The sequence below is a fragment of the Vibrio sp. CB1-14 genome, assembly GCF_040412085.2.
GTDB classification, from domain to species: domain Bacteria; phylum Pseudomonadota; class Gammaproteobacteria; order Enterobacterales; family Vibrionaceae; genus Vibrio; species Vibrio chaetopteri.
Genome location: NZ_CP115921.1, coordinates 1,672,042 through 1,787,384, shown reverse-complemented (window position 1 = coordinate 1,787,384; position 115,343 = coordinate 1,672,042). Strand labels below are relative to the sequence as shown.

Sequence of the window (115,343 nt, the reverse complement as noted above, 5' to 3'; positions counted from 1 at the left end):
AAGCAAGAGCGTTTTGAGTTAAACGCCTTAGTTGAGCGCCTAAAACAACTCGACAGTAAGAAAGTCGAGCTACAACAGGCAAATCAAAACCTCAGTAGCATTAGTGCAACTCAAACCACACTTGCCGATCAAATCAAAGCGATGACGCAACAAGAAGAGTCGTTGCATGTAGCTGTCGTCGATGCTGAAAAACAGAAGTCACAGCTTAGCGAATTCACTTTGTCCTTGGATCTAGAGAACAAGAAGCAGCAGGCGCTGCAGGCAATCGCGCAGATAGATGCGCAGCTAGAGAGCAAACACAAACAGCGAACGGAGTTAACGGGTACCATTACCTCAAAAGAATCCGTTGTGAGCAAGGCTCGTCAAACGCGTACTGAAGCAGAAATAGCTTGGCACAGTGGGCAAGCGGCTTTGCTCGCTGCTTCCCTAGAGCAAGATGCACCATGTCCGGTATGCGGTAGTGTAGAGCATCCGAATGTTGCCACGTTCTCGGGTGAAGTGGTGACGCTTGAGCAGGTTAATCGGTTAAGAGAAATAGAAACCGCTGCGAAAGATGAACTCACTCGCCATCAACAGTTATTCGCTGAGTTGGACAGTCAAATCGCTACGCTAATCACACGCAAACAGGAGTGGATGGATTCCCTGGGTGTTGATCATCAGCAGAATCTTGGCCAGTTTGCTCAAGATGTGCAGCGGACGATTGCCGATTTATCTGCGCGCATTGCCACTTTGCAAGCACTGAACATCGAGTTATTGCAGACACAATATCAACAAGCAGTAGCGAAGCGTGTAGAGCTATCTCAACAGCTCGAACAAACGACGACTCTAGTCAATGAGGCTACTAACCAAATTCAGCAGTTGAGTGGTGTAGTTGGCGCTTTAGAGTCGAGCAATAATACTGGTTATGCGACCGCACAAGCGGTACTTGGCCGTCAGCAAGCTATTGAGACAGAGCTTTCTCAAAAAGCATCAGCGTTAGAGCAGGCGCAACAAGTATTGAAACAGGCAAGTGAAACGCTTGCTAAGTTTGAATCTCATCTCGACACGTTGCAAAAACAGTTCGAAGAGTTAGAGCTTGCTTGTGAGAGCGCTTCGGCAACGTGGAACGTGGCGCTTGATGGGAGTGTCTTTGAGTCAAAACAGGCGTTCTTAACTGCCAAACTCAGCTCAGAAAGTGCCGAGCAAATGGCAAAACAAATTGAGCACTATCAGCATGAAGGCATTCGACTATCAGAGCAACTGAATCTACTGACAGCGCAGCTCAGTGAACAGTCAATGCCAGCAATAGACCAAGTCACCGAGAATAAACAGCAAGCTGATGTGGTTTATCAAGCTGCGCTCAAGCAGTATCAAACCTGTCAGTCTCAGCAGAACAGTTTGGAGCAGGTGCGCAAACGAATCGAAACCCTGCGAGCGCAAAATGAAGAGCTCGACAAGCAGTACCAAGTGGTAGGCACCTTGAGTGACGTTGCCAATGGGCGCACTGGCAATAAAATCAGTCTTCACCGTTTTGTACTCGGTGTTTTACTCGATGATGTTCTGATCCAAGCGTCGCAACGACTAAGATTAATGAGCAAAGGGCGCTACGATTTGAAACGTAAAGAGTCGCGTACTAAGGGTAATGCGGGCTCTGGCCTTGACCTTATTGTTGAAGATGCCTATACCGGAAAATGGCGCGATGTCGCAACGCTTTCAGGAGGCGAGTCCTTCATGGCCGCACTATCACTGGCATTAGGCCTGTCTGACGTTGTGCAGTCGTACAGTGGTGGTATAAGGCTCGATACTCTGTTTATTGACGAAGGCTTCGGTAGCCTCGACCCCGAATCTCTTGATCTAGCGGTACAAACGCTGGTCGAGCTTCAACAATCAGGCCGTACGATTGGGATCATTTCCCACGTGTCTGAGCTTAAAGAACAAATGCCGCTCCGATTAGATGTGCATGCATCACGCGTCGGTAGTACGGTTAGTTTGGTCAACTAGGAGAAAAACATAATGCGCGACCAAATCACTTTTTTTGAACGCTTCGAAGCCGATATCATGGCGGGGAAAAAGACCATCACGATTCGCGATAAATCAGAGATTGATTTCGAACTTGGCCGTACCATTCCGGTCGCCACATTTGAAGATGGACGAGTATTCGGTAACTTGAATATTCGCTCCATTACACCAATTTCATTCGATGACATCAACGCAACACACGCTGAGCAGGAGAACATGACTATCCCACAGTTGCGGGAGGTGATTAGCGAGATTTATCCGGGTGAGAGTGAGTTGTATGTGATTGAGTTTGTGGTGGAATAGCGCCTCAAAGACAAACTCCCCGCTAGCGCGATGCTGCGGGGTGTTCGATATAGGTTTGATTCTTCCTACCTGACGCTCTATTTATTTTCCAAACAATAGTCGCTGACACGCCAACAGCGATTTAGGCAGTGATACCTTCAGTTCCCAAGCTCTTGGGATGTCTTGCTCAGTTCCTTGGTAACACGCTGCCAATACAGCACCGAGCAGTATCGCGCGGCCGCAGTTGTCTCCACCACACAGTATATTTTCGCGAATGCTGGCTTCGTAGCTAGTGGCATTCAGTAGCAAATGAACAGTCACTGGAAATGATGCTTCTAAACCGCAGTGCATGCCTAGCTCTGTAGCCACTTCACTAGAGGGTTTTAAAACTCGCTCTTCGGCGCGCTTAATCGCTTCGTCTGTTAGATCTGACAGGCCTTTAGCACTATGCACGCATTCTATTGGCGTTTTACCTGATAATGCAGCTTTCAAAATGGCCGCAGAGGCGAGGGCATAAGCGACTGCCGCGTCATTATTGTTGGTAACGCGCACTGCTGATTCAACAAGTTGGTTTAGGTTTTTATCCTCGTGATGAAGGGCTAGCAATGGTGGCAGCTTGGAAATCGCGGGGTTTTGTGTATCGTCTGCTCCCAGGTTCGACAATGGCTTATCTTCAGCTTCAAGTGCATGAGCGTTAAGCAGAGTGAGTTTGGTCGGCTTATCTATGTAACCACGCCATTTGCCTCCCATATCAAACCACTCTCGAAACGCTTGAATGTACTGCGCTTCGTCGTATTGCCCATGCTTTGCGATAGCATCTAGCATCGCTATCATTTGGACTCCATATTGTGAGTAGTCACCGGGCTTTTTACCTTCGTGGGCGTAATAGCCTTTATCTATGTAGTCTTTGGCATTTGGCGCGTGGAACTCTGGAGTGCCATTTGAGAGGGTTTTGATGGCGACTTGGTCATATAACCAATGAAAGCCCATAGACGCAGCATCGGCGACCAAGGCGCCAATCACGGAATTTAATGCTCGATTATTTTCACTATTCATCTCGTGTCCATACATCACAGAAGTAATCCTTGAGTCTGTTATTGTAGGCGCTTTGGGGTAGACTTTTTTTGGGCTAACGCAAATTTCTGCGCTACGGCCTTAGTGTTCGAATAAGGCTACGGGCCTCATGAGATTTATTCAGTACGGAACTTATGTGAAAGGAAGAGCGATGAAAGACGAGACTTTATCAATACATCACGGCTACGAAACGGATCCAACCACCAAATCGGTTGCAACACCTATTTATCAAACAGTGGCGTATGAGTTTGACAGTGCCCAACATGGTGCTGACCTCTTTAACCTCGAAGTTCCGGGAAATATCTACACTCGTATTATGAACCCGACTAACGACGTGCTTGAACAAAGAATGGCTGCGCTCGAAGGTGGTATTGCAGGGCTTGTCGTGAGCGCGGGTAGTGCGGCTATTAACTACGCTATTTTGACGCTGGCAGAGGCGGGAGACAATATTGTATCGACGCCACAGCTCTATGGCGGAACCTATACTCTGTTTGCACACATGCTGCCAAAGCAGGGGATTCAGGTGAAGTTTGCTAAAGATGATAGCCCTGAGTCGATTGCAGAGCTTATTGATGAGAATACCAAAGCCGTTTATTGCGAATCGATTGGTAACCCCGCGGGCAATATCGTTGATATCGAAGGTATCTCGACAGTCGCACATCAGGCGGGTGTGCCTGTTATCGTTGATAATACGGTTGCGACGCCAGTACTTTGTAAGCCGATTGAGTTTGGCGCAGATATCGTTGTCCACTCGTTAACTAAGTATGTTGGCGGCCATGGAACCTCCTTGGGAGGCATTATCATTGATTCCGGTAAATTCCCTTGGGATAAACATAAAGATCGCTTCCCAGTGTTCAATCAGCCTGAACCTTCGTATCACGGCGTTGTTTACACCGAAGCTTTTGGACCAGCGGCATTTATCGGCCGTGCTCGAACGGTGCCACTTCGCAACACTGGCTCTGCATTGTCACCGATGAATGCATTTATGCTACTTCAAGGTTTAGAGACGTTATCGCTGCGAATGGAGCGCCATACAGAAAATGCCATTAAGGTCGCTGAGTTTTTGCAAAATCATGAGAAGGTGAGCTGGGTATCTTATGCTGGCCTAGAAAGCTCACCACACTTTGAGTTAGCGGCAAAGTATATGAAGGGAAAACCTTCTGCAATTTTGTCATTCGGTCTGAAAGACGGTTATGAAGCGGGCGTTCGTTTCTATGATGCCTTGGCCATTTTCAAGCGTTTAGTCAATATTGGAGATGCTAAATCCCTTGCTTGTCACCCTGCATCCACTACGCATCGCCAAATGAGCGAAACTGAGCAGCGTGAAGCCGGAGTGCGGCCTGAGATGATTCGCTTGTCTGTGGGTATTGAACATATTGATGACATTCTTGCCGACCTTGAACAAGCTTTGAAAGCATAAGTTTGTTCAATAAAAATCGGGCCTTTAGTTTGGCCCGATTTTTAGTTAAGTCTTGCTATGACTTATTGTGTCTTTTCTACCATTTCTTCAACAGTGTACTCAAACTCTGGAACCGTGATTTCAACGCGGCGGTTTTGCGCACGGCCCTCTTTAGTAGAGTTGTCCGCAATTGGGTTCGCTTCACCCATACCGCTTACAGACATTCTCGAACGGTCGATACCCTGAGACTCTAGATAAGCTGCAATAGACTCTGCACGTTCTTCAGAAATGCGTTGGTTTACTTCTTCAGGACCTGAAGAATCGGTGTAACCGACAATGGTAACTGTCGCTTCTGGGTGCTCATTCATTAGCGCGATGAGAGGATCAAAGTCAGACTTCTTACTCTCTTCTAGCTCTGAGCTATTGAAGGCGAACGTTTCTTGACCTTGAACTTGCTCGAAGGTCTTGGTCAAAATGACCGCTTCAACAACAGGTGGTTGCTCTTCCACCGGAGCTTGTGTTGCCGCCGCTGCTGCCGCTGCTGCGGCCGCTGCATTGCCAAATGAGTAAGACACGCCTAGCCAGAAAGTATCGACATCTGTGTCAAACCAACCATCTTTGACACCATTGATTCGTTGATACTCAAGACGGCCAGACCATGCTGTAGCGAAGTCATACTCAACACCTACACCGCCCATAAGTGCAGTATTCGTGCGGTCCCCATAAGTTGTGTATGCACCACCAATCTTACCAAATACAGCCCAGTCATCGGTAAATGGATAAGAGAACTTAGGTGCTAAAGTGAATGCACTCATGTTTGCATCTTGGCGATAACCTGTAGACCCGTCGATGAACGACGTTTCGTAGCTACCTAGCCAGTCATAAGCAAACTCAAGTGCGATATAGTCATTCCAATCGTATCCGCCAAAGAAACCTGCACTAAAACCACTATCTGTACAAGGTGCTCCGGAGATGTTACAAGCGTCGGAGAGTTGCGAACCCCCTAAACGAGCGCCTATATATGTACCTTCGTCGGCGAAGACGGGTGCTGTTGCCGTCAGTGCGCCTAATATTGATGCTGCTACCACTGTTTTTCTCATAATGACGTCCTTTTAATCGTTAACGATGCGATTAGATACATCACCAGTAAAAATAGGTTAGCTTTTGTGTATTTTCAAAAATAAACAAATAAGTTTCATATTGTTGTAGGCTAAATCGCGTCTATAGACCGTTTTAGTATGCTATTTGACAGAAACCGCTGAAGTTTGAGAGTAAGAGAGGGGTTTGTATTGACGTAAGATGGGATCGATTATTGAGATTAGCCATTGTATCTTATGTTCATTCTTACGAGAGGCTTTGGTGAGTATTGCTAAGTCGAGCTGTACTGGCGCTTTTTCTGGTACTTCTGTGGTTTGGTAACGCACTGTGTAGCAGTCATCCAGAAGTTGTGTCATTAATGCGTGGTTATCGACGAAAATTGTCGCCTCAGCGTCACTTTTTAATAATTTGTAGAGATCGATATGCTCATTTAAATCGGCAATGAGGTATTTAACATACTCACCTTTCTTATTGCCAAACAACTCGCCTGTACCAGTGTGTATGTACTTTTGATAGATGGATTGTGGTTTGTCTGTCAACGCATGCACGGCAAGATCGACTTCTTCTGTGAGAAGTAGAGACTCAGAGATTTTGGTCCATTGTCTTATCTCAATGGGCGCTTCGGTCTGCTTTCGAATTGCCTGAATGATTTCCTTGCCACAGGAAATGAGGTACGGCTCTATGAGGTGAAGGGTGATCTTGTCTAGTGCCGAAGGTGAGAAGTGATCAGGGGCAAGTGCTTCGCTGATTTGGTTGAGCGCGTGTTTTATCTTGGGTTCTAAAGCAATCGCATAGCTAGTTGGAGTTAGACCTTGGGCATTGCGTATAAAAAGTGGATCATCGAGTTCATCTCTAAGTTGCGCCAGCACTTTAGACACATAGGATTGAGATCGACCTAACGCCAATCCAGCTTTAGAGGTCGAGCCGGCCTCCATGATCGCTAAGAAGACACGTAGGGCATTGAGATCGTTCATATCAGTTTACACCAGTGAGTTTTGAGCATAACTAAAACGTAAACGAAATAGACTGATTTCTCAATGCCTTGTATCTATAAAGGCGGTCTATTACTAATTAAGAACAACGTAACCACGGTTTGTCATACAGTTTTTAATAACGCTTTGCTGATCTTGCTTATACTGTTCGGCATTGTCTCGGTTCGCTCGACCTCGACCTAATACGCCTGCTGCAAGGCCTACCGCAGCGCCTTTTTTAGCCCCCTCAGTACCTGAACCGCCAGCTATCGCAACACCGGCAGAACCTAATGCTGCGCCTTTCGCTGCGCCGCTAACTGCACCGCCAGAGGCTTGTTGTTTTTGTACTTGTCCAGCCATTTCTTCACATTTATGCAAATCGTAGACGTAATCCTTTTCATCCACACCTTCCATATCGACAATGATGTTCGCGAAACTTGGCATTGATGCGAACAGAGTTAGCGCCAAGGTATAGACAGTTTTTTTCATAATCGTGCTCCAATTGGTTAGAGTACCATGGTAAACCATTGAAAAACTGAGTTTGGAATATCCTTTATTACCTCTGGAATTTTGCTGTTATGACGAAGGGAGATAGGCCATAAAGTGCCCGTTGTAGATAGTATTTACAGTGTGAATTTTCAAAATGAGTCACAAAATCAAACTGCATTTTTGCAGTTAGCGTTACGGGTGAAGAAACTTGATTTTAATCAACTAATTGCGTAAAGATTTTGTTTGTTAATTGTGATTTTAGAACTATCACTAATGCTGGGTGTTGTTGTAAATACGAGGCATATAACTGCATATGGGTTTTAACATTCCTTTTTTTCATCATCTCAATCGAGTTTTTGCATTATATAAAATGTAAGTTGTTAAATATTATTTCCGAGCCCAAGTAAGCGTTAAGCTAAATAATTATTAAAGGCTGGCGAGTTATTACAATTCGTTATGGTTACCGTATGCTTGCTAAATATTTATTGAATACATAAAAGGAAGTCGTATGAAGAAAATGTTGATCGTATCGCTGATTGCGGTAGCGTCATGCAGTAGTTATGCAGCGCGTCAAAGTAGTGAGCCAATTAAAGTGATTGAACCTATTGTGGGTCTTGATACAGCAAAGGTTGAGTTAGGAAAAACGCTTTGGTTCGAACCAAGGCTTTCAGCATCAAACACTATTTCTTGTAACTCTTGCCATAACGTTGCTACGGGTGGTGTTGATAATTTGCCAACTTCAATTGGTCACAAATGGGCAGTGGGTGGAATTAATTCACCAACCGTACTTAATTCAGATTTAAACTTCGTTCAATTTTGGAATGGTCGTGCTAAAGATCTTCAAGAACAAGCTGCTGGGCCAATTGAGAATCCGATTGAAATGGCATTTTCTCATGAGTTAGCGATTGGGACATTAAAGTCGATTCCACAGTATCGTGAGTGGTTTAAAGAAGCTTACGGTAAAGAAGAGTTCACGATTACTGAAGTGACGGATGCGATCGCGACGTTTGAGAAAACGCTTCGTACACCCAACTCAAAGTTTGATAAGTGGCTAAAAGGCGATGATTCAGCGTTAACCAAAGAGCAAGTGGAAGGCTACGCACTGTTTAAGCAAAAAGGTTGTACAGCCTGTCACAGTGGTCCATTAGCAGGTGGTCAAATGTATCAGAAAATGGGTTTAGTGAAGGCGTTTAAGACCGACAATCCAGATGTCGGTCGCAAAGCTGTGACCGGCAACGATTTTGATAAATACGTGTTTAAGGTTCCAACGCTTCGCAACGTTGAACTGACATACCCTTACTTCCATGACGGTTCAGAGTGGGATCTACAAAAAGCAGTTGAAATCATGGCTGACATTCAGCTAGGTCAAACGCTTACCCCACAGGAATCTAAGAAGATCACGGCATTCTTGACAACGTTAACAGGTGAGCAGCCTCAAGTGACATTACCACACTTGCCGCCATCAACTCATGGTACAGCGCGTCCTCAGATCTAATCTATTTAGATTTGTTTACTTATTGATAAGCCCCTAGCTGGGGCTTTATTGGTTCTAATTGATGCTTCTTTTTGTGACATAGGTATAATGCGCAGTTCAGCGTAATGACAACTAATATCAATAAGGAATTCAGTTTGAATTTATTCGTCAGAGACCTCACCGTTATCGACTCTTCTTACCTATGCGAACAGCGTGGTATGGTCGGAGAGAGTTGGATTGTGGATGTAGTTTTGTCCGGTGAACTCAATGAGATGAGCATGGTGCTCGACTTTGGCAAAGTAAAGAAACAGATTAAACACTTAATTGATGAGCATGTTGACCATCGCTTACTCGTTCCTATGAAAAGCGGCGCTGTACGCCACCAAGCTTCAAAACCAGGCTACGCCAAGTTAGATTTCCTAAGAGGCGAGCGAAGCATACATCTTCACAGCCCTGATCAAGCGTTTTGCTTGATTGATACTGACGAGATAACCATAAAGTCAGTCACGGACTATATTTATGAGATCTTAAAAGGCAACTTACCAGGCAATGTACAAGGGCTTGAGATTACACTGCGCCACGAGATGATTAATGGCGCGTTTTATCATTACACCCATGGCCTTAAAAAACACGATGGTAACTGTCAGCGTATTGCACATGGCCATCGCTCTCCGATCGAGCTTGTAGTTAACGGGCAGCGTGATGTGGAGCGTGAAGCCGCGTTTGCTGCGCGTTGGCAGGATATCTATCTTGGTTCATTAGAAGATAAAGTATATCTTGCTGAGCTTAGTTTAAGTGACAATGCCACCGATATTACCGACGATACACACTACGGCTTTCGCTATACAGCACCACAAGGTGAATTTGAGCTTGCTATTTCTAAGCTAGAGACGGAAATTCTTGATACCGATACAACCGTTGAGCTTCTAGCAAACTGTATTGCGGATGAGGTGAGCAAAACCTTGACTGACAATCAAACACTGCAGGTGATCGCTTACGAAGGGGTCGGCAAAGGTGCCATGGCATTTCGCACTTAAAGAGTGACTTTTTTTTTCTTAAAAAACGCCCTAAAATGGGCGTTTTTTTGTATTTTCAATCTAATCTTGATGTATCGTGCGTATAACGGAATTGAGTTTATCTGCGTTCGACATGGAGAGAAAAGTGTTCAGGAAATCAAGGCTATGGCTGGTGGGATTGCTGTTGGTAATCACCGGATGCACAACAAAATTTCTTTATAGTAACCTTGATTGGTTACTAGTTGAGTATATTGATGATTACGTCACGCTCAGTGACGGTCAGGAAGACATCCTAAGTGAGCGGATTTTGTTACTCGGCCAATGGCACAAAGAGAACGAGCTTCCTCAATACGTAAAACAACTGGAGGCGATTCGCGCGAAAGATCCCAAGCAGGTCGATAGCGCTTATGTGCTGCAACAAATGAATGATGTGAGGACACATACTAAGAGACTTGTCGAGCAGGTTACTCCAGAACTGTATGCGTTGACTCAGCAAATGAGCGATGAGCAAGTAAAGGAGCTTATCGAAAACTTTGAAGAGAAGAACCGTGAGTTCGTAAATAAATATCAAGATATGAATGACGATGATGTTCGAGAAATCTATCAAGAGCGTATTGAAGAGAACTTTGAACGCTGGTTCGGGACGGTCACGAATGAGCAAAAAGGTTTTGCTAGAGAATGGGCGTCTAATATGCAAGTGACGGTGTTCGACTGGCAGGAGCATCGCAGGCAGATGAATTATTATATGCGACAGCTTCTTAATCGGCGTAATGACCTCGCTTACTATCAGCCAGAGTTTCAACGCTTCCTCAATGACTCAGACAGCTATTACTCACCAGAGCTTCAAGCGAAAATCGATCACAATCAGCAGCTCGCCGGAAAATATATCGCTCTCGCGATCAACAGCATTAACGCCAAACAGCAGGCGCATTTGGCCTCTGAGATTGATGATTGGCGTGATATCGCAAAAGACTTAATGACCTCAATGACATTAGACCATAGTCCAAGAGAAATTCTTGCACTTACCGCATACACTAAACGGGTACTAATATAAAGGAGTGAGTATCCCTATGATGGAGTTAGGACTATTCTGGACGGAAAAAGCACTAATGGTAGTCGGTGCGTTGTTTATTTTGACTGGCATTGTGCAATACGGACGCCGCAGCCACGACTGGAAAGGTGTGGTGACCATGTTTTATAAACGTGTTCCAATGAGTGTCGCTGAATACAAGCGTTACAGGCTCGGAGTCGCGTTGATCATCTTTGCTATCGTCCTTCGTTTTGCTCTTCATATATTCTGGCCTCAGTATTAGCTAATTCTTACTATGAGATGTGTGCAGCGAGCGTTTCTAATTTCGCGTTCACTCACTCTAGTTCACAGTTACAGCGCGGACTCTCTGATACGCTTGTTGATGCAAGCACAGAAAAGGGACGCGCTATGATTTCAACACCCTCAAGTCATTCATCTCTCCCAGAGAACCTCTATACCTCCAATCAAGTTCGTGAAGGCGAAGTGCTTGCAGCGCGAGCATGTCATGTTGACATGTATTCCCTGATGCTGCGCGCAGGCCAAGCTGTTTTTGATGAGCTACTTCATCGATACCCAAACGTTAAACACATCCTGATTTGCTGTGGAAAGGGCAATAACGGCGGGGATGGTTATGTTGTCGGTAAGCTTGCTCTTGAGCGTGATCTTGCAGTGACTCTTTGGCAGGTAGGCTCTGAAAAGGAGTTGAAAGGGGATGCTGCTACTGCGCATGATGCGTTCGTTAAAGCGGGCGGGGTGATGAGCTCTGAGCAAAATACGGTTCCGAGTTCGGTGGATGTGATTGTTGATGGACTGCTAGGCACCGGGATTAAAGGCGAGGTCAGGCCTTATTTTGCTCACCTTATCGAACGCCTTAATCAAGCGAAAGTGCCAATAGTCGCGATAGACACACCAAGTGGGTTAAACACGGATACTGGCGCAGTGTCGGGTAGCGCGATTGTCGCTGACTACACGGTCACCTTTATTGGTGTGAAGCAAGGTTTAGTGACAGGGAGTGCAAGAGCTCACACTGGTGTGCTGAGCTTTGCAGGTCTAGGTGTCGATGAGGTATTTGCAAAGCAAAACACAGCAAACGCGTTACTAGCGCAATCGCCTTGGCTTGAGATATTGAAAGCAAAAGCGCGTGATACCCACAAGGGAAGACAAGGTAGTGTGCTTGTCGTTGGGGGAAACGATGGAATGAGCGGCGCAGCCTATCTTGCTTCTTGTGCGGCTTTAAAATCAGGAGCGGGCTTAGCAGCAACCTATGTGCATCCGGAGAGTTGTTTGGCTATTCGTGCTTTGCTTCCTGAGGCTATGGTTAGTGGCAGCGCGGCGGATTCTGTTTTGCTTGAGCAGCGATCGCATTGGGCGAGCGCGCTATGCATAGGTCCAGGCCTTGGACGGAATCATTGGGGAGAGAGTGTTTATAAATCCGCCATGCAACTTAGCACCAAGTTCAATAAGCCAATGGTTGTCGATGCCGATGGTCTTTATTGGTTAAGTGTTGCCCTAGAGCATATGGACAACCGAGTATTAACGCCCCACCCAGGTGAAGCCGCAAGACTATTAGGTATCACAAGCACCCAGATTGAACACGATCGTTTTTCTGCCGCGCGCCACTTGCAGCAAAAGTTTGGTGGCGTTGTTGTGCTCAAAGGTGCTGGAACCATTATTTGCGATGGCTCAACGACCGTTGTTTGCCATGCTGGGAATCCGGGAATGGCAACGGGAGGAATGGGAGATGTGCTTGCGGGTGTCATCGCTTCACTCTTGGCTCAGGGCTACCCTGTTTTTAAAGCTGCAGTTCTTGGAACACTCGTTCATAGCTGCGCGGCGGATAGAAATGCGCGGATGAAAGGAGAAGTTGGCATGTTGGCTTCTGATGTGCTGAATGATATTCGTTACGTTTGTAGTGCGAAAAAGTGGTGGGATTGAGAAATTCAGCAAGATTTTTTCAAAAAAACGATCTTTTTAAAGAGGCTTTGAGTGATTTTTGAGCGCTAAAATGACAGGTTTTTGCTTGGATTTGTGTTGAACGATGAGATTTTCATCAATAGATAAACGTTTGCTTTGGAAGTTTAGAGTGGGAATATGTAGGGTGGTTTTTCTTAACTGCCTGATTTATGGGAAAATTGATGGTTTATTTGAGAGGGCGGGAGATTTTGCTGCGGGCGAATTTGTAGCTTTTCGGAATAGTACCACAAAAAATTGTAATATCAGTCTTGCGAGAAAGTTTTCGCGACCTATAATGCTGAAAACCGGAGCGTCTGCCAACGCTCCGGTTTTTTTGTGTCCGAAGAAAGGTGAACCGTCTGCCAACGGAAAGCCAACGCATTATGTTTAGACATATGCCCACTGGAACATGTACTAATAAATCGAGGAATTTTTACAATGCGTATCGAACAAGAACTTAAGTTAGGCTTTAAAGATGTACTGTTTCGCCCTAAGCGTTCAACACTGAAAAGTCGTTCTCAAGTAAATTTAACGCGCGATTTTACATTCAAGCACAGTGGTCGTCAATGGTCTGGTACACCAGTTATCGCTGCAAATATGGATTCAGTGGGTAGTTTTGAAATGGCAACGGCTCTTGCGCAGCACGGCGTAATGACAGCTATGCACAAACACTACACTGTTGAGCAGTGGGCAGAGTTCGTTAAAGGCGCATCAAAAGAGACGCTAAACAAAGTATTCGTATCAACGGGTACGTCTGAGCGTGATTTCGAGAAAACTAAAGAAATCCTAGCGCTTAGCGAAGATCTAGAGTTTATCTGTATCGACATCGCGAACGGTTACTCAGAGCACCTTGTTGAGTACGTACAAAAAGTTCGTGCAGAGTTCCCAAACAAGACTATCTCTGCAGGTAACGTTGTCACTGGCGACATGTGTGAAGAGCTAATCCTAGCGGGTGCTGATATCGTTAAAGTTGGTATTGGCCCAGGCTCTGTATGTACTACACGTGTTAAAACTGGTGTTGGTTACCCTCAGCTTTCTGCAATCATTGAATGTGCAGACGCAGCACACGGCCTTGGCGGCATGATCATCGGTGACGGTGGCTGTGCATGTGCGGGTGACGTCGCTAAAGCATTTGGTGGCGGTGCAGATTTCGTCATGCTTGGCGGTATGCTAGCAGGCCACGAGCAATCTGGCGGCGAAGTGTTTGAAAAAGACGGCGAGAAATTCATGAAGTTCTACGGCATGTCTTCTCAATCAGCAATGGACAAGCACTCTGGCGGCGTTGCTCAGTACCGCGCGGCAGAAGGTAAAACTGTACTACTTCCATACCGTGGTGATGTAAACGACACCATCTCCGATATTCTTGGTGGTGTGCGCTCTACTTGTACTTACGTAGGTGCAGCTAAGCTTAAAGAGCTTACTAAGCGTACCACGTTCATCCGTGTACAAGAGCAAGAGAACAACGTATTTGGTAAAGAGTAAATAGCTATTGGCTAGCAACTACTCTTAGTTAGATATCTAAAAAGAGCCGCTGATTAGCGGCTCTTTTTTTTGCTTAAATTCTTGTTGAACAAACGCAATAGAACATCTTTAGAAATGCTTAATCAAACTAGGCGTCTTTGAACAAAACCACCGATTAAAGACCGATTTGTACTCCCAGCCAAGCGAAAGAAGCTTTTTAGCCAGGCATTGGTTTTCGATAATCTCTACTTCTACCCCTTGGTAGTGGTAGGGGTTATTTTTAATGTAGTGAATAAACTGCGTGAGCACACCTTGTCCTCTAGCTGAAGGGACAAAATTCACTGAAACAATACTAAAACGGTGACTTCCCGCTGGGCTTCTCACTAAGCAATGACCATATTCACTTTCAAATGTTTCGGCAAAAACCGGAAATGGTTCTGACTGATATTTTGTTGAAATTTGGTCGTATTGAGAACAAAGATGCTGTAGGAGTTGCTGAGCTTTATAGTTCATGGTTAGTTATAGGTCTTGTTAATGTTATGTTTTACGATTTGTCACATCATCATTGTAGGTATAAATGCGGTTCTTAATAAGGTTAATGTTGGTATGAAAAGTTGCCGTATTTAGCGGGCGAAAACTAACAGCCTCTTATGAACAGCTATCGTACGTTTTAGCTTTTTGCACTCTTTCATAAGGATTTGGTGAAGTTTGGTTGTGACTTCAACATTTTCATTTCAGATTTACTCTATTGTTTAATCAGGTGATGGAAGCGTAGGGGAAAACTATGAACACACAACGTCACGGAATTACGATTGGAATAGAGCGCATTGAAGGCGAATCACTGCTAATTCTCAAGGCAACAGGCAAGCTTACTCATGAAGACTACCAAGCGATAACGCCAGTACTTGAGTCGAGTTTGCAGGGGATATCTGCCAAGCACATGAAAATGCTGGTCGACATTACCGAGTTTTCTGGCTGGGAGTTAAGAGCCGCCTGGGATGATTTTCAGTTAGGGTTAAAACTAGGCTTCAACATAGAAAAGATCGCGATTTACGGTGACAAAAACTGGCAGGAACTCGCGAGTAAAATAGGTAGCTGGTTTATTGCTGGAGACATGGCATCTTTTGGCAACTACCAAGACGCCATTGAATGGTTAACGGATTGAGGTTTAGAAGCCGAATGAGCGGCATCGATTGCCGTTTGAAGGGTATTCTTGATTATCTTTGGGTGCATATATGGTCGACCGCGTGTTGAACAATAGTATGTGAGCTCAACATGGCGTTCTTCACTTGTATGATTTTATCTTCATTGCCAAACCTACAGTTGTTAAATAGTACATAGGCAAGGCCGATGTCTTTGAGGACGCTACGAAGTCTGGTCTCACTTTGCAGAACCAACTTTTTTGCTGGCAAGTTTGCCAGCAGCCCATTGGCTGCCTTTTTTGACGCCTACTCCGGTTCCACTAACACCTTGCTTGATTGCGTAGCCCGCCAAATGGTTACCAACGCCATTTGCGACGGGTTTGAGAGCCATGCTACCATATGACGTACCGACACCGACACCAAACCCTACAGCTTGTTTAGCGACTGCTTTTGCTTTTGCTTTGGCTGCGTTTTTGTTCACCATAGTGGCGTAATCGGTCAGCGATTTGACCGACCTTTCAGCAAGTTCAAGAGCCATACCCAGGTTTGCACATTCTGCAATGAGTTTGTTCTCACCCATGTCGTGTCGAAGTATGTCGAAGTTAGGTGATTGTGCGATGAGCTTATAAACAGCTTGAGCATGAGAGGGGAGGCTCTCCCAAGCATCGGGATCGAAGCCATCAGGCACTTTCGCTCGTTGCATCACGTTGGTTGTTGGAGTGTGTGGTTGGGAACTTTGTTTAGAATGGTGTTGGATGGGAGAGTTCGCAGCGTGGAGTAGACGATTATCTTGGAGGTTGGGTTGACGCTGAGCTACGTTGGGTTGTTCAGAATTGCTGCGCTGATCCGACAAAGCCTTCGTGGAAGCCGCACGTCGCTGGGTGATCGATGGTTGATGTTGTTTCTTTTTCTGCTGCGGCTGAGGTTCAAGCAAATCTGAATACATTGTATAACGTCTCCCTAACGACTTGTTATGAATTGATGTTGTTATCACGATATGCAACAACATCACTCAAAATAGGTTAGGAGAGATTTGCTCAGAATCTAGGTTTTACCGAACAGTTGATGTTTAGTTTTCAGTGTTGATCTCTGCGTAAGAGTGCAACAAGTCATTCAGTTCCTTTACCCAGCCTAGTACGTCTTTAGGTCGGTTATTCAGCAACACTTCGACGTGGTTACAGTGGGTCTGCAACGGGATCGCTTTTTCAAGGTTGAATGACACGGAGTAGAAGTGCCATAAGACGAGACGCGTCATACGCTCACTGTTCTGGATAGCATTGTCTGAATCGTCAAATGCTTGTTGAATCTCACACAGAGCAATCGCGGTCATTCTTAAAATGGCGTCAAGCTGGGTTGCTAGCATACGTTCTTCGTTATCCACTTCTTCTTGCTCGAAGGTGAACAGCTCGGTCATTACGTCCTCGGGTACCATGCGGCTTATCATACGCGCAGCAAATTCTTCAAGTTCTTGTCGTGGCATGGTGTTGAGGGTATCGAATGTGTAATCAGGAATCATGGTGAGTCATCTAGCTATGTATTTGATGGTGCATTGTAAGCTTTGTAACTCGATTTGCCATCCATTGTTCGTCTTTTAGTGTCGAAATTATCGAAGCAAGGTGCTTGATATGATCATCAAGCACCTTAGTGGCTGTGTTTAGTCTCTAGAGGTTGAGATGGCTAAAATAATACGGCCGCACCGAGGAAGATGTGAGTTGCGTTACCGCGAAAATCAGACGGAGCAGCACCTGATTGCCAATCTAGGGTTTGATTTAGCGTGACATCATCGTGGTAGGCTTCCATGTACAGCTCCCCCCAAGGCACCGGAGCCCAAGCTGCCCCGACGTTGATCATACTCACTTTAGTATTTGTGGTTTGCGTTAGGTTGTTCTTATCGAGTGCCCACTCATAGCTGCCGTAAACTCGCACGGCATCGGTGATAAACCAGTTGGCACCAACACCAATATTGTCGGTAGTACCATCGAAACTGGGTGCCGCAGTGCCATCTTGCGCGTTGAAGCGCTCATAGCGTCCGGATACAGAAAGCTGACCGTCAAAGAAGTGATGCTCTAACGCCAGAGCGTACTGTTGTACTTTGGCATCGCTCGCGACAAGGCTAAATGATGGATCAGGGATGCCCAGTAAGTCGATGAATTTACCATTAATATTATTTGCTTGGTTATAGGCAAGCGCCACATAGGTACCAAAATCGAATGTGTAGGTAGCGGCAACACCAAAGCCGTTGTCTATTGAGATATTTGGCGTGTCTTCAGTTGGTTGAAAAACGGAACCAAAATTGAGCCCGTTACCGAAAGAAATTTGTTCAACATTCCTACTCGCCTGGTATTGAAGCCCCAAATAAAAGCTATCGGTCTGTTTTGACCAAACCACGGTATTAGCAGTGCGACGACTGCCAAGTTCATCTGATTGCATCATGTTAAGTCCGCCAGCCCAATAAGCGTAATAGCCCTTATCGGTTTTCATGTAGGGACTCTCTTGTCTACCGATGGTCACTTGGCCGTAATCGTCATGCGCAAACCCAACGTAGGTTTGACGTTGTTGTAGTGCCTCGTCAGATGTATCGGACTGTGTACCGAAGTTCACATCCCACTCGAGTTTTACAAGTCCACGCATTGAACCCACTTGGTGAGAGAGGTCGATACCGACGTAAGAACCTGGATCCTCAATGTGAACAATATCGCTGTTGTAGTTATAACCTTCAGGACTTCCCATCGCAGAGGATTGGTCATAATCATATTGGCTCACTTGCGCGGCAATAGCGCCGTAAACGGAAAGCTCTGTACCTTCTTGGTTATACAGTTCGACAGCGGCAAGGGCGGGAAAACACGTCAATGTAAATGAAAACGTTAAAAGTCTAATGCAATGTCTGTTCATATGTATTCGTTCTAGTGGTAGTTGATTGGTTGGATTGCTTATGGGTAGTACGTAGTTAATGAATGAGGTCTATTAACAGTGTCTATTCTTGTTTTGTGCTGAATTGCTTCCTTTTCAGATTATTTTGATGTGGATTCTATGGATAAAATGGTGATGAATATCGGGTTGAAATCACAGTTTATATTTTTATTAATTTTTATTTGTTGGGGTTATACATGGTTTGTGGTCTGAACTATTGGATATTTGTATGATTGGTAATTGAGGGATAATGTGTGCTCATTTATTGAGCTGAAAGCTTCTTTGTTGATCGAGTCGCTGAGAGAAGTGATTAGGGGGATAAATAAAAGCCCTTTGCACAGAAATGTACAAAGGGCTTTAAAGGAAACTTACTAGTTAGTGTCTAACTCAAGATGGCATTAGAAGAATACTGCAGCACCTAGGAAGAAGTGAGTGCCTTTGGATTCAACGCCAACAGAAGTAAAGTCATTGAAGTTCAGACCATCGTTAAGTTTAAGATCGTCCGTATAGCTTTCTAGGTAAACTTCACCCCAAGGCACGGGAGCGTATGCCGCACCTAGGTTAAACGAAGTCATTTCAGTCTTAGTACGACCAAGTTTTTCGTCTTTCTCTTCGGCCATTTCGTAGCCACCGTAAATACGGACTGTTTCAGACACGTACATGTTTGCGCCAAGGCCAAATGTAGTCGTTTTTGAGTCAAATGAATTTAGGCCGTCTTTTGCTGTAAATTCTTCGTAACGCGCAGAAAGTGATAATGCGCCATCTAGCAAGTGTTGCTCAAGTGCTAGTGCGTACTGCTTAACTTCTGCGTCAGTAGCTGTAATTGCCGCTGCAGCATCAGGGATTCCAAGAAGGTCAATGAAAGAACCGTTGATATCGTTAGCTTGGTTGTAAGCTGCCGCTAAATATGTGCCAGTTTGCTCGATAGTATAGGCAACTGCTGCGCCATAACCGCCTTTGATTGTTACAGGATCACCATTAACTTCTAGCAATGAGCCAAAGTTCAGGCCGTTACCACCAAAGGTAATTAGGTCATCTACGCTGCGGCGAGCTTGATATTGTAGGCCTATATAAAGGTTATCAAAATCATTCTGCCAAACTACTGTGTTTTGAGAACGGCGACTACCAAGTTCGTCAGATTGCATCATGTTAAGACCACCAACCCAGTATGCGTAGTAGCCCTTGTCCGTTTTCATGTAGGGGCTCTCTTGGCGACCAATAGTAATTGAACCAAAATCATCGTGGCCGAAACCAGCAAATGTCTGACGTGCGGTTAGCGCGCGGCGACTATCAAGGTCTGTCGATGTTGAAAAGTCTACATCCCATTCAATTTTTGCAAGACCATACACTTTACCCATTTGGTGTTTGATATCAAAACCAAACCATGAGCCTGGATCTTCAATATGAGTTTGGTCTGAGTTATAAGCAAAGCCTGCGTCATTGCCGATAATCGTTGATTCGTCATAATCATATGCGCTGACTTGTGCTGCAATACCGCCGTACATGTTTGCGCTAGTACCTTCAGAATTATACAACTCAATTGCAGCAACTTGCGATGCTGCAAACACACTTACTGCCAAAGTAGAAAGCTTGAATAGACTTTTCATATGTATTCCTTTTTATATTTATTCCGTTTTTCGGATATAAGAACCCCCTTCAAAAATATTTCAATTTTCGAATACCACTATTGGGGGACATTATTGGAGAGTTGGTTATATTCGGTTTGTGGAATATTCCTTTGCTCTTAATAAATCTGTTTGTTGATATTAGTGTAAGGTATTTTATTCAAACATGCGTTTAATCTTGGTCACATTTATCAAAGGAGTGAATGTTGAACTATTTGTAATGCGAATACATGGGGCGGTATAATCTATGTGTCACAGATGGATGTTACGATTTTGTTGCGCGGGTTTGAGTTGGTGTAAATGCTCTGGGGTTTTTAGTGGGTAATTTATTAGTTAGTGATGCTAGCAAGCACCTTTTCATACCATGAGCATCTAAATGCCCATCACTTTTCTTAGTCGCACGTAAGTATTGATAAGCGATGATGAGTTTGCGATGAGTGAGGGTGTCACTTTCAGCGAGCTTATTACCTAGTACGGTTTCGTGAGCGAGTTGGTAGGCGGGCATATCAACCACTTCTGCTTGACGATATAAATAGCCGCAGCCAGTGGCTAGCCACTCAAGTGAGCAGTTGGCTTTCATCGCGATTTGATTAGCTTTTGCTAAGCTTGGTTCACTGCCTTTAAGATATTTGCGTATAAGTGCTTCAGAGAGTTCAACGCGGCGAGCGAAGCCACTGACGCTTTCTTGTCCAATCAATTCTTTAAGTCTTTCAGCAAAGCTCACAACTTCGTACTCCAGTTCGTTTTTTCGAATTTTACCCGTTGTGAGCCTTGGTAAACAAGCTTAGGATGTGGGCAGATTTAAATAAGGAGATAACCCATGGTTTCTAAAGTAACGATGGCGCCAAATGGGACGGAATTTTCCGAGCTGGTTCAGGGGTATTGGCGTTTGGCTGATTGGGGGATGACACCGCAAGAACGTTTGACCTTCCTTAAACAGCATATCGAACTGGGTGTGACGACCGTTGATCACGCCGATATTTATGGCAACTATGAGTGTGAGACACTATTTGGTGAAGCGCTGGCACTGGATCCATCAGTCCGTGAGGAAATCCAGATCGTTTCAAAGTGCGATATTAAGCTATGTAGTGACAAGTTCTCAGATCGCAAGATCAACCATTATGACACCAGTGCAAAGCACATTTATGAATCGGTAGATAACTCTCTACAGAGACTGGGTGTGAATGAGCTTGATGTTCTGCTGATTCACCGTCCAGACGTTTTAATGGATGCTGACGAAGTCGCCGATGCATTTAACGAGTTGTATAAAATCGGTAAAGTGAAACACTTTGGTGTATCTAACTTCACGCCGCGTCAGTATGAGTTACTGCAATCGCGCTTAAGCAAGTCTCTGGTCACTAACCAAGTTGAAATCAACCCAATTAACTTTGAAGTTGCTCACGATGGTACTTTAGATCAGCTACAGCAACTAAGAGTGAAGCCAATGGCTTGGTCTACTCTTGCTGGTGGTGAGATCTTTAATGGTCAATCTGAACAAGCCCAGCGTGTTCGCAGTGAACTTGAAGCGATTCGAGCAGAAGTCGGCGCGACAAGCATCGACCAAGTGATTTACGCTTGGGTGAAACGTCTGCCATCTAACCCGCTTCCTATCATTGGCTCTGGTAAGATTGAGCGTGTAAAAGCCGCTATTTCGGCGTTAGACATTGAGCTAACTCGTGAGCAGTGGTATCGAGTTTGGGTAGCATCTAAAGGTCATGGTGTGCCATAGACCGTCCTGATACTTTGAACCAAGAAACGCCATAAAATTGAAAGATTTTGTGGTGTTTTTCTTTTGTGATTAGGTTTTATAGTATGATGGCGTAGTTTTCTGCTCACCGTTTGATACAAAGTTGGGCAATAGTTATGTTTTCTTTACTTGATGGGAGATGTTATAATATAACAATTGTTTGTTTTTCGTATCACCATTATGAAGCTTCTTCGTCCTATCTTGATGACTACTGCTGTCATCGCTCTCTCTATTGCTTCTTTAATTAGCTTTCTGCCTGAACCGACACCAGAGTCTGTTGAAATAAAGGTGACTCCTTATCTAGGAGAGACAGTTTTGGATTCTTTTTCGAATCTAGACCAGCCAAAAGACCATTCAACTCGAGTTCACTACTTTGTCAAAGTAGGGGATACCTTAAGTTCCGTTTTCTCATCATGGAACCTTGGTTACTCAACTCTTCAGCATGTTCTAGAAGCTGACCTGAATGTATTAAAACTCGACACTATCAAACCAGGCGATCATCTCGAGCTTATTATCGACTCACAATCAAAACAGTTACAGTCGATGATCTTCCATCAGAGCTTGGTAGAACGCGCTATCTATAGTAAAGAATCAGATGGGTCGTTTGAGTATCGCTTTGAAGAGGAGCAGGGTGACTGGAAAGAAACCTTGTATTCCGGAGAGGTTCACGGCAGCTTTTCTACTTCTGCGCATCGAGCTGGTCTTTCGACAAGGCAGATTGCAAATATTACTCAAGTGTTGAGGGACAAAGTTAACTTCGCCAGAGAATTACGTGCGGGTGATCGTTTCGAGATTTTGGTTAATCACCAATACTTGGGTAATCACCCAACGGGTAACGCTGAAGTTCAAGGTATTTCCATTGCATTGGGTAATCGAGAGGTTGCAGCGTTCTTAGCTGATGACGGTCGCTTCTATGACCGTGATGGCAATAGCTTAGAACAAGCTTTTGACCGCTACCCTATAGGCAAGGCCTATCGCCGAGTAACCTCCCACTTTAACCCTAAGCGTAAGCATCCGGTAACAGGAAGAATATCTCCCCACAACGGCACCGACTTCGCGACACCTGTGGGTGCACCGGTCTATTCAACTGGTGATGGTAAGGTAATAGCTATCCGCAACCATCCTTACGCTGGCAAGTATGTGGTCATTGAACACAACAGTGTTTACACCACACGTTACTTACATTTGTCTAAATTTTTGGTGAGACAAGGACAACAAGTGAAACGCGGCCAGAAGATTGCGCTTGCGGGTGCAACAGGTCGATTGACAGGTCCACACCTCCATTTTGAAGTGCTGGTGCGAAATCGTGCCGTAAACCCACTTACGGCAGACCTTCCTTTGGCGACATCTATTTCAAAGGAGGAAAAGAGCCAGTTCTTAGCGCGTATTTCAGATTTTGATCGCCGAGTTGCCAATAAACGCATGGCAAACCAAGAGCAACCAATGAAAGACAGTGATGTTTAGTGTCTTGGACTTTTTTAATAGCGCTTGAAATAGTTTGATGTACTGGTGTTTGAAAATTAGCCAAAAACTGTTCTTGAATATGCTACCTGGTTAACATAGTTTGTGGTTTGCTTGAATTACAATCGACCCCAAATCAATGGTTTGATTATCAGGAGTGCCTTCATGCAAAGGATTGAAAACTGTGTATGCAGTGTTTGTTGCGCTGAAACGAAACACATTGTGGTACTGGTTGAAAAACCGGCTTTAGCGGAAGGTGAACATTCACAAGACAATAGTGCATTTTTGGCTAACCTATTAAAAGGCTGGGTGTTTGGCGGACTGATGACGTCCACCCACGCCTATTCCTGTCACCGCGTCTGCGAGGTATGCGGTACTAAGATCATCGAGGATTACGTGGAATAACTTGTTTTACTGGGTTGTTAATTGTCCAATTGATGGGCAAACGATCAGTGTTGTAGAGATTGTACGTGAAAATAGCGTGACATCGTCAGAGACTAGTTGAGCAGGTGGAATGTATTGACTACAATGAGCCACTTTTCACTAACTCATTCAGGTTATCACCATGAGCGACAACGCAAAGCCAGAATTACCAGATCATCTATCAGGCAACCCTCGTAGCCCACATCACGTGGCTGAGTGTTTTGAACACCAAATTGGCATTCGCCTAAACGGTAAAGAGCGCACAGACGTTGAAGAATACTGCATCAGCGAAGGATGGGTTAAAATCCCTTCTCCAAAAGCAAAAGACCGTTGGGGTCAACCTATGCTGATCAAACTTAAAGGTACAGTTGACGCGTTTTACGTTTAATTGACACCTAAGAGAAAAGGCCAGTCACTTTCGAAGTGGCTGGCCTTTTTTATAGCGCTTGTTTATAGCGCTTGGTTTAGCTTGCTTGTTCCAAACGAAGCGTTATTTCATTTGCTCAACTTGTTTCTGAAGTTGATCAAGCTGTTGCATTTTGCCTTTTAGGCCCAGTGACTGGTAATCAATTGCTGCTGGGTTCATCATCTGACCTTGCTGCATTGGGTAGTCTGGCAATGTTTTGAAGAAGTCACCTAGCACGTCTTGAATCGGTACGAATAGCCACATGTTGTCAGCCATCCAGCGAAGGTACATGCCCGACTCGTGTGGTGCTTTTTCAAATGGGTCTGCACGCAGGTGAATAATTTGTGGCCAGTTTGGCGAGAAACGGATAGCGTTCGAGATATCACCCTCAAGAACAGCAAAGTTTAGCTTCCAATCATTCCAACGAACAGCGTTAAGCTCACCATTTGCGGTGAAGTAAAGCAACGAATCACGTGGTGCCTCGTCCGTTTTACCTTCAAAGAATGGTTTAAAGTTGTAACCGTCGATGTGAACACGCCAGTCTTTGCCATTTGCTTTGTAGCCTTTGGCAAGTTGCTCTTTCACGTCAGGAACGCCTGCAGCATCAAGAAGTGTTGGTAGCCAGTCTTGATGAGCCATCATTTCGTTGATCTTCGTTCCAGGTTCAATGACCCCAGGCCAGCGAACAAGTTGAGGAACACGCATACCGCCTTCCCATGTTGTCCCTTTCTCACCGTGGAAAGGTGTTGCACCACCATCAGGCCATGTCACAGTTTCTGCACCATTGTCCGTCGAGTAGATAACAATGGTATTGTCAGCGATCTTTAACTCATCGAGTTTGTCTAGCAAGATACCAACATGGTCATCGTGCTCTAACATACCGTCAGCGTAGATAGATACTCCAGACTTACCTTGATATTTCTCTTGTAGGCGCGTCCAAACGTGCATACGTGTTGTGTTGTGCCAGATAAAGAAAGGTTTGTCGGCTTTTACTGCTTTTTCCATGAATGCCAACGATGTTTCTAGGAACTCCTCGTCCGCGTGCTCCATACGTTTACGAGTCATAGGTCCGGTATCTTCAATCTTGCCATCTGCGTATGACTTGATTACACCACGTGGACCGTAGTTCTTACGGAATTCTGGGTCTTTCGGGTAGTAGTAAGTCTCTGGCTCTTCTTCAGCGTTTAGGTGGTAAAGGTTACCAAAGAACTCGTCGAAACCGTGTTTTGTAGGTAGGTGTTGATCTTGGTCACCCAGGTGGTTTTTACCAAACTGAGCCGTCATGTAGCCTTGATCTTTCAACAAGTCTGCAATAGTAGGAGCCCAGTCTGGAATGCCGTGCGTCGAACCTGGCATACCGATGGTAAGAAGACCTGTACGGAAAGGCTCTTGACCCGTAATAAATGCTGCACGACCAGCAGTACATGATTGCTGACCATAGTGATCGGTAAACAAGGCACCTTCATTAGCAATACGGTCGATGTTTGGGGTTTCATAACCCATCATGCCCTGGTTGTAGGCACTAATGTTCCAGTAACCAACATCATCGCCAAAAATCGCTAGGATATTTGGTTGGTCTGCTGCGATAGCTGCGGAAGATGTAGCAACAAGGCCTACGCCCATTGCGATCTTACTTAAGTGGTTCGCCATTCTAGACTCCATCGTTTTTTAACTTATTGGATTTGAACGAGACACCCAAAGGTATCCGGATGTTTGGCACTTTAGGCGAGTCGCAGGCGGAAGTCGTCTTATAGAGACTATAAAGAAAAGTTATAACCATTCTTATCTAACTGATATCTAATAGCTTTAGCTATATATGGAAACAAAAAAGCTTACCGAATGGTATGTGATTAGTGTCGAATAATTCAGCTTTATAACCTGATGACATTTTCAAGAAAAACCGTTGTGTTAGTGGTAGTTATGCATGTTAGCGACTATATGTTAATGGGCGGGATGCAACCAACTAACGTAGAGGTTTACATGACAACGACAACAAGGTTTAAGCGGAGCTTAGCTGTATTGGCTACCGCGTTAATTGGTGTTTCAGCAAGTGCGTATGCCGAGGATAAACCCAATATCCTCGTAATCTGGGGCGATGACATTGGTCAATCCAACGTCAGTGCATACACATTTGGTTTAATGGGTTACAAGACGCCTAACATCGATTCCATTGCTAAAGGTGGAATGATGTTCACCGATTATTATGGCGAGCAGTCGTGTACGGCTGGGCGTTCGACATTTATAACAGGTCAAAGCGTACTTCGAACAGGCTTAAGCAAAGTGGGTCTTCCTGGTGCAGATTTAGGTTTGCAAGCGGAAGATGCCACGATTGCAGAGCTACTTAAGCCTCACGGTTATATGACCGGGCAGTTTGGTAAAAACCATTTGGGTGATAAAGATGAGTTTTTACCCACCGCCCATGGCTTTGATGAGTTCTTTGGTAACCTTTATCACTTGAACGCTGAAGAAGAGCCAGAAAACATCGATTATCCGAAAGATCCAGAATTTCGTAAACAGTTTGGTCCTCGCGGCGTCATCAAATCATTTGCTGACGGTAAAATTGAGGACACAGGACCTTTAACGCGTAAACGTATGGAAACGGTGGATGAAGAAACCTTGTCAGCTGCGCTCGATTTTATGGATCGTGCTGTCGCGGCGAAAAAACCGTTCTTTGTTTGGTGGAACGCGACGCGCATGCACTTCCGTACCCATGTTAAAGACGGCAACCTAGGCAAATCAGGTATCAGTTATTATGCAGATGGCATGATTGAACACGATAACCATGTTGGAGAGCTGCTTAAGAAAGTTGACGAGCTAGGTATTGAAGACAATACCATTGTGTTTTATTCCACAGATAATGGCCCTCACATGAACACCTGGCCAGATGCGGGTCTCACTCCTTTCCGTGGCGAGAAAAACACCAACTGGGAGGGTGCTTACCGAGTGCCTGCAATGGTTAAGTGGCCAGGCAAAATCGAAGCGGGTAGTGTGTCTAACAACATCATGCACCACATGGATTGGTTACCAACCTTCCTAGCAGCAGCGGGTGAGCCAGATGTAAAAGAGAAGCTACTTAAAGGGCACCAAGCCGGTAACAAGAGCTTCAAAGTTCACTTAGATGGTTATAACTTCTTACCGTATTTAACGGGGGAAACTGAAGAGTCTCCACGTGCGGAAATTTTCTACTTCTCTGATGATGGCGATCTCACCGCACTGCGTTATAACAATTGGAAAGTGGTGTTTATGGAGCAACGCGTAGAAGGAACACTGCGTATTTGGGCAGAACCGTTTGTTACGCTTCGTGTACCGAAAATCTTCAACCTGAGAATGGATCCTTATGAAGTCGCTGACGTGACGTCCAACACTTACTATGACTGGATGATCGATAGGGTTTATCTACTGGTACCGGCGCAAGTATATGTAGGTAAGTTCCTAGAGACCTTCAAAGAATTTCCGCCAAGGCAAAAAGCAGCGAGCTTTAACTTGGATGATGTGATGGAGAAGCTACAGACACCGACCAACAAGTAAATTGATGCTAAAAAGCGCTCCCAACGGCTGGGAGCGTTTTTATTTGGATTCTTTTTCACACTTATTACATAAACTTGGATGGATTTAGCGAGTTGATACAGTAGACTGACTACTATAACTCACAATGAATACCACGTTATCTCGATTTATCATGCTGCTAACCGCCACTCCGACCGCTGAAATCTTTACTCAACATGAGTTCCGAACCATTGAATTGCAACCGCACTGCTTAGTACTGCATTCTGTTCGAGCGGAGGTACGAATACCTTTCTGTGAATGGAGCGGCAAGCTTAGCGTTAAGCGGGGCTTAATTTGGTCTTCGATTACGGTTCATGCTCATGAGAGTGACGATAAGCAGGTATGCTGGGTCGTACAAGGTTTGCCATGGCAAGAAGTGCAACGATTTGCCAAGAATGCTGTATCGGTGTACCAAAACTGGCATCGAGAACAAAGTGCCATGCTTAAAACCTACTTGCCAAAGTGGGAGCAGGAGTTGACAAGACTGCGTACATTACCTCAGTTCCTGCCGCATTCATTGATGACAGGGTGGGTAGATGAGGTAAACAGTCAGTTTCTGGAGATGAACATGTCAATCTCCGAGGCAATGCGTACTATGCCGAATCGAATCCAAAAGTTGCTGCCATGGCTAGATGAGACTCAACACGCACTGGAAGAACGCAACACCAACTGGTTGGTTGATGAGCGCGAAAACTGGCAGGTGCTGTTTACGCAATCAGAATCGTCGCCAATGAACTATTCGCAGCAAATGGCCGTTTTGCATAACAATGATCAGAATTTGATTCTAGCTGGAGCAGGTTCAGGCAAAACCAGTGTGTTAATGGCAAGGGTTTCGTACTTGTTGCAAAGTCATTTAGCACATCCAGAGCAGATACTCCTTGTCGCTTTTGGTCGTGATGCCGCCAATGAAATGCGTGAGCGATTAGAGAGAAAGCTTGGTAAAACCGCTGATGACATTGCGGTACTGACTTTTCATCAGCTTGGCCTGCAAATCCTCAAAGAGACAGAAATTCAACCGCCGAAACTTACCCCGCTCGCCACAGAGTCAGCACAGAAAAATGGGTGGTGTATTGATTGGCTGAAAAAACACTGGATGACGCCCACCAACTTCAAGCGTTGGCAAAAGCACTTATCCAAATGGCCTATTGCTTACCTAAAAGGCGATGAAGAACTTGGCAGTCAGAGTGAAAACCCTAAGTTGATTGCTTGGCTTGAGCAGCAACTCGACCAGTTGATCGCAACAGGGCTGAGCAAAAAAGCGATTCAAGAACGGCTTATCGATGATGCCGAATACACACGTTTGAATAGTGAGCTAGCATTGTGCTGGCCTTGCTATCAAGCTTGGCAAAAGATGCTTAAAGACAATGACCAGATTGACTTTACCTCGATGATTACCAACGCAACTAAGCGAGTGAGTTCGAAGAAGTTTACTTCACCGTGGAAGTTCATCATGGTTGATGAGTATCAGGATATCTCACCCGATCGCCTAGCCTTAGTGCAGTCTTTATGTGAACAGCCTGACAATAAAGCGTCGCTGTTTGCTGTTGGGGATGATTGGCAGTCAATCTATCAGTTTACTGGCTCCGATGTAGATTTGACCACCGAGTTTAGCGACCGTTTCCCTCATTCATCGGTGCATTTACTGGATACCACTTATCGCTTCAGTGACAAACTCAGTGAAGTGGCGTCTGATTTTATTCAGGCCAACCCTGCGCAAATCAGTAAAGAGATAAAAAGCCACAAAGCTGTGAAGCAAAAAGCGGTTGTGATTGAACATGGTAATCGAGTAGAAAAAATTCTCGATGATATCAACAGCAAGGCAAAGAGTGCCAAATCGGTGCTACTGCTTGGCCGTAATCATTATCACAAACCAGAGCTGTTTCATGATTGGCAGAAGCTATTTACTAATCTGTCATTAGAGTTTATGACCTGTCACTCGAGTAAGGGTAAAGAGGCCGATTTTGTTATAATCGTCAATGCCGATGAAGGGCAGTTCCCGGCTAAGCGTAAGTTTATTCACTTAAGTGATGCACTAACGAAAGGCTCAGATGAATATCCTCATGCAGAAGAGCGACGCCTATTTTATGTGGCGATGACCCGTGCGAAAAGTCGAGTGTGGATTACTTATCAATCGTCACCGTCACCGTTTGTTAAAGAACTGATGGATCATGATTTGGTCATGGTGAAAAAATAACTTTGTGGATTATTGGCTATGAACATCGATTATCTACGTTTATTTATTCGTCTAGCAAGTACCCATAACATCAGCCAAGCAGGGCAAGAACTTGGCTTGTCGCCCGCCGTGGCGAGTGCTCATATCAATAAACTTGAGGAAAGTGTTGGCGCCCGTCTTGTCCATCGCACCACTCGAAAAGTATCTCTAACGCAGGAGGGGGAGGCGTTTTTGCCTCATGCAGAAAATGTGGTTGATAGTGTTGAACTCGCCAAAGCTTCTATTGGCGGGCAGGGCGCATTGGCTTCCGGCACGTTGCGAGTGACAGCGCCTTCGTCTTTTGGCCGTATGCATTTACTGCCAGCTATGAATGCATTTATGGAGCAAAATCCAGAGCTTTCAGTCGACCTGCGCTTTTCTGATTCGATTGTTGATTTAGTGGATGGCGGTTTTGATGTAGCCATTCGTAACGCTGAACTAAAAGACTCCAGTTTGATTGCCAAAAAATTAGCGCCAGATCATCGTATCATCTGTGCTTCACCCGATTATCTGGCTAAATATGGAACGCCCGATTCGCCACAGGCTTTAAAAGATCATCAGTGCATCAGAATTACCGGTATCGATCATTGGGATTTCAAAACTGCGAATGGTGATGTCAGCATTAAGATTGCGGGCAAAATTCGTTCAGATAATGGTGATGCGATACGTGAGCTTTGTATGGCAGGTCATGGAATTACGATGAGCAGTACATGGAGTGTGTATCAGCAAATAAAAAATGGGGAGCTGGTGGAAATTTTACAGCAAACCCCTTACCAATCGGATACCGCTATCTGGGTGTTGTACCCAAGTTCAAGGCTCGTTGCCCCGAAAGTCCGAGCTTTTATTGATTTCTTTAGCGACTATTTTGGTACGCCGCCATATTGGGATTTATGACACAGATCCTCTTTGAGCGAATGCTCATAGGTAATGATCAAGAGCAGAGATGACTGCTGCAACCTTTTCGGTGTTCTGCGCGTCGTTGTGCGGTTTCGCAAACTTGCCGATGTCGTTATCAAAATAAAGACCGCTGGCATTTTCAAACTGATCAGCCAAAGCGGCTCTGACGAGAATGTCTGCACCAATATTCAGATCGTTACCAGCTACGCCGTACGCCTCTTTAACCATTTTGCTGCCCAAGAAGGATGCCGGATTGACGGCAACAAACACAGGTCCGCTTGGATACTCAGCCGCCATGGCTTGTGTCCACATGGTGATAGCCAGTTTTGACTGCGCGTATGCGTCATTGTCAGAAAGTACCGGACGACCAACCATAGCTTGAACATCAACAGGTGCTTGTGCCGCTGATGATAAGTTCACTACGCGGCCATCACTATTTAATAGCGGTAATAACTGACGAGTCAGAATATATGGGGCGATGGTATTTACTGCAAAACGTACGTCTAGGCCGTCGTTTGTCAGAGTGTTTGGTGTGGCAAACACGCCTGCGTTGTTGATAATCACATCAAGTTTGCCATGCATCTCAGAGACTTGAGTGGCCAGCTGGCTGACTTCGCTCAGAACAGACAGATCGGCGACATAGCTTTCAATCTTGGCATTGCGATTTAACGCCGCTACTTCTTCTACTGCTGCTTTAAGTTTCGCTTCATTGCGCCCATGCATTAGGATGTGGTGACCCTGTAGAGCGAGTTTTTTTGCTGTCTCTAAGCCAATACCATCGGTCGCGCCAGTTAATAAAAGTGTTTTTTGCATGGGGGTCGTCTCCTGATGAATGAACAGCTATAGATTAGACAACGGAAGGCAACTCACCAAGAAGCTAGGCTAGTAAACAGTTTATAGTTTTTGTTGATAATAAAAAAAAGCCTTTGCGCAGGGCAAAGGCTGATTAGGTAAATCTGTGTTTGAGTCAGGACTAAATTTTATAGCCCGATACAACATCATCCATATGTTGAGTTTGCCCTGAAACCTTTTGAACCTCTTCAATACAAGCATTGGCATTGCTCATATTGTCAGTGGAGATCTCATTCAGTTCGGTAATCGACTCGCCAACTTGATTCATAACTATGCCTTGTTCTTCAATGGCGGCAGCGATTTGCTCTGAGTTTGCTTGGATCTCAGACATATCAGTAGAGATTTGTTGCAGTGCTGTATCTAACTTGGCTGAGGCGGATAGCGTTGCAGCGCCTTGTGTGTTGCACTGCTCAATATCATCAACGACCGTGGTCATCTGAGATTGAATAGCGGTCACCAAATTGGTGATTTCTTCTGTGGATTGGTGAGTTCGGCTTGCTAGCGCGCGAACTTCATCTGCAACTACGGCAAAACCTCGGCCTTGCTCACCCGCGCGCGCCGCTTCGATGGCTGCATTGAGCGCCAAGAGGTTGGTTTGCTCAGCAATATCTTGAATGATATGTACGGCACCTCCAATTTTGCCTACATGGTCACTCAATGAACGTATTTCATCATTACTTTCAGCTAGCACAGCAGACAAGGATTGAATATTACTTACGGTGTCATCAACAAAAGTACGGCTTTGCTGAGAATTGTCTGCTGCTTGGTTAACGACATCCGCAGCTTTGTGCGTCGTTTGAGAGATCTCATCGATAGTGGTCACCATTTGCTGAACGGAAGCCGCCATTGAATTGGTGTGATCGCTTTGGCTGTGGAACTGTTCTACCACAAGTTGCAGCTCGGAGCTCATGTTGCTGCTACTGTGTTTTAGCTGACTAGATTGCTGCTGTGTATCGGCGACCAGCGCTCTAAAGCTGTCGAGTAGGCTATTGACCGCGCGACCAATCGAAGCGATTTCGTTTTTACCTTCCGACGGCACATGCGTTGTAAGGTCGTTTGTGCGAGCAATAGTGGAAATATTGGTCTGCAACGTATCAACGTCACGGCTGATGGAGCGAAGGATAATGCCAATTAATGCGACGATCGCAAAGATAAGCCCACCAGAAATAACCCATTTGATTGTTGTTAGTGTGGCAATCGCTTGATCCAACGCGTTGTGAACGGTTTGATTAAAGGCTTTGAAATCTGATTCAATACTGTGAGAGCGGCTGCGGGTTTCACCTAGCAAGCCTTGGTCGTATTTAAAACCAATGATGGAGCGTTGTGTTAACGTCTCTTGGCCTAGTCGATCTAGCGGCGCGATGCCACTTTTGTTCAAAGAGAGAGTAGAACCTGTAAGCACGGCATTTTCTAGTTCGATAAGCGATAGAGTTAGATTATTACGCTGGTGTCTATCTAACTCTTGCTTGAACTGCCCCATAATGCCGTCATTAGGCGTCAAGCCTAATGTTTTATAGGCCGCGACCAAGTTAGTAAATGCACTACGATAATCAGCCAACTCTCGATCGAGTTGATTCGGTAGTGGAACATTGGATGCTTCGAGAGTTTGTTCTAACGCGCTTTTTTGCTCATTGAACAAACCAGCATTAGTGTTGAACTTATCTAAGTACTTTTCATCTTTACGGAGTAAGAAGTCTTTTTCATTACGGCGAAGGTTGAGAAGTGTGACTTCTAGTTGTCCAAGTTGCGTAACGGCATTGGAAAGGTTATCGGTAGTGCGGGCGAAGTAGGTACTGGTTCCGAGTACCGCAAGTATCGCCAACAGTGACAGCGATCCTAAGAGTAGAAGTTGATGCTTAATCTTCATAGTGAGCCTTAACTAATTATCTATCCGTATTGAAACGCCTTGACTGAAGTGGGATCAGTAGACGCAAAGTTTTGTTATTATTTGAACTTGGAACCGTTTCGGGTGCGCAATATAGCAAGTTATTGATTTTTAGTCTTCATTTGCAATAGCAAGAAAAAGAAATGGAATCGAGTGCATATAAATCGACCTGATGGAACTCTTTGTTGATATTTATATCGGTAATAGTATGCCGTTCTTTAGCGAACGGTGTAGGCTTTAGAGCACAAAAATGAACATAAGAGGTTAACGTCTTGTTACAGCTAGAAAAATACGATGCAATTATTTTTGATATGGATGGTACGCTTTTGGATACCATGCCGAACCACGTAAAAGCATGGGAGTTAACTGCGGAATACTTTGCGTTTCCATTTGATCGGACTTGGCTGCATTCACTTGGAGGCATGCCGAGCTATAAGATTGCAGGTGAGGTAAACCAGCGCTACGGCCTGAGTTTGGATCAGCAAACCGTGTCGGCTTTCAAAATGGAGATGTTTGCTACGTTGCCATTTCATGGTGCCCCAATTCCACATACTTATGAAGTATTCAAACAATACCGAGGTCAGAAGCCGATGGCGATTGGTACCGGCAGCCAGCGCGACTCTGCAATAAAGTTGCTCACGGAAGCAGGTGTGTTGGAGGCGTTTGACTGTGTCGTGTCTGCAACCGAGGTGAACAGCCATAAACCGAATCCAGATACTTTCTTAATGGCAGCGGAGAAAATGGGTAAGCAAGCTTCACGCTGTGTCGTTTTTGAAGACACGAAACTGGGACTGCAAGCTGCCCGCGCGGCAGGCATGGACTGCTATTTAGTGACTGAAACCAGCTTTGAATTCTATCCTGTGTAATGAAAAAACGCCCTATCAATGATGATAGGGCGTTTAATTAGGGTGTTTCTCAATCTTTCATTAGAGCGCGAGTTTATTGAATCTCGATTAACTCAACATCAAAAATCAATACTGCTGCAGGTGGAATTGGACCGCTACCGCCTTTTCCGTAACCTAGCGTGCTAGGAATGTACAGGCGGAATTTGTCGCCTTCTGACATGTATTGCAAGCCTTCTTGCCAGCCCTTGATCACTTGGTTAAGACCAAAGCTGATTGGTGTTCCACGATCAACGGAGCTATCAAAAACAGTGCCATCGATTAGCGTACCGTGATAGTGCACTTTTACTTTGCTCTTAGCCGTTGGCGTTTCAGTATTGTCGCCTTTATGAAGGATCTCATATTGAAGGCCACTTTCAGTGCTGATCACACCTTCTTTCTTGGCATTCTCTAGTAAAAATGCCTGACCTTGTTGGAAGTTCTCTTCACCTGCTTTGCTGTTGTTCCAAGTGCGATAAATCATGAAAGCTGCCAGCAGCAGAACGATAACAGGGATAAGAATTTTAGACACAATCTTTCCTTTTATTTTGTTTTTAGATAATTAATGGTTTCAGCGATTTCATCGATTCCCTGATGACCAGAGACCATGACTTCATACTTGCCGTTAACAATAAATGTCGGTACCGCATTAATTTGCGCTTCAACAGAGACTGACTCCGCGACTTCTAGATAACGAAATAGCTGCTCTTGTTGCGTTTTATCGAGTTCGTATGGGCTTACCATGTCGCGAGAGTGGAAAATACGATCAAGTTCCGCTTTTTTTGCTTCTCCATCAAGGTCGCGATCTTGAACCAAAGCAAAAAGGCTATCTTTCATATCAGCTGGCACTTTACCGTTTTCGGATTGCATTACCGCAGTGTAGAAAATCATTGCGGCAATTTTAGCACTGTCATTGAACATGACGTGCAGTTTGCCCAGTTTTTCACCTGTCTGTTCTTCTAGAGCGGGTAACATTGGTTCTAGGTTACGACAGTGGCCACAGCTTAAAGAAAAGATTTCAGTGACTTGTGGAAGACGATACGTCGCTAAATTGGTGTCGAGCGTGCGGTATTGTTTGCCTTCAACTGGAGTAGATGACTCGCTGCAAGCAGCAACAGCCACAACCAGCGCTAATATAGATAATGACTTAGAAAGTGTTTTTAACATAATAATGCTTCTAAATGAATTTAACCCAAAGAGTGTAACGTTGAATGAGTGAACCACACAAGAGGGGAAAAGACGAAAGATTTATTGTAAAGCTTTGACTATTTCGGTCGATAAAAGAGTAAGTTCAAAAGTGAGGAGTGGGTGATGTTGAAACTGAAAAAAATCGTAGCTGTTGCTGTAACGGGCGCTGCTGCGATCATTTTGTCAGGGTGCAGTTCGATGTCCGCAACCACCAGTAAAATGTTCCCAGCAATGCTAGAGACTGCGCCGCGTGGTGAAAGCGATGTGATGCACGCCGATTGGGCCGAGGCGCAGATCATGTCGAGTGCGAGAGTCGGTGGACCTAATGGTCAATATCGAACTCAGTCATGGGATGAGTTGGAGACGTATTTGGTGAATCACGGATTGGATTATGAATTGATCCCCGGTGATTATGTGATGATTCGCCTTAAGCAAAAAATCCATTTTAATACGGGCTCTGCCAACGTTGCAGACGGCTCTGCTCAGTGGTTAAGTCAGCTCGCTAGCTTTTTGTCAAATCAAAACGGGGTGGATGTTGTCATTGGTGGTCATACCGACAATACCGGTACAGTGAAACTCAATGACTCCTTGGCAGATAAGCGAGCGGAATCGGTTAAACGAGCACTGGTTGGCAATAAGGTCCCACAACAGATGATCTACACTCGCGGTTACGGAGAATACGTTCCGGCGTGTACCAACTCTACCCAGTTTGGTAAAGCCTGCAATCGTCGAGTGGAACTGACATTGATTGTTGCTCAGTAATCTCGAAACATTAAAAAAAGCGACGGATAATCCGTCGCTTTTTGGTATCTTACTCTTAATAGTCTGGCGTTAACTCAATCCAACAATATTGCCATCGTCATCAAGATCTAGGCTCATAAAGGCGGGTTTGTCAGGCAGACCCGGCATGGTCATTACATTGCCACACAGAGCGTAAACAAAACCTGCACCAGCGCATAGTCGCAACTCGCGAATCACGACATCAAAGCCGGTTGGCGCGCCTTTTACACTGCCATCGGTCGTGATAGATAGGGGGGTCTTCGCTAAGCAGACGGCAAGATTGTCAAAGCCGTGTTTCTTGTAAATCTCAAGCTGCTGCTGAGCTTGGTAAGATAGAGTGACACGTGCTGCGCCGTAGCCGACTTCACACACTGTCATTAACTTTTCTTCAATGGATTGCTCTGCGGTATATAGTGGCTTGAAGTTCGCCTCTGTTTCGCAGGCTTCAATTACTTTTTCAGCCAGAGCAACCGTTCCTTCACCGCCTTTAGCAAAACCTTCACTGATCGCTACGCGACAATTGCTGTCGAGCGCTTCTACCCATTGTTTCAATAGCTCTAGCTCTTGCTTGCTGTCTTGTGGGAAACGGTTGATTGCCACGACAGCTGGAACACCATATTTAGCAACGTTGTTGATGTGCCATTTCAGGTTTTCAAAACCAGCTTCAAGCGCAGCGCTGTCCTCACCATAAATGCTATCTGGGATTGGCGTACCCGGCTTAAGGTCATATAAGCCTGAATTAGCTTTTAGACCGCGTAGAGTCGCGACAATCACGGCACAATCTGGTTTTTTATCAGTCGCTGACGCTTTGATGTTACAAGCTTTCTCAAATCCCATGTCAGAGCCAAAACCGCCTTCTGTAACGGTGTAGTCGCTTAGCTTTGTGGCGATGCTGTCAGCAATAATTGAGGAGTTACCATGGGCAATGTTTGCAAATGGTCCAGCGTGGATAAGCGTTGGGACACCTTCCAGTGTTTGCATCAGAGTTGGTTCAATCGCCTCTTTCATGCTCACGGCCATAGCACCCGCGACTTGTAAGTCTTCTGTCGTGATTGGCGTGCCGTCGATAGAGTAGGCGACAACAATCTTGCCGATGCGCGCACGCAAATCTTTTAAACCTTTAGCTAGTGCTAAGATAGCCATCAGTTCCGATGCCGCCGAAATATCAAAACCATCTTGGCGCTCGTAGCCGTTGATGGTCTTGTTGATTTCGTTTTGACCAACCGTAACCATACGCAGCGCACGGTCGTTGTGGTCTACAACGCGTTTCCAAACCACATTTTTGCTATCTATCTTTAGTGCTTTTAAGCCAGTGCGGGTTTCAAATGCTTCAAAACCTTGACGCTGCTCGTGATAGATACGCGCATCGATAGCGGCGGCCGCTAAATTGTGCGCCGCCGTGACTGCGTGAATGTCACCGGTTAAGTGAAGGTTTAGCTCTTCCATTGGGGCAACTTGCGAATAGCCTCCGCCAGCAGCACCACCTTTAACACCGAAAATGGGTCCCATAGAAGGTTGGCGGATACAAGCCATCACCGACTTGTCGAGCTTTTTTAGACCCTGAGACAAACCGATAGTTGTCACGGTTTTGCCTTCGCCAAGAGGAGTAGGGGTAATTGCTGTAACAACGATTAGCTTGCCATCACGGTTGTCTTTGAGGCGAAAGACCGCGTCCCAAGTGATTTTAGCTTTGTGATAACCTTGCGGATGATATTCATGCTCGAGCAAGCCTGCTTGCTTGGCAATGTCAGAAATAGCGGAGAGTGACGTCGTACGACAGATATCGATATCGGAAAGCATTAACGGTCCTTAAAAGCCACAAAATTATTGAGGAAAACGTTTGCGTCAGGATGATACTGGTTAAATATGCTTTGTAAAGCTAAATATTCAGCGGCCTGAACTAATATTAACCAGCTGTTCAATAGCTGTATAATTTAGAAACAAAAAAAGTGCCGAAGCCCTTTTTTAACGATCCCAGTAAGCTTCTTCCAGGCTGTCTTCTCTTTCTGGAAGAGCGCGTGTTAGGCGAGGAGAATGCTGGGTGAGTACTTCGTAGCTTACGCGGTTCGCGTATTTACAAATTTGTGAAAGCGACGAGTACGTTAAACATGGTGCAACGTGCTTGTCTGAGTCTGATACGTTCTTGCTGTGGAATGAGTTAGCCGTCATATCATGTAGTAATGCAGAAAGAGCGCCATCACCAGCACCATTGGTGTTTTTGATCTCCAATGGACCACCCAGATAAGGGCCAATATGCGAGTACACTTTTTGCGGATCGGCACAATCTTGCTTGCGCATAGCTCGGCTGAACTCAAATTGGTTGAAATCGCTGAAGTGCTCAGATGATAGCAAATCATGGGTGGTTTCACGTAGAGTCACGTTGTCACAGTAACCAGCCATGTACAAGCCGTTAGGGCCTGCAGTACACAATACCAAGTCAACCCAGTCTAGCGCTTTATCTGCCGCTTTTAGTGGTTCGGCAAAGCCGGTCAATGCTTCACCTTCTTCTTCGTTCATCGCCAGAATAGTGACGTTTTCTTGAATATAGTCTTGCCAGAATTTCTCGTTGCCTTCGATTACCCATTTAGTACCAAGTGTGAGCACGACTGGCACTGACTTCTGCTTGGCGAGTTCAACCGCACGAGCAACTGCTTGTGGCATTGGGTCTTCGGGTTTACCACGCATCAAGTAAGAAGATACGACTAGTGCAGACGCTTTATTGAACACTGATTCAGGGATACTTTCTGGACGTAGCTGATTCATTTCGCCTTCGTTAATTGCGAAGGTGCGCTCGCCGTCATCGGTGATCAAGGTATAGCAACGACCAATAGGGCCATCGACAGTTTGCAAGTGGTTAAGGTTCATTCTTGAAGAAGTACGGCAAAGGTAACGGTAGCCGTAAGAACCTACTTGGATATTTTTTGACATGACACCAAGCAGCACAGACTTACTGTCAGCGAGAACTGAATAGTTGTGTAGAGTGTTGCCAATCGTGTCACCCGGGAATTGGTGAGTGATCAGTTCTTTCTCGACTAGTTCGGCGTAAAGAGCGTCCGCTTTGCTCTCTTCTAGGACTAGCGAGTGTCCCTTACTCAAGTCGTATTTCGCTAAGAAGTCGTCATCAACACGTGCTTCGATATCAACGATGGTTTGACCGACACCAACAATCGTTGGGCGATACAGTTTTGGCGCTGACTGCGCCTGACTGACCGATAGATCTTTCTTGCTGGTAGGGAAATAGTGTTTTGACTTACGTTGTCCAGGAAATTTCATAATAAAGGCTAGCGGCTCAAAATTTGGCGGCATGATATCACAAGAAGTTTATTTGTGTTTCATGAAATTGCATTGAATGTGTGAGTTGCTTCAGTTTTGGGGCGCGTGCTATCTAGGTCAGCGGTCACAAACTGAACCGATTGCCGTACGGAAAGTGTGTCAATATGCAATACTGTTCATTGTTAGGGTAAGGTTGAGGGCGCAGGTTATGGACATGAAGAATCTGACAGTCGACGAAATTAGAGCGGTATTAAGTCGCTTAGATTGCTATTTTTTTGTCAAAGACCAACATGCACGCTACACCTACGTTAACGACGCAGTATCGCGTTTATTTGGTAAACCTGCCGAAGAGATTGTTGGTGGTGACGACGCCCAGTTTTTTGATCTCCAACAGTGCCATGATCTTATTCAACACGACAGAAAAGTGCTCGAGGGACAATCGCTGTCACAAGTTGAAAAAAGCACGGATATTCATGGTGAGACGCATCATTATCAAATCCTCAAAACACCGATTTATGATTACGAAGGCAATGTGGCGGGAATTTTTGGCTTGGCTATCGACATTACAGAGTCGATCGCCAAGCGAGATGAATATGAATACTTAGCCATTCGAGATGTTCTGACTGGCGTTTACAATCGCCGTTACTTAGAGTTGCAATTGAAGCGAGAAATTGCCGCTCACGTTCGCCATAACAGGCCACTCTCATACGTCATGCTCGATGTCGACAATTTTAAACACATCAATGACAGCTATGGTCACAGCATTGGCGACTATGTTCTTAAAAATGTTGCCAAGCTAATGGAGTCATCGGTACGCGAAGAAGACTATTGTTTCCGTTTCGGCGGTGATGAGTTCGCTTTGTTGTTACCCCTCACATCGTTACTTGCTGCATATAGGGTGGCGGAGAGAATTCGTGTCAGCATTGCCGAGCATGAATTTGTTTCTTCAGAAGGTCAAAAGTTTACCATCAATATTAGTCTTGGGGTTTCTCAGCTTACTGATGGGAATACGGGGTTACTTGTCGCCCAAGCGGATGGTGCGTTAATGACGGTGAAACGTGAAAGGGAAGGAAAAAACATGACGTTGGTCTATTGTGACAAACAAGGCCACATTACCGAGTGTGATCGATGTAAGTTGAAGCGAACCTGTCACTAAAAAGTCAGCTCTAAAGAAAAGAGCTGACTTTATGTCGAAGACTACTGTTGAACGTCTACCGGAGATTCTACGTAGGCTTTAGTTCCCCACAAAGGAACGGTCGACAAGCTATGTTTAAAGCTGCCTGATGTTTCTTTGGTTGAGTATGACAGATACATCAGGGTTTGGTTGTCCGAATCGTAAATCCTACGAACCTTCATGCTCTTGAAAAAGATACTTTTGGATTTCTTGAAAACCACTTCGCCGGATTTAGATTTGTCTATTTGAGCGATCATCTCAGGCGTGATTTCACCTGTTTGGCGGCATGAGATAGAACTGTCACTTGGATCAGCTAGACTCAAATCTGCCTCGATGCTCGCTACGTGGCAGGTTACGCCAGTGATTATCGGGTCATCAAGAGTGTTGAGTTTAATATCTTTTAATGTGAACATACCGAGCGATACATCTCCCACCTCTTTGTCACCACAACCCGATAAGGCCAACGTGATAAGCGGGACCAGCAAAAGCTTTTTAAGCATAAAGGATTCCTTTTTAAATTAGGCTTTTGTATACCATAACTAAGGTTACCCGAAAAATCGAATAGGATTAATATGAAAGATATAGCCACACGCCTCCACAACGAAAAGAATCAATGGCTGGCTAGCCAAGTAGAAGGTGGGTATCCAACCAAAGAGAGCCTCAAAGGTCGCGATCTTTATCTCGGCGCTATTACTAGCTGTTACTTGGAGCCGTTTGAAGCCCCAAGTGACTCAATAACGAACATTGAGTGGCATTTGGTCGACTTCCATCGGCTAACCATCATGTTCTCACTGTTGCACTCGAAACGTTGGGCAAATGATGAGCACCAGCAACTCATTGTAGAATTTCTTACGCAGATCATCGTTGAGCCTAGTCACGCGCTGTACGTTGGTTTTGAGCATGGTGAGGTCGCGGCGGCAGCTATGGTATCGATGGAAGGAGATACGGTGTTGATTTCAGATATCACAACTTCAGGCGTATGGAACGAGGTGAATGTAGCCTCTACCGTGGCTTCTCTAATACAAAGTGCGCAGATTGCAACTAATTCACAGGTTTGGTTAGAAAAACGGTGATCAATCACTGAGTTTCGAATTTTGCTTTCTTCAAATATCTAAACTTTCGAATCCATCGCCTTCTGAGTCGCTGAAGTGTATTAATATTCAACGAAAATTAAGTGTAAAAGGTCGTTGAACACATAATGGCGAGTATTAAGTGTGTATTGTTTGATTGTGATGGAACCTTGGTTGATAGCGAGCGTTTGTGCTGTGTTGCAATAGTAGAAACGTTCGCGCAAGTTGGGGTGACACTTAGGTTAGACGCCGTCATGGATAACTTTGTTGGCGGAAAGATAGCAGACGTATTAACGTCCGCTCAAGAACTGGTGGGGAGCCACGTATCACTCGATCTGTTAGAGCCTATCTATCGCGAGCAAACTCAACGTCTGTTTGAAGAGCAGTTAAGACCAATGGAAGGAGCCGTTGAGCTCCTCGATTTCTTGGATCAATCCGGTATCGAATATTGTGTGGTGACAAATAGTCCTACCCACAAAGCCAAAAAGATGTTGGTGACAGTGGGATTGGAGCAGCGCTTTAATAATCGTGTGATTTCAGCGTTTGACGCTAATAGCTGGAAGCCAGAGCCAGACTTACTTCAATATGCAGTGACTATGATGGGCTTTCTGCCTGACGAATGCTTGTACATCGATGACACGGCCAAAGGCGTTAAGATGGGTGTTGCCGCTGGGATTCAAACCATCCACTTTGCGTTGTCCTGTGATTACCAACAAAATTCTAGTACTTGCCTCACCTCGATGAGTGAAGTAATCAAACACATCGAGAAGGCAGAGTAGTAACAGCAGTGAAACGTTAGTGCATCAGGTGGATATGTTTGATGCGTGGAACATGATTTTGAAAATGCGTGCTCTGGTATACCACGAGACTATGATGAGAAAATTGGCGGGTAAAGTAGCCACAATCTGCGCATATAAATGTTTCTGCATCTTCAGATAATAGTCCTTCATCAGACCCACACACTGGACATAGACCCAGAGGTTGATGCGAAGGTTTGGTTTTATTCATAAAACCCCTCTTGTTGTGGAGGATAGGCTTGTTTTTATGATTGTAATACTCTTCAGTGCAACTCACTTACATTACCCGCGAATTGAACTAGGTAATGCGACTTATATCACTAATATTAGTGAATGACTCGAAGTCATCATTCGTATCAATGCGCGTGCATAAAAAAATAGACCAGGTGAACTGGTCTATTTTGCATTATGGCTAAACATTCTTTTGACTAAAACGCTCTAGTTGTTTAAGAGCGTTTTTTTGTTAAGTGCGATAGCGAGTCAATACTTCGCTCAGCACCTTCGTTGCTTTCGATAGGTTCGCGACGCCAATTTCACTGTTTTCCGCAACTTCACGAATTGTTGCTGATTGGGTACGAATATCGCTAAGCTCTGTGGCAATTTCTGATGCTACGCTGCTTTGCTCAGCAGCAGACGTCGAGATTTGGGTACTCATGTCCATGACGGCACGTGAAGAGTCAGCAATTGAGTTTACGTCGCCGCCAATGTCACCGATGAGACTGCTACTAGACTGAGCTTGCTCAACAGTTTGTTGGGTGATTTCGGCAATGTTTTGACTTTCTGACTGCAGCTTTTCAATCATAGCTTGAATCTCCACAGTGGCAGCCTGAGTACGACTTGCCAAGGTGCGAACTTCATCTGCTACCACGGCAAACCCGCGGCCTTGTTCGCCAGCACGTGCCGCTTCGATTGCGGCGTTAAGTGCGAGTAGGTTAGTTTGCTCTGAAATCGCATTGATCGTGGTGATCACTTCATTGATTTGCGTCGTGTTGTCGGTTAACGCTGCAACAGAGTGCGATGCTTCTTCGATGTAGGCAGACAGTTGGTTAATATCTGCAATAGCTTGCTGTACACGTTGATAACTTTGCTCAACTTGTTTGCTATCTTCTTCCGCCTGTTGGTTTGATTGCAAAGAGATGTTAGACACTTCTTGCGCAGAAGCCGTCATCTCCTCCATTGCCGTTGCGACAGAATCCAATGAAGCATATTGATTGTTGATTTGGCTGTTACTGCGTGCCATTTCTTCATGAAAAGAAGAGGCTGTTTCCTCTAGGCTAGTCGCGGAGTTTTTAACCGTGGTAACAAGCTCAGTCAACGTATCCATTGCTTGGTCTAGGGCGACACCGATAGTACCAAACTCATCACGTCCAGCGACAAAGTTAAGACGGGAAGTTAGGTCACCATCTGCGATTTTGTTTACCGTTGTATATAGCGTGTAAAGAGCACCGCCAAGGAAAGTCGCAAGCCAGTAGCTGAAAATGCCAAATGGAATCACCCATAGGTAGGTTAGCGCCAAGCTAGTTAGTGCGTCAGATTTCGCTTGCTCAAGTTGACTGTTCATTGAAATGCTAAGCGAGTAGTTTTTGCCATCGCTGCCTTTCGCGCTAGCAGAAACAGTACCATTATTGATGCCTGTGGACTGAGAATATCCTTCTGTCACGCCCATTTTGTTAGGTAAAGTCATATCACCCGCAGCATGTGCCATGTCGAGATAAGCATTGAGGCTTGCTTCGACCTGACTAATAGCTTGAGATTCAGAACTGGTTACTGCGTCTTGATAGCGAGCGACGGACGAGTAGGTGAGTGCGGCAAAAAACAGTGCAAACACAATCCATACTTTGTCGTTGATCGACAACTTAATAAAAAACGCATCGATTTTTCTAAATTGTACTTCTCTCATGGGCGGCTCCGTGAGTGATATTGTTATTATTGAATTGAATAGACATGAAAAAGCCCCTGAGGGGCTTAATTAATGGGTATGATATCGACTTTTTATGAAAAAACTTTATAGCTATACATCATTGCTGTGATGATGATCACTAAAACTAGCCGAGACTTGGGAGTACATGAAAGCTTACAAGTAATTGAGCGATAACGATAACCAGGCCTACACTCATTGCGACATATAGCGCAATTTGTCCACCACCGGTTTGATAGTGGGTCGTAGATTGAGCCTGGTCTAACTTAGCCTTACGAGTTTTCGCTACCATCACGGTTGGTAGAAATATCGCCAGAATAGCTAGGGCGATTGCCGCGTATCCCAACGCCATAATAAAGCCTTGTGGGTAGAACAGGGCAAAACATAAAGGTGGCAAGAAGGTAATCAGCGCCGCTAAAGCACGATGAGCAAATGTGCTGTCAGTTGATGTCTCTGTTGATGCTTTACGGCCGAGATCTCGCAAGTATTCAAACAAGCCCAAACTCACACCTAAAAACGAAGTCACTAAGGCTAGGTCTGCGAATACACCAATAATCGTCGCCAATCGCTCTACATGAACGGTGCTTGAAAGTAGCAAAATCAAGTTAGATAAGCCGCTATTTTCAACCAAGGTTTGTTGTTGAACAACGCCTAGCGTCACTAATTGCCAAAAGACGTAAATGATCAAAGGAAGGCTCGAGCCGATAATAATCGCTTTACGAAGCGAAGCGGTATCACCCTTAAGGTAGTTAACAATCGCCGGAATACTGCCGTGGAAACCAAATGAGGTAAAGACCACTGGGATAGCTGCAACAATCAATCCTTGCTGGAGTGGAAGGCTGGTTAAGTAACCTTGTGTCACATTCGGTGCTAGCAAGAAAAGCACGCTGCCCATGGCAATCAGTTTGATGGTGAACAAGACTCGATTAAGTTTGTCCACCGCATGGGTACCAACGGTGACGGTTAATGCGACGATCAACGTAAACACAACGGTTGCTGTGGTTGATGATAACGATAGACCAAATACCATCTCTAAGCGTTCAGCAAATTGACCGCCTCCTCCTGCAATGTATGCCGCACACAATGCATAAAACAAAAACAGCATAGCGAAGCTGGCAATGTACTTGCCTTTCTTGCCAAGGATCTGTTTTGCAAGCGTATGTAATGTCGCCGAATGGTCTGCATATTGGTGTAGCTCAACCATTAGCAGTGCGGTATAGGCCATAAGCGCCCATAGACTAACCATTAATAGCAGAGAGGTACCAAAGCCGATGCCGGCAGAGGCAATGGGAAGGGCAAGCATACCTGCACCTATCGTGGTGCCGGCGATGATCAGAGTGCTTCCGAGAACTTTTGATTGCATTGTATATAATTCTTTACGCATTGATGGTGATTAGCGATATGTAAACCAATTAAGCCAGCTTTATAGACGCTAATTCTGATAATCGTGCGATTATGCAGTGCTAAAAGCTAACGATCAAGCACTTTGTACGATAATGTTTATAAGTGTGTAAAATTAAATTTACACTCAGGTATTGGAGCACGAAGCAATCGTTTAACGATGACTTTGCTCAAGGAAATGGTATGAGTGAGTTGGGTTTCTTGTTAATGTCTTATAGCGTTACTACATTGTCATATAGACATGATTAAGGAATATGAGCATGGAAAAAGACATCAACGAACACGAGCTAGAGTGGCTAGATGCGATTGAAATTGGTCTGCTGTTGTCTGAGTTTGATGTGAACGAGCAAAGCGAAGAGCAATAGTCCTGTATAAATAGTGGTAAGAAAAAGCGGTGAATAATCCCACTAGCGACTATCCTAATGAAATGGAAGGGATTATCGGCGTAGTGAGGAGCGAGTATGGTACGAGTGTTTACGCTGTTGGCCATTCTTCTACCGTTAATTCTTACCGTTTACCTAAGATTTTTCCAACCTTCCTGGCAGCTTGAGAACCTTGCTGCTTTCTTATCTTTATTACCCATCTATTTTGGTCTGTTGGCGCTGATATTTTTAGTAATGCGCCATTGGCTGCTGTCTGCTGGGCTCTTGTTTACGGTACTAGTCTCTACGATCGGAATGAGCAGCACATCCTTCAACCAGAGCGCTTGCGTCACTAGTCGCCTGTCAGTTCTGCAATACAATGTGTTTTTTGATAATCCATCGTTAGCGTCGCTGATCGACTATGTGAGCAAGGCTCAGCCAGACATGGTTGTGCTTCAAGAAGTTTCGCCAAGTCATGGGCAGGCGCTAGAAGCGTTGTTTAGTGCTTATCCCTATTACTATGGTGGTCAGAGCCGGGTTGGTTACCCTAGTGGGCAAATGGTATTGAGTAAGACACCACTTTACGGCATGACAACACATCGAACGGCTGCTGGTCACGCTTTCATTAGTCTTGTTTGGCAAACTCGATTTGAGCGAGATGTTATGGTGATAGCGGCTCACCCACCGTCGCCAAGAAACCAGAAGCACTGGAACGAAAGAAATGACATGCTGGCAGAGATAGAGTCACTAGCGCTTCGCTCACCGTTAGCATTCAATTTAGTCGTAGGGGATTTTAACCTCGCGAGTACAACTCGGCGTTTCGACAAATTTTTACCTCTGTTTCGCACTACACCCATTCACAGCTGGCCTGTGTTTCTTAAGCGCTGGCAGCTGCAAAGCTACCCAATAGTTGTGATAGACCACTTATGGGTAAGTAATGAACATAGTAATGAGTCACCGATATGTCGAAGAGAGCGAGTGATGGAAATCACGGGTTCGGATCACGCAGCGGTTATGACGGTTTTGAATGTTGAGTAGAACGTGAATTTAAGAGTGTAAAAAAGCGACCATTAAGGTCGCTTTTTTTGATCAAGATGTTTGTTGACATCAGGATAGTTCGATTACTTCTTGCGGCAGTACTCAGCAATAACATACATTGCTTGACCGTTAGCTTTACCTTGAACGTGCTTTGGATCGTCAGGGTTAACGTTGATACCGCGAATCACAGTACCTTGTTTGATCACTTGAGAAGAACCTTTGATCGGTAGATCTTTGATTACCGTTACGTCGTCACCTTTTTTAAGTTCAACGCCGTTCACGTCACGTGGCTTCTCTTGGTTCTCATCAAGACCAAGCTCAGCCCATTTTGCTACTTCTTCGTCCATGTACATCATGTCGACGAGATCTTGAGCCCAGCCTTCAGCTGAAAGACGTTTAAGTTGGCGCCATGCCATAACTTGAACTGGAGCTACCTGGCTCCACATGCTGTCGTTTAGGCAACGCCAGTGATTCACGTCCATCGTCTCTGGGTTTTCAATCTGGCTTTTACATGTGTCGCAAAGCATAATCGCGTGATCAACCGTGATTTGTGTATGAGGGGCAACAGCGAATGGCGTGAGAGCCGTTTCGGCAGCACAAAGTTCACATTTGTTTTCGCAGCGTTCAAGCATGGTTGCTTCAGTAGACATACATATACCTTATTTTGATATCACCAGCAGCCAGCAAGCTGATGGTTAAGATGATGTGGTACTTTATTTTAGTATCACTGGATTGATAGCCGCGCATTATACATGGTTTTACGAAAAAGTGTGATCTTGGGCATAAAAAAGCACGGTCGAAACCGTGCTTTTGTCTTCAGATTGACTTTTACTCTAGAACACCCGTGTTAGTAACATCTGTTTGATTGAACTCTACAAAATAATTCACTTGCGCTTGCATCTCCTTGTGGTGATTTTCATCAGTATCACCTTGTTGAATAACATACGTAGAGTGGCGGCCATCAGCATCAAACTTAACAAAAGGTTTTTGTTTGGTACCAGTACCGTCAACTGCTTTCAGTGGAGTGAGAGAAAGCGCTGCTGCTAATGATTCAGTGCCAGCCAGCGGTGACCTTAATGCATACTTAGTTGGAGGAGTTTCGTTTGGACCAAGTACATTATTTGGTACTGTTGAATCGCCCAATACTTGTGCCATATAAACCGGCGTATTACTTGTATTTAGTACACTCGCATGGTTTATAGGGTCTGCTGTATCTAATACTGTTTGTGCTGCAAAACTAAATTGTGATGTCGCATTAATTAGTGTTAGATAGTTAGCGGCATTGTCATTCTCGTAGGCAATGAGACACAGTTGTTCATATCCCAGAGTTCCTGGCGTGCCACAATTTGTCTCCGCAAATGCGGCGTAACCGTCCACCCCTCCGAGGGCGACGTTATGTGTGACCACTGGACCAAAAGCACCGGAACCAAGCAATAAGTTAGCGATTTGTCCCCCCGCATTCACAAATGATGAGTTCTTAAATGTGAACAAAACATCAACGGGTGATTCAAGTTTTGTGTTTGATTGAGCAACCGCAGGAACACCTAATATTCCGCCTAGTGAATGACCGATAAAGCTAGGTGGATTTGTTACTAAATCAACGCCCTCGAGAGCTGTACCTGCGAATGAGTTGGTACCTAACGCCAAACGAAGTGTGATGAGATCCAGCATGGACTGGCGGATATTGTCACGCGCTACAGGAAGGACGGACAAGTTCATATAAGCTAATACATTCGCATTTGCTGAGCGTTGCTCGTCTAAGCTGCGATCACCGTGGATTGGTGCGTCAATAGCGATTACCGCATAATCGTTAGCGACCAAATTGTTGGCGAAGAAATAACTGTTCTCTTTGGCGGAAGTGATTCCGTGTTGATAGATAACTAGCCCCTTCATTGTTTTGTCGGTGGGCGTGAAGAGTAGGTAATTCACTTCTTCGATCGACTTAATCACAGGTACTGGCGCATATTGTGTGACTAAACGATCGGTGTCGTACTGAGACCCATTCAGTTTAGTAAATGTGTAGCCAATGATGTCTTGAAGCTTCGACGCGGGATCTGCGAAAAACTCAGAAGGGTTGATACCGTATCCAACTAACTGCTCGGAGAAGTTATTGAGCTCAGCTTCATCGGTTACTGCATCATTGATGATCGCTAAACTCGTTGAACCTGATTCAAACGGTTGTGTATTCCAATTAGCGCCTGTTTCTAGGTAGTACGGTAGGTTAACGGTTCCTCGGCTGACTGTAACTGTATTGGGAGCGGTTAGATTATATAGGCCAATCAGCTGGTCACGCTCAGTGGTTGAGGCGATGTACTTTGTGAAGTTGGCATCGCTTGCCAGTACAGTCGCATAATCAGAGCCTGCTCCAAAGGTCATTTGACCAATCGTATCTACCGCTGCTTCGTTCGGGTTTGCTCCTTCTTTCCAAATCGTTGCATAGCTGTAATCACTTCCTTGCGCCAAAGCCATCATACCTTTGGTTGCCGCAAGCGTTGCTCCAACAGACTGGGTACTAAACCAAGCTGAATATACAATGCTCTCAGCGCTGACAGGGCTTCCAGCCAATGCCGTCGCGCCTTCAACTAACGCCTCAACGCCATAGGTAAGCTGTTGAGGTGCGACTAAGTCACCTGATTCGTAAGGGCGTGATTTTGATTTCAATGAGGCATAGCTCTGGGACATACCCACTTTTTCGCCATCAGTATCCAAGAGTGAGTCATTGACCGCGACGAGGTATTCAGCGGCGGGCTCTAATGGTTTAGTCGGGGTAATCACAAGGTTACCACCAGATACACTCACAAAATAATCGGTAGGGAATACCAGGACCTTCTCCGGTGCTGGGTTACCGGTCATTTTATCTGAGATCTTAACAAGACTTACCGATGCGGCTGCAGTCGCGTCATCCAATTGTCCGGAAAAAGGAATAAGAAAGCTTGCGGTTGTCGACCAACCATCTATTTGCCCCATCGCTGCGAGCGGGTTCGACAATGCACTGTCATCGGTTGGTAGTTCGATAGTTCCGTCTACGGCATTGAAAAGTAGGTTATTTGGAACCGGTACGGTGGCGTTAGCACCGTTTAAGATAAACTCAAGCTTAGTTGGTTGAGCGAGGGACGTAGTAATAAACGACTCATAAGTCGGCAGTGTAGGTTCACCACTTTGTGTGGCTTCGCCGCCACAACCAGAAAGCATAAGAACGCCAGACAGTGCAGTCGCGAGAATTGTTTTTTTCATTATTGAATCCTTTCTCTGGCCATTAATTGAATACATAGTTAACTTGGAGCGCACCAATAGCGGCAGATGATGAGGCATCGAACGTTAGCACTTCACCAGCGGCGTTCTCTTCGGTGAACGAACCTGATTTACCTTGGATGTAGGTGATACCAGCATCAAATGATAGATTGGGGTTCCACTGATAAGTAAACCCTGCGGAATACCAATAGCGGTCGGTATCTGGGATGCTTAATGTGGTTTTACCTGCTTGTTGATCAAGAGCGAAGCCTGCTCGAATTGTCCAGTCCTGATTTAGGTAATGGGTAAAGCCAAGTGAGTAACGATCGTTGTCGTCGTAGTCTTCCTTCTTATAGAAACACTGCCCAGCAGTTCCATCGTTACAATCGGGTGAAGTTGCTTTTAGCTCAGTAAAGCTGCTCCATTCGGTTCTAAACCAGCTGTAGTGAAGCGCCCATTTCTCTGCGAATTTGTGATAACCCGATAGCTCCCAAATCGATGGCAAGGTGACGTCTAAACGTCCATCAACTGTCGGTTTGGTCGCAATACCAGAATCGTAGCTCGAGAACTCACCATCTTTGAACTCTAGGTCTACTGCAGAGCGGTAGGTCAGTGCAAGGCGATTGTTTTCGTTAATTTCGTATAGAGCGCCTACGTTCCAACCGTAACCAAATGTATCGCCTTTAAGACCGATAAGGTTGTCACTTGGATTACCTCCGCCAAACGCTGGAGCTAGACCGCCTTTATGACGGGTGAGTTCAGCCTCGGCGTGAGTCAGGTTCACCCCTGCACCCACAGAAAATGATTCGTTAATACGATAGGCGATATTCGGGTTAAGACTGACGGTAATAAGAGAGGTGTCACCTGCGAGATCGCCAGCGTAAATGCCATCTGGATAGTCAGTCGCAACGCCGTAGTTGGTAAATAAACCAAGTCCCCACGCCCAATTATCATTAATAGGGCTGATGTAATAAGCACCTGGCACTAGTTGGGTCGGAGCAACATCTTTAGATGTTTGATTAATAGGGGAGGTTTGTGTCACGTCAACCTGCGGATCCACCACTGAAATGGCACCGGAGAACTGTGCGGTATCAAACAAGGTCATTGCAGCAGGGTTACGAGCTAAAACACTCGCATTATCGGCAACGGCACCTTCACCAGAAAAGGCGCGCCCTAGACCGGATGCGGAGTGTTCGTTTGCCTGAAATCCAGCAGCAAAGACGGTGGGAGCAGCAACAGCGAGCGCTATTGGTGTCAGCAGCATTCTTCTTTTCATTTAGTCGTCCTTTCATAAATGTAGGGGATCTGATCTGTCGCATCTTTGAGTGACTAATTAGTGCGACTTGTCAGACCTGTTGTTAACTATATGTAACAGTTACGTAAATTAAAAGAAGAAATGCTCAAAAATGATACAGTCATTGTCTATGAGGCTGGTTGCATTTTAAAAAAGGGGGAAGGATTCACAAAAAGAGACAAGTGCCGGGTAAAGAATACCCGGCGAAAATCAGCGTTTAGGCCTTTTTACAGGTAGGGTGTGAAATGTCGTATGCAGGGAGTTGATCCGCTTTGGCCTTCAAATCTGAAATGCGCGTATCGTGAGATGGGTGAGTAGAGAGAAGCTCCGGTGGTTGGTTTCCTCCAGATGCTTTCGCCATGTTTTTCCACAGCTCAACACTTTGAAATGGGTCGAAGCCGCTTTTCGCCATAAGCTCTAGACCAACGATATCGGCTTCTGACTCTTGAGTACGGCCATATGGTAAAATCACGCCATATTGAACACCTACGCCAAGTGCTGCCATTGTGACGTCTTTATATTGGGAGCCGCCAAGCGCTACGCTTGTTACTTGAAGGCCAGCGTTCGCGAGCTGAGATTGTGATAAACGTTCGTTGCTGTGATCAGCTAATACGTGAGCGACTTCGTGGCCAATGACGGTTGCTAATTGGTCTTGATTTACCGCAACATCCAATAACCCAGTATAAACGCCAATTTTACCACCGGGCAGAGCAAACGCATTCACTTGCTCAGAGTCGAACACGACCACTTCCCATTGAGAAAAGTCCGGTTGCGGTGGGACATGATCCGTGATGGCTTTCGCTACACATTGCACGTATTCATTGACTCGCTTGTTGTTACTGATTTTTAGCTCTTTCTTCATCTGCTCGAATGATTGAGCTCCGAGGTCGCTCATTTGAGCGTCTGAGAAAAGTATAATCTGGCTACGTCCAGTTGGAGACGACGAACAAGCTGCAATAGCGACGGTTACGGCAGCGCTGCAGCACACCTTTGTCCAACGTTTCATGGTGAAGACTCCCTTGTCCTTGTGAGATGTTTGCCTTTCTGGGTAACTGAAGGCATCATTCCTATCATTCAATCAGCTAAGTATAGGATTTATCGATGAGTATTTGGAAGAAGAATATCTCTTTAGAGGCGCTTAATCGCACATCTAAGAATACGCTTATGGAGCATCTTCAAATCGAATACACGGACTTTAGCGACAATACCTTGTCGGCAACCATGCCAGTGTGCAGCTTTACTCATCAACCTTTAGGTATGTTGCATGGTGGGGCGTCGGTGGTACTGGCAGAGACGCTTGGTTCTTTGGCGGCCAATTTTTGCGTCGACGATGACCATTATTGTGTTGGTCTGGACATCAATGCCAACCATATTAGAGCGATGCGATCTGGGTTTGTCATTGGTACCGCTAAACCCATGCACCTTGGTGTTTCTACGCAGGTTTGGCAAATAGATATTACCGATGAAAAGCAACGTTTAGTGTGTACCAGTCGCCTGACGATTGCAGTGAAAAAGAATAAAAAGGGCAAGTAATGGTTATCGATATTTCCTCGGGCAAGGTGATTGTTACCCCGCATGAAGTCGTGGTTCGCTATCAAGTTGGTCAAATCACTTTGCAGTCTCAAGTCGATGCACTGCAGCTGATTTTGCCTGCCTGTATCCTGTCTGCAAACGGTGCAGAATGTAAATGGTCAATCAAACTGGACGATGAATCTCAGGTAAAGGCCATTTCTGAGGCATGTAGCATCGAGATCATGCGCGTGTAACTTGCTAATTATGTTTATAAAGAGGAAACTTAATGGCAAAAGCATTAATGGAATTTCCTCTTTATGGGCAGCCCTCGTCTTCGAAAGCAATTCGAAATCTTGTTTGAACACTTTTCTGGTGAAAATGCTGATACTCAGCTTGATGACGTCACTGGTATTTTGTTTTGCACCCGTCGTAATGCTCGAATTGTCTTAAACAAACTGGAAGAAGAGGGGTGGATCGAGTGGCATCCTGCTGCCGGGCGCGGCAAACTCTCAAAACTGATTTTTAAACAAAATCGTAATGATGTGAGTGAAACACTGGCGCGTCGTTATTTGGAAGAAGGCCGCATTGGTCACGCGCTAAACGTTCTTGATAAAGATGCCAATCGTCTATCAAGCGTGATCCAAAGTTACCTGGGCGTATCTCAAGCGGATGGTAAGCAGGTCATTCGCTTGCCGTATTATCGTCCGTTATCCATGCTTAACCCGAAAAAACCGATGCGCCGATCAGAAATTCATATCGCACGTCAGGTGTTTAGCGGCCTTACCAAGTTTGATGAAAACGATGAGCTCCAGCCAGACTTAGCGCATCACTGGCAGCAAGTCAGTAAGACGGATTGGCGATTCTACATTCGTCCGGGCGTGCGGTTTCACAATGGGGAACTGCTTAAGCTCGAACATATTATCTGCAGTATTGAGTCCCTTAAATCCGCCAATTTGTTCCAGCATTTAAGCCAGGTAGTATCACCTTCACCTTGGGTGATCGATGTCAGCTTCACTCAGCCAGATCATCGCGCGCCTCAGTTGTTTGCTGAAAATATGGCGAAGATTTTGCCGCCAGAGTCAATGCGAGGCGAGGACTTCGACCGATACCCCATCGGTACTGGGCCTTATTCCGTCACTACCAACAACGACAAGCGCCTTATCTTAACGGCTTTTGATGGCTATTTTGGCTATCGACCGTTACTTGATACAGTTGAAGTATGGGTGATTGATGAAGTCCATTCGACCATGGTTTTCCCAAGTCTTGCTGACCCAATCGCTGGCGCTCGTTCTGATATTCAAGATGGCATCGATCTCGACCCTGGTTGCACTTACTTGTTGTTAAATCGAGTTTCTGGTGTGGCGAAACACGATAGGTGGGCGCGCTATTTAACCAAGCGATTGAACTCGTTAGCTATTTTTCAAAAACTGCCAGAAGATACGATTAAAGAGCTGGGTATGATCCCCGCTCATGGTATGAAGCCGGGCTGGTATCATCAACCAATAGACATTCCAGCAGACGATGGTGATGTCAAAGTTACCGACATAAACCTCACAGCAGATGAGTTTGATGGCGAGATCCGCATCGCTTATTATGCTGAGCATCCCACGTTCCCAGAAATCTCGGTAGCTATTGACGCCTTATTAAAGAAGGATGGAATACGCGCAAAATTTATTCGCTATGGAGTCGATGCTCCAGACATTCATGATGTTGATATTTGGATTCGTCCAATGGGTATTGCCAGCAATCGAGAAGATGCCCTTGCAGGTTGGTTGCTGGATTACAGTGATATTGAGAAAATGGCCAAGCCTGAGGAATTTGCTGGTTGGCGTGCGCTTGTGACCGGGTGGTTAAGTCAAGCCGACACTAAGTTCCCAGCACAAGAAATTGGTAAGCAACTGGTACAGCATGCTCAAGTGATACCTCTGTTCCATTGCTGGCTGGGCATTAGTAAAGATCATTGTGGTAGCTTGCAAAACGCAAAATGTAACGCGCTTGGTTGGTTTGATTTTAGTAAAGTATGGGTGAAGCCAGACAACCAAGAGGTGTCTGAGTAGCCATGGCGAAACCGAATAAAAAGCTACCCACCAAATCGGTAGATATTTTCTGTGCCAAATGTGGCTGCAAATTGTATCGCTACAGAAAGGGTGGCAAAGGTTCCTTGGTAAAGTGTTTTCGAGAGCGCATTACCGAAGACTATACGACAGCCGTCGGTGTGTGCCCAGAATGCAACACTATTTTCGGTAGAGAAATGCTGATACGAGGAGCGCCATCGATCAAAATGATTGGTGGCAAAGTACGGATGAAATAGGAAGGATTTGATGAAATCAAACGCTATTACGGTGCTGACGACAGTAGGGTCTAAGCAGCAAGCAGACCGCTTGATCAAAGTTTTGCTGGAATCGCGTCTCGCGGCCTGTATCCAAACCCAACAGATTGAAAGTAACTATGTTTGGGATGGAAAATTGTGCTGTGATGAAGAAGTGCTGTTGATTATCAAATCCACCAACGAGGCTTATTCAAAGCTAGAACGAACCATTGTGGCTAATCATGATTACGAAGTACCACAAGTGGTCGCCCTGCCGATTGAGGCAGGCTATCGACCTTACCTCAATTGGCTCAAACAGCACGTTAATCCCTAGTTGGCGAGGTAAGCCAAAACAGGCTTAATGCTGTTATCGCTCCGAGCGTGTCGCACAGCATATCTTTTGTGCGTCCCAAATATCCCCTTGCGAGCCCAAAAAGGCAATTCCTTCATCGCCGCCAGCGAGCGCGGCGTACCACCATTCAATGATCTCATACGCCGCCGCTAAGCTCATGATAGCGAAGAGGGCAAACATCATGGCAGGCAGTTTGTTCATAACGCGAGTGCGGTAGACATATTCGGCAACGGGAAAGGCATAGAGGCCAATGGAAAAGTGGGCGACACGATCAAAGTTGTTACGCTCCGAGCCAATCAACTGATTGAACCAATCAAACGGTACTTCCGCAAAGGTGTACTTAGCGCCAATGGTGTGTAATGACAGCCAAATGAACATCAATAGGTAAGCCAGTTTAGAGAATTGAAACTTTCTTGAAACCAACCAAATACAGACAAGAATGCCAACCGCAGGAATGATTTCGGCGACCCACACTGCCCGTGAACTCGGCGCGATTGCGGAAAACAGAAACACTAAGCAGTAGAGTCCGCTAAGTAAGGTAAGGCTAGTACAAAAACGGGTCGAGCTTTGATAATTCATGCGTTAACTTATCTATACAGAATGGAGTAAGCTTAGTATAGGTATAATAAAACGCTGTTCAATTACTAATTGTGTTTAATTGGCGATCAAGTGCACAAAAGAGTAACTCGATGACAAACTGTGACATGAGAATCTTTGTAAAAGGTCGCACTTTTTTTTAACATCGGCGTTGCACTATAACGATAAGAAAGTAAAGTCATGAAATTAGAAACCGTCGATTATCAAGCGGCAGATGCCGCAGAGAAGTTTGTCACATCGCTACGCGAAACAGGGTTTGGCGTGCTTAAAAACCATCCAATTGCCCAGCAGCTTGTGGAGTCTATTTACGAAAACTGGTATCAGTTTTTTATGTCGGAGAAGAAAAACGACTACCAATTTAATGTAGAAACTCAAGATGGCTACTTTCCGCCGACTGTGTCGGAAGTAGCAAAAGGCCACAGTGTCAAAGACATTAAAGAGTACTTCCACGTATACCCTTGGGGTCAGATCCCACCAGAGTTGCGTGCTCAAATTCTTGAGTACTATGATAAAGCGAACAGCTTTGCCAAAGAGTTGCTGGGCTGGGTAGAGGCGCATGCGCCAGTGGAAGTGCAGGAAAAGTTCTCTATTGCACTGTCAGAAATGATCAATGGCAGTGGGAAGACGCTTCTTCGCGTATTGCATTACCCACCAATGACAGGGGAAGAAGAGCCAGGGGCTATCCGCGCGGCTGCCCATGAAGATATAAACCTTCTTACCGTACTGCCTGCAGCTAACGAGCCAGGACTTCAAGTGCTAAGCAAAGAGGGTGAATGGTTAGACGTCCCTTGCGATTTTGGTAATCTTATTATCAATATCGGCGATATGCTTCAAGAAGCGAGCGGTGGGTATTTTCCTTCTACCACACACCGTGTAATCAATCCGTCGGGAGAAAAACAGGAAACATCACGTATTTCGCTGCCACTTTTTTTGCATCCTAAACCGGAAGTAGTGCTTTCAGAAAAATACACGGCGAACAGCTATCTTATGGAACGCTTGCGTGAGCTGGGTGTGATTTAACTTAAGTTTTACACTTCGATAGGTTTTATGCTTCGAATAGCAAAAAGGGCTCGAATGAGCCCTTTTTCAATTTCGCAAGATTACGGCTGAATAATATGCTTGGATTGAGCCTCGTCATTTGCCATGATAACGGGATCGATCTTTAGTGTTTGCGTAGGATAGGCGATATCGGCGCCATGACTCTTTATTATCCCCATAACTTGCAGCAGGACGTCTTGCTTCACTTCATGGTAGCGTGCCCAGTTCACTGTCTTAGTGAAGGTATAAATAAAAAAGTTGAGTGATGATGGACCAAAGGCGTCAAAATTAACCATCAAGGTTTGGCGACTATCAATGTCTTTGTGGCCTTCAAGCATTATCTTAACGTCATCGACAATGGCTTCCATCTTGTCACCATCATCGTAACGTAGGCCAATCTTCTCATAGATACGACGGTTTAACATTCGGGACGGGTTTTCAACCACGATATTACTAAATACGGAGTTTGGTACGTAAAGCGGTCTTTTATCAAACGTTCGAATGATGGTCATACGCCAGCCAATGCGCTCGACAGTCCCCTCGATAGCGCGATCTGGAGAGCGGATCCAATCTCCGACTTTAAAAGGGCGGTCGAAGTAAATCATCATACCGCCGAAAAAGTTAGACAGGAGATCTTTAGCGGCCAAACCGACAATCAAACCACCGACACCACCAAACGTAAGTAGACCTGAGAGGCTCAGCCCCAGAGCTTGCATGATGGTAAGAATACCAATGGTCACAAAAAACAATCGAGCAACTTTAGCAATGGCCTGTACTGTCGTCTCGTCGCGCTTTTTCTGCTCTAAAACATGTTCTTCGACATTTTGAATCAGACGCAGTGATATCCAGATAAAGGTGGTGATGACTAAGATAAGGTCGATCTTACCAAGCCAAATGGTGTCCTTATCAGAATGTGAAGCGACAATTAGCCCAACGGAGACGGTAGCAGGCCAAACCCAGATAAGCGTACTGACGGGAGTTTTTAAAGCTCGAATAACGAGGTCATCCCATGCGAGCTGGGTTTTTGCGGTAATCGCTTCTAAGCGACCATAAATAACACGCCAGGCAAGCCAGAGAACAAAACTGCCAGCGGTGATGAGCAAAACATTGCTAAGCCAATCATAGCCAAATGACTCGACGTAGCGCTGTAAAAATTCCATTGAACCGTTCATTGAGACGACACTTGTTAATTATCAATAGGTTAATTATCAGTGATTGTGGGTATTTTTCATAGTAATCATTTGTATAGCGCAGATAAAGAAACGCGACATCTGGAATGATCATCGATGTCGCGTGCGTTCAAGTTTTAATGTTAGCTCCGCGCTTGCAGCATAGGTACGCTTCGCCAAACTTACTTGTCGAACAAAGGTAGGAACTCTTCATAGCCTTGCTGCGCGAGAAGCTTTTTCGGTACAAATCGCAACGCGGCAGAGTTCATACAGTAGCGTAGGCCTGTTGGAGCAGGGCCGTCTTTAAATACGTGTCCAAGGTGTGAATCTCCAAATTTGCTACGAACTTCAGTTCTCGGATATAGAAGTTTGTAGTCTGTTGTCGTGACAATGTAACGCTCATCAATAGGCTTAGTGAAACTTGGCCAACCGGTACCAGACTTGTACTTGTCGGTAGAAGAGAACAGTGGTTCTCCGGTCACGACATCGACATAGATACCGTCTGCTTTGTTATCCCAATATGTGTTGTCAAAAGGTCTTTCGGTACCGTCTTCTTGAGTCACGTAAAACTGTAATGCCGTCAAGGTCTCCTTAATATCTTTATCCGTAGGGCGCATGTACACTTGTGCTGCAGGTTGGTTGTTGCGATTTATCATCTCTCTAAGGGTAACTGGTTTGTCCTTACGGTCGTCCCCAAAGATGTCGTCTAAATACTGGTCTCGGCCTGAGTTGTAGCGATAGTACTTGTATTTCAAGCTGCTGTTTTTGTAATAGTCCTGATGGTAATCTTCCGCGAGCCAAAACGTTGTATATTCAATCAACTCTGTCGCGAGCGGCTTTTTGTACACACCAAGCGCGTCGATTTCAGCCATAAATGATTGAGCCACCGCTTTCTGCTCGCCGTTGTGGTAGAAAACGGCAGGTCGGTATTGCGCCCCTCTATCTACGAACGATCCTTTGTCGTCTGTAGGGTCAATGTGTCTAAAGAAATGGTCGAGTACTTGCTCGTAGCTGACGACATCAGCATCAAACGTTACCTGAATCACTTCAATGTGCTCGGTCTGTCCACTAGCAACTTGTCGGTAGGTTGGTTTTTCCAAAGTCCCGCCCGCGTAACCGGAAACAACATCAACAACGCCGTCGAGCTGTTCGAGGTCTGACTCGGTGCACCAAAAGCAGCCGCCTGCTAATGTTGCGACTTGCGGCGCTGTTGCATTAGGCTTTTGGCTATTTGCCATGCCTGAATGGCTAGTGAGGGCAAACAGCGCAGGTACCGCGACAACGAGTGAAAGAAGTAGTTTGGCTAAGTTTGTCATAGTTACTCCTAAGACGTGGTGGTCTAATTTCTTAATAAGACACAACAAACGCGCAAAAACTTTCAAATTCACAACGTGACGGGTTACTATCTCTGCCGTCATTCCCAATTACCATGCAGAGGTTTATATGCAAGCGGAAGTGAAATGGATCGAAGGATTCAAATTTTTAGGTCAATCTCAGTCAGGTCATTCCATCGTTATGGACGGTAGCGGCGGCGAAACAGCGCCAAGTCCAATGGAGATGGTGTTGATGGCAGCCGGTGGATGCAGCTCGGTAGACGTGGTTGATGGTCTTAAATCGGTAAATCAAGATGTTACCGCTTGTACCGCTAAATTGACGACAGAACGCCGTGAGACGGCACCACGTATCTTCACTGCAGTGAACATCCACTTTGTTGTGTCAGGCAATCAACTCGATGAAGCGTTGGTCGAAAAGGTCACGAAGGACTCGTTAGAAAAGTATTGCTCAGTTTGTCTTATGCTTGCTGAAGGCGTCACCATGACTCACTCATGGGAAATCGTTTAATTTGAGATGGTAAGTGAAAAGGAATTCGACAACTTACTTATCGTGCTCGGCAAGCGCCTCAATCAGGACACGTTAACTCTAGAGGGCGAGTCTCGTGTTGAAGCCCTTGCCGAAATCGTTAAAAACCAAGATATGTCTACTACCATCGTTACTTTTTGCGGTGGAATAACCGAAGGACAGTCGCGTTCAGAAGCAGCGGCAATGCTTGAACATTTTCAAGGCCTTGTGACTGAAACTGACATTCAGGGTATTGGCGCTATTTTAGTTGAAGACACGTCGACCAATACCGTCGAAAATATTCAACTATTGGCAAAAGAACTGACAGAAAGCGGGATAGTACCTCCTAGTAGTCGTCCTATTAGGGTTACGTTGCTCTCCAACGATTATCATCTGTATCGAGTTTTTACTGTTCAGAGGTTACTCGATCAGCAAGGATTGCTAAAGTACTTAGTGCAGTGCTGCCAACAAGCGGGACTTGCTATTCAACTATCCTACGATCCGCTTCAGCATGTGTTTGTGCCGTATCCTCACAAGGAAACCCAAGGAAATCTCTTTGTTTTATTTGATAGATTGACGATTTATCGTGTCTATCTTCAGGGAGCGGTGACCGGAGTATTTTCTGAACCACTGAGCGAACTGGCATCAGAGCCGTATCGAATTGCCCTAGCATCGCTTGAAGCGCTAGATAAGCAAGTTGATCACACCAGCGGTCTCTTCACTCCACTTTACGAACAGCTACCTACTATCCGTCAATTTGTAGAAGCGACAGTACAGCTAACAGAACCCAAGTCTTTAGCGCTCCCTCTTGCTGAGTTGGACAAGCTTTTAACAAACTTAAATCGCTATCTAGACCCTGAGCAAGCACAGCAATGAGTAGATAAAGATGAGAGCTAACCCATATAGTTCTATCAATTTATAAATTAGTTTGTCATTTAACTCGACTAAACCAATAGTTTTCCTAGACTTACTGTATCTAAACTATTGTGCTAACAAGTGTTGGGCAACGGAATGAACAAACTTGAGTTTTGGAATAACCTGTCGGTAAAGAAAAAGATGCTGTTGTTGGTGCTATTACCCATGGCACTTATTGTCTACTTGGCGACAAGGCAGATAAGCGTCCTTAATGCCCAGCTTAGCGACCTCGAAAAAGTTGAGCGCTTAGTTCGATATTCAGAAGTGTTGTCCGATATACAGTCGAAAACTCATGACGCTCGTCCAACAGCGGGACTTGTTGATATTGCGAGTTCGATACAAACCTTAAAATCCCTAGGACCAGAAATTTTCCCTTCAGATGTCGCTGTTCGCTTATCTGGTTTGCTTGATGACTATCAGGAAAGTGTCGTTTCCATTGCCGAAGCTGCCGATTTTATAGAAAAGCAAGAACTGGTGGAATGGCAGGTCGATACCTATAAACAGATTATTATGATTATTGAACAATCACCTGCGAAGGGCGTTTTGCCGGTGGTCAGTGGGCATATGGTCGCTCTATCTCAGCTTGAATGGTTGGTGTTTTGGGCTAATGAAGAAATTTGGCAAACCCAAACCTTAGTTCAAGCCTACCAAGATGGAGAAACAGGAGATCAATACAGTAAGCAGGAGATAGCTAACTTAGTTCAAAATCAGCAGCTTTTTGTGGAACGTTTTGTCGCGATCAACGCTGACCCTATGCAAGTTAATTTACTGCTGGATTCCTTCTCTAACCCCGCATTTGAAGAGAGCAGCCTGTTTAGAAATATTCTGCTAAGCAGTGAAGGTATTACTAGTCTTGGTAGTGCTGAAATCAAAGCAGGTTTGGACGCACTGAATCTACGTTCCAATCTAATTCAAGGTGTCTCTTTAGCCATTGAAGAGCAATTGAGGCAAGAGATTAGAACCTTAGTAACAGGGTTTGAACAACAACGGGTTGCGTTTCTAACTGTAGTAACATTGCTTACTATCATGTTGATTTTTTTAGGTATTAGCTTAGCCCTTAGGGTGACGCGAAATCTTGGTTTGGTTCTCACTTTCCTCGAACAAAAAGACGAAGATCAAACGCAGGCGGTGTCATTGAGCCGAACAATTGGTGGTAAGGATGAACTCAGCCGTTTTGCAAAAGAGGTAGAGCGCCTTACCCATGAAAGACGAGAAGGTGAAAGACGATTACTCGAAGCCAAAGAAGATGCAGAGCAAGCCAAAGAAGATGCCATTCAGGCGAGTAAAGCGAAAAGCAGTTTCTTGGCGAATATGTCGCATGAAATTCGAACCCCTTTGAATGGTGTGATTGGTATTTCTGAAGTCCTTTCCGATACCGATTTAACCGCAACTCAAAAAGATTATGTGGATACCATTGAGACATCGTCACATCTATTATTGAGCCTAATCAACGATATACTCGACTTCTCTAAGATTGAGTCGGGCATGCTGCAAATCAATCCTCACTCTACATCCATCCGCGAAACCATTTACGATATTGCCTCCATCGTGGCACCAAAAGTGAAAGAAAAAGGTATTGAGCTCAATGTTGATATTGATGCCAACGTACCATTCCGTGTGCTTGCCGATGACCATCGTATGCGTCAAGTATTGATGAACTTTATGTCCAATGCGGTCAAGTTTACAGAGGAAGGCAGCGTAACCATCGGCGTACAGTATCAGGGTGAGTCGGACAATTTGGCGAACTTGTTATTTGAAGTGAAAGACTCTGGGATTGGTATTGATAAAGCAAGACAGTCGAAAATCTTTGAAGCGTTCGCTCAAGAAGATGACTCAACCACAAGGCAGTTTGGCGGTACTGGACTCGGGCTTGCAATCAGTACCCAGCTAATCGAGCTCATGGGCGGCAAAATTCAACTTGATTCCGTAAAAGGCGTTGGGAGCCATTTTTACTTCACGTTGCCATTAGCCATTGATGAAAGAGAGTACCAACATCGCAGCCCACTTCTTTTTGATGAACTGGTGATGGTATGTAACTCAGGTTCCCACGAGGAGCGAATCAAACGTGACTTAGCATTTTATGGTATGACGGTAGATAGCGTCGCACCGACGTTAGCTGAGTTGAACCTCGATAAAGTAGACTCAAAAACCATCCTTATTTATGTTGATGGTGGCGGTACATCTTCTGAGGAAGACAGCAAGCGTTTCGCGGACATTAACGGGAGAGGTACTGCAATTTGCCTTATCAGACAATTTGATAGCGCCAATAAAGACTTTGGTCGTAATATTTGTGCGTTGATTACTTATCCACTGCTTGGCAATCGCCTACTGAAATCCATCGAAGCCTGTTGTAAAGCATTGGCACAGGGTAGCGTATACACGAGTACTCAAATCGCCAGCATTGATAACCGTATTCGCGTGTTACTCGTCGAAGATAATCTAGTGAACCAAAAAGTGGCGACCTTACATCTCAAGAAAATTGGCTGTGAGTATGACATCGCAAATGATGGTCAAGAAGCGGTAACGCTGTTTGAGAAAAACCAGAACTACACCTTTGTCCTTATGGATTGCATGATGCCAGTGATGGATGGTTTTGAAGCAACAGAAAAAATACGCGCTACTGAGCAGCGACTCGGTTTGACTCGAACGCCAATCATTGCTCTGACTGCGAGTGTGGTCGATGATGATATTCAGAAGTGCTTTGATTCCGGTATGGACGATTATGTTCCTAAGCCATTCAAGGCCGAGATTCTCAAAGAGAAAATTGTGACTGCGATTGAGTTGAAACAACAGGAACTAGATGGGCAACAAGTGCCTGCTCAAGATGTGGAGACAACTTTCAATGTTGAGACTGCTAATGTGGCTGATATTGAAACTGAACTTAGTCAGCGAAAGCCCAAACTTGAGAATGACAATAGCGCCCCAATTAATGCAACAGCAAAAATATCGAGTACTAAAGTTTTGTTAGTGGAAGACAATTTGGTCAACCAGAAAGTCGCCTCTTTGCACTTGGAGAAGGCAGGGTACCAGTATGACATCGCAGACAATGGTGCCGAAGCGGTAGAGCTATTTCAGCGCAACGGCCGCTACGACGTCATTCTTATGGATTGTATGATGCCAGTGAAAGATGGCTTTGAAGCAACACAAGACATTCGCGATTATGAAAAGCAGCAAGGAATGACGCCAACGCCCATCATTGCGCTGACCGCTAGTGTTGTCGATGACGATATCCAGAAATGTTTTGATGCAGGGATGGATGCCTATGTACCAAAACCTGTTAGACGAGAGAAACTACTTCATGAAATGAGCAATTACCTGTCATAGGCTAATACAATAAGAGCTCGGTTGCCTATTTGCCAATGCCGCTAACAGAATGTGGCGGCATTATGTATAGTAGCGTCGATTAACTATGCCCTTGTTTCATGGTTTTGAAATCCTAGCACCTAGTAAATTAAGCTCGGCTTCCTACAATACCGTTCCGTATTAAAAACCGAGACTTGCAATGACTTTAATCGTGGCATTGATTGCCATTTTCTGCTTCTTAGCGCTACTCCCCTTAATGGTCAACAAAGAGACATACTCGCTAAATGAGGTGCATCGTGCGGAAGCTCCTGGTCAGTTTATCGAGACTCAGCTTGGCCACATCCATTATCAACTAGAAGGTTCGCCGGATGCGCCTCTGGTTGTGTTCGTGCATGGTTTCTCTGCGCCTTCGTATATGTGGGACAATAATCGCAAAGTGGTCGCCAATGCGGGTTATCGGGTTTTAACATTTGATTTGTATGGTCGCGGTTATTCATCTCGTCCCAATGTAAAGTATGACAAGCAGCTGTTTGTCGACCAAATTGGACAGCTTACACAGACATTGGCTCCGAATAAGCCATTCCATATTGTTGGTTTGTCGATGGGGGGAGCAATCACTTCGGCTTTTGTGGCTAAAAACCCGAGTAATATTCTTAGCGTCGGCTATGTAGCGCCTTTCAATCAACCGGTGGATATTGGCCCTCTCACTTTGCCTGTAATTGGCAAATGGCTCGGTTATCTGTTGTTCATTCCTAAGCTTCCAACTAATCAGGCGAATGATCTAGTGCAACCCGAGTGTTTTCCTTACTGGGCTGATAAGTTCAGTGAACAGATGATGTATAAGGGATTTCGAAGAGCGATAATTAGCACTGGGCGTCATTTGATTGCGAAAGATCCAACTGATGACTTCGCTGAAGTCGGAAAACTTGCGATACCTAAGTTACTGCTATGGGGCAAGGAAGATAAGGTGATTCCACTATCAGATGCTGAACGGGTAAAAGAGTTATTGGGTAGTAACGTCGAGCTCGAAGTATTTGAAGACGCAGGTCACGCGATGCAATATGAGTGTTATGACAGGATCAACCCTAAACTTCTGTCGCACTTCGAGCGAGCCTAGTGACGGCAGGTAACTAATAGAGCAAAGCTGTTGAGAGCTTTGCTCTTTTTTTCGTCTTTGACTAAGCGCTGGCAAGGGTGAGGTTGTTCATCCAGTAGCGCTTGAGGTAACGATGGAAGCAAAGTGAAAACTTCACTACTTCTTCAAATAGCATACACGCGTAGACCCACTTAAAATCAAGTCCAAGAACAAAAGCGGCGCTTGCTGTTAATGGTAAGCCCACCATCCACATTGCAATGAAGTCCATGCGCAAACAGAACTTGTTATCACCACCCGCACGCAGAATTCCGTTAATGATGATCATATTGAGCATACGCAGCCAAATTGCCCCGCACAAGATGGCCATCGCTGGAGAAGCGATAGGGTAGAGCTCAGCTGTGTCTAGGTTTAGCCAAGATAAAATGCTTTCACGCCCCAACAGGAGTCCACAGCCAATCATCAGCCCAAACACCAATACGGCTTTAATGAAGGTCTGCGACATGCTAAATGCCTGTTCAAACTCGTCTCGACCCAAAGATTGTCCAAGTAATATCGAACAGGCGACAGAGATCCCGAAGAACAAGGAATAGCATAGCGATTCAAACGGTCCCATCATGCTAAATACCGCGAGTTCCGTCGTTCCCATATGGCCAAAAATCACTTGATACATCAGCGTGCCCATTGCCCACAGCACGGCGTTTAATGTGGTTGGAACGGCAAGTGATTTGTAGGAGTTCCAGAGACGTGTTGTGTTGTCTAGTACTTGTTCGGTGATCAACCAATGACGGCGCAGATTTAAGTAGCCCCAGATAAAAATGACTTGGATCAGCCGAGAAATAGTTGTTGCCAAAGCCGCTCCAGCTACCCCCATCGCAGGTACACCCCAGCCACCTTTGATAAGCCAAAAGTTAAGTCCAATGTTGATGGCTATGGTTAAAGCACCAAGTAACAGTGGTGTTACGGCATCGCCTGAAGATCGCATAGCGGATTCAGCAACGATTACAATATGTGTCAGGATAAGCACTGGGAATGCATACCAAAGGTAAGTGGCTCCTAGTTCGATAACACGCCCATCCGTGGTTTGCAGCATCATGATGTAACTAGAGAACAGCGTAATCACTAATGTAACGGGAACAAGTAACTTGGCACCAAAGACCATTGATAGTCGAGTGATGGTATTTGCGCTGGTTTTGTCACCACGTCCCCAATACTGAGCTACCAGCACACCATTGGCCGAAGCCATGCCTGCCATGATCATAATCGCTACAAAATGCCACTTTGAGGCGATCCCCACCGCTGCGGTTGCTTCTTTACCAATATCACTCACCATGAGTACATCGGCGAGTGCCAAAATAGCCACTAGCGCACTCTGAATAGCAACTGGGAAACCAAGTTTTACAACGGCGGACAAGAGTTGATTTGAAGCCACACCGTTAGATGACTTATGATGGTGTTGAGTTGTCATAGCTGCCTCCCAGTTAAGTGAACTAGAAAAAAGTTAAGTGAATTAGAGAAAAGAAAATCACGGAATGTGACTGGGTGATAAACGTGGCTAATATAAAAAAAACGGCATTGTGAAACCATGTTCAAAAATAGACAAAACCTGTGCAAATCCGTCATTGAGCAATTTAACAGCAAAACAGAGTGGGTGGACGAAGTGTATTTGTCTGAACACTGTGATGAGCGATTCTTATCTGCCAGTGATGTTCCTGAGTTTGCCGCTGAAGACATTTTTATGGCTGGAATGGCCAACCTATTGGATGGCTACCATGTCGAGCGTAAGGGGGTGGATGTCCACACCATTCTCTTTACCATTGAAGGGGGAGGAGTACTGATCACAAAAACGGAAGTGTTAGCGATAGAACCATATTCTATTGTGGTGCTGCCTGCGAATACCTCGTTCCGATTTGAAATCAACCCTCAATATAATCATTGGCGCATGATTTGGTTTTTGCCTAAACCGACTCAGCGCTGGACCATGTTTGCGAAGATTGGTCAAAAGGTTTTACCTTTTAATGGCTGCGAACGGATTTGGGCGTTGATAACCTTACTGTATGTTGAGATTGGCGGGCGCTCGAGCTACCGTAAGTTGTTGGTGAGTGAGCTGTGTCGCTTGATTACAGGGTTTGAGTCGCAAACGAATGACTCAACGGTGAGAGTACAGGCTCTGTTTTCTCAGATAGAGGGACAGTTGCACCTACCTTGGACAGTCAAAGATATGGCGACAAAAGCCTATTTGAGCGAAGAGCAGCTCTCGAGAATCAGTAAGCAATTGTACGGCGTTTCACCAAGAGCCAGACTGATCAATTTAAGAATGGAAAAAGCCTGCGACCTTCTAGAAAACAACGATTGGTCGGTATCAATGATTGCCGAGCGACTAGGTTACCGAGACCCGTTTAACTTTACCCATCGTTTTACAAAACAGGTCGGCTGTTCACCTTCTGCTTATCGCAAGCAAAAATTAACAAGACCGACCTTTGATAAACCGACCTTTGATAAATAGTATTTGCCAACGAGTGCTATGAAGGTTAGCTAGCCTTTTGAGAGCGCCTGATTGAGCCATTGATCAAACTGAGATTTCGGCAATGCCCCATTAATGGTATCGAGTCTTTGACCACCTTTAAATACTATGATGGTTGGGATGCTACGGATTTGAAACTGTGCAGCGAGTTGTTGCTGCGCTTCGGTATCAATTTTGACAAAACGGACGTTGCCTTGACGCTCCTCTGCAACTTGTTGAAATACCGGAGAAAAACCGATGCAAGGATTGCACCATGTAGCCCAGAAATCGACTACAATAGGCTGCTCGCTATTCAACAACGTTGAGAAGTTATCTGCAGTGCCTTCAATCGGCGCACCGTCAAGAAGAGGCGACTTGCAGCGACCACAGTTTGGTGATTCGGCGATTCTATCGACAGGTAGTCGATTCATACCTTGGCAATGTGGGCAGCGGGTGGTGATAGTAGACATGACGTTTTCTCCTGTTGTTTTTATTTACAGACGAGCGAGCACTTGGTTTAGGAAGCTAAAATTGACTAATCAGACTTCTTTGAACCCGTGAATGTGAGTATACTCAGTCGTCTATAGTCAAGATAAGCAAGAAATTATCTCTCATTATCATAAGTTAGCGATTGATATGGCTTGTTTATCTTGATTGGCGAAAACTATAAGAAAATAGGTACACAATGACAACTTTTTACGCCGAAATTACTGGGTGGGGTAAGTGCCTTCCACCAGCAATTCTCTCAAACCATGACCTCAGCACAGTAATGGAAACGTCAGACGAGTGGATTCGCACTCGTACCGGTATTGAAAATCGCCGTATTAGCCATGTCAACACATCTGATATGGCGACAGTAGCAGCGAAACACGCAATGGCGTGTGCAGGTATCACGGCTGATGAGGTTGATCTGATTATTGTTGCAACGTGTTCACCTGACTCGTTGATTCCAAACACTGCATCGCGCGTTCAACAGAACTTAGGTGTGCCAGCAGCCGCGGCTTTTGACCTTAATGCTGCATGTACAGGCTTTGTTTATGGCCTAGAAACCGCAACCAAACTGATTCAGTCAGGCAACTACCGTAACGCTATTGTTATCGGTGCAGAGCGTCTTTCTTTCTTCATTGATTGGACTGAACGTGATACAGCAGTATTATTTGGTGATGGTGCAGGCGCAGCAGTTCTAACAAGAACGGAGCAACAAGTCGGCTTGCAAGATGCGCAAATCGGCTGTGATGCAAAAGGCCGTGATATTCTGGCCGTGCCTAAGTTCGGTACGTCTATGGAGCGCTTTGCAGCAGATAACGGTTACTTTGAATTTGACTTTATTGGTAAAGAGATCTTTAAGCGTGCAGTAAAAGGCATGGGAGCGGCGGCGAACACCGTTCTATCTCGTTCTAACCTGACAAAAGACGACATCGATGTTGTGATTCCGCACCAAGCGAACATCCGCATCATTCAAACACTGTGTGATTTGTCTGGCATTGACCAAGAAAAAGCGTTCGTAAATATTCAGAACTACGGCAATACCTCTGCGGCGACTGTGCCAATTGCACTTTGTGAAGCACTAGAGCAAGGTAAGATTAAGCCGAATGATGATCTGCTATTGGCAGCATTTGGTGCAGGTCTAACATGGGGTGCCGGCCACATTAAGTGGGGTGAGCGTGTAACGCCTGTTGAGACAAGCGATGCGGCATTGCCAGCATGTGAAACGTCTGCACTCGAGCTTATGGCAACAGCGATCGAGCATTGTAAAAACAAGCCAAGTAAATAGCACTTGAGTAAATAGCACTTGAATAAATAGCACTTGAATAAATAGTAAAAAGGCCAGCTCGTTGATGAGCTGGCCTTTCTATTATCACGAGTACTTTCTTTTATTACGTGTACTTTCTGTTGTTATACGTATTAGTTATCTTGCTGGTTACGCTTTTCGTAAAAATCCCAAACTGTGTAACGTTCTTCTTCCGATAACACACAGTAAGGAACGCGCTTTCCGTTTTCAGTTACACGCTGTAGCTTGTGGCCTTGTTCAACACAATAGACATAAGCAGGATCACTCTCTACAGTAATTTCATCCACATCATACTTATCCGGTTCACTGGCACAGCCTGCTAGAATGCCCACTGCTACAGCGCCAATCATCCATTGTACTTTTTTCATTATATCTCCTAGTTGGAAGTTAGGCTTTTGGTTAAGTGTAGGAGATTTCTAACAAAAAGTGTTTTGATTTGGTCAAATTATCGATAAATTCACCAAATAATCCTTGTGAATGCCCACTTGTTCCCAGAATTCCTACAAACGCTTGATTTAAAGCTGTTAAATGTATTTGTTGCCTTCACCAAAGCGATAAATTAACCGTGTTCCCCATAGACTATCGCGAGCGCCTGAATTGCGGTGATAGTTGTACTTCCAATCGGCTTGAAGCGCCCAGTTGGCATTGAGTGTGTAATGGACACCAGTACCAATATTCCACTGCAGTTTCTTAGTATCACGATCTTTGTTGAGCATCGCTTCTCCAACGCCTGCATTGAAGTAAGGCTTAAATGCGTAGTTTTCGAATAGGTAATACTGCACATCAAAGCTGTAGTTTTCATAAATATGCTTCTGGTTGTCTGTTGTGGACTCATAGTTACCTTGCATATAACCAAGTCGTGCCGAGAGCTGGTTGGTAAAGTACAAACCTAACGTGAAGGCGGGTGCAAAATCATTTTTCAGATTGCGCTCTTTATCAAGTTGCGGATAGGCGAAGCCTGCGCTCACACCAACAATACCGTAAGTGACAGGGTCGTCGGTATGTTGCTGGTAGCTTTTTTTCTGACGGCGCTTTAGGCTATCTGCGGTTTCACCAGCACCAAACGCGTACTGTACCTGCATTTGATATTTGGTTTCGATATCACCATTACGCAGAACATTTGAATGCACACCAACAAAACCCGTTCCCGCTTTTATAATTTCTTTGCCTGCCACGTTATTTACGCCACGACCTAAACTGTCGACCGGGTCAAGGAAGAATAGGGCGGTTGAGCCAAGCGCATCAGAGCCCATTACCGTGCCGCCTCTTAAACGTATCTCTTTTTCTTTATTAAAGGCCCATTCACCATAAACCCAACCAAGCGTCGGTGTAACTACTAGGTCTTGAATCGACGGTACCTCAGCGAATGCCTCTATGCCGTATTCCCAGTAGAAAGTCGACATCAATGTTGAGTACATAAATGCATCCCACTGACGATAACCCGATTTACGAGCTGCCTGATAGTAAACGCCGCCAAAGTAAGGGTGTCCAACATAGTTGATCAAGTGGTCATCACGATCCCAAACCGGCCCAGATCGCACGTTATCCCACCACTTGTTCATCAGTTTGATGTCGTCTTTTTCCCAGTTGGTGATCGATTCAGGCATCAAAGCTAGCACACCAGCAACACCTACGCCGTAACCAAAAATGGATTTAGTTTGAGACCACAGTCTTTCACTGTCTTCGCCATTTTGAGGGTTGAAAAGGGAGACTCGGTAGGGTGACTCGTTGAAATCGATTTGAGTAAGCGTATCGTCTTGCCTCAACTCTTCAAAACTACTGTTCGTTGAAATCGAACGATAGCCAAGGGCGTTCATTGGGTCTTGGTGCGATGCATTGAGCTGCTGTTCGGTAAGTGTCTGATCGTAGCGTACTGCTTGTTTGAGGAGATCCGCTTCAGTTACCGTGGTATCAGTTGCGTCTGCGAGAGCAACATCAGCGGTAGACAAAGCGGCCACGAAGAAAAAAATGCTTGGTTTCATAATAATTGGGATATTTTAGGTGTTATGACTATTATTGCCTAACATCCCTTTAGGCGAGGTGAGGATGTTAACATTCTGGTAAATGATTGTCTCATCTCATTTGATGAGAAACTGAGATTGAACTGTAACTTGATATTTTTGTGGTAAACTTCACGAAAAATAGACTAACTCAGAGCAAGACTATGAGACAACTCACTACAGCCATTCACCCAGATATCGACCATCTTGATAACAAGGGCATAGTAAAAAGAAACGCGACTCGTGCAATTGTCGTTGATGGTGAAGATATTCTGCTTCTCTACACCGAGCGTTATCATGATTACTCCCTACCGGGAGGCGGCATTGATGAGGGCGAGGATGTTATTGCAGGTTTGGTTCGCGAGTTAGAAGAAGAGACGGGCGCTCAAAATATCCACGGGATTAAACCATTTGGTATCTATGAAGAGTTTCGTCCTTGGTACAAAGACGATGCGGATGTGATGCACATGATTTCATTTTGCTACTCTTGCAAAGTGGATCGAGAGCTTGGCGAGACCGCTTATGAAGACTATGAAGTCAAAAATGGTATGAAGCCAATCTGGGTTAATATTCATGAAGCCATTGCTTTCAACGAGAAAACTATCTCAGAGAGCGATAAGAAAGGCATGAGTATTGAGCGAGAAACGTATCTGCTGCATTTAATCGCCAAAGAAATGCTCTAGAGTCAGGAGATAACTATTTCATGAAATTGATGAGTAAAGACGATAACTTTTTCTTTTTACTTGGGTCATTATTGGTGCTGTTTTTTTTGAGCGCTGTGGTGCATCAGTTTAAAGATGATGCTCAAGACTATGTACTGGCTTTGATTATTCTTTGCATGAGTACTTCGATTGTTGGTGTACATAGAAAGCAGACATTTTACCGATCTTGGTATGCAGTGATGATCACAGTAGCAGTAACATCTGGCGTGTTTTCATTGTTCGAGGACTATGACCTTTCGTTGGTAACCTTGTTTGCATTACTGTTTTTCGTATTAGCTCAGACTTTTTCAGCGCTCAGACAGGTCATCATGCCGAAGCAAGTGACACTCAATCAGATTGTTGGCTCAATATGCGTTTATCTGTTGTTCGGTCTCTCTTTCTCATTCATTTATTTGATCCAACTCGAACTGTTCGTTGAACCCTTTAACGGGTTGGAGGCGAAACCTTGGCTAGATAACCTGTTCGATGTTATTTACTTTAGTTTTATCACACTAACTACAGTCGGTTATGGTGATATTTCCCCGGCTCTAGCCATCCCGCGTTTCTTCGTGTTCTTAGAGTCGATTACGGGTAGTTTTTACCTTGCCATTATGGTTGCGAGCTTAGTGAGCAGTCATCTCGCTCAAAAAGAGACTCCATAGCGATCTCTAGATTCAATAGATTTTGCTATATCGAGCAGCGGCTTGCTGCTCGAGCCATTTCTGCTCTTCGCATTGGCATTTCATCAATCGTTTTTTTGATTTGAATCCAATTGGTGGTTGGCCCCCAACGCAATTTCTCTGTCCCATCTTTGCCAATCAAAACGGCAGTATGGTCACCCTCTCGAATGTCGTACATTTTAACCAGCTTGCTGTAATCAAACGTGTCTTTTACCCAGCTAGGTGATGAAAAGCCGTCTTTGGTGATCACCATGGTCACAACATCTCGTTCATCGAGAGCGCATTCATTGATGAGTGTCCCCAACAGGAACTCATCGACAAGCACATCCTTGCTGGGTGCAAAATACATAACGCTACGGTGTGATAGTCCTTGGTAGTAGCCGCCACTATGATACTCGGCGTCTTGCTGGTCATTGTGGTACCTACCGTGAGTGTCAACATCACTACCGTGTTTTTTAGCGTATTCTGGGTAGCCACACGCTGTGGCGCTAAACAGTGCCGCAAGGGCTACGATACCTATGCCTTTCATAATTGCCTCCAAGCAAACAACCAAAAGGTTATACGTTAAGTTTAGCTACTGAGATTCGTCTCACTAAGTTCCACTTGCGGACAATATTTTTGTTACACTGCCAACATCATAAAAGGACAAGCAATACTATGAATTCAGCAGCTATTTTTGTGGACGTACAAAATGTCTACTACACCACCAGGCAAGCGTTTGGTGCACGCTTTGACTACAACGCATTTTGGGCTTGGGCCAGTGAACGATTTAATATTGAATCAGCCAAAGCCTATGCCATTGCTTCCCACGATCCAAAACAGAGACAGTTTCACCATATTTTGCGTGGGATCGGTTTTGATGTTCAGTTGAAACCCTTTATCCAACGTTCTGACGGCAGTGCCAAAGGGGATTGGGATGTTGGAATTGCGCTCGATGTGTTTGAAGTGGCACGTGATGTCGAAAATGTTATTTTACTTTCCGGTGATGGGGACTTTGAAGTTTTAGTGGATCGCATTCAGCAACGCTTCGGCTCTCGGGTTACGGTTGTTGGAGTCGCGAGTTTGACTGCGAATCACTTAATTGAAGCGGCAAATGAGTTTGTTGCGATAGAAGAACCGTTTTTAATTGGTGCGCGTTAGCTTAGGCTCTCTCGCGGAAAAGGTTGCTATGAAAAAAGCCAGTGACATTTTAGTTGGTGCGTTAGAAACCGAGTTTAAAACCGTCAAAGCTATGATGGAAATTTATTGCAAACAGCAGCATGGCTCCAAGGCGCTATGTGATAGCTGTAAAGCGTTACTCACTTACGCAGAAATAAAACTTGATCGCTGCCCTTATGGAGAAAGTAAGCCAACGTGTAATAAATGTCCAATCCATTGCTATAAGCCGGAGCAAAAACAGCAGATGAAGGCGGTGATGCGTTACGCAGGTCCCAGGATGTTATTGCCGCATCCAATCTTGTCTATACGCCACCTCATTCACGAGCGACGTGATGTTCCGTCTAAACCTGAGGCAGGTAGCTCGAACCGTGCTCTTCGAAAAGCCAAGCAAAAAGACAAGCTTAAATAGCGCCGGCGAAAGCAATGATATGCGCTACCGCAACCCCAACGGTGAGATGGCTTCTTAGTCGTTGATAAGCCTTTGGAAACTCATTCCCTAGCGCATTGAGCTTGATTCTCTCAACTAACCAGACACAAACGTAGCCAGCAAGCGCGACGACTATGCCTAATCGAAACTGCTCAGGAGTGATGACAATCACCAGCCACGCCATTAAACAAATCAGGTTACTGAGCGTGAGAATGGGAAACGACAGTTTATGCGAAGAGTGAGTCAGCGCATGCGACCACAATATGCCACATAGAAAACTCAAAATGATGGCGCTGTAAGAAAGGAATAACATTCTCGTGTTCGCACCCACAAAGGTAGCCTCTGGGGTGAATGTAGCGATGCAAAGACCAAATGGGATAAGACCAAGATAGCCAAGCCACGTCATTAAAGTGATGCTTCTGTTAGGCGATGAGTTTTCCATAACATCTCAGCGATTAGTGGTTGAATACCCACAAGTTTAAGACGAGAAACACTAAGATGCTAACTATGGTCGTGATTAATACGTCTTTAATAATCCGAGCTAAGACAATGGCAAAGGTCGCGGCGAGTAGATAAGGCAGGTTATCTTCCAATGCCAGCTCACCGTGAGGCAAAAATACAATTGGTCCCCAAATCGCTGTTAAAACTGCTGGGCTAGCGTAGGCTAAAAATCGCTGCGCGCTGCTACTAATACGAAGCGGAACTTTGGGTTCTAGAAACAAATAGCGGCTCAAAAATACGATGGCTGTCAGCACCACAATGATTAAGTAAGTCATCGTTTTAGCTTCTCCTCACTTAAATACCCAACCGTCATACCGACAATACTCGATATCACCAGCCCAAGTTCGATGCCCATTGCTGCGAAGATAACTGAACAGATTAGGGCAGAAGCAGCAGCGAGAAAAATCGGCAGTGTCGTGATGTTTGGTACGACAATAGCAATAAATGTCGCGGCTACCGCAAACTCAAGCCCGTACTGCTGTAAGTTAGGGATCTGCGCACCAATGACGATGCCAACCAGAGTTGCGATGTTCCAAATAATATAGAAGGAAAGACCTGCACCGAGCGCGTACCAGCGATCAAACTTTTCTGGTTTATGGTGACCGCAGAGGGCAAATAGTTCATCGGTAAGCAGAAATCCAAGAGCTAAACGCCAGCGAATCGGCAGACCGACAATGTGGTTACGCATCGACAAACTATAAAGAAAATGGCGTGATGTGATAAAAAAGATGGTAACGACCATAGTGAGCAGTGTGGCACCGGATTTTATCATTCCCATCGCGACAAGCTGCGCGGCACCAGCAAATAAAATCGCGCTCATCGCTTGTCCTTCCATAGGCGTTAACCCGGAGTCGATAGCAAATGAGCCTGCCAAAAATCCCCACGGTACAACCGCTAAACTCAGCGGCAACATCGCAATGCATCCTTGTAGTGCTCGCGAGAAATAACTTGATGATGATTCCATAAACTCTCTCCTTGAACTGATTAAGTTGTATTTAAATCAGTGATTTTCAAGGTTGTTTGCATACAAAATCAGAATTATTTTTGTTCGTGACTCCCTGATAGTATCGCGCTCCCTGTTTTAAATAGAATTCCAATCCAATGAAACGAGCCCTAGTTCCCTTTTATATTCTCTTGCTCTCTGTAAGTTACGTGTCACCGGTTATATCGAATGATGATACGGGTGTTAAGGACGAAGATTACGGTCGTACTTTGCCTTTCTTTGGTGACAGGGTTAGGGATATGGGTATTAAACTGCCAAAACCAGTTGGCTTGTCACTGTTTACCCATCAGCAAGAAGATTTGATGCAATTGGGGGATTTTAAAATCGATGGCGAACCTGTTGATGACATTCTCCCCGATGGTAGCAGCAATACAACGAATACCACGAGCATTGTTGCCTTACGTGGTGACGTCTGGATACTGCCATTTTGGGGCTTTAACGCCATGATAGGAAAAGCGGTGACCTCTTCGGATATTTCCATTGGCGTTAGCGATTTTTCAAATGGTAATTTAGCCCGCCTTGAAGTAAACGGTATGGCAACGTCTTCAACTATTACAGCGGTTGGCACAACACTGGCCTATGGTCATAAACAGTTCTTCACAACCATTGATGCTCAATACGTGTCAACGTCGGTATCGGGTGTTGGGGTTAGTCTAGATGCGTTGGTGGTGACGCCGCTGATCGGGTTCAATATTGGTGACAGTGGCTGGCGCATTGTGGTGGGAGGTCAATATCAAGACTATCAGCGCCAGCTTAAAGGTCAGCTGGGTGATATCCGCTTTAGCGCGACGCAAACGTCAAGTCGCTGGTCGACCATGGTGGGTATGCAAAAAGAGTTCACTGACAATTGGGAAGCGTCATTAATGGCTCAAAGTGGCAAAACTCGCGAAGGTTTTACCTTCATGTTGGGTAAACGTTTCTAGCTGACTAATTTAAGACGGGGGTAGAGCGTTTGCGGCATCGCGAGGTGATACCCTTGGTAAAAATCTATATCAAGCGCTTTCATGGCCTCAAGCTGCGCTGCGGTCTCAACGCCTTCAATCACGGTTTTCGCGTTACACGCTTTTGCCAGTTTAATCCCGCTCAGCAGTGACTGAGGGTTGCCACCCATATAATCAACCAGCAATTGCCTGTCGAGCTTTAAGATATTGGGCTTAACTTGAGCAACGCGTTCTGGGCTGGATTCTTTGCAGCCAAAGTCGTCAATGGCAATTAAAAAGTCTTCTTCATTTAAGTGTTTTGCAGCAGAAGCTAGAGATTTAGGGCTAAATGCTGTGAGCTCTACGAGTTCAACTACCACACGCCGGCTATCAAGCTGCAATGCTTTTAGACGTGACATCAATAACGAAGAACGTATCCCTTCCGCAGCAAGACGTTCGCTAGAAATTGGTAAGAAGTTAAGGAATATCAGACGCTCTCGATATTGCGACATGCTGAAGTTTCGAAGATGGATAGCGCGGCTCAATCTATCTACGTTGAGCTGATCTGCCAGGGTAATCTGATCGTTTTGAAAATAAAGATTAGGTGGGATGGGATCACCATTGAGATCCACCAACCTGACCAGTGCTTCCATGCCAATAATGGCATTGTCTGCGTTAAAAATAGGTTGAAACACACTTTTCAGCGTCAGGTCTTTGTACTGAGCAATGCAACAGCCGGTATCGTCGATACGGATACATTGGTTGAACTGGTGTTTTTCGGTTAAAAGCATGGTCTAACAAAACGATTAATTATGTTCCACATCTTGTCATGGTTGCCAAACAAGTCAAATCTGTTCAGTGAATAGAAGTCTCGACCGGTATCACTTAAATTTCTAGTAAATCTAACCTCTGGCGATTATCTGTACAGTTTATTATTCAAAATTGGGACATAAAGATTGATAAATTAGATGGTTACAGTTTTTATCGGTGCGATGAGTGAGTTAGATCAAGTTTGCTTAGAAAATGAGGGTAATTGAAATTTCACTAAGTTACAGTCGGCTTTATACCGAAAGTTTGAACTCGCTCTCACTTTACCTTTCATCAAAGAAGTCTTTATTGCGAATATATTTGCTCATTAAGTGATAAGAAAACGGTCGAATAATCCATGATACTAAAGAGCGACCGAGACGAACTAGAGTAGGAGTGTTTTCATAGATTCGACCGTTGTAGAGCCATAATACCTTGCCCACATGCCAATACAGCAAAGGGAGTGGAGGTAAGAAGGTTACCACATCCAAGTCACAGCAGACTCGATAGGTTTTGTGAGCGAGCCGAAAACGCCTTTTAAAGCTATGGTTACCTATAGCTGGTTGACCAAATGTAACGATCCGCTTTATTGATTTTGGGTATTTTTGTTCCAGTGCATCAGCAATGACACAGCCGATAGCGCCACCAGAAGAATGACCGGTGATAGTCACGCGTTTACCACTTTCAATGAGCGCCGAAGCAATTTCAATGGTTCGTTCGAACAAGCTAATGCCAAGGCGATCTTTTTTATGAGTGGGTTGGCTCTCTTGGTTGAGTATGTAATGAAAACCAGCGTGGATTCGATAATTCAAGCCAAATGCTTTGCAATGGCGTTGCCACATAGCAAATGTGAGCAGCCAATCGGTCAGGCTATGCGAGCCTTTTATTACGATGACGGCTTCTTCTTTGTCTTTACTCCACAATATTCGTACCACAGTTTTACCATAGCGATTTGCCACTATGCGTTGCCCATTAGGGTCAAAACCATATCGTGTTTGCTTAAACACTCTTGGGTAAGCGAGATTGCAAAGTACGGCATACTTTTCGTATTGATAGCGTTTTAAACTTTTCACGATCTTTGTAGCGAGCAAATGGGTAAAACCACTATGAAAAGTTTTGATGAAGCTTTAATGACAAATGGAGCGAAGGTAAAGTTGGTGGATAACTCGCAGAGCAGGCGAGTTAGAGTGTTGCTACAGCGTAAAGCTGGACGTATTTCATCACCCGCTCACCGGAGCAAGGTTTGGTTAACGGATGCAGGTAGGTCAGGTAACTTGGATACAGTTGACAGCGCTGAGATAGTTCTTGGCTCATAGATGTGTCAGAACCGAGCAGTTTGACACCTTGTTTTAAGTAATGGCTGTCGTCTTCAGGGAGCTCATCACTCCACCAGTTAATCAACGAGCGACTCTGATGGCACCGGCTCAGCCAGTGATCGGCGAGTACGACCAAAAGATCGCGCTTTTGGACGGCGTATTGATATTCCGCCAACCATTCTTGAACTAAAGAAAAGACATGCTCGCGACTGGTTTGATTTCCGTTTACAAAGTGATACGCCAATACCCAAATGGTGCCATAAGGTGTACAAACGCGATAGGCGCAACGTAACTGGCTATTACCTTCTTCATCGAGTGGAGCGATACTCACATCAAGTGCATGCTGCTCTATGTCTGCTTTAAGTCGCCGAGCGAAAGCTGCAGAGAGGTGGCGACTCGTTAAGCCGCCATTGTGTACGGCAGGATAGTGCTGAAGACATAGCGCCTGACAATCGGTTTGGAACCGTTTAAAACTCTGTACCACTGTGTCGAGAAGCATGACTCATTCCTTGTCTTTGCACGAATGACCTGATTTGAACTCAGGCCATACTGGCTTCCTAAATCCGTTTTTCCCAAGTGCCCCAACGTACTACGCCTAAAATCTCAATTTCATCGTCTTGAACCTGATGTATTGCGTTCTTCGACGTGTCGTCACCATACCAGACATGAATAGTGGTACCGACCTTAACCAAAGTAAAAAAGTCTGGGTGTGGATTACCCGGTAAGCGAGCCAGAACGATATCGTCATTGATCCACTCTAACTCGCGATTTACCAACGCTACACAGTCCCATTTGTAGGAAACGCCCCCGCCAACTGGATACAACACAGCAAAACAGTTTTTATATTCAGGAGGGACGGGGATAGAGCCTTTACTCGCTGCTGTGCCTGTCTCAAGGAGTTCGCTTACTTCTGCTCGGCTGTATACCGACAACATAGTCGCACTGCTGCTTGCAGCCTTGTTGAGTTCACTCGGGTCGGTGTTTTGATTGCCGACGCCAAAGCACAGCCAGTGAGGTTGCACATTAAAGTAGGAGGCGATTAGCGATAAATCTTCTATGGATGGGTATGTCCGTGTAGGGCCTTTTGTTAGATATCGACCAATGGTGGCTTTTCCTTTGCCGATGGCTTCCGCAAGTTCGTGGTTGGTGATTTTGTTTGCCTTGAGCAGCGCTACTATGCGCTCTTGATAGCCGTAATCCATGATTCCTCCATATGTTCGCTCATAGTGTAGTTTATGGGTATCAGAAATGAAACCAAGAGATACAATAATGTTTGAAAATGAGATCCGTGCTAGAGGTTTGGTGTGTGATCCAATATGTAAATTTACCATTTAGGTTTGAAATCATTACGTTATCCTCCAAACTGGTAATCAAATTTGTAACAAAAAACGAGGCTAAGCATGTTTGATACTAAGAAAAGGGCGGCAATTGTATCAGAGCTACAAGACTACTTTGAGCGCGAGTTGGAAGCTGAATTGGGACAATTTGATGCCGAATTCCTGTTGGACTTTTTGATAAAAAAACTTGGACCCGCCTTTTACAACCAAGGACTCGAAGATGCGAAGGGCGTGTTGGATCGACGTGTTGCCGATATTGCAGATGAGCTTTACGAAATTGAGATGCCGGATGACTTATAACTTCACAGCGTGTGCATCGAATAAGGAAGCTTCAACATGTTCAAAAATATTGAATGACTTCATCAATGGAGTGTTGTCGTTAAACTGTCAATTTAAGTAAATACTGTGTCCTATAGGTTGATGAGTTGTTAACATAACAGGTAATTCACGCGGAATCATGGAATTAACGATGGCGGTAAAAGAAGTAAAAAACTACAACCCTGTAGCAAGAGCATTACATTGGCTCTCTGCTATCGTGGTGATAGGCATGTTTGCTGTAGGTCTGTGGATGGTTGACCTGACTTATTACAGTCAGTGGTACAAAACAGCCCCGGACTGGCACCGTTCGGTGGGTATTTTGCTTGCGATGGCGACGGTATTTAGATTGGTTTGGAAACACATAACCATAGCACCAAAGGTCGAAGGCAATCAGTTTGAAAAAGTGGGGGCGAAAGTTGGCCACATCGCTATGTACGTTGCCTTGTTTGTCATTTTTGCGAGTGGCTATCTCATTTCTACCTCAGATGGTCGCGGTATAGACGTCTTTAATTGGTTTACCGTGCCAGGTTTGGGTGAACTATTCCCAAATCAATCAGACATTGCGGGCGAAGTGCATTTCTATGCTGCTTGGTTCGTCATACTTGCCGCTGCTGGTCATGCACTAGCTGCGTTGAAACATCACTTTATAAACAAAGACAACACTCTTCGGAAAATGTTAGGAGTTTCGAAATGAAAAAGACACTAATCGCTACTGGAATGGCCGCGGCAATGCTATTGCCACTAGGTGCAAACGCTGCAGACTACGCTATCGACACTAAAGGTGCTCACGCTTCAATCAACTTCAAAGTGAGCCACTTAGGTTATAGCTTTATCAAAGGCCGTTTTAACACATTTTCTGGTGATTTTAGCTACGACCCAGCAAACGTCGAAGCGTCATCAGTGAACGTTGTCGTTGATACAACAAGCCTTGATTCAAACCACGCAGAGCGTGACAAGCACATTCGTAGCTCTGACTTTATCGATGCAGGTAAATTCAAAGAAGCAACATTTAAGAGCACAAGCGTAAAAGACAATGGCGATGGCAAGCTAGATGTAATGGGTGAGCTTACTCTACATGGTGTAACACAGCCTATTACTATTGAAGCGGAATTCATTGGTGCCGGTCAAGACCCTTGGGGCGGAAAACGTGCAGGCTTCAACGGTACTACTCGCCTAGAATTGGCTGACTTCAAAATCCCAGTCATGGGCGCATCAAGCTACGTTGACATGGAGCTGCATGTAGAGGGTGTTCTGAAGTAGTTTCGACAATCACTTCCAATCAAGCCCCGAGTAGAATCTTGGGGCTTTTTTTATTCCTTAAATTCAACCAATTGACTTCAGACCCTAATTTCATTTCTAACGCTTATCTAAGTAATTTAAACATCAATAGGTTACTCACGAAACTTTTTTATCAATAGGATGCGCTCCGTGTTCGAAGCGAGCACGACGGATGCAAGCACCGGGCAGTAATGGGGTGCATGCAGAAACACGTAGTTATCTCCAATGGATGACTGCGCGTTTGAATAAGGCGAAAGGAGAGTCGCCAGATAACAAATTCCTATTTTCCTTATTGATACGAAGAAACCTATTTTATGAAAAAGACATTTATCGCACTTGCACTTACTTCTGTTTTCGCTATGCCAGCCTTGGCTGCTACTAACTCATTTGGTTCTATTGAAGATGTGCAAAAGTATTTAGCTTCCCATGACGTTAAACCTGTAGAAGGTAAGTATGGTAATACTTACCTTTACACTAAAGGCGGCCACCACATTGCTACAATCAAGAACAATGGTTCTGGTGAGTACGTTGTCGTTGATCAAAACGAACCTGCTGGTAAAAATGGTGAGCGTCATTCTTACGAAGTTCGTGTAGACAAAGATGGAAGCATTACTCACATCGATGGCAAGCGTCCAGAAGCTAAAGAGCTTCCAGTTGATCCGGGCCGCAACACAGTTATCGAAGATAATCCAAACCCTGATTACGATGTATTTGATGCTGCTGACGTAGTAGATGCTACTCGTAAACATCTAGATGAAAACAATCTTACTGTTAATGATGACGGTCAAGTTTTCAATAACAGCACTGGTGAACAAGTAGGTCAGATCACTACTACTAAAGATGGCGGCGCTAAGATTATTGGCTTCGACGAAAATGGTAAAGAAACTCACATTTCAGTTGATTCTCACAGCGAAGGTCAAGTGAAGGTTAAGGTTGAAGAAAAGCAAAACAACGATCCTGCACCACTACCAGATCCAAAAGCGCCAGTAACTATCGATGACATGCACAGCATCTATAACGAAGTTGGTAAACAGGCTGATACTGCGTATAACACGCTAGATGGTAAGATTAACTCAAACAGCAAGAAGATTGCTGGCCTTGAAACTGAAATGAAGAAGATGGGCGACAAGATGCTAGACCTAGAAGACCGTATGGACGGTGTTGTCGCAACTTCTCACGCTGTAACTAACGCACGCCCAATGGTTCAAAACGCTGGCGAATTTGCGATGGGAGTCGGTATTGGTGCTGCAGGCTCTAAACAAGCTCTAGCTCTTGGTGGCGCTTATCAGTTCTCTCAAAACTGGTCTGCATCGACAACAGTAAACTACGAAACAGCAGGCAAACGCTCTAAATCTCAACTATCTGCAGGTGCTGGCGTACATTACCGTTTTAAGTAATTGTCATTGGTTATCTCAGCGAATATGAACTAAACGCAACATAACGTCACGCGTCAAAACTATATAAATGGCTTAAAACTAAGTTGCCCCGGTTTTTACACCGGGGCTTTTTTCGGCCAAACGACTTATTTCCTAGCCAAAAAAGGGTGTGTTGTATTACGCAGATTCAAGCTCACGTTCAACAACATTCAAGCGCTCGCCGTAGATAGGGCGGACACTTTTCATTACTTCAGCTCTTGATAAAACGCCAACCAAGACACCATCTTCTAATACAGGCAACACGTGTGGTTTGTTTACTTTCATCGCTTTAGCACGTTCTTCTAGGGAAAGAGTCGTGAAGCTTGTGGCGATGCCCATTGAACTTACTGGATACAACTGCTCTTTATCGATACAAAGAAATTCAGCCACGTCGACCAACTTCTCTGACGCATTGATAGCGACAACATCACGGCTCATTAGGTCGACCACTTTCTGACCTTGCTCAGGGATGTAGTCTTGGCACCACAAATCAACCATCACATCGTGTACAGAGAAGAAACCAACCAAACGACCTTCGATGTCCGTCACTGGTGCACTTGTTAGGTTGTGATCCAAAAGTGTATCTAGAGCAACAGCTGTTGGCATTTCTACGCTTAGTGTTACTGGTTGAGTGTTCATGATGTCTTTTACGATGATGTTGTTGTTCATTTGCGTCTCCTTTACTGACGTAAGTTCAGTGGTTTGTGTAATTGCAGTTACGTTTGCTGCTTTTAGTTGTGGTCTGCGGTAGATGCTCCAGTTGGCAAGTCCGACCAAAACCGAACCACCTATAATGTTTCCTAGCGTGACTGGTATAAGGTTGTTCGTTAAAAAGTGAATCGGTGTTAGGTCGCTAAACTGCGCTTGGGTTGTGCCCGTTGCTGCCCAGAATTCAGCACCTGCAAAGTTTTGAATCACAATGCCCAGTGGGACCATAAACATGTTTGCGACACAGTGTTCAAAGCCACTGCTGACAAACATCGCGACGGGTAAAACCGTCATTGCGGCTTTGGTCATCGCATTTGCGCTGCTAAACGTTAGCCAAATTGCTAAACACACCAGTAGGTTACATAGAACGCCCAAAGCGAAAGCCTGTACCCATGTGTGATGCAATTTATGCTGTGCAATATGCAGAGCGTTGAGTCCCCATTGACCATTGTCCATTTGGTAAAGCCCTGCGGCAGAGACAATCAAAAGCAAGAACATTGCGCCAATGAAGTTTCCAACGTAAACCTTTCCCCAAATTGAAAGCATTTTGCTAAAGCTAATTTGTTTATTTGCCCAAGAGATGCTCGAGAGCACCGAGCTGGTAAACAATTCGCCACCGCATATCACGATGAGAATCAACCCCATACTGAATGCAAGACCGCCTGCTAGCCTGCTTAAGCCCCATCCCGCATCTGCACTTCCCGTCGTTACCGTGATGTAGAAAAGAAATGCCAAGCCGATAAAGGCGCCTGCCATAATGGCTAAGCTCATTGTCATTCCACTGGTTTTTTTAGCTTTACTTAATGCGAACTTTTCAGCTTCTGCCATCATTTCCAATGGCGAGAAGAGCAGATTGTTTTCGGAGCTAGCCGATGCCATTCCTTACTCCTTAACCTCGTTAGTGTGTGAATCGCCCATTTCATGTCCCCTTACTTGATTGAAACAAAAGTGATTGAGATAAAAGTGCGAGAACAGAGCCCCGTGCTGTGTTCGAATCTAGATTAAGGGCATTGGTGGGTAGTGGTAAAATTGATAATATTTAAAATCTAAATCAGAAATATTGATAACTTGTCTGCACAAGGTAGAATAAGGCCTAAAGTCCATAACGTACTGTTTTTTGGTGAGAGATTAGCGAGTGTTGAGATTCTTAATCGATGAAAAAAACAACAGTAATTTTTCGTTGAAACCTCAACATAAGAGAAACTGATTGAAACAGTTCAGGATTTGCTATGAAACACAGTGTTTTAAGATTTAAGTGGTGAAAGGAAAACGGATGCGATATTCATTAAAACAACTTGCCGTTTTTGATGCCGTAGCGGATACGGGAAGCGTGAGTCAAGCTGCTGACAAATTGGCTTTGACACAATCCGCAACGAGTATGTCATTGGCACAGCTAGAAAAAATGCTTGGTAGGCCGTTGTTTGAAAGGCAAGGCAAGCAAATGGCATTAACCCATTGGGGTGTTTGGTTAAGACCGAAAGCCAAGCGCTTGTTGCAAGATGCTCAGCAAATCGAAATGGGTTTTTATGAACAACACTTGTTGAGCGGTGAGTTAAAGTTGGGTGCCAGCCAAACGCCAGCTGAACATTTGGTTCCAGACCTTATCAGCGTTATTGATAACGATTTTCCAGAGATGCGTATTTCGCTCGGGGTAAAGAGTACAGATTCTGTTATCGAAGGCGTTTTAGATTATAAATACGACCTTGGCATCATCGAAGGGCGCTGCGATGACAATCGCATTCACCAAGAAATCTGGTGTAGAGACCACTTAACCGTCGTTGCTTCAGCGCATCATCCGTTTGCTCGCAGAGAGCGTGTCAGTTTGGCTCAGTTAGAGCAAGCGCGCTGGGTATTGAGAGAGCACGGTTCAGGGACGCGAAAGATCTTTGATAGTTCAATTCATCATCTTATTGCCGATTTGGATGTATGGCGAGAGTATGAACACGTGCCTGTACTGAGAAGTATGGTGGCCAATGGTCAGTACTTAACGTGTTTGCCTTACTTGGATGTCGAGCGATTTGTAGAATCCGGTCAACTGGTCGCATTAAATGTACCTGAGCTGGAAATGGAGCGAACTCTGTCCTTTATTTGGCGCGCTGACATGACGGAAAACCCGCTTGTGGAATGTGTTAAACGTGAGGGATTAAGAATGATGAAGGGCAAACCATCAGTGTTTTAGTGATTTTGATCACTGTTTTGATGTAATGAAATGTACGCAATGTCTTTTGTTGTGATTTTGATCGCTTAAATATGAGTCTATATTCGTTACCTTAGATTGAAATTGAATCAATTATTGGTCGACGATATGAGTCCGTTAATCGCTATTTCTGTTACAACAGGCATTCTTTCTGGTATTTGGGGGTGGGCAGCCTTGTCATTGGGGCTGTTGTCCTGGGCTGGTTTCCTTGGATGCACCAGTTACTTTGCGTCACCAAAAGATGGTGTAACGGGGCTTGCGCAAAGCTTACTGACTAATATGTCGGGCGTCGTTTGGGCTATGGTCATCATTCATGGCTCGTCACTGATCAATATGGAAATCGCTGGGTACGTAATGACCGCTTTGGTGTCATTTTTCATGTGTATTCAAGCTAAACGAGCGTGGCTTCAGTATATCCCTGGCACTTTTATAGGTGCATGTGCCACATTTGCCGCTGATGGCGCTTGGCAACTCGTGGTTCCATCTTTGGTATTGGGTGGCTTGTTTGGTTATGCAATGAAAGCGAGCGGCCTTTGGCTGCACAAACAGCTTAGTAATAGTGGTTCGGACACCAGTAATTCAAAGGCGAGCAACACTAAGACGGCATTGGCGAATGATTGATTAACGCCTGTATTCTATTGAAAAGACCCTATCAGAATTTCTGATAGGGTCTTTTTCTTAGCTCTAAACTCATCACCGATTAAGTGTTGCCGTTAGCCATTGTGATAACTCTTCTTAAGATCCACCGTATTAAAACAGGAATACTGTCGACACCTTTCTCTTCGCACTCTGCGACGATAGCTAGCGCCAAGTCAGGCTTAGCAAACTTCTTGAGCACTCGCGCCACCACTTTTTTAGGAGGGATAGGGTGGTCATGAGGGATTTTGATAAGATCCCTAAAGAAAATTTCAAATCCATGAACGTAGAGATAGTGCTCAATATCTCTGTCCGGTAGCTCGGTTAGGTGATGACGTGGATGCTCGCCGTCCAGTTGATGAAGTACGGTTGCCGCGTATTTCTTACCTGCTGCATCACCATCGGTAACCACATGCCAGTCAATACCAAAGGCTTTTGCTACCTTGATGAGCGATCTTAGCCCTGATTGGGCAAACTCAATGATTTGTACTCCCTCGGCTGCTAAGTTATATCCACATTGGTTGGCAAGTTCATTGAACAGCCATACTTCCGTTTCACCCTCAACCAGTAGCCAACAACGCGCAAATAGGGCTCGGGAACGATGAAATCTAATATGAAAGCCGACTCTACGAAGTTCATCTTTGGTGAGACTATTGGTAGCCAAGGATTTGGTGATGGTTTTGTCAGATTGCCTCACTAAGCGTCTGATAGATGGCAAAGGAACGGCACCCAGTAAATCGCTACTGTTAGTCGTCAGTATTTTTTGCATCGGCAACATTTGCAACAAGCTCCAAGCGCGAGCTAAATGAGTAGGATGCAAGCGGCCTTCAGGATCCTCTATTATGAGTATCGGACGCGCACAGCGGCGTAGTTCATTCGGTCCTTTAGCTTGGAGGTAGGCATTAAGCAAACCAAGTAACAGGAGTCGTGTTTGATGGTTTTTGGTTTCGTCTATGACCTGGGCAAGATTTTGTTCACTGTTAGGGCGAGAGAAAAACACTCCGTCGCGTTGTCCTTTGGTCGTCTTACGTGAATGACTTTTGAATGAAAAGTAATGCTCTACTAGAGCTTTCATCGATGTAAGACTGCTTTTAATTTCCCCCTTATTGACGTGACCAGGAATGGCCATTAACCGTCTAACCGTATTATTGATCCGTTTTTCAGAACGAGCGTTCAAGCCATTTCCGTTGCCATTGCCGTTAATGCTGCTTGCAGCGACGGGATTACCATTGTTTAAGCCTTCCTGTTGGTACAAACGGCGAGAGTCGCGCAATCGTATGACCGGATGCAACGTCATGAGCTCTTGTGCAATTTTTTCCGAATGATGCAGCATCAGTGGAGCGCCTTCAGGGTCTAGGAAATTGTATTTCTGAGTGATGTCATAGCCATCAAGCGTTGCACTGATGCGGTAATAGAAGCGATTTGTGCCATCTTCGTCTTGAAACCAAATCGGTTTGAGTTTTCTGTAGCGTCCCGACAAGGTTTCGTTACGTTCAGTAGAAACAAAAGAAAGTACAATCTGTAGATGTTGTGTTTGAGGATGTGCCGCAGCGTGATCAACGTGAAAGTCTTTCATTTCGAATGGATAAATTCGTCCGTCGGCAGGAAGCGCCACATTCAACGCGTCGAGCAAAGAAGACTTGCCCCAGGTGTTCTCTCCAATGAGCGTAGTGAGATCATCCAGCGCAATGGAGAGGCGTTTGATTCCGCGAAAGCCGGAAACATCAATACGTTCTAGCTTCATCCATTTCTCCCAACCAATTCATACTATCTACTTCAATTATAAGTCGCTTTTTACAAAGCAACTGTAATCAAACTCATAAATGACTAAGTAATTTCAGCCGGTTAGCGGTTTTTCTTTCTCTAACAAACTTGAATATTAGTGTGATTAACATCATAAAGAGACCTGTTATGTCGGTATGTGATTTCATAAAATTCATTGGAATGTCACATAAAGCGCGCTACCATCACTAGTACGATAAAAGAGAAGATGCGATGACAAAAAACAATAAGCCTCTTTCGCTCACAGTAGCGCACATCAATGATACACACTCTTACTTTGACCCCACGTCACTTGCGTTAAGCATTGCCCACAATGGGTATCAATGTCAGCCATATGTTAGCGCTGGTGGATTTGCACGTATCGCAGCTCGCGTTAAGCAGCTAAAGAACTCTCACACCAGCGATGACTTTTGGTTTTTACATGCTGGAGACTGTTTTCAAGGCACTTTGTATTTCTCGCTATTTAAAGGTGAGGCTAACGCTGTCATGTTGAATGCGCTTGGTATTGATGCAATGGCGCTTGGCAATCACGAACTTGATATGGGCAACGAGCCGGTTGGCAAATTTGTGCGTGAGATAGATTTTCCTCTTCTCGCTGGCAATTGGAACGTCTCCGCTGAACTACGTAAACAGTACCCGCTTAAATCTCATCCGAAATTGATGGATTTTGACCAACATACACAATCCGCGAAATGGATTGAAAAGCAGGTCGGTGACGAGCGAGTCGCAATCTTTGGCTTGTCGCTCGATAAGATGGCTGATATCGCAAACCCAGATTGCGACACCACATTTGAGCCTTGTGTCGCTACCGCAAAAGCAACGCTAGATGCGATTCACGACCGAGGTATCAATAAAGTCATTCTGTTGAGTCATATGGGGTACGAAGCCGATCTAGCGCTTGCTGAAAAAGTCAGTGGCATCGGACTCATAATTGGTGGGCATAGTCATGTGTTACAGGGTGACTTTTCTTCGTTAGGAATCAAGTCTCAAGAAAATTATGGTGTTCGAATCAAAGGGACTTACGTTGTTCAAGCTGGGCATCACTCGATGACACTTGGACATTGTCGAATCGACTTTGCAGCGAACGGTCAAGTTAAGGGTTTTGAAGGGCGAAATGAGCTGTTGGTTGGACGTCGCGTATTTATGGATGTTCACGGCGAGCATTCTGCAAGCGATATTGAGCAAATTAAGCAACAGATCCATGCTCATGACTATGTGGTTGTGGTAAAAAAAGATCCTGAGGTAAAAGCAATACTGGCTGAAAAATACCAGCCTCAAGTAAGAGCATTACAAAATCAGACGATAGCCCATGTAGATTCCGAGTTACGTCATGTTCGACTGCCAGATGAACTTGGTCCAAGCCAACTTGCTCCCTTAGTCGCTCATTCATTTTTGTATACGATGCAGAGTCTGGGGCATAAGGTAGATTTTGCTATGCACAACGCGGGAGGCGTTCGCAATTCACTAGGTGTTGGTGCGGTGTCGGTTGCCGATGTTGCAGGAAAATTGTTGCCGTTCGCTGTGCCGATTGGTTTGTATCGAATTAAAGGTATCGACATTCCAAAAATACTGGAAGGCGCGCTCGATAATGCATATAGCAACGGTGTACAGGGCACGGGCTCTGGTAGTTATCCCTACACTTCGCAACTTGAGTTTCAATATGACGCAACTTTACCAAAAGGAGAACGTGTCTTTAATGTAATGGTTGCGGGAGAGGCATTGGATGAAAATCGCGTTTATACCGGAACATCAAGCGCTTATACCATGAAAGGCAAAGAAGGCTATGATGCGATAAAAAATATGCTTGATAGTGGAATTGTCACCACATGGTCGATGGCTGACTGTTTTATCAAGATGTTATCGGAACAGCCGGATAGCGTGCGCCTCTCTTCCCAGAAAAACGCGGGCTTGCTTCCATAAATAAGGAACAGTTTTTGCTTTATTTGAACCAATCTACGTAAAGGTCGTCTGTTACTAATGGGTGACCGCCACATTTCATCGGAGGGAATATGTGGAACAAAGATTGGGTTGATACATTTGTTGTCGTTGGATGGATCGGTGCATGGTCACTGCTGGTTTACTTGATACCCAGTGGTATGCTTTGAGTCCGGAAGTCTGGGGTTTGGCCGAGTACAACATCCTCTCGACCTATCCAGACGCGCAAGCAAAGGCGTTCCGTCCTAAAGCTATGGGGGAATGGTTGAAGCGTCAAGGGTAAACACATGCAATACGTTATAATATAGCCGAACGAGGAGTTTATTTAACGAATGTGCGGCCGACTTAACATTATCGATGATCCTTTTAGCCACTATGTTTCAGAGCAGCTGGGTATTGTGTTTTCTGCACAACCCAGGGAAGAGGCATTCCCGTCTGAATCCCTTGAATGCGTGGTTGCAGGATACGACAAACAGCTATTTCAACTGCCGTTGGCTTGGGGAATTAAACCGACTTGGAGCAATAAACTTATCATTAATGCCCAAGCAGAAACCGTTCAAACAAAACCTACTTTCTCACATGCATACTCTACTCATCGAGCTATTGTTCCTTGCTCGGGTTGGTATGAGTGGAAAACTGAGCCAAACGGAACCAAATCTAAGTATCTTTTTCAATCCGAAAATGATCGACCCTTATACATGGCTGCTGTGGGCTATCCTGATGCAGGCCAAGTTGTGACATTAACGACTGAACCAACAGATAGCTATAAGACGTTTCATCATCGCATGCCATTGATCTTATCGGCTGAGGATGCAGCGTGTTGGCTACTGCCGTCTAGCACTAATCACACCGGGTTACTTAGCCGTTTAGTCGACGATACCTACTGGAAAGTAATCGCGATAGGATAGTAGTGTATATAGGCTACTCGTTGACCAAGACTGAGAATCCACCATAAATTAAACGCTTCGTATCAAAGGGCATGGCGGCCATCTCTTGTTGGATCATAGGATCATCAAACACTGCCTTCATTCCAGCATCTCGCACTTCCTTTGACGGCCACGAAATCCAAGAGAAGACGACACATTCATTATCTTGTTTCTTCACTGCTTGAGGAAAAGAGGTAAGTTGTCCTTCAGTAACATCATCTTCCCAACATTCAATGACAGACAGCGCGCCGTGTTGCTTGAAAACGGAGGCGATCTTCAGGACATGCTCTCTATATAACGCTTTGTTTTCTTTTGGAACCGCCGCTACAAAACCATCCACATATTCCATCACTGCCTCCTAGAAAGAATGAGAACCTAACCCATAGTATGAACCAATATCATGAGTTTAGCGGATAACAAGAGGTATTGATGGTTTCAATCTATTAGGGGTGAAGATACACTGAGTGCTAAACAGCTACATAGAGAAAAACAATGTTCATTTTGATTCGCCTTCTAAAACTTGCCGTCATTTCAGCGGTATTTTTCACCATTTATGACCTCATTGCGTTCGGTGAAATCACTTGGTTCAGCCGTTTCTTTGGCTAGTGTTTGGATTGATAAAGAAAGCCTCGACACAGTCGAGGCTTCTTAAATGGGGCATTATTTGCATTCTGTCGACTAAGCGTTAGATTCAGCGCTCGTCCCACTTTTTTTTTGCATTTGCAGCAAGAAGTAGACGTTTACGCATGCAATGAAACCATTAGTAAGGACGACTGGCATAGAGTCGATTGCCAAACCGTAAGCGGTAAATAGGGCACAACCTACAAAGTTAAGTACACGTAGTTTAACAATGTCTTTCATTGTTAGTGAGATTGCGACCATGATCGATGCTGCGTAACCAAGTAATTCAACCATACTGAAGTCCATAATTTCCTCCTCAAATATTGCCAGGGGTGCTGGTACCTATTCTTCTCATCATGAGAATGTCGAGGAAGCTCCTTGCCTCGAATGGTGTTACCGTGATTTGCAGACACTATAGCAGCCTAAATTCTGTGATGAAACCGTCAAATTTGGATACGGAGAAGGTTAGCGATTACGCAAACGTTTTAGTGCGGGAGAGTCGATAGTTGAGAGGGAAAATTGTTGAAACTGTCAATAGATGTTGTGGGCGATCAAAAAGAGCCTGCGAACAGGCTCTTTAGTGCTCGGAACAAGAAATTATTTCTTACCTTGAACCATTTGCTTGTCTTCTTCAGTCAGCTCACGGATACGACGGCTGATGTCACGACGAGCTTTTGAAATCTCAGCGCTCTTGATGATATGGTCATCAACACGGTCTTCGTAGTCTGCTTTCATGTTTTTGATGATAGTGACGATTTCATCGTGCGTCATTTCTGGCTTGATGTAGTCCATCAGGTTTTCTAGTAGGTCGACACGCTTACGGTTGTCACGAACCTTCTTCTCGTTGTCTAGCAGTTCACGTTTTAGTTTGTTCTTGCGACGTGCTTGCGCAACGATTTCAAATACGCTACTCATGTTTCCTTTCCTAATTCGTGTGGGTATCTGTCTTGATTAAAACACAACAAACCCATCTATAACAGACCTTAGATCAATACTCATTGGCTATTGCTTAGTTTGTCGCCACTCAGTAGAAGAAACAATTGAGTTACAGTAAGAAATAGCGCTATGATTTCAAACAACAAGGTTTTTAACGCAAAGTAATTCATGTCACTGTTATCTCAAACTTCATTAGAATCCGACAACAACACTGTCATCTCAACCGATAAGCTATCACCAAAACAAAGGCTTAAAGGGGCGTACATATGTGAGCGTAGTAAGCAAGAGGTAGTTGAAGTCGAACTCAATCGAAGTAAAGTCGTCATGATCGACCAAGATGGTAAACTCATAAAAGTACCGTTTCTGTCGGAGCATTGAGCTTGCTTTGTGACACTGTAGCGGACTATAAAGGAATACAATAATGAACATCGAACTGTCCCCAGTTGAGGCGCGCGTCATTGGCTGCCTTATCGAAAAAGAAATCACTACTCCGGATCAATATCCACTTACGTTGAATAGTTTGACGACAGCGTGTAACCAAAAAAGCAATCGCGATCCTGTGATGAGCCTGAGCGATGCCGACGTACAAGATGCAGCTACTGCATTGATTAACCGTCGATTACTGAGTGATGAAAGTAGCTTCAACAGCCGCGTGTCTAAGTTCCAACACCGCTTTTGCAATACTGAGTTTGGTGATCTAAAGCTCAATGAACAGGAGAAAGGCATTGTATGTTGTATGTTGCTTCGTGGTGCACAGACTCCTGGTGAAATTCGGACTAGAACCAATCGACTTTGTTCATTCACCGATGTGAAAGAAGTTGAAGCGACTCTTGAAGCTATGGCATCTCGTGAAAATGGTGCCTTGGTTGTGAAACTACCACGTGAAGCAGGTAAGCGTGAATCGCGTTATATGCATTTGTTTAGCGGTGAGGTGGATATCGAACAACTTACTCAGGAAGCAGCGTCAGGCAGCGTTACTGGTGTAGTAGCGTCTGCTGGTCAAGCGCGCATTGAGGCGTTGGAAGCGGAAGTCGAAGCTTTGAAGCAAGAGCTTGGCGAGCTAAAAGCATTGGTAAATTCTTTATTGTGAGCGGTGAGGCGGCTTAGGCCGCCTTTTTGTCATCGGATAGCTTTGGTAATGAAATTACTTGTCTATGTCTGAAATCGATACCCCAGCTGAGTGGTTCGTATACTTAATTCGCACGGCTGAAGATAAACTCTATTGTGGCATAACCAATGACCTAGAACGTCGATTCAAGCAGCACGAAGCAGGCAAAGGGTCAAAAGCACTGCGTGGTCGAGGTCCACTAAAATTGGTATGGAGCCAAACACAGCAAAGCAAAAGTGAGGCGCTTAAAACGGAAATTGCGATAAAGAAGTTAAATAAGAAACAGAAAGAGCAGCTCGTTGCCAACGAAGAAAAATTCATCATTAAAGCCAGCGTTTGATTGCGAAAACTGGCTGAATTGCACCTCATTGTATACACTTGTTCTTAAACACAAAAATGTACAGAACAGATGCGCAAATTACATACGTTTTTCACCATAATATTGCTTGCAGCGCCTTCTTTCACAATCTCTGCAAATACTATCCTGTCTGATTATTGGAATTATCAACAGTTCCTGAAAACGTACCCGAAACAAAAGCAGCTCGCTGAACAATTGCAACAAACTGTCCTTGAAAGTGCAGTGCCCTTGTCGGTCAAGCAAAAAGAGCCAGTGACTATCTCTGTTGTTTATCCAGGGCAGCAGGTGTCTGACTATTGGGTAAGGAACATAGAAGCATTTGAGCGTCGATTAGAAGAATTAGGTGTTGCCTATGAGCTAAATCAGGTTTTCACTCGTCCTAACGAAGACTACCGACAGCAAAGTGCATCGCTGATGGAAGCGGTCAAAAATAATTCGGGCTATCTGATCTTTACCTTAGATACAACAAGGCACCGCAAGTTCATTGAGCATGTTTTGCATTCAACCGATATAAAGCTAATCCTACAAAATATCACTACGCCAGTAAAAAGCTGGGCTGATAACCCACCATTTATGTATGTTGGCTTTGATCACGTCAAAGGAAGCTTGTTGCTCGCCGACTATTTCAAACAACGCTTCGGTGGTGAACAGACAAATTACTCAGTGTTGTATTTCTCTGAAGGGTATGTGAGTGATGCTCGTGGCGGTACTTTCATTGAACAAATGGATGCTCAAAAAAGCTTTAACTTATCTACATCTTATTACACCAAAGCGAATCGAGAGAGTGGTCGAGAAGCGACACTCAATGCGATGCAGCAGCATCCTGATGTAGACTTTATCTACGCTTGTGCAACAGATGTCGCTTTGGGCGCAACAGATGCACTGCGTGAGCTCGGAAAAACCGATGTCATCGTCAATGGTTGGGGTGGCGGCTCTGCTGAGTTGGATGCCATTCAGCGTGGGGACTTGGATGTCACTGTTATGCGAATGAATGATGATACTGGAGTGGCTATGGCAGAAGCAATCAAGTGGGATCTCGAACAAAAACCGGTACCACAAGTCTATTCGGGCAGTTTCGAGTTAGTCACCAGTGAAGACAATGCTCAACGAATTGAAGAGCTTAAATCTCGAGCATTTCGTTATTCTGATCGATAGTCGCGTGTGAAGTTTGTATGCCATTAACGGATTTTAATAATCGTAAAACTCTCGCCACACTGATCACACGAACTGTGATTACGGTAGTGGGGGTGTTCACGTTCGCAATGCTGATGCAAAGCTGGCAGTTAAGTCGTGACATCGTTCGAGAAGAAGTTCAAAAGAGCGCTAGGCAAACTAGTGCATTGGTTGTTAACTTTTTCAACTACCGCTTAGCCTCGTTACAAATTCTGCAAGACAGCAACGCAAAAAGTGATGCTGTAGAGAGTTTTTTTGAAACTTTCGATGCTAGGCTGCTCGACTACTTTTTTTTACGAGAGGATAACCTTCAGCCTTCGAACGCTCCAGACTTTCGTTTTATTACTCGCAGTGATGACATTGTATGGGATGACGGTAATGCACTGTTTTATGGACTGGAGCAAAGCAGCCTAGCAACACTAAATGTGGCAGCCGGAAAAAACAATAATTGGAATACGGTAGCGGCCGGATCGCAGCTTGGAGAAAGGCATATATTGTTGCGCAGGACACCGATTGTCGATCGTTCTTCTGGTGAAGTGCTCGGACAGCTTTTTGTCGGGGTCATACTTGATGATAACGCGGGGCTATTAACGAGTCTATTGCGCGGTAGTAACAGTGATGATGTCATTCTAAAGTATGGAGATGCAGTGATTGCCTCTTCTATTTCGTCTGATGATAGCTACACACAAGCATCCGTTGTATCTGTCATTAAAAGCGGTGAGGTTGATCTCAATAAAATACTCGTTACCGAAACGCCACTATCGATTGGTAGTCAGCTATCTAAGCTGACGGTTTACTCTATTCAACGTAATCCCGGTATTCTAGCTCTTCGAAATAGCTACCTGTTTTGGATTTTCCTCTCTTTTGTGGTGATCACCATCACTTCCGTGATAACGAGACGCTGGTTAAATGGCCGAGTCACCAAGGAGTTGGCGAAGCTGATGGTTTACACTCGAATAGCGGGCAATACACAAAAGTTTGAACATTTCTCTGGCTCGACTATTCATGAGTTCAATCATATCGGTAAGACGTTGAGTAACACGTTTGAACGTCTTTCTGAGCAAGAAAGGCTGTTCCAAGACCTGTTTAACTTCTCCTTGTCTCCAATCATCGTTTGGACTGAAAATTCCACCATATTGCAGATCAACCCATCAGCTCGAAAAGCACTTGGTTTAGAGCGCAACGCAGACAGTAGTGATGCGCTGCAGTTTCGCCAATTTGTCGATGAAATGAAGGTTCAAGTCGACAAGGCGAATCATGGCGTGACCATTACCGGTATCGATGTTCCGATTAGTGACATGGTATATCGTTGGAACTTGTCGTCTATCCAAACTCGTAAAGATAAGAAGTTGGTTCTATCGCAAGGATTGGATATCACCAAGTTGGTGGAAGCAGAAAAGCAAAGTGAGAAGGCAAGAGAAGAGGCCGAGCGTGCCGCAGTGGCTCGTACCGAGTTTCTTGCTAAAATGAGCCACGAAATACGCACGCCGCTTAATGGGATTTTAGGTATTTCACAGCTGTTGAAAAAAGAAGCCAAACAGACGCGTTATCAAGAGCAAATCGACGTACTGTGTAACAGTGGTGAACATCTGCTTGCCGTGTTAAACGATATTCTTGATTTCTCTAAAATTGAAAATGGCAGTTTTAAGCTTGAGAAACACAGCTTTAGCTTTAAAGAAATTGTGACCGCTCTTGATGGCATTTACCGACCTTTATGTGATGAAAAGTCAATTACATTGAAGATCGATAATAAGTTGCCAATTGAGACCGTGTTGTTCACCGATCAGGTTCGCCTAAATCAAATTCTTTTTAATCTGTTGAGTAATGCGATTAAATTTACGCATCTCGGTCAGGTAAAAGTCTCCTTCAGTATGACTCGTCATCATTCAGACGAGACTGCTCAGCTGCTTATTGATGTTGAAGATACCGGTATTGGTATTCGCCAAGATCAACTTGAACAGATCTTTGATCCGTTTGTTCAATCAGAGTCTACGACAACACGGGAGTATGGAGGCAGTGGATTAGGCTTAGCTATCGTCAGAAATCTAGTAACCATACTTGATGGTGATATCACTTTGACCAGTGAAGTCGGGGTCGGAACGCAGTTTAAGCTAACGTTACCTGTCGAAATCATTGAGGGTGCGTCTGCGCTTGCCGTAGAGGAAACGGAAATCGATTTCAGCTTATTTGATCGTGAAATATCGGTGTTACTGGTGGAAGACAATCATACCAATGCGTTTATTGCTAAAGCTTTCTGTGAAAAGTATGGGATGCATGTTGTCTGGGCGAAAGATAGCCAAGAGGCACTTAACTATATCGATAGTGCGAACTTTGATTTAGTGCTAATGGACAACCAGTTACCGAGTGTGTCGGGAATTGAGATCACCAAGCAAATACGCCAAGAATACAATAAAACATTGCCGATTTACGCCTGTACTGCGGACAATCAAACTTCGACACGTCAGGCATTTTTCGCCGCGGGCGCCGACTTTGTTATCGTTAAGCCGATTAAAGAGAAGTCTCTTAACGATGCGTTGCGCCACTTTAAGCAGTTTCATTATTTAGCTGCTTAGTGAATAACTGCTTAGCAACTCTCTTCTTAGCAAGAGAAAAAACAAAGCAAAAAGGATGCCTCTGCATCCTTTATTCGGTTTACTGCTTGAGAATACGTTATCTCGCTAATTTGTGATGAGCTCGCGAGAAGTGGCCAGCGCAAAAAGCACCAACAATAGAAAGCTCTCCAGCTAAACAAAGGGTTGCAGCTACTTCTGCCAATGCTTGGGATTGTCCAGAACCGTGCAGACCAAGTAGATCTAAGCACGCTTTCTGGCTCGGAAGTCCAGTACCACCGCCGACAGTGCCTACCATCAAATTAGGTAGGGTTACACTTGCGTAGAGCTCACCTTTTTCAGTGACTTCCATACGGGTCATCCCAATTGCAGATTCTGCTACGCAGGCCGCATCCTGACCGCAGGCAATATAGAGGGCTGCCAGAGCATTGGCATAATGTGCATTGATGCCAATCGTGCCACTAAGTGCGCCGCCGACTGTGGTCATTTGGCCGAATTGAGCCATCTTTTTGGGTGTGGTATGCAGATACTTCTCAATCAGCTCTGCTGAGATTGTTACTTCAGCGGTCACTTTTTTACCACGAACACTACGTAAAGTTTGCGAGTTTGCTTTTTTGTCGCCGGATAAGTTGCCGTCCAAAAACGCATAATCTGGTTCGATTGGTGTGTTGGTTAAGATGTAGTCAAACACCACATTAGTTGCGATGGTCACCATGTTTTGACCAGAAGCATCACCGGTTAAATATTCGAATACCAAGTAGACATGATTGCCCTCGATATTAACGCTAACATCACTGAGCTTACCGTGAGAAGTGGTTGATTCCGCCAACGCTTTAAAGTGATCGAACTGAGTTACCAACCATGCGACAAACTGACCGGCTTCAATTAGCGATTTGAATGCGAAACCAGGCGTTCGGGTCACACCTTCATTTAATAGCATCGCACTGGCACCACCGCAGGCAGTAATCAGGTTAGCACCGCGATTGTACGATGCCACGAGGGCTGCTTCTGTTGTCGCTAGTGGGACTTGGTAATCGCCTTGTGCAAAAAGGCCATTGAGCCGTAAGGGACCGGCGGTACCTACTGGCATTTTTAGCGTGCCGATAAAAAACTCGATATTTTTTTCATAGGCTTGCATTTGCGATTCAGTATGAGCATCAAAAAGCTCGCCTCGTGCACTAGGATTGTCTAGGGTTTTCCAACGATAGTCGACGTTGCGTTGCGTGAGGTAAGGACTGCGATTCACCCTGTTAGCAGGCGAGTCAAACTTGGGCGTGAGTCTTTGTTCGAACTCAGACATTGCGAGCTCGTCACCTAAATTGTTTAGGTAGTCACGCTTGTGAAGATTTACTTTTGGCATGTCGATGTTTGTCAGTCAGTTTGAACGGGGATTCTACCCACATAGACAAGAGATACAAGGTATGGTGGCAAAGTTCTGTGACATCATATTACAGACGTACGCATTTTGAACCGACAACTGTTAGCGTAGGACATAGTTGTGGGGCAATGTGCTTAATCGCGCTATGTTTCGCGAAACCGCTGGGGCAGGGTTTAGCGAAATAGTTGTGATAGGGCAGTTAGCTCTTCATCGCTTAGTAAGTTATCAGAGTTGGGTTGTAGCTGTGAGCTGATTTCACCTTGCAGTGCTTTGAGTTGTTGTGGTGATAGCTTTTTTAGCTGTTCTTTGAGTTGTTCAAATTGCTGTGTTGGCATAGTAACACCCGTAATGACGCAGTTTGGTTGATCGTGGTTGTCTCTTGTGCACAAGCGGCTGAGTTCCTTTCGATCATCGATGATGAGTCGCTATAGTGAGTATTCTATAAATTGATTCTGTGAATTTTGTCCGAGAAATGTAAGAGGGCGTCAATAGCTTGGTTAACTACGTCATGTCAATGCAAAGACTGCATTAACATGACGTTTACTATCAGGTTAACTTTCTGGTGTTGTTTGTGATAGTGCTTCGGGTTTCAGGTGTGTCGACAACGTTTGCAATTCAGGTAGCATTCGATAGATCAAGTGAAGCTGTTGCAATACCATTCTTGCAGAACGATCGTCTTCATCTCGCCATTCTGAAAGTCGTCTATGAATATCAAATTGATCGACAGTTGTGTGGGTTGCGTCACTCCCAGTGCCTGATAAATTCTCTTCTATTACTTCAATATGTTGATTAATACTTCGGTGTGCCTCGAGTACCAATAAATGAATCGATTCATCATCAAGTCTCTGGCGATGCGCGCCCAATGCTGAAATGTAACTCAGCAGGGCATGGTTAAGCGTCAAAAAGCGAAAACACTCATCTGTATCTAATTGATAACGATCCGGCTCAGCAAGCATGTTAGAGATGGCTTTGGATAGGTTCGCATCCGCATTATGGGCATCGCGCCTCGCGATTCTGTAGCTTAGATCATCTTTCTTGCCTACGCGATATTGCCCAATGATTTGCAGCAAATACAGGCGGTTGGTTTTTAGTGCCGAGACCATGATTTTCGATAAACGTTTCGACTCCCAATCGGGAAGAATGAAATACACAGCACAAACAGCCAGTGCACAGCCAATGAGCGTATCCATTAAACGTGGAAGTACTACCGCGTAGCCTTCACCAAGTTGATGAAAGCAAAGCAGAACTAGGACAGTGATAAAACCCGTTGCGTAACCGTAATTATTGAGTCGAAACGCGAAGAACATGACACCAGAAATGACCAAGAGTACGAGTTGGCTCTCTGTGGATGGAAAAAGGGTAAGCAAAGGTACCCCAACCAGAAGGCCAACGACCGTACCAGCAATTCGGGCGGTGAGCTTTTGGCGTGTGGCACTGTAGTTTGGCTGACAGACAAACAATGTGGTTAGCAGGATCCAGTAACCTCGTTCGAGTTCGAAAAATTGAATGATCCCGTAACCCAAAGTCAATGCGCAAGACAAGCGGATTGCATGGCGAAGCAACAAAGAATCTAATGTGAAGCTGGATTTTATTTTGCGCCACATAGCTAGTGGTGTGTGAGCGTTTGTATCGTCTAGCACATTGTCATCTTGATTGACGATGTCAGGATTGCTGACATTGCTGAGCAGCTTCTCAACGGTAGCTAGATTATTAAATAGGTAGTGAATCTGTACTAATAATGGTTTCCACTCCGGACGATTTTGTGTTTCTAAGTATTCGATAGAGTCTTGAAGTTCAACCAGTGCGTTGAGTGAATCATTACTGTGAGAATACTTGTTACCAAGTTTCAGCGCGTGCGCGATGTTCTTACAGGCGATGGATTGCATTTCAAGCAAATGCTTAAAGCGAAACAGCACATCTGAGTGTGAAAAGGAGCTAGCGAGCTCTTGATAACGGTAGTGACTGGAGCTCACTCGCTCATGGATATCTTGAGCGATAAAGTAAACTTGTAAAAAACGATCGCTTGGCCCGTCAACATGTCCACGTTTCGAGCGGTTAAGCAGTGTTGTTTTACACTCATTGAGCGCGTATACAGTACAGGCGTTAAGGCTGGCTTCTTTCAGGCGATGTGGCTGGGGGATGAGGTTTCGCGTTGGATGAAATAGATTTCGTTTCGCGTCTAAATACAAACTTAGTTCGTTGAATACATTAGAGAGACTTTGCTGCACTGGCTGTAGCGGCCATAAACTGTTCCAAACCAACGAAACAAGGTAATACCAAGAAGCACCGCCCAAAAGCAGTGTAGGTTGTGTCCATAGATCACTACTTTCACTTGCCCCTAACATGGTGTAGATAGCCACTAACAAAGAGCCAAAAGCAATACTGGTATATCTAGGGCCGATTGCCCCCAGAAGTACAAAACCTAAAGTCGAAACAAACAGACCCGCTGCAAAAAACCAGGGTGTATCAAATAATAGTTCGATTGAAAATGAGGCAATGGCAAAACAGATCATCGTTATGATGAGAGCTTTCAATCTGCCAGTGAAGCTGTCGTCGCTTTCTGCCAATGCAGCAGCGATGACACCAAGAATTAATGGGGTAACCCAAGTTTGCTGCTCTAAGTACCAAGCGGGAATGACCACGCCGAGCAGAGCAAACAGCATCAGAACGCTGTAATTAAATGTTTTGTTGGCCCATAGGAGGCGAAGTTGACCAAGAATGCTCACAATTGACACAGTGTAAGTGATAAGAAGCGTTATCTTAACAGAAACTTAGTGTTAATGGTGAGGATGGCTGAGGTGATTTGCACCATCATAAACACAAATGCCAAAGCTACATTAGTTGTAAGCTTTGGCATTGAACTTGTCTGAGTATACGTTAGTGTTAAATCCTAACGCTTGTTTTTCAAGTAACGCTTACGGCGTTCTTCTTTTTTCTTCGCTTTCTCTTCAGCTTTACGTGCCGCTTCAAGTTCCACTTCCACCAGCTCTTTGGTGATCATCTCAGGTAGTTCAAGCGTTAGTTGACCCAAGGTGCCGTTACGAAGTTCATGAAGCAGAATCTCAGAGGCTTTGTGTAGGTTCACTCGGCCGCCAGATTGCAGTGCGCCGCGTTTGCGGCCAATAAGCTCCATGATTTCAAGATCAGACTCTGGAAGCTCCTCGTCGATTTGGTAGCGCTCTTTTAGACGCTCTGGATAAACCTCTGCAAGGTATTCAACGGTGTGAAACGCAACTTCATCATATTCGATCGCTGTGTCTTTTACAGCGCCCGTGGCTGCCAAACGAAAACCGCTGTGTGGGTTTTCTACTTTTGGCCATAAGATCCCTGGAGTGTCAGACAAAACGATGCCGTTTTGTAGGTTAATTCTCTGTTGGCGGCGGGTTACGGCTGGTTGGTTACCTGTGACGGCAATGGTACGGCCCGCTAATGTGTTGATAATGGTCGATTTTCCAACGTTCGGAATGCCCATGATCATGGTACGAATATTTTTGCCGATCTCTTCGCGATGAGGGGCGAGTTTACGACATAACTCAAGGATTTTATTGACCTCTTGTGGATTAGACGTGGTGATAGCCATAGCTTTAACACCTTGCTCTTTTTCGAGGTGAGCAATCCACAATTCTGTTTTTTCTGGGTCAGCAAGATCGCGTTTGTTAAGAACCTTCACCACAGGTTTATCACCGCGTAGCTCTGAGATCATAGGGTTTTCACTACTAAATGGGATACGAGCATCAAGAACTTCGATAATGACATCTACTTGTGGGATGACTTCTTCGATCTCTTTGCGAGCCTTGTGCATGTGGCCTGGAAACCATTGGATAGACATGTATGAAAACCTTTAACTTTGAAATTTGTGCACATTGTAGGAGCTTGAGGCAGATAGTAAAGCCTATCAAGCATTTAATCGTCTCTCTGGACAGCAATTTTCCTGCATCTTGGAGTCATATTTCCCCTTTAAATAAGCGTAATTTGTCGTGGCGACAAAATAAATTAACTAAAAACCAATGAGTTAGCGTCGATATAATGGCTGGAATCCATATCACCATAAGACGTTTCGTATCTTATGGTGACCAGTGTCGTAGTTTGTAGAGTTGGTAAATGCGTTCGTTTTTCCATAACCATTTGTTTTTATGTAGTTTGATTGCTTCTTCAGCGTGGGCAGATGAAGATCTTATGTCACTACTGGATATGCCATTAGCGTCCCTCGCAGAAACCAAAGTGATGTCCAGTACTCGAAGCACACAAAGCCTAGCCGATACGCCTGCTGCAGTTTATGTCATAACCGCTAAAGAGATAAATCGTTCGGGTGCGCGCTCGGTTGCCGATGCACTTGCCTTAGCTCCAGGTTTGCATGTCGCTAAATTCTCCAACTATGACTGGGGTATTTCTGCCCAAAGCTCGAATCAAGCGCTAACTAATAGTTTGCTGGTCATGGTCGATGGCAGAAGCGTGCTCAATGCCATGTTCTCAGGTGTCGATTGGGATCTTATTCCTGTCAGTATGGACAATATTGCTCAAATTGAAGTGCTTCTTGGCCCAGTAGGAACCATCTGGGGCGGCAATGCGGTCAATGGTGTTATCAATATTATCACTCTGGATGCTGAAAACGCTCCCAAAGGAAAAGTATCTGCCAGCCTTGGTAATTATGGTTACAAAGAGGTAAAACTGCATCACGGCGGTCAAATCGGTGATTCATCGCATGTTAGTGGCTATGCTGAATACTTGGAGCATAAACCATGGGCGAGCACCGAAGACAAGGTGCAATCCCAGCAGCATTATAACGTCGTGACTGGTCGGTTTGGTGCTCGTATTGATTATCAGTTCTTAAATCATACGCTCAATGTACAAGCTGGTGGTATTCGATCTGAGGAAGACTATTTATGGGCTAACTACAATCCTCATTTGTTTTTCCCACAGCGCCCAGCACATGAATATTACGAACAAAAAATGATCGCACAGGAGTGGTTTGCAGGGGGCTCGCATATATATGAGAGAGCCAACAATGACCGCATAGAAAGCGACCTTTGGTTAACGTACAGCGACAACGATGGTCCAGATAGAAACGCCCATTTTGTGCGCTTTGATTTGGACAGCCGCTATTTGTTCGATGATCTGTGGGGCACACAGTTGATGATTGGTGGGAACGTTCGTTTGATTCAAGAACGTTTCCATCAGTACTCTAGATATGATCAAGTTACTGCCCCATATCTGCGTTCTGCAGACAAACCGAGTTATCTAAATCAGAGCTATGGTATTTATGCGAACTGGACCATTCCAGTGACGGATGCTGTCACGCTAATGCTGGGGAATCGTTGGCAATACCACAACATAACGGATGATACCTATGCCCAGCCTCAAGTCCGTTTGAATTATAGACTGGCTGATACTCAGACACTTTGGGCAGGTTGGGGTTCTGCTGTGGTGACGCCGTCAGGTTTGGAGCGTTCAACCACATTCCGTCAAAACGGTTATGTTGAAAACGCACTCTTCAGTGACGGCAATCGTTACGATTACTACTATAGCTACCTCTACAAAGGCAATAACCAGCTTAAAGTAGAAACGGTCGACACCATAGAAGCGGGATACCGCTTTTGGCATGGTGAAAAGCTGCAGTTGAACCTGAATGGCTTTTATAGCATTCACGAGAATATTCGCGCATACGCAGGTACTGGTGCACAGCAGTGGGTAATCCCTGGTGGCGCATCTGAAGGAAGCGTGGGAACTGTCTTCGAGCAGTACACATCAGAATACGTCGATCCGCTCTGGACGCGAACCTATGGTGGTGAGGTGTCAGCAAAATGGCAACCTATTTCAAATCTCCAGCTTAATGCAAACTATAGCTACAAAAAGATCCTCGGCTACTGCAGCGGAAACATCTGTGAGGCGAACTCTGCAGTAGCAAAGGCATTAGAAAATCAGCCCAATCATTTTATCAACGCTCAAGCTATTTGGGATATCTCCCCTCAGTGGTGGGTGAGTAGTGCTTTGCAATACGTGTCGGCCACTGACGTGCCGAGCAATGTCGGAACGATTGAACAAAATGGTTGGCCGCATGTAGTGAATCTTGATCTAGCGCTTAGCTGGCAACATTCTCGTCAATGGCCTCGCTTCACCGCCACGGTTGAAAACCTGGGTGCTTATGAAAACTATGAATATCCTCAAGCCTATGGTCCTTTCCAAAACGATACCCAATATTGGTTGCAGGTTGAATGGCGCTACTGGGATCCTCAAAGTGAGCATCGATGATGAAAGGCAGGTTTAGTTGGCGCCTTCTAGTGATTACTGTGGTATGGCTGAGCTGGGCGCCAAGTCGTGCATGGGCCGCGGTGAGCGACGACCAGCTTAAAGCTGTGTATCTATACCGCTTTCCTATGCTTGCGGATTGGCCAAGGGAAGCGTCAGACAAAGTCACGCAATACTGCATTACTCGAAAATCTTCGATAGGTGATTACTTGTCAGAAATTATCGCAAGTAAATCATCATCTGCTCGTTTCATCGACCTGTCGCAAAGTGATAAGACAGAGTCAACGATTTGCCATATTTTGTATGTTGATGGGCAAGATCGTGCACACGTTGTTGAGTTAGCAAAGCGATACCCGCACGCCTTGACAATAGGTACTGGAGTCCAGTTTGTGTCACTAGGAGGTATGTTGGCGTTTATTAAAGTAAATAATCGAATTAAACCATTGATCTCGCGAAATAACATAGAGAAATCGGGTGTTCGACTTCGCGCTCAACTATTAGCGATTTCGGAACTGGCAGAGGAAAAATAATAATGTTAGCTCGGATTGCTTCGCTGCCGTTGCGATATAAAATGATATTGCCTACTTGGCTTATTTCCACGTTTTTAGTGTTTATTGTCGGTGTCGGCACGATCTTGATTTTGACTCATTACCAAAAGAAAGCACTAGATACACGGGTGACGATACTGTCTCAGGGCGTTGCGAACACATTGCAAGCGGCAATGATGTTCGACGACAGCTTATCTGCTGAACAGCAACTGTCGAACCTTTCGTTTGACCCAGACATTTTAGCTGCGGTCGTTGATGATGCAGAGGTAGCAGAGCTCGCCAAAATTTTACGGCTCCCTGCTGGTTGTCGTTGGCAGTTTGAAACAGTGCTTTGTGACGATATCGCAATTGAAAGCCAAACTCAGCGAATACGTCTTGGAGAGGAAAATCTTGGCGAGTTACGTGTTTGGGTATCACACGAAAGGTTGATGCTAGAGCAACGCCAAATGTGGATTGCTCTATTTTCAACGTCTTTGCTTCTCTCCTTGTTCGCATGGCGTTTCGCGAAAGTGATGCACTCTCTAATTGTCATGCCTCTAAACTCATTGCATCAATCGATGCAACAGGTGATTGAAGAGGGAATACGTCAACGCGAGTTACCAGTATGTCAAAATGATGAGCTTGGAAAACTTACCCAATGTTTCAATGTGATGGTGGCAAGCCTAGTTGAGCGAGAGCTCCAACTAAGCAAAGCGTTGGAGCAGCTAGAAGGCAAAAACCGATACATTATTCGCGCATTAGACGTTATGGAAAAGGGTATCTTGGTGGTGTCGCCGAGCCTTGATGTCATCTATAGCAATCCGTTTGCTGACAACCAGATCCAGGATCTGCAAATGAGCAGGAATGCGAGAACATTGCTAGAAAGTCGATTTAACCCAAGAGTTGGTATCGACAACATAGTGAGTGCGATTACCAATCAGAATATTGTTGAGTCGGTAGAGCTTCATCAGCATCATTCTGATCGCCGATATATGGTAAGTTGCCATCCATTAGAGTCTGAAGCGCATGCACTAGTGCAATTTGAGGACTTTACTGATCGCTATATTAGTGAGCAGCGCAGATCACTCATTGAATTGGTGTTTGAACAAAATATGGATGCCATGCTGGTGTTGGATCGCCATGGTAGGGTGTCAATGATGAACTCTGCCGCCGGAAATTGGTTCGGATCAATCCAGTCCTTTACTGAGATTGAGTTGCAAAGTAAAGATCGCTTTTCACGTCGAGATATGAAACGGTTGTTAATTAAAGAGCGGGTTGAAAACCATATCGATATTGACCTACTTACTGGAAGGCGAATACCTTGTCATGTACAAGTACGTGTACTTAAGTCTCAAAAAGGTAGGGTAGAAGCGGTCTTAGTGACACTACGAGATCTCACTCATGAGCAAGAACTTCAGCGATTACACTACCAAGTGAGTCATGATGTGTTAACGGGACTAAGTAATCGAACAGCCGCTCTTCAGATACTAAAAGATAAGCATATGACTCACCGTGACCAATGGGTACTGTTTATCGACCTTGATGGATTCAAAGCAATCAACGATAAATATGGACATGCGACAGGAGATGAGTTGTTACGGATTGTCGCCAACAGACTCAAGGAAGGTGCGCCTGCCTACTCATTAGTCTCACGCTTGTCTGGCGATGAGTTCTTAATTGGCCTAGAAGAAGACGGTAAACTAGATATACACCTTGAACGATTGCTCTATCTTTTGAAAACGCCCATTGTTATCGATGGCCAACATTGTCATGTGTCAGCGAGTATCGGTGTCGTGTCGTGGAAGAAAGAGTCTAAGACACCACTGACGCTAGTCGTTACGGCAGCAGATCAAGCCATGTATCAGGCCAAGAGAGCAGGGAAAAATCAATACTACCTAGCTCAAGAAGTATAACGATAGTGTGATGCGGCAATAGGGCGTTTAAAAGCTACGTCTTATTGCTTGCTGGTGGCGAACTCTGATTTAAGCCATCCTCTCAGTGCTAATGTACTCTCTAGCTTAAGCTTTTCGGGTGGGCAGGCGAAGTAGTATTCTTGGTGTGGATTGACGACCGCTTTCCCCACCTCTACCAATAACTGATTGTCCACTTCATCTTTGATAAACAGTCGATGTGTCACTAATAGACCTAAGCTACGAATGGCGGCGTGGATCGCTTGAACTGATGCATTGAACGTGAGTGAACGTGGCGAGCTTGGAATCGAAAGCGCATGGGCTTGGCTCCAAACCTCCCAGTCGTGTTTACGCCGATCATTGGTTACCCAGATGATTGGGTTATTGCTGACAAGTGTTGTTAAATCATCTGAAGGTAGCGTCTCTAAAAGGCTAGGGCTGCAGACCATAACTAACTCGTCATCACCTAGCTTTTCACAGTAATACTGTTGCCAATCATCAATTTTGCCATGGACGATCGCGACATCCACACCTTCTCGTTCTAGGTCGAACGGCCCTATTAGATTAGAAATTCTGGCATCAAGGTTTGGAATTGCTTGCTGTAGTTTTTCGACGCGAGGGATCCACCAATGGAGCGCGAGGGAGTTTACCATGTTAATGGTTAAACGCTCATCGTGCTTGCGCTTTAGCAAGGTTTCACTCGCTTGTACTATTTTTTCTAGTGCAGGCGCGACTTCTCGATAGTACGCTTTTCCCTCACGAGTGAGTGATACGGTGCGTCCTAGTCGGTGAAACAGCTTAGTATCTAGCTGGGTCTCTAAGCTTTTGATGGCTTGACTGACAGCGGAATGACTAACAAAAAGTCGTTCAGCCGCCATCGTCATACTTCCTAATTCAGCGACAGCGACAAACGAATAAAGTGATTTTAACGCGACATGTTGCTTCATCATTCGATCCATTTATGTAAGTTTTACTTACAGCATAGTTAACAAAAACTCGCTATTTTTCAGTGACGCCCCTCACTACAATACCAATAAACTAGAAAACAGCAGTAGGGGATAACGTGCGAGTCAGTCACAACACTAAAGCTATTATGTATATGCTATTTTCAACACTTAGCTTAGCGGTAACAGGGCTCGTGACTCAATACTTAGCCACTCAGTTTGCTGCTGTTGAAATAACGCTGTTGCGGTTTTGGATGCCTGCGATTGTATTGTTTGCTTTTCTTACAGTCCGTGGTCTTCGTATTCCGCCGACATCAATGCACCGTGTATTGATGATTCGATCTTTATGTATCGCCGCCTGTCAGTTTTGCTTTATCTATGCGTTAGGTAAACTGTCTTTGTTAGAAAGTGTGGTGTTGTTCGGAACCGGCCCGCTGTTCATAGCACTGTTCGAAAAGTTTCTTTTCCGAATTCCACTTTCGATACAGACCATTGCGGCTCTAATTATTACCTTTTTGGGCGTGATCTTTCTTGCCGGGGATACCGAAGGCTTTACTTTAAAAACAGAGCTCATCATAGGGTTGATGGCAGGTGTGTTTAATGCAGGATCGCAGCTCAGCCTACATAGGGCATCCAAAGGTGAGTTGTCGGGCGTTGAGAACAACGCTTGGACGTTTTTACTTGCAGGGATGTTATTAACCCCAGTTGGTATTTTCTATTACTCGTCGCTAGGGATGTCGGCAGAACTGGTTACGGTGGCTTTTAAATGGCTAGGTGTCGAAACGATGATGGTTATTTTGCTACTTACTGTGATGATCATTAACACACAAGTTTGTCGCTACCAAGCCTACAAATCGGCTGAAACCAATACTCAGGTCGCGCCACTTATTTACACCAACTTGATCTTTACTGCCATTTTCCAATTTGCTCTTTTTGACACCTCATTTTCAACTATGCAGATGTTTGGTATTGGAATGATTGTGTTTGGTGGTCTAGTGCCAGTTTTAAAGTCTGCGTTTCGGTGGATAAATCACACCATGAAAGTACCACATTCTTCATCGAGCAGTTCAAATTGATTCTCATATTAAAAATATGTATCAGCTGTAGTGTAACTTTCTGATATTAAACAATTTAAGTTTTGGCACGTGTTTTGTATCTCTAGAGTTAAGCCATCAGCATAGGGAATAACTCATGGTACTCGCAAACAAAGTCAAAACACTCACAGGGATCGGAGGCAGTCTTGCTGCAACGTTGCTGGCGACAAGCGTCCAAGCAGCACCTTTTGATACCTGTCCGAGTAAAGCTTATCTTTTTCAATCGACTCCGGTTCAAGTTTACGGCGTTAACCTAGTTACCGGCCAATCGAGCCTACTGCAAGGAGATACCGGTTTAAATGCAAACATCAATGGTGTGGGCTTTGATTTTGATGGGCGTTACATCTACGGCTACGACACCACAAACAAACGTTTGGTGCGACTTGGCGGTGATTTTCAGGCTGAAATACTGAACACCTCTGGCCTACCTACGGATCATACCTTTTTTGTCGGCGATGTTTATGAAAGTGTTTACTACCTATATCGTAAGAACAAAGGGTTGTTTAAGGTGGATCTTACACCGTTAAACAGTGATCCGAGCGCAGTACTGAGCGTCGAGCGAGTCACAACACGAGGCGTTGTCAATCTAACGGATTTCGCTTTTCATCCAAGTGATGGCAAGCTTTATGGTATCGATAACGGTTCAGGCGGGCTTTACTCTTTTAACGTTGAAACCGGACAGGAGACGTACATTGGTGATACTGGAGTGACAGGGACTTTTGGAGCTGGCTATTTTGACGTCAATGGCTACTACTATGTATCACGTAATTCCGATGGCCACATTTTTCGAATCGACTTGTCGCCAGATAACGCGTCTGACATTGGAAACGGCAACGTGACGGCACAATTGTTTGCTTTTGGGCCGAATTCAAACCAAAACGATGGTGCTCGCTGTGCCAACGCCCCAATCATTGATGAAGACTCACAGGTTGATTTTGGTGATGCACCAACGACCTACCAAACCAAATTGGCAGACAATGGACCAAGGCACGGACGTGATGGGGTAACTTGGCTTGGTGATTCAGAGCCGGATGGAGAGCAAGATGGTCGCGTAAATAATTTAGCGGATGATGATACGGGTTTGGATGATGAAGATGGTGTGGGTTTTGTCACCGCTATTGAACCAGGTCTCGATAGCATTATCGCGGTCAATGCCTCCACTACAGGCTACCTATCAGCATGGTTTGATTGGAACCAAGATGGTGACTTTGCGGATGAGGGAGAGCAGGTATTTGCAGATAGGCAGCTACAAGCGGGAAACAACAACTTAGTGTTTACCGTCGATGCAGCGGCTTATATTGGTACGACCTGGAGTCGTTTCCGTTTTAGTCAGCAGGAAGGGTTAGGATACGCTGGCGGCGCGCTATCGGGTGAGGTGGAAGACCATCCATTAACCGTAACGGGTGACGGCTTGTCAGTACGCTACTATCCTAACGCAACAGATTATGTGACCGTTGCTTTTGAGGATAACTGGCCTTATACCGCGGACTACGACATGAATGATGTGGTTGTCAGTTACCGAATTACAGAAATCCTTCGTGATGGCAATGTCGTCAAATCTAAAATCGACGGTTACCTAGGAGCGGTAGGAGCGTCATATCACAATGGATTCGCGCTTCGTCTTAAAGGACTTAACCGAAGTGACATTGATACTGATACAACGCGCTTAATCAAAAATGACGTTCAGTCTGAGACCAGCGGTCTAGAACAGATATCGAACGAAGCCATTTTCGTGATTAGTGAAGATACGACAGTGTACAAACTCGATGGTTGTGACTTCCACCGTACATTGATGTCATGTGGCGCAGAAGATGTACAGCTCAACTTTACGCTTCATGTAAACGTTAAAGACGGTACTAATACCTCTTCGATGATGTCTATGCCATATGACCCATTTATCTTTGCAACTCCAGATTACTACCATGGGGCAGGGTACTTCCAGCCAGGAAGAAAATGGGAAGTTCACTTGCCAAACTACGAACCAACTGAGCAATTCGACGCTGATTTATTCGCAGGTCTTGGACGAGATGTCAGTAATGCTTCTACCAACACCTATTTCAAAACAGCCGAAAACTTGCCTTGGGCAATTATGGTTAACGACGAGTGGTTATGGCCAACGGAAACCACGGATCTATTAGCGGCATATCCACAGTATGCAACGTACGCGGAATCGAGCGGTGAGCAAGCGGAAAACTGGTTTGAATCGCAATTCGCAACCCCTGACAAATGCTACATCCCATAGGAGAAATATCATGAAAGCACTTACAGTAACCTCAATAATTTCTCTTGGGCTGTTAGTCGGCTGTGGAGGCGGCGGTGGCGGTAGCGACTCAGGTGGCAGTGTATCGACACCACCGGCGACGGCACCAGACCCTGCACCGGCTCCAGTACCAGCGCCAACGCCAGTAGTAGTCACAGAAAGAACGATGGAAGATTTGTCGATCCCTGATGATTTTGACTACCAACCCATAGAAGCGTACTCATTGATAGTCGACGCCACTAACGATGTAAATGGCAGAGCGTTTGTTTCGATCTATACAGAGTTTGTTGAAAAGTCATCCGGCGAGTTAGAACCTAACTACGAGAGTAAAGTAGCGTCGCAAGCACTGCGAAACGGTAAAGCGGAGCTTAACTTTAATGCTGCAGAACACGTAGGGGCATTTTTAGTAGAGATATGGACTTATGATGGCAATGATCCAGTGAAAAAACTGGTGAACGCCTCAAGTGAGAACTTAACTTGGTAAAAAGCGTACTAGATAGATACGTAACGTATCGGTAAAAGACAAAAAGCCTCGCTATTGCGAGGCTTTTTAATAGCTTGTCGATAGCCAAGGCAGTACAATGCAAAAAAAGCCACAAGCGATAAAGACAATGAATCAAGAATACCTAAACGAGCCCGAAGAATTTGACGATCAAGAAGGCGAAGAGATCGAAATTGAAGCCATCGGAATCGAAGTCTCAAGCCATCCTATTGAGCTATATAAACTGTTTAAAGTTGCTAATTTAGTGGGTGGTGGCGGTGAAGCGAAACACTTTATTGCTGAAGGTTATGTTGCTGTAAATGGTGAACTGGAAACGCGCAAGCGCCGCAAAATGTACGATGGTGACTTCTTTGAATTTAACCAAGAGTACTACGTTGTTGTTTGTGACCAGCCAGCTAGCGAGCCAGAAGAGGTTAAGGTAGAGAGAAAACCTGAGCCAAAAGCTGCGCAATCGAAACAAAACAAGCCGCAAAAAGACAAACAAAACAACAAAAAGACGAAGTCCAACAAGCCTGGTCAATCGTCAGAAAAAACCAATAAGTCGAACAAATCAAACTCAAGCAAATCGAATCAAAAGGGCAGTAAAGATCCTAATAGCGGACGCGGCTCCATCGATTTCTTCTAGTTACGCATTGTTGTCAATAGTAGCGTTGAGTTTAAAAGGATCTAGAACAAAACTGCAATATCAGTGACCGATACTTAATCAAAGTATCGGTTTATCGAGGAGAGAAGAATGAAGTTTGTGGTTGATACGCACACGCATACCTACGCCAGCGGTCATGCATACAGCACCATTACCGAGAATGCTCAGGCAGCAAAGGCCAATGGATTGGAAATTCTATGTACCACGGATCACGCAGAGTCCATGCCAGGCGCTCCGCACTTTTGGTTTTTCTCAAACCAACGAGTGATTCCTAGGTTTCTTTCTGGTGTCGCTATCATTCGCGGGATTGAAGCCAACATTCTGAATACTCAGGGTGAGATTGACGTTAATCCGACATCATACAAGGCGCTCGACTGGATTATTGGCAGTTTTCATGAACCCGTGTTTCAACCGGCTAGCAAAGAAGAACACACCGAAGCGCTCATTAACGTGATTAAAAGCGGTAACATCGATGCCTTAGGTCATTTAGGTAACCCAAACTTTGATTTTGACTTTGCTGCCGTTGCAAAGTGTGCCGCGGAGCATCATGTTGCTATTGAAATTAATAACTCAACACTGAAAGGGCATAGCCGAGTCGGGAGTGTTGACCGCTGTTATGAGATTGCCAGAGCGGTGAAATCGGCAGGCGGATATATTACGACCGGGAGTGACTCTCATTTTTATGACACAATTGGTGAGTTCGAACTGACTAGCCAATTGCTCACTGAAGTAGAAATGCCTGTTGAGAAAATCATTACAGCATCTGCGCGCCAATTTCTCGATTTCCTAGCTCTTAGAGGTCGAGAGCCTATCGCTGAGTTCAGCGAATTTTAAGTAAATCGGTGTAGC

109 protein-coding genes and 3 pseudogenes (1 of these 112 running past the window's edge) are annotated in these 115,343 nt (G+C 44.9%); 63 read left to right on the top strand and 49 right to left on the bottom strand.

Annotation, left to right across the window (positions count from 1 at the left end; translation table 11 throughout):
- From PG915_RS25150 to yqfB, 3 genes and pseudogenes are all read left to right on the top strand, one after another.
- Positions 1–484, top strand: a pseudogene (locus tag PG915_RS25150) (AAA family ATPase) (its annotated part extends 1,068 nt beyond the left edge of the window); the annotation flags it as partial.
- A 950-nt stretch (positions 485–1,434) separates the two neighbouring features.
- A pseudogene (locus PG915_RS25145) lies at positions 1,435–1,980 on the top strand (SbcC/MukB-like Walker B domain-containing protein); the annotation flags it as partial.
- A 12-nt stretch (positions 1,981–1,992) separates the two neighbouring features.
- Positions 1,993–2,301: a N(4)-acetylcytidine aminohydrolase gene (yqfB, locus tag PG915_RS23835; protein ID WP_353499437.1), complete on the top strand. Its 309-nt coding sequence runs from the start codon at positions 1,993–1,995 to the stop codon at positions 2,299–2,301.
- Between the two features lie 81 nt (positions 2,302–2,382).
- Here yqfB and PG915_RS23830 read toward each other — a convergent pair whose 3' ends face one another.
- The gene (locus PG915_RS23830; RefSeq protein WP_420884639.1) at positions 2,383–3,351 is read right to left on the bottom strand and encodes an ADP-ribosylglycohydrolase family protein; all 969 of its coding nucleotides are present in this window, start codon (positions 3,349–3,351) and stop codon (positions 2,383–2,385) included.
- 154 nt (positions 3,352–3,505) lie between these two features.
- Between PG915_RS23830 and PG915_RS23825 the strand changes: the two genes are divergently transcribed.
- Entirely contained in the window at positions 3,506–4,774 is a 1,269-nt protein-coding gene (locus PG915_RS23825) for an O-acetylhomoserine aminocarboxypropyltransferase/cysteine synthase family protein (RefSeq protein ID WP_353499436.1), read from the top strand.
- A gap of 62 nt (positions 4,775–4,836) precedes the next feature.
- On the opposite strand, the gene PG915_RS23820 is transcribed toward PG915_RS23825, so the two are convergent.
- The 3 genes from PG915_RS23820 to PG915_RS23810 form a co-directional block, all read right to left on the bottom strand.
- Positions 4,837–5,853 carry an OmpA family protein gene (locus tag PG915_RS23820; RefSeq protein WP_353499435.1) on the bottom strand — a complete coding sequence of 339 codons (1,017 nt, stop codon included), beginning with the start codon at positions 5,851–5,853 and terminating at the stop codon, positions 4,837–4,839.
- 141 nt (positions 5,854–5,994) lie between these two features.
- Positions 5,995–6,825 (bottom strand): LysR family transcriptional regulator, encoded by an 831-nt coding sequence (locus PG915_RS23815; protein ID WP_353499434.1) that lies wholly within the window; start codon positions 6,823–6,825, stop codon positions 5,995–5,997.
- 93 nt (positions 6,826–6,918) lie between these two features.
- Positions 6,919–7,311, bottom strand: a complete 393-nt coding sequence (locus PG915_RS23810) for a glycine zipper family protein (RefSeq protein ID WP_353499433.1) — start codon at positions 7,309–7,311, stop codon at positions 6,919–6,921.
- 508 nt (positions 7,312–7,819) lie between these two features.
- Here PG915_RS23810 and PG915_RS23805 point away from each other — a divergent pair.
- The 6 genes from PG915_RS23805 (at position 7,820) to PG915_RS23780 (ending at position 14,266) form a co-directional block, all read left to right on the top strand.
- Positions 7,820–8,806 (top strand): cytochrome-c peroxidase, encoded by a 987-nt coding sequence (locus PG915_RS23805; RefSeq protein ID WP_353499432.1) that lies wholly within the window; start codon positions 7,820–7,822, stop codon positions 8,804–8,806.
- Between the two features lie 134 nt (positions 8,807–8,940).
- Positions 8,941–9,822, top strand: coding sequence for a 6-pyruvoyl trahydropterin synthase family protein (locus PG915_RS23800; protein WP_353499431.1), 882 nt, complete (start codon positions 8,941–8,943; stop codon positions 9,820–9,822).
- A gap of 124 nt (positions 9,823–9,946) precedes the next feature.
- Positions 9,947–10,855: a DUF6279 family lipoprotein gene (locus PG915_RS23795; protein ID WP_353499430.1), complete on the top strand. Its 909-nt coding sequence runs from the start codon at positions 9,947–9,949 to the stop codon at positions 10,853–10,855.
- Between the two features lie 19 nt (positions 10,856–10,874).
- Positions 10,875–11,114, top strand: a complete 240-nt coding sequence (locus PG915_RS23790) for a hypothetical protein (protein WP_353500208.1) — start codon at positions 10,875–10,877, stop codon at positions 11,112–11,114.
- A gap of 125 nt (positions 11,115–11,239) precedes the next feature.
- The gene (locus PG915_RS23785) at positions 11,240–12,766 is read left to right on the top strand and encodes an NAD(P)H-hydrate dehydratase (protein WP_353499429.1); all 1,527 of its coding nucleotides are present in this window, start codon (positions 11,240–11,242) and stop codon (positions 12,764–12,766) included.
- A 456-nt stretch (positions 12,767–13,222) separates the two neighbouring features.
- Positions 13,223–14,266, top strand: coding sequence for a GMP reductase (locus PG915_RS23780; RefSeq protein ID WP_353499428.1), 1,044 nt, complete (start codon positions 13,223–13,225; stop codon positions 14,264–14,266).
- 108 nt (positions 14,267–14,374) lie between these two features.
- Here PG915_RS23780 and PG915_RS23775 read toward each other — a convergent pair whose 3' ends face one another.
- Complete coding sequence (locus PG915_RS23775) at positions 14,375–14,758, bottom strand: hypothetical protein (RefSeq protein ID WP_353499427.1); 384 nt, start codon at positions 14,756–14,758, stop codon at positions 14,375–14,377.
- Between the two features lie 271 nt (positions 14,759–15,029).
- On the opposite strand from PG915_RS23775, the gene PG915_RS23770 reads away from it, so the two are divergent.
- Positions 15,030–15,410: an STAS/SEC14 domain-containing protein gene (locus tag PG915_RS23770; protein WP_353499426.1), complete on the top strand. Its 381-nt coding sequence runs from the start codon at positions 15,030–15,032 to the stop codon at positions 15,408–15,410.
- Between the two features lie 215 nt (positions 15,411–15,625).
- On the opposite strand, the gene PG915_RS23765 is transcribed toward PG915_RS23770, so the two are convergent.
- The 5 genes from PG915_RS23765 to PG915_RS23745 all read right to left on the bottom strand — a co-directional run bounded on the left by PG915_RS23765 (position 15,626) and on the right by PG915_RS23745 (position 20,646).
- Complete coding sequence (locus PG915_RS23765) at positions 15,626–16,333, bottom strand: hypothetical protein (protein ID WP_353499425.1); 708 nt, start codon at positions 16,331–16,333, stop codon at positions 15,626–15,628.
- Between the two features lie 123 nt (positions 16,334–16,456).
- Complete coding sequence (locus PG915_RS23760; protein ID WP_353499424.1) at positions 16,457–16,903, bottom strand: exoribonuclease R; 447 nt, start codon at positions 16,901–16,903, stop codon at positions 16,457–16,459.
- A gap of 161 nt (positions 16,904–17,064) precedes the next feature.
- On the bottom strand, positions 17,065–18,279 hold the full coding sequence (locus PG915_RS23755) for a porin (RefSeq protein ID WP_353499423.1): 1,215 nt from the start codon (positions 18,277–18,279) through the stop codon (positions 17,065–17,067).
- A 416-nt stretch (positions 18,280–18,695) separates the two neighbouring features.
- The gene (locus tag PG915_RS23750; protein WP_353499422.1) at positions 18,696–19,904 is read right to left on the bottom strand and encodes a porin; all 1,209 of its coding nucleotides are present in this window, start codon (positions 19,902–19,904) and stop codon (positions 18,696–18,698) included.
- 283 nt (positions 19,905–20,187) lie between these two features.
- A complete protein-coding gene (locus tag PG915_RS23745; RefSeq protein ID WP_353499421.1) occupies positions 20,188–20,646 on the bottom strand; it encodes an XRE family transcriptional regulator in 459 nt (152 codons plus the stop codon).
- A 96-nt stretch (positions 20,647–20,742) separates the two neighbouring features.
- Between PG915_RS23745 and PG915_RS23740 the strand changes: the two genes are divergently transcribed.
- The 4 genes from PG915_RS23740 to PG915_RS23725 all read left to right on the top strand — a co-directional run bounded on the left by PG915_RS23740 (position 20,743) and on the right by PG915_RS23725 (position 23,941).
- The gene (locus tag PG915_RS23740; protein ID WP_353499420.1) at positions 20,743–21,651 is read left to right on the top strand and encodes an aldo/keto reductase; all 909 of its coding nucleotides are present in this window, start codon (positions 20,743–20,745) and stop codon (positions 21,649–21,651) included.
- Between the two features lie 198 nt (positions 21,652–21,849).
- Positions 21,850–23,133 carry a peptidoglycan DD-metalloendopeptidase family protein gene (locus PG915_RS23735; RefSeq protein ID WP_353499419.1) on the top strand — a complete coding sequence of 428 codons (1,284 nt, stop codon included), beginning with the start codon at positions 21,850–21,852 and terminating at the stop codon, positions 23,131–23,133.
- A gap of 162 nt (positions 23,134–23,295) precedes the next feature.
- Positions 23,296–23,535, top strand: a complete 240-nt coding sequence (locus tag PG915_RS23730; protein WP_353499418.1) for a hypothetical protein — start codon at positions 23,296–23,298, stop codon at positions 23,533–23,535.
- A gap of 160 nt (positions 23,536–23,695) precedes the next feature.
- The gene (locus tag PG915_RS23725; RefSeq protein ID WP_353499417.1) at positions 23,696–23,941 is read left to right on the top strand and encodes a DUF3297 family protein; all 246 of its coding nucleotides are present in this window, start codon (positions 23,696–23,698) and stop codon (positions 23,939–23,941) included.
- 102 nt (positions 23,942–24,043) lie between these two features.
- On the opposite strand, the gene PG915_RS23720 is transcribed toward PG915_RS23725, so the two are convergent.
- The gene (locus tag PG915_RS23720) at positions 24,044–25,609 is read right to left on the bottom strand and encodes an arylsulfatase (protein WP_353499416.1); all 1,566 of its coding nucleotides are present in this window, start codon (positions 25,607–25,609) and stop codon (positions 24,044–24,046) included.
- A 303-nt stretch (positions 25,610–25,912) separates the two neighbouring features.
- On the opposite strand from PG915_RS23720, the gene PG915_RS23715 reads away from it, so the two are divergent.
- From PG915_RS23715 to PG915_RS23705, 3 genes are all read left to right on the top strand, one after another.
- Entirely contained in the window at positions 25,913–27,487 is a 1,575-nt protein-coding gene (locus tag PG915_RS23715) for an arylsulfatase (RefSeq protein WP_418643006.1), read from the top strand.
- A gap of 151 nt (positions 27,488–27,638) precedes the next feature.
- Complete coding sequence (gene helD, locus PG915_RS23710) at positions 27,639–29,699, top strand: DNA helicase IV (protein ID WP_353500207.1); 2,061 nt, start codon at positions 27,639–27,641, stop codon at positions 29,697–29,699.
- Between the two features lie 18 nt (positions 29,700–29,717).
- Positions 29,718–30,611 (top strand): LysR family transcriptional regulator, encoded by an 894-nt coding sequence (locus PG915_RS23705; RefSeq protein ID WP_353499414.1) that lies wholly within the window; start codon positions 29,718–29,720, stop codon positions 30,609–30,611.
- Positions 30,612–30,635: 24 nt separating this feature from the next.
- On the opposite strand, the gene PG915_RS23700 is transcribed toward PG915_RS23705, so the two are convergent.
- Both PG915_RS23700 and PG915_RS23695 read right to left on the bottom strand, forming a co-directional pair.
- Positions 30,636–31,427 carry an SDR family NAD(P)-dependent oxidoreductase gene (locus PG915_RS23700; RefSeq protein ID WP_353499413.1) on the bottom strand — a complete coding sequence of 264 codons (792 nt, stop codon included), beginning with the start codon at positions 31,425–31,427 and terminating at the stop codon, positions 30,636–30,638.
- A 160-nt stretch (positions 31,428–31,587) separates the two neighbouring features.
- Positions 31,588–33,333 (bottom strand): methyl-accepting chemotaxis protein, encoded by a 1,746-nt coding sequence (locus PG915_RS23695; RefSeq protein WP_353499412.1) that lies wholly within the window; start codon positions 33,331–33,333, stop codon positions 31,588–31,590.
- Between the two features lie 290 nt (positions 33,334–33,623).
- Between PG915_RS23695 and PG915_RS23690 the strand changes: the two genes are divergently transcribed.
- On the top strand, positions 33,624–34,217 hold the full coding sequence (locus tag PG915_RS23690; RefSeq protein ID WP_353499411.1) for a beta-phosphoglucomutase family hydrolase: 594 nt from the start codon (positions 33,624–33,626) through the stop codon (positions 34,215–34,217).
- 73 nt (positions 34,218–34,290) lie between these two features.
- Here PG915_RS23690 and PG915_RS23685 read toward each other — a convergent pair whose 3' ends face one another.
- A complete protein-coding gene (locus PG915_RS23685; RefSeq protein WP_353499410.1) occupies positions 34,291–34,764 on the bottom strand; it encodes an FKBP-type peptidyl-prolyl cis-trans isomerase in 474 nt (157 codons plus the stop codon).
- 11 nt (positions 34,765–34,775) lie between these two features.
- Entirely contained in the window at positions 34,776–35,399 is a 624-nt protein-coding gene (locus PG915_RS23680) for a thiol:disulfide interchange protein DsbA/DsbL (RefSeq protein WP_353499409.1), read from the bottom strand.
- A 144-nt stretch (positions 35,400–35,543) separates the two neighbouring features.
- Between PG915_RS23680 and PG915_RS23675 the strand changes: the two genes are divergently transcribed.
- The gene (locus tag PG915_RS23675; RefSeq protein WP_353499408.1) at positions 35,544–36,182 is read left to right on the top strand and encodes an OmpA family protein; all 639 of its coding nucleotides are present in this window, start codon (positions 35,544–35,546) and stop codon (positions 36,180–36,182) included.
- Positions 36,183–36,251: 69 nt separating this feature from the next.
- On the opposite strand, the gene PG915_RS23670 is transcribed toward PG915_RS23675, so the two are convergent.
- Both PG915_RS23670 and PG915_RS23665 read right to left on the bottom strand, forming a co-directional pair.
- A complete protein-coding gene (locus PG915_RS23670) occupies positions 36,252–38,000 on the bottom strand; it encodes a formate--tetrahydrofolate ligase (protein ID WP_353499407.1) in 1,749 nt (582 codons plus the stop codon).
- Positions 38,001–38,165: 165 nt separating this feature from the next.
- The gene (locus PG915_RS23665; RefSeq protein WP_353500206.1) at positions 38,166–39,473 is read right to left on the bottom strand and encodes an inosine/guanosine kinase; all 1,308 of its coding nucleotides are present in this window, start codon (positions 39,471–39,473) and stop codon (positions 38,166–38,168) included.
- 208 nt (positions 39,474–39,681) lie between these two features.
- Between PG915_RS23665 and PG915_RS23660 the strand changes: the two genes are divergently transcribed.
- Positions 39,682–40,629: a sensor domain-containing diguanylate cyclase gene (locus PG915_RS23660; protein ID WP_353499406.1), complete on the top strand. Its 948-nt coding sequence runs from the start codon at positions 39,682–39,684 to the stop codon at positions 40,627–40,629.
- 41 nt (positions 40,630–40,670) lie between these two features.
- Here the strand turns inward: PG915_RS23660 and PG915_RS23655 are convergent, their stop codons facing one another.
- Positions 40,671–41,147 (bottom strand): CreA family protein, encoded by a 477-nt coding sequence (locus tag PG915_RS23655; RefSeq protein WP_353499405.1) that lies wholly within the window; start codon positions 41,145–41,147, stop codon positions 40,671–40,673.
- A 72-nt stretch (positions 41,148–41,219) separates the two neighbouring features.
- Here PG915_RS23655 and PG915_RS23650 point away from each other — a divergent pair, with 72 nt between their 5' ends.
- On the top strand, positions 41,220–41,720 hold the full coding sequence (locus PG915_RS23650; protein ID WP_353499404.1) for a hypothetical protein: 501 nt from the start codon (positions 41,220–41,222) through the stop codon (positions 41,718–41,720).
- A 125-nt stretch (positions 41,721–41,845) separates the two neighbouring features.
- Positions 41,846–42,496, top strand: a complete 651-nt coding sequence (locus PG915_RS23645) for an HAD-IA family hydrolase (protein WP_353499403.1) — start codon at positions 41,846–41,848, stop codon at positions 42,494–42,496.
- A 481-nt stretch (positions 42,497–42,977) separates the two neighbouring features.
- On the opposite strand, the gene PG915_RS23640 is transcribed toward PG915_RS23645, so the two are convergent.
- Positions 42,978–44,414: a methyl-accepting chemotaxis protein gene (locus PG915_RS23640; protein ID WP_353499402.1), complete on the bottom strand. Its 1,437-nt coding sequence runs from the start codon at positions 44,412–44,414 to the stop codon at positions 42,978–42,980.
- Positions 44,415–44,559: 145 nt separating this feature from the next.
- Positions 44,560–45,795: an aromatic amino acid transport family protein gene (locus tag PG915_RS23635; protein ID WP_353499401.1), complete on the bottom strand. Its 1,236-nt coding sequence runs from the start codon at positions 45,793–45,795 to the stop codon at positions 44,560–44,562.
- 499 nt (positions 45,796–46,294) lie between these two features.
- Here PG915_RS23635 and PG915_RS23630 point away from each other — a divergent pair, with 499 nt between their 5' ends.
- Positions 46,295–47,233 (top strand): endonuclease/exonuclease/phosphatase family protein, encoded by a 939-nt coding sequence (locus PG915_RS23630; protein ID WP_353499400.1) that lies wholly within the window; start codon positions 46,295–46,297, stop codon positions 47,231–47,233.
- Between the two features lie 83 nt (positions 47,234–47,316).
- Here PG915_RS23630 and PG915_RS23625 read toward each other — a convergent pair whose 3' ends face one another.
- The 4 genes from PG915_RS23625 to PG915_RS23610 all read right to left on the bottom strand — a co-directional run bounded on the left by PG915_RS23625 (position 47,317) and on the right by PG915_RS23610 (position 52,764).
- The gene (locus tag PG915_RS23625) at positions 47,317–47,883 is read right to left on the bottom strand and encodes a PhnA domain-containing protein (RefSeq protein ID WP_353499399.1); all 567 of its coding nucleotides are present in this window, start codon (positions 47,881–47,883) and stop codon (positions 47,317–47,319) included.
- 178 nt (positions 47,884–48,061) lie between these two features.
- Positions 48,062–50,467, bottom strand: a complete 2,406-nt coding sequence (locus PG915_RS23620) for a VolA/Pla-1 family phospholipase (RefSeq protein ID WP_353499398.1) — start codon at positions 50,465–50,467, stop codon at positions 48,062–48,064.
- 22 nt (positions 50,468–50,489) lie between these two features.
- A complete protein-coding gene (locus PG915_RS23615; RefSeq protein WP_353499397.1) occupies positions 50,490–51,740 on the bottom strand; it encodes an outer membrane protein transport protein in 1,251 nt (416 codons plus the stop codon).
- A 235-nt stretch (positions 51,741–51,975) separates the two neighbouring features.
- The gene (locus PG915_RS23610; RefSeq protein ID WP_353499396.1) at positions 51,976–52,764 is read right to left on the bottom strand and encodes a M48 family metallopeptidase; all 789 of its coding nucleotides are present in this window, start codon (positions 52,762–52,764) and stop codon (positions 51,976–51,978) included.
- A 95-nt stretch (positions 52,765–52,859) separates the two neighbouring features.
- Between PG915_RS23610 and PG915_RS23605 the strand changes: the two genes are divergently transcribed.
- The 5 genes from PG915_RS23605 to cutA all read left to right on the top strand — a co-directional run bounded on the left by PG915_RS23605 (position 52,860) and on the right by cutA (position 55,912).
- A complete protein-coding gene (locus tag PG915_RS23605) occupies positions 52,860–53,291 on the top strand; it encodes a hotdog fold thioesterase (protein WP_042495708.1) in 432 nt (143 codons plus the stop codon).
- The gene (locus PG915_RS23600) at positions 53,291–53,524 is read left to right on the top strand and encodes a DUF3389 family protein (protein WP_353499395.1); all 234 of its coding nucleotides are present in this window, start codon (positions 53,291–53,293) and stop codon (positions 53,522–53,524) included. The genes PG915_RS23605 and PG915_RS23600 overlap by 1 nt, the downstream gene beginning before the upstream one ends.
- 63 nt (positions 53,525–53,587) lie before the next feature.
- On the top strand, positions 53,588–55,327 hold the full coding sequence (locus PG915_RS23595) for an SgrR family transcriptional regulator (RefSeq protein WP_353499394.1): 1,740 nt from the start codon (positions 53,588–53,590) through the stop codon (positions 55,325–55,327).
- Between the two features lie 2 nt (positions 55,328–55,329).
- Positions 55,330–55,581 (top strand): hypothetical protein, encoded by a 252-nt coding sequence (locus PG915_RS23590; RefSeq protein WP_353499393.1) that lies wholly within the window; start codon positions 55,330–55,332, stop codon positions 55,579–55,581.
- 10 nt (positions 55,582–55,591) lie between these two features.
- Positions 55,592–55,912, top strand: coding sequence for a divalent-cation tolerance protein CutA (gene cutA / locus PG915_RS23585; RefSeq protein WP_112462632.1), 321 nt, complete (start codon positions 55,592–55,594; stop codon positions 55,910–55,912).
- On the opposite strand, the pseudogene PG915_RS23580 reads toward cutA, so the two are convergent.
- A pseudogene (locus tag PG915_RS23580) lies at positions 55,902–56,509 on the bottom strand (DUF2238 domain-containing protein). The gene cutA and the pseudogene PG915_RS23580 sit on opposite strands and share 11 nt — an antisense overlap.
- 198 nt (positions 56,510–56,707) lie before the next feature.
- Here PG915_RS23580 and PG915_RS23575 point away from each other — a divergent pair.
- Positions 56,708–57,547, top strand: a complete 840-nt coding sequence (locus tag PG915_RS23575) for an isopenicillin N synthase family dioxygenase (RefSeq protein WP_353499392.1) — start codon at positions 56,708–56,710, stop codon at positions 57,545–57,547.
- A gap of 80 nt (positions 57,548–57,627) precedes the next feature.
- Here PG915_RS23575 and PG915_RS23570 read toward each other — a convergent pair whose 3' ends face one another.
- Together PG915_RS23570 and msrB are read right to left on the bottom strand one after the other, a co-directional pair.
- Complete coding sequence (locus tag PG915_RS23570; protein ID WP_353499391.1) at positions 57,628–58,725, bottom strand: mechanosensitive ion channel family protein; 1,098 nt, start codon at positions 58,723–58,725, stop codon at positions 57,628–57,630.
- A 191-nt stretch (positions 58,726–58,916) separates the two neighbouring features.
- Complete coding sequence (msrB, locus tag PG915_RS23565) at positions 58,917–60,050, bottom strand: peptide-methionine (R)-S-oxide reductase MsrB (RefSeq protein WP_353499390.1); 1,134 nt, start codon at positions 60,048–60,050, stop codon at positions 58,917–58,919.
- A 127-nt stretch (positions 60,051–60,177) separates the two neighbouring features.
- On the opposite strand from msrB, the gene PG915_RS23560 reads away from it, so the two are divergent.
- From PG915_RS23560 to PG915_RS23545, 4 genes are all read left to right on the top strand, one after another.
- Positions 60,178–60,576 carry an OsmC family protein gene (locus PG915_RS23560; protein ID WP_353499389.1) on the top strand — a complete coding sequence of 133 codons (399 nt, stop codon included), beginning with the start codon at positions 60,178–60,180 and terminating at the stop codon, positions 60,574–60,576.
- A gap of 6 nt (positions 60,577–60,582) precedes the next feature.
- Complete coding sequence (locus PG915_RS23555) at positions 60,583–61,449, top strand: YdcF family protein (RefSeq protein ID WP_353499388.1); 867 nt, start codon at positions 60,583–60,585, stop codon at positions 61,447–61,449.
- A 135-nt stretch (positions 61,450–61,584) separates the two neighbouring features.
- Positions 61,585–64,812: a response regulator gene (locus PG915_RS23550; protein WP_353499387.1), complete on the top strand. Its 3,228-nt coding sequence runs from the start codon at positions 61,585–61,587 to the stop codon at positions 64,810–64,812.
- 178 nt (positions 64,813–64,990) lie between these two features.
- A complete protein-coding gene (locus PG915_RS23545; protein ID WP_353499386.1) occupies positions 64,991–65,908 on the top strand; it encodes an alpha/beta fold hydrolase in 918 nt (305 codons plus the stop codon).
- Positions 65,909–65,969: 61 nt separating this feature from the next.
- On the opposite strand, the gene PG915_RS23540 is transcribed toward PG915_RS23545, so the two are convergent.
- The gene (locus PG915_RS23540; protein WP_353499385.1) at positions 65,970–67,352 is read right to left on the bottom strand and encodes an MATE family efflux transporter; all 1,383 of its coding nucleotides are present in this window, start codon (positions 67,350–67,352) and stop codon (positions 65,970–65,972) included.
- Positions 67,353–67,469: 117 nt separating this feature from the next.
- Between PG915_RS23540 and PG915_RS23535 the strand changes: the two genes are divergently transcribed.
- Positions 67,470–68,390, top strand: coding sequence for an AraC family transcriptional regulator (locus PG915_RS23535; protein ID WP_353499384.1), 921 nt, complete (start codon positions 67,470–67,472; stop codon positions 68,388–68,390).
- A gap of 29 nt (positions 68,391–68,419) precedes the next feature.
- On the opposite strand, the gene trxC is transcribed toward PG915_RS23535, so the two are convergent.
- Positions 68,420–68,857 (bottom strand): thioredoxin TrxC, encoded by a 438-nt coding sequence (gene trxC / locus PG915_RS23530; RefSeq protein WP_353499383.1) that lies wholly within the window; start codon positions 68,855–68,857, stop codon positions 68,420–68,422.
- Between the two features lie 215 nt (positions 68,858–69,072).
- On the opposite strand from trxC, the gene PG915_RS23525 reads away from it, so the two are divergent.
- Positions 69,073–70,161 (top strand): ketoacyl-ACP synthase III, encoded by a 1,089-nt coding sequence (locus PG915_RS23525; RefSeq protein ID WP_353499382.1) that lies wholly within the window; start codon positions 69,073–69,075, stop codon positions 70,159–70,161.
- Positions 70,162–70,292: 131 nt separating this feature from the next.
- Here the strand turns inward: PG915_RS23525 and PG915_RS23520 are convergent, their stop codons facing one another.
- The gene (locus PG915_RS23520; RefSeq protein WP_353499381.1) at positions 70,293–70,547 is read right to left on the bottom strand and encodes a DUF333 domain-containing protein; all 255 of its coding nucleotides are present in this window, start codon (positions 70,545–70,547) and stop codon (positions 70,293–70,295) included.
- A 156-nt stretch (positions 70,548–70,703) separates the two neighbouring features.
- On the bottom strand, positions 70,704–72,161 hold the full coding sequence (locus PG915_RS23515; RefSeq protein WP_353499380.1) for a DUF3943 domain-containing protein: 1,458 nt from the start codon (positions 72,159–72,161) through the stop codon (positions 70,704–70,706).
- A 182-nt stretch (positions 72,162–72,343) separates the two neighbouring features.
- Here PG915_RS23515 and PG915_RS23510 point away from each other — a divergent pair, with 182 nt between their 5' ends.
- Both PG915_RS23510 and PG915_RS23505 read left to right on the top strand, forming a co-directional pair.
- A complete protein-coding gene (locus tag PG915_RS23510; protein WP_353499379.1) occupies positions 72,344–72,862 on the top strand; it encodes an NUDIX hydrolase in 519 nt (172 codons plus the stop codon).
- Positions 72,863–72,882: 20 nt separating this feature from the next.
- A complete protein-coding gene (locus PG915_RS23505) occupies positions 72,883–73,542 on the top strand; it encodes a potassium channel family protein (protein WP_353499378.1) in 660 nt (219 codons plus the stop codon).
- Between the two features lie 25 nt (positions 73,543–73,567).
- On the opposite strand, the gene PG915_RS23500 is transcribed toward PG915_RS23505, so the two are convergent.
- Positions 73,568–74,089 (bottom strand): DUF4174 domain-containing protein, encoded by a 522-nt coding sequence (locus tag PG915_RS23500; RefSeq protein ID WP_353499377.1) that lies wholly within the window; start codon positions 74,087–74,089, stop codon positions 73,568–73,570.
- Between the two features lie 128 nt (positions 74,090–74,217).
- Between PG915_RS23500 and PG915_RS23495 the strand changes: the two genes are divergently transcribed.
- Both PG915_RS23495 and PG915_RS23490 read left to right on the top strand, forming a co-directional pair.
- A complete protein-coding gene (locus PG915_RS23495) occupies positions 74,218–74,700 on the top strand; it encodes an NYN domain-containing protein (RefSeq protein WP_353499376.1) in 483 nt (160 codons plus the stop codon).
- Positions 74,701–74,728: 28 nt separating this feature from the next.
- On the top strand, positions 74,729–75,127 hold the full coding sequence (locus PG915_RS23490; RefSeq protein ID WP_353499375.1) for a nitrous oxide-stimulated promoter family protein: 399 nt from the start codon (positions 74,729–74,731) through the stop codon (positions 75,125–75,127).
- On the opposite strand, the gene PG915_RS23485 is transcribed toward PG915_RS23490, so the two are convergent.
- The 3 genes from PG915_RS23485 to PG915_RS23475 are packed head-to-tail and all read right to left on the bottom strand — an operon-like array spanning position 75,120 to position 76,610.
- Complete coding sequence (locus PG915_RS23485) at positions 75,120–75,587, bottom strand: DUF3429 domain-containing protein (RefSeq protein ID WP_353499374.1); 468 nt, start codon at positions 75,585–75,587, stop codon at positions 75,120–75,122. The two genes, PG915_RS23490 and PG915_RS23485, sit on opposite strands and share 8 nt — an antisense overlap.
- Before the next feature lie 13 nt (positions 75,588–75,600).
- Entirely contained in the window at positions 75,601–75,921 is a 321-nt protein-coding gene (locus PG915_RS23480) for an AzlD domain-containing protein (protein WP_353499373.1), read from the bottom strand.
- Entirely contained in the window at positions 75,918–76,610 is a 693-nt protein-coding gene (locus tag PG915_RS23475) for an AzlC family ABC transporter permease (protein ID WP_353499371.1), read from the bottom strand. Before PG915_RS23475 ends, PG915_RS23480 begins: the two co-directional genes overlap by 4 nt.
- 137 nt (positions 76,611–76,747) lie before the next feature.
- On the opposite strand from PG915_RS23475, the gene PG915_RS23470 reads away from it, so the two are divergent.
- The gene (locus PG915_RS23470; protein WP_353499370.1) at positions 76,748–77,572 is read left to right on the top strand and encodes a hypothetical protein; all 825 of its coding nucleotides are present in this window, start codon (positions 76,748–76,750) and stop codon (positions 77,570–77,572) included.
- Here the strand turns inward: PG915_RS23470 and PG915_RS23465 are convergent.
- The 4 genes from PG915_RS23465 to PG915_RS23450 form a co-directional block, all read right to left on the bottom strand.
- Positions 77,569–78,360, bottom strand: coding sequence for an EAL domain-containing protein (locus PG915_RS23465; protein WP_353499369.1), 792 nt, complete (start codon positions 78,358–78,360; stop codon positions 77,569–77,571). The two genes, PG915_RS23470 and PG915_RS23465, sit on opposite strands and share 4 nt — an antisense overlap.
- Before the next feature lie 300 nt (positions 78,361–78,660).
- Complete coding sequence (locus PG915_RS23460) at positions 78,661–79,449, bottom strand: lipase family protein (RefSeq protein WP_353499368.1); 789 nt, start codon at positions 79,447–79,449, stop codon at positions 78,661–78,663.
- A gap of 109 nt (positions 79,450–79,558) precedes the next feature.
- Positions 79,559–80,191 carry a hypothetical protein gene (locus PG915_RS23455; RefSeq protein ID WP_353499367.1) on the bottom strand — a complete coding sequence of 211 codons (633 nt, stop codon included), beginning with the start codon at positions 80,189–80,191 and terminating at the stop codon, positions 79,559–79,561.
- Between the two features lie 58 nt (positions 80,192–80,249).
- Complete coding sequence (locus PG915_RS23450) at positions 80,250–80,894, bottom strand: helix-turn-helix domain-containing protein (protein ID WP_353499366.1); 645 nt, start codon at positions 80,892–80,894, stop codon at positions 80,250–80,252.
- A gap of 198 nt (positions 80,895–81,092) precedes the next feature.
- Between PG915_RS23450 and PG915_RS23445 the strand changes: the two genes are divergently transcribed.
- The 4 genes from PG915_RS23445 (at position 81,093) to PG915_RS23430 (ending at position 84,022) form a co-directional block, all read left to right on the top strand.
- On the top strand, positions 81,093–81,329 hold the full coding sequence (locus PG915_RS23445; RefSeq protein ID WP_353499365.1) for a DUF2164 domain-containing protein: 237 nt from the start codon (positions 81,093–81,095) through the stop codon (positions 81,327–81,329).
- Between the two features lie 169 nt (positions 81,330–81,498).
- Positions 81,499–82,041: a cytochrome b gene (locus tag PG915_RS23440; protein ID WP_353499364.1), complete on the top strand. Its 543-nt coding sequence runs from the start codon at positions 81,499–81,501 to the stop codon at positions 82,039–82,041.
- Positions 82,038–82,607 (top strand): YceI family protein, encoded by a 570-nt coding sequence (locus PG915_RS23435; protein WP_353499363.1) that lies wholly within the window; start codon positions 82,038–82,040, stop codon positions 82,605–82,607. Before PG915_RS23440 ends, PG915_RS23435 begins: the two co-directional genes overlap by 4 nt.
- A 332-nt stretch (positions 82,608–82,939) precedes the next feature.
- Entirely contained in the window at positions 82,940–84,022 is a 1,083-nt protein-coding gene (locus PG915_RS23430) for a YadA C-terminal domain-containing protein (RefSeq protein ID WP_353499362.1), read from the top strand.
- A gap of 156 nt (positions 84,023–84,178) precedes the next feature.
- Here the strand turns inward: PG915_RS23430 and focA are convergent, their stop codons facing one another.
- The gene (gene focA / locus PG915_RS23425) at positions 84,179–85,627 is read right to left on the bottom strand and encodes a formate transporter FocA (RefSeq protein WP_353499361.1); all 1,449 of its coding nucleotides are present in this window, start codon (positions 85,625–85,627) and stop codon (positions 84,179–84,181) included.
- Positions 85,628–86,021: 394 nt separating this feature from the next.
- On the opposite strand from focA, the gene PG915_RS23420 reads away from it, so the two are divergent.
- Together PG915_RS23420 and PG915_RS23415 are read left to right on the top strand one after the other, a co-directional pair.
- Positions 86,022–86,927: a LysR substrate-binding domain-containing protein gene (locus PG915_RS23420; RefSeq protein ID WP_353499360.1), complete on the top strand. Its 906-nt coding sequence runs from the start codon at positions 86,022–86,024 to the stop codon at positions 86,925–86,927.
- 126 nt (positions 86,928–87,053) lie between these two features.
- Entirely contained in the window at positions 87,054–87,566 is a 513-nt protein-coding gene (locus PG915_RS23415; RefSeq protein ID WP_353499359.1) for a DUF1097 domain-containing protein, read from the top strand.
- Between the two features lie 79 nt (positions 87,567–87,645).
- Here the strand turns inward: PG915_RS23415 and PG915_RS23410 are convergent, their stop codons facing one another.
- Positions 87,646–89,325: an ATP-dependent endonuclease gene (locus PG915_RS23410; protein ID WP_353499358.1), complete on the bottom strand. Its 1,680-nt coding sequence runs from the start codon at positions 89,323–89,325 to the stop codon at positions 87,646–87,648.
- A 251-nt stretch (positions 89,326–89,576) separates the two neighbouring features.
- On the opposite strand from PG915_RS23410, the gene PG915_RS23405 reads away from it, so the two are divergent.
- The 3 genes from PG915_RS23405 to PG915_RS23395 all read left to right on the top strand — a co-directional run bounded on the left by PG915_RS23405 (position 89,577) and on the right by PG915_RS23395 (position 92,206).
- Positions 89,577–91,283 (top strand): bifunctional metallophosphatase/5'-nucleotidase, encoded by a 1,707-nt coding sequence (locus tag PG915_RS23405; RefSeq protein ID WP_353499357.1) that lies wholly within the window; start codon positions 89,577–89,579, stop codon positions 91,281–91,283.
- Between the two features lie 142 nt (positions 91,284–91,425).
- Positions 91,426–91,581, top strand: a complete 156-nt coding sequence (locus PG915_RS23400; protein WP_353499356.1) for a hypothetical protein — start codon at positions 91,426–91,428, stop codon at positions 91,579–91,581.
- A 49-nt stretch (positions 91,582–91,630) separates the two neighbouring features.
- Positions 91,631–92,206: an SOS response-associated peptidase gene (locus PG915_RS23395; RefSeq protein WP_353499355.1), complete on the top strand. Its 576-nt coding sequence runs from the start codon at positions 91,631–91,633 to the stop codon at positions 92,204–92,206.
- 13 nt (positions 92,207–92,219) lie between these two features.
- Here the strand turns inward: PG915_RS23395 and PG915_RS23390 are convergent, their stop codons facing one another.
- The 3 genes from PG915_RS23390 to PG915_RS23380 all read right to left on the bottom strand — a co-directional run bounded on the left by PG915_RS23390 (position 92,220) and on the right by PG915_RS23380 (position 93,760).
- The gene (locus tag PG915_RS23390; RefSeq protein WP_353499354.1) at positions 92,220–92,573 is read right to left on the bottom strand and encodes a DUF1428 domain-containing protein; all 354 of its coding nucleotides are present in this window, start codon (positions 92,571–92,573) and stop codon (positions 92,220–92,222) included.
- 329 nt (positions 92,574–92,902) lie between these two features.
- The gene (locus tag PG915_RS23385; protein ID WP_353499353.1) at positions 92,903–93,151 is read right to left on the bottom strand and encodes a YgjV family protein; all 249 of its coding nucleotides are present in this window, start codon (positions 93,149–93,151) and stop codon (positions 92,903–92,905) included.
- A 291-nt stretch (positions 93,152–93,442) separates the two neighbouring features.
- Positions 93,443–93,760 (bottom strand): DUF496 family protein, encoded by a 318-nt coding sequence (locus PG915_RS23380; RefSeq protein WP_006072802.1) that lies wholly within the window; start codon positions 93,758–93,760, stop codon positions 93,443–93,445.
- 189 nt (positions 93,761–93,949) lie between these two features.
- Between PG915_RS23380 and PG915_RS23375 the strand changes: the two genes are divergently transcribed.
- The 5 genes from PG915_RS23375 (at position 93,950) to luxQ (ending at position 98,993) form a co-directional block, all read left to right on the top strand.
- On the top strand, positions 93,950–94,159 hold the full coding sequence (locus PG915_RS23375; protein ID WP_353499352.1) for a hypothetical protein: 210 nt from the start codon (positions 93,950–93,952) through the stop codon (positions 94,157–94,159).
- Between the two features lie 43 nt (positions 94,160–94,202).
- Entirely contained in the window at positions 94,203–94,871 is a 669-nt protein-coding gene (locus PG915_RS23370; RefSeq protein ID WP_353499351.1) for a YceH family protein, read from the top strand.
- Positions 94,872–94,935: 64 nt separating this feature from the next.
- Positions 94,936–95,229, top strand: a complete 294-nt coding sequence (locus tag PG915_RS23365; protein ID WP_353500205.1) for a GIY-YIG nuclease family protein — start codon at positions 94,936–94,938, stop codon at positions 95,227–95,229.
- A 69-nt stretch (positions 95,230–95,298) separates the two neighbouring features.
- The gene (locus tag PG915_RS23360; RefSeq protein WP_353499350.1) at positions 95,299–96,402 is read left to right on the top strand and encodes an autoinducer 2-binding periplasmic protein LuxP; all 1,104 of its coding nucleotides are present in this window, start codon (positions 95,299–95,301) and stop codon (positions 96,400–96,402) included.
- Positions 96,403–96,419: 17 nt separating this feature from the next.
- Positions 96,420–98,993, top strand: a complete 2,574-nt coding sequence (gene luxQ, locus PG915_RS23355) for a quorum-sensing autoinducer 2 sensor kinase/phosphatase LuxQ (RefSeq protein ID WP_353499349.1) — start codon at positions 96,420–96,422, stop codon at positions 98,991–98,993.
- Positions 98,994–99,090: 97 nt separating this feature from the next.
- On the opposite strand, the gene PG915_RS23350 is transcribed toward luxQ, so the two are convergent.
- From PG915_RS23350 to ylqF, 4 genes are all read right to left on the bottom strand, one after another.
- Entirely contained in the window at positions 99,091–100,350 is a 1,260-nt protein-coding gene (locus tag PG915_RS23350) for a hydroxymethylglutaryl-CoA reductase (protein WP_353499348.1), read from the bottom strand.
- Positions 100,351–100,541: 191 nt separating this feature from the next.
- Positions 100,542–100,703 (bottom strand): hypothetical protein, encoded by a 162-nt coding sequence (locus PG915_RS23345; RefSeq protein ID WP_353499347.1) that lies wholly within the window; start codon positions 100,701–100,703, stop codon positions 100,542–100,544.
- A 216-nt stretch (positions 100,704–100,919) separates the two neighbouring features.
- Positions 100,920–103,094, bottom strand: a complete 2,175-nt coding sequence (gene yccS, locus PG915_RS23340) for a YccS family putative transporter (RefSeq protein ID WP_353499346.1) — start codon at positions 103,092–103,094, stop codon at positions 100,920–100,922.
- Between the two features lie 164 nt (positions 103,095–103,258).
- The gene (ylqF, locus tag PG915_RS23335; protein WP_353499345.1) at positions 103,259–104,197 is read right to left on the bottom strand and encodes a ribosome biogenesis GTPase YlqF; all 939 of its coding nucleotides are present in this window, start codon (positions 104,195–104,197) and stop codon (positions 103,259–103,261) included.
- 272 nt (positions 104,198–104,469) lie between these two features.
- On the opposite strand from ylqF, the gene PG915_RS23330 reads away from it, so the two are divergent.
- Genes PG915_RS23330 through PG915_RS23320 form a run of 3 tightly spaced genes read left to right on the top strand, consistent with a single transcriptional unit; the run spans position 104,470 to position 109,054 of the window.
- The gene (locus PG915_RS23330; RefSeq protein WP_353499344.1) at positions 104,470–106,617 is read left to right on the top strand and encodes a TonB-dependent receptor plug domain-containing protein; all 2,148 of its coding nucleotides are present in this window, start codon (positions 104,470–104,472) and stop codon (positions 106,615–106,617) included.
- The gene (locus PG915_RS23325) at positions 106,614–107,144 is read left to right on the top strand and encodes a YfiR family protein (protein ID WP_353499343.1); all 531 of its coding nucleotides are present in this window, start codon (positions 106,614–106,616) and stop codon (positions 107,142–107,144) included. The genes PG915_RS23330 and PG915_RS23325 overlap by 4 nt, the downstream gene beginning before the upstream one ends.
- Positions 107,145–107,146: 2 nt before the next feature.
- Positions 107,147–109,054 carry a diguanylate cyclase domain-containing protein gene (locus PG915_RS23320; RefSeq protein WP_353499342.1) on the top strand — a complete coding sequence of 636 codons (1,908 nt, stop codon included), beginning with the start codon at positions 107,147–107,149 and terminating at the stop codon, positions 109,052–109,054.
- 41 nt (positions 109,055–109,095) lie between these two features.
- Here the strand turns inward: PG915_RS23320 and PG915_RS23315 are convergent, their stop codons facing one another.
- Positions 109,096–109,998, bottom strand: a complete 903-nt coding sequence (locus tag PG915_RS23315) for a LysR substrate-binding domain-containing protein (protein ID WP_353500204.1) — start codon at positions 109,996–109,998, stop codon at positions 109,096–109,098.
- A 146-nt stretch (positions 109,999–110,144) separates the two neighbouring features.
- On the opposite strand from PG915_RS23315, the gene PG915_RS23310 reads away from it, so the two are divergent.
- The 5 genes from PG915_RS23310 to PG915_RS23290 all read left to right on the top strand — a co-directional run bounded on the left by PG915_RS23310 (position 110,145) and on the right by PG915_RS23290 (position 115,328).
- A complete protein-coding gene (locus PG915_RS23310) occupies positions 110,145–111,071 on the top strand; it encodes a DMT family transporter (protein WP_353500203.1) in 927 nt (308 codons plus the stop codon).
- 115 nt (positions 111,072–111,186) lie between these two features.
- Complete coding sequence (locus PG915_RS23305) at positions 111,187–113,331, top strand: LruC domain-containing protein (protein ID WP_353499341.1); 2,145 nt, start codon at positions 111,187–111,189, stop codon at positions 113,329–113,331.
- Positions 113,332–113,341: 10 nt separating this feature from the next.
- On the top strand, positions 113,342–113,833 hold the full coding sequence (locus PG915_RS23300) for a hypothetical protein (RefSeq protein WP_353499340.1): 492 nt from the start codon (positions 113,342–113,344) through the stop codon (positions 113,831–113,833).
- A 127-nt stretch (positions 113,834–113,960) separates the two neighbouring features.
- Positions 113,961–114,476: an RNA-binding S4 domain-containing protein gene (locus PG915_RS23295; protein WP_353500202.1), complete on the top strand. Its 516-nt coding sequence runs from the start codon at positions 113,961–113,963 to the stop codon at positions 114,474–114,476.
- 108 nt (positions 114,477–114,584) lie between these two features.
- A complete protein-coding gene (locus PG915_RS23290) occupies positions 114,585–115,328 on the top strand; it encodes a phosphatase (protein WP_353499339.1) in 744 nt (247 codons plus the stop codon).
- Positions 115,329–115,343 lie beyond the last annotated feature (15 nt).

Excerpts from the sequence above, each read along its gene's own strand:
- PG915_RS23760 (WP_353499424.1), bottom strand. The coding sequence starts at position 16,903 with ATGATTCCTGATTACACATTCGATACCCTCAACACCATGCCACGACAA.
- PG915_RS23550 (WP_353499387.1), top strand. The coding sequence starts at position 61,585 with ATGAACAAACTTGAGTTTTGGAATAACCTGTCGGTAAAGAAAAAGATG.
- PG915_RS23625 (WP_353499399.1), bottom strand. The coding sequence starts at position 47,883 with ATGTCTACTGAAGCAACCATGCTTGAACGCTGCGAAAACAAATGTGAA.
- PG915_RS23420 (WP_353499360.1), top strand. The coding sequence starts at position 86,022 with ATGCGATATTCATTAAAACAACTTGCCGTTTTTGATGCCGTAGCGGAT.
- PG915_RS23730 (WP_353499418.1), top strand. The coding sequence starts at position 23,296 with ATGCAAAGGATTGAAAACTGTGTATGCAGTGTTTGTTGCGCTGAAACG.
- PG915_RS23740 (WP_353499420.1), top strand. The coding sequence starts at position 20,743 with ATGGTTTCTAAAGTAACGATGGCGCCAAATGGGACGGAATTTTCCGAG.
- PG915_RS23535 (WP_353499384.1), top strand. The coding sequence starts at position 67,470 with ATGTTCAAAAATAGACAAAACCTGTGCAAATCCGTCATTGAGCAATTT.
- PG915_RS23430 (WP_353499362.1), top strand. The coding sequence starts at position 82,940 with ATGAAAAAGACATTTATCGCACTTGCACTTACTTCTGTTTTCGCTATG.
- PG915_RS23605 (WP_042495708.1), top strand. The coding sequence starts at position 52,860 with ATGAGTATTTGGAAGAAGAATATCTCTTTAGAGGCGCTTAATCGCACA.
- PG915_RS23755 (WP_353499423.1), bottom strand. The coding sequence starts at position 18,279 with ATGAACAGACATTGCATTAGACTTTTAACGTTTTCATTTACATTGACG.
- PG915_RS23305 (WP_353499341.1), top strand. The coding sequence starts at position 111,187 with ATGGTACTCGCAAACAAAGTCAAAACACTCACAGGGATCGGAGGCAGT.
- PG915_RS23330 (WP_353499344.1), top strand. The coding sequence starts at position 104,470 with ATGCGTTCGTTTTTCCATAACCATTTGTTTTTATGTAGTTTGATTGCT.
- PG915_RS23415 (WP_353499359.1), top strand. The coding sequence starts at position 87,054 with ATGAGTCCGTTAATCGCTATTTCTGTTACAACAGGCATTCTTTCTGGT.
- PG915_RS23620 (WP_353499398.1), bottom strand. The coding sequence starts at position 50,467 with ATGAAAAAAACAATTCTCGCGACTGCACTGTCTGGCGTTCTTATGCTT.
- PG915_RS23525 (WP_353499382.1), top strand. The coding sequence starts at position 69,073 with ATGACAACTTTTTACGCCGAAATTACTGGGTGGGGTAAGTGCCTTCCA.
- PG915_RS23385 (WP_353499353.1), bottom strand. The coding sequence starts at position 93,151 with ATGGACTTCAGTATGGTTGAATTACTTGGTTACGCAGCATCGATCATG.
- PG915_RS23820 (WP_353499435.1), bottom strand. The coding sequence starts at position 5,853 with ATGAGAAAAACAGTGGTAGCAGCATCAATATTAGGCGCACTGACGGCA.
- PG915_RS23695 (WP_353499412.1), bottom strand. The coding sequence starts at position 33,333 with ATGAAGATTAAGCATCAACTTCTACTCTTAGGATCGCTGTCACTGTTG.
- PG915_RS23725 (WP_353499417.1), top strand. The coding sequence starts at position 23,696 with ATGAGCGACAACGCAAAGCCAGAATTACCAGATCATCTATCAGGCAAC.
- PG915_RS23750 (WP_353499422.1), bottom strand. The coding sequence starts at position 19,904 with ATGAAAAGTCTATTCAAGCTTTCTACTTTGGCAGTAAGTGTGTTTGCA.
- PG915_RS23680 (WP_353499409.1), bottom strand. The coding sequence starts at position 35,399 with ATGTTAAAAACACTTTCTAAGTCATTATCTATATTAGCGCTGGTTGTG.
- PG915_RS23325 (WP_353499343.1), top strand. The coding sequence starts at position 106,614 with ATGATGAAAGGCAGGTTTAGTTGGCGCCTTCTAGTGATTACTGTGGTA.
- luxQ (WP_353499349.1), top strand. The coding sequence starts at position 96,420 with ATGCCATTAACGGATTTTAATAATCGTAAAACTCTCGCCACACTGATC.
- PG915_RS23485 (WP_353499374.1), bottom strand. The coding sequence starts at position 75,587 with ATGGAAAACTCATCGCCTAACAGAAGCATCACTTTAATGACGTGGCTT.
- PG915_RS23475 (WP_353499371.1), bottom strand. The coding sequence starts at position 76,610 with ATGGAATCATCATCAAGTTATTTCTCGCGAGCACTACAAGGATGCATT.
- PG915_RS23715 (WP_418643006.1), top strand. The coding sequence starts at position 25,913 with ATGCAACCAACTAACGTAGAGGTTTACATGACAACGACAACAAGGTTT.
- PG915_RS23440 (WP_353499364.1), top strand. The coding sequence starts at position 81,499 with ATGGCGGTAAAAGAAGTAAAAAACTACAACCCTGTAGCAAGAGCATTA.
- PG915_RS23465 (WP_353499369.1), bottom strand. The coding sequence starts at position 78,360 with ATGCTTTTAACCGAAAAACACCAGTTCAACCAATGTATCCGTATCGAC.
- PG915_RS23735 (WP_353499419.1), top strand. The coding sequence starts at position 21,850 with ATGAAGCTTCTTCGTCCTATCTTGATGACTACTGCTGTCATCGCTCTC.
- yqfB (WP_353499437.1), top strand. The coding sequence starts at position 1,993 with ATGCGCGACCAAATCACTTTTTTTGAACGCTTCGAAGCCGATATCATG.
- PG915_RS23320 (WP_353499342.1), top strand. The coding sequence starts at position 107,147 with ATGTTAGCTCGGATTGCTTCGCTGCCGTTGCGATATAAAATGATATTG.
- PG915_RS23480 (WP_353499373.1), bottom strand. The coding sequence starts at position 75,921 with ATGACTTACTTAATCATTGTGGTGCTGACAGCCATCGTATTTTTGAGC.
- PG915_RS23615 (WP_353499397.1), bottom strand. The coding sequence starts at position 51,740 with ATGAAAAGAAGAATGCTGCTGACACCAATAGCGCTCGCTGTTGCTGCT.
- PG915_RS23395 (WP_353499355.1), top strand. The coding sequence starts at position 91,631 with ATGTGCGGCCGACTTAACATTATCGATGATCCTTTTAGCCACTATGTT.
- PG915_RS23495 (WP_353499376.1), top strand. The coding sequence starts at position 74,218 with ATGAATTCAGCAGCTATTTTTGTGGACGTACAAAATGTCTACTACACC.
- PG915_RS23405 (WP_353499357.1), top strand. The coding sequence starts at position 89,577 with ATGACAAAAAACAATAAGCCTCTTTCGCTCACAGTAGCGCACATCAAT.
- PG915_RS23315 (WP_353500204.1), bottom strand. The coding sequence starts at position 109,998 with ATGAAGCAACATGTCGCGTTAAAATCACTTTATTCGTTTGTCGCTGTC.
- PG915_RS23455 (WP_353499367.1), bottom strand. The coding sequence starts at position 80,191 with ATGCTTCTCGACACAGTGGTACAGAGTTTTAAACGGTTCCAAACCGAT.
- PG915_RS23775 (WP_353499427.1), bottom strand. The coding sequence starts at position 14,758 with ATGAACTATAAAGCTCAGCAACTCCTACAGCATCTTTGTTCTCAATAC.
- PG915_RS23505 (WP_353499378.1), top strand. The coding sequence starts at position 72,883 with ATGAAATTGATGAGTAAAGACGATAACTTTTTCTTTTTACTTGGGTCA.
- PG915_RS23435 (WP_353499363.1), top strand. The coding sequence starts at position 82,038 with ATGAAAAAGACACTAATCGCTACTGGAATGGCCGCGGCAATGCTATTG.
- PG915_RS23805 (WP_353499432.1), top strand. The coding sequence starts at position 7,820 with ATGAAGAAAATGTTGATCGTATCGCTGATTGCGGTAGCGTCATGCAGT.
- PG915_RS23700 (WP_353499413.1), bottom strand. The coding sequence starts at position 31,427 with ATGCAAAAAACACTTTTATTAACTGGCGCGACCGATGGTATTGGCTTA.
- PG915_RS23510 (WP_353499379.1), top strand. The coding sequence starts at position 72,344 with ATGAGACAACTCACTACAGCCATTCACCCAGATATCGACCATCTTGAT.
- PG915_RS23345 (WP_353499347.1), bottom strand. The coding sequence starts at position 100,703 with ATGCCAACACAGCAATTTGAACAACTCAAAGAACAGCTAAAAAAGCTA.
- PG915_RS23515 (WP_353499380.1), bottom strand. The coding sequence starts at position 72,161 with ATGAAACCAAGCATTTTTTTCTTCGTGGCCGCTTTGTCTACCGCTGAT.
- PG915_RS23560 (WP_353499389.1), top strand. The coding sequence starts at position 60,178 with ATGCAAGCGGAAGTGAAATGGATCGAAGGATTCAAATTTTTAGGTCAA.
- PG915_RS23375 (WP_353499352.1), top strand. The coding sequence starts at position 93,950 with ATGTCACTGTTATCTCAAACTTCATTAGAATCCGACAACAACACTGTC.
- PG915_RS23450 (WP_353499366.1), bottom strand. The coding sequence starts at position 80,894 with ATGGATTACGGCTATCAAGAGCGCATAGTAGCGCTGCTCAAGGCAAAC.
- cutA (WP_112462632.1), top strand. The coding sequence starts at position 55,592 with ATGAAATCAAACGCTATTACGGTGCTGACGACAGTAGGGTCTAAGCAG.
- ylqF (WP_353499345.1), bottom strand. The coding sequence starts at position 104,197 with ATGTCTATCCAATGGTTTCCAGGCCACATGCACAAGGCTCGCAAAGAG.
- msrB (WP_353499390.1), bottom strand. The coding sequence starts at position 60,050 with ATGACAAACTTAGCCAAACTACTTCTTTCACTCGTTGTCGCGGTACCT.
- PG915_RS23670 (WP_353499407.1), bottom strand. The coding sequence starts at position 38,000 with ATGCTTTCCGATATCGATATCTGTCGTACGACGTCACTCTCCGCTATT.
- PG915_RS23595 (WP_353499394.1), top strand. The coding sequence starts at position 53,588 with ATGGGCAGCCCTCGTCTTCGAAAGCAATTCGAAATCTTGTTTGAACAC.
- PG915_RS23770 (WP_353499426.1), top strand. The coding sequence starts at position 15,030 with ATGAACACACAACGTCACGGAATTACGATTGGAATAGAGCGCATTGAA.
- PG915_RS23410 (WP_353499358.1), bottom strand. The coding sequence starts at position 89,325 with ATGAAGCTAGAACGTATTGATGTTTCCGGCTTTCGCGGAATCAAACGC.
- PG915_RS23350 (WP_353499348.1), bottom strand. The coding sequence starts at position 100,350 with ATGCCAAAAGTAAATCTTCACAAGCGTGACTACCTAAACAATTTAGGT.
- PG915_RS23660 (WP_353499406.1), top strand. The coding sequence starts at position 39,682 with ATGGACATGAAGAATCTGACAGTCGACGAAATTAGAGCGGTATTAAGT.
- PG915_RS23810 (WP_353499433.1), bottom strand. The coding sequence starts at position 7,311 with ATGAAAAAAACTGTCTATACCTTGGCGCTAACTCTGTTCGCATCAATG.
- PG915_RS23655 (WP_353499405.1), bottom strand. The coding sequence starts at position 41,147 with ATGCTTAAAAAGCTTTTGCTGGTCCCGCTTATCACGTTGGCCTTATCG.
- PG915_RS23785 (WP_353499429.1), top strand. The coding sequence starts at position 11,240 with ATGATTTCAACACCCTCAAGTCATTCATCTCTCCCAGAGAACCTCTAT.
- PG915_RS23830 (WP_420884639.1), bottom strand. The coding sequence starts at position 3,351 with ATGTATGGACACGAGATGAATAGTGAAAATAATCGAGCATTAAATTCC.
- trxC (WP_353499383.1), bottom strand. The coding sequence starts at position 68,857 with ATGTCTACTATCACCACCCGCTGCCCACATTGCCAAGGTATGAATCGA.
- PG915_RS23380 (WP_006072802.1), bottom strand. The coding sequence starts at position 93,760 with ATGAGTAGCGTATTTGAAATCGTTGCGCAAGCACGTCGCAAGAACAAA.
- focA (WP_353499361.1), bottom strand. The coding sequence starts at position 85,627 with ATGGCATCGGCTAGCTCCGAAAACAATCTGCTCTTCTCGCCATTGGAA.
- PG915_RS23640 (WP_353499402.1), bottom strand. The coding sequence starts at position 44,414 with ATGAGAGAAGTACAATTTAGAAAAATCGATGCGTTTTTTATTAAGTTG.
- PG915_RS23600 (WP_353499395.1), top strand. The coding sequence starts at position 53,291 with ATGGTTATCGATATTTCCTCGGGCAAGGTGATTGTTACCCCGCATGAA.
- PG915_RS23790 (WP_353500208.1), top strand. The coding sequence starts at position 10,875 with ATGGAGTTAGGACTATTCTGGACGGAAAAAGCACTAATGGTAGTCGGT.
- PG915_RS23765 (WP_353499425.1), bottom strand. The coding sequence starts at position 16,333 with ATGTATTCAGATTTGCTTGAACCTCAGCCGCAGCAGAAAAAGAAACAA.
- PG915_RS23490 (WP_353499375.1), top strand. The coding sequence starts at position 74,729 with ATGAAAAAAGCCAGTGACATTTTAGTTGGTGCGTTAGAAACCGAGTTT.
- PG915_RS23360 (WP_353499350.1), top strand. The coding sequence starts at position 95,299 with ATGCGCAAATTACATACGTTTTTCACCATAATATTGCTTGCAGCGCCT.
- PG915_RS23370 (WP_353499351.1), top strand. The coding sequence starts at position 94,203 with ATGAACATCGAACTGTCCCCAGTTGAGGCGCGCGTCATTGGCTGCCTT.
- PG915_RS23705 (WP_353499414.1), top strand. The coding sequence starts at position 29,718 with ATGAACATCGATTATCTACGTTTATTTATTCGTCTAGCAAGTACCCAT.
- PG915_RS23650 (WP_353499404.1), top strand. The coding sequence starts at position 41,220 with ATGAAAGATATAGCCACACGCCTCCACAACGAAAAGAATCAATGGCTG.
- PG915_RS23365 (WP_353500205.1), top strand. The coding sequence starts at position 94,936 with ATGTCTGAAATCGATACCCCAGCTGAGTGGTTCGTATACTTAATTCGC.
- helD (WP_353500207.1), top strand. The coding sequence starts at position 27,639 with ATGCTGCTAACCGCCACTCCGACCGCTGAAATCTTTACTCAACATGAG.
- PG915_RS23780 (WP_353499428.1), top strand. The coding sequence starts at position 13,223 with ATGCGTATCGAACAAGAACTTAAGTTAGGCTTTAAAGATGTACTGTTT.
- PG915_RS23610 (WP_353499396.1), bottom strand. The coding sequence starts at position 52,764 with ATGAAACGTTGGACAAAGGTGTGCTGCAGCGCTGCCGTAACCGTCGCT.
- PG915_RS23295 (WP_353500202.1), top strand. The coding sequence starts at position 113,961 with ATGAATCAAGAATACCTAAACGAGCCCGAAGAATTTGACGATCAAGAA.
- PG915_RS23675 (WP_353499408.1), top strand. The coding sequence starts at position 35,544 with ATGTTGAAACTGAAAAAAATCGTAGCTGTTGCTGTAACGGGCGCTGCT.
- PG915_RS23290 (WP_353499339.1), top strand. The coding sequence starts at position 114,585 with ATGAAGTTTGTGGTTGATACGCACACGCATACCTACGCCAGCGGTCAT.
- PG915_RS23300 (WP_353499340.1), top strand. The coding sequence starts at position 113,342 with ATGAAAGCACTTACAGTAACCTCAATAATTTCTCTTGGGCTGTTAGTC.
- PG915_RS23545 (WP_353499386.1), top strand. The coding sequence starts at position 64,991 with ATGACTTTAATCGTGGCATTGATTGCCATTTTCTGCTTCTTAGCGCTA.
- PG915_RS23500 (WP_353499377.1), bottom strand. The coding sequence starts at position 74,089 with ATGAAAGGCATAGGTATCGTAGCCCTTGCGGCACTGTTTAGCGCCACA.
- PG915_RS23645 (WP_353499403.1), top strand. The coding sequence starts at position 41,846 with ATGGCGAGTATTAAGTGTGTATTGTTTGATTGTGATGGAACCTTGGTT.
- PG915_RS23540 (WP_353499385.1), bottom strand. The coding sequence starts at position 67,352 with ATGACAACTCAACACCATCATAAGTCATCTAACGGTGTGGCTTCAAAT.
- PG915_RS23720 (WP_353499416.1), bottom strand. The coding sequence starts at position 25,609 with ATGGCGAACCACTTAAGTAAGATCGCAATGGGCGTAGGCCTTGTTGCT.
- PG915_RS23445 (WP_353499365.1), top strand. The coding sequence starts at position 81,093 with ATGTTTGATACTAAGAAAAGGGCGGCAATTGTATCAGAGCTACAAGAC.
- PG915_RS23630 (WP_353499400.1), top strand. The coding sequence starts at position 46,295 with ATGGTACGAGTGTTTACGCTGTTGGCCATTCTTCTACCGTTAATTCTT.
- PG915_RS23815 (WP_353499434.1), bottom strand. The coding sequence starts at position 6,825 with ATGAACGATCTCAATGCCCTACGTGTCTTCTTAGCGATCATGGAGGCC.
- PG915_RS23400 (WP_353499356.1), top strand. The coding sequence starts at position 91,426 with ATGGTCACTGCTGGTTTACTTGATACCCAGTGGTATGCTTTGAGTCCG.
- PG915_RS23390 (WP_353499354.1), bottom strand. The coding sequence starts at position 92,573 with ATGGAATATGTGGATGGTTTTGTAGCGGCGGTTCCAAAAGAAAACAAA.
- PG915_RS23470 (WP_353499370.1), top strand. The coding sequence starts at position 76,748 with ATGAAACGAGCCCTAGTTCCCTTTTATATTCTCTTGCTCTCTGTAAGT.
- PG915_RS23825 (WP_353499436.1), top strand. The coding sequence starts at position 3,506 with ATGAAAGACGAGACTTTATCAATACATCACGGCTACGAAACGGATCCA.
- PG915_RS23555 (WP_353499388.1), top strand. The coding sequence starts at position 60,583 with ATGGTAAGTGAAAAGGAATTCGACAACTTACTTATCGTGCTCGGCAAG.
- PG915_RS23635 (WP_353499401.1), bottom strand. The coding sequence starts at position 45,795 with ATGCAATCAAAAGTTCTCGGAAGCACTCTGATCATCGCCGGCACCACG.
- PG915_RS23310 (WP_353500203.1), top strand. The coding sequence starts at position 110,145 with ATGTATATGCTATTTTCAACACTTAGCTTAGCGGTAACAGGGCTCGTG.
- PG915_RS23575 (WP_353499392.1), top strand. The coding sequence starts at position 56,708 with ATGAAATTAGAAACCGTCGATTATCAAGCGGCAGATGCCGCAGAGAAG.
- PG915_RS23590 (WP_353499393.1), top strand. The coding sequence starts at position 55,330 with ATGGCGAAACCGAATAAAAAGCTACCCACCAAATCGGTAGATATTTTC.
- PG915_RS23665 (WP_353500206.1), bottom strand. The coding sequence starts at position 39,473 with ATGAAATTTCCTGGACAACGTAAGTCAAAACACTATTTCCCTACCAGC.
- PG915_RS23520 (WP_353499381.1), bottom strand. The coding sequence starts at position 70,547 with ATGAAAAAAGTACAATGGATGATTGGCGCTGTAGCAGTGGGCATTCTA.
- PG915_RS23570 (WP_353499391.1), bottom strand. The coding sequence starts at position 58,725 with ATGGAATTTTTACAGCGCTACGTCGAGTCATTTGGCTATGATTGGCTT.